Below are 114167 nucleotides of genomic sequence, written 5' to 3'. Positions count from 1 at the left end.
AGACGGCTTTCGATAACCGAACCTTCGGCAACACGATCCGGATTCGCTTTCAGATCAAGAATTTCGGCCTGCAGCAGGATGGCTTCCTCAAGCTTGTCCAGCCCGGTGCGCTTGAGCGCCGAAACTTCGACATCCTGTGTATCGCCGCCCATGCTTTCCACCACGATTTCGTGGTTCAGCAGTTCCTGACGCACGCGGTCGGGGTTCGCACCCGGCTTGTCGCACTTGTTGATCGCCACGATGATCGGGGCATCAGCCGCCTTGGCATGCTTGATGGCTTCGATCGTCTGCGGCATCACACCGTCATCCGCCGCAACCACCAGCACCACCACGTCGGTTACCGATGCACCACGGGCACGCATGGCCGTAAAGGCTTCATGACCCGGGGTGTCAATGAAGGTAATCTTCGCACCCGATGCCAGGGTTACCTGATACGCACCGATATGCTGCGTAATGCCACCGGCTTCACCATTGGCGACATCGGTGGTGCGCAGCGCGTCAAGTAGCGAGGTCTTGCCGTGATCGACATGACCCATGACGGTCACGACCGGCGGACGCGGCCTGAGGTCCTCGGCCTTGTCCTCGATCCCCTCGATCCCGATTTCAACATCGCTGTCGGACACACGGCGCACGCGGTGACCGAATTCCTGTACGACCAGTTCAGCGGTATCCGCATCGAGCGACTGCGTAACCGTCGCCATGACGCCCATTTTCATCAGTGCCTTGATGACTTCGCCCTGACGGGCAGCCATACGGTTGGCAAGTTCCTGCACCGTGATGGTTTCAGGCAGGACCACGTCACGCACCACACGGACCTGGTCGGAACGCAGGCGTTCCAGTTCGGCCTGGCGGCGTTCACGCTCGCGCTGACGGCGAACGGATGCGAGCGAACGGGTCTTGTCGTCATCCCCTTCGATCGCGGCCTGCACGTCAATGCGACCAGCGCGACGGCTGTCATTGTTCTTCTTCGCACCGCCCGAGGGGCGGCGACCGGGCGCGGCGTTGCCGGGTCGACGGCTGGGACGACGTTCTTCCTCGCCCCCTTCCGCACGGCCACTGCGCAGGCGCAGGGTCTCACCTGCACCAGCGGCAGTACGTCCGGCACCACCTGCAGCATTGCCGCCACCTGCCGGACGCGCGGGACGCAGCGGCTGTGCCGGCATGATCGCACGTTCGGCCAGCGGACGCAGACGCTGCATCGGCGGCGCAAGCGTGACCTCACCGGGAATTGGCACGGAAGAGACAACCGGCCCTTCCGGTTCGGCGGATTCCGCCGGTTCGGACGCGCCCTGTGCCGCGGCACTGCGGGCTTCCTGTTTGCGAGCCTCGACCTCAGCCGCTGCATCTGCCTTTGCGCGTGCCTCTTCTTCGGCACGGCGGGCATTTTCCTCTTCCTGGCGACGGGCTTCTTCCGCAGCAGAGAGGATCGTGATCTTCTCCTGCTCGCGCGCGTCCTTTTCGCGCTGGATGGCGGCGCGGCGCTGTTCGTCCAGCACGCGCTGGCGGGTTGCCAGCTCGGCTGCCGTCAGCGCGCGACCTCCCCGTCCCCCGGCGCGACCGCCAGCCGGCCCCGATCCGTTACCTGCGGCCCCGGCCCCGCGCTTCTTGCGCACCTCGACCTGAACCACTTTTGACCGACCATGGCTGAAGCTCTGTCGCACGGAACCGGCATCCACCGTCCGTCCGACTTCCCTACGGCCCGCCGGCCGCAGGGACAAGCGTCCCTTACCCTGATCCTGATCGTTGCCTTCGCTCATGTACCCGCCTGTTCACACCGTCCGGCGGAACACTCCGCCGAATTCGGGCTGGCCCTGCCGGACAAACCCGCAAAACGTTCACTCTCGATACGGAAACGGCGCGCCAGTTCACCATGCAGCATCGCCGCATGAACAACATGGTCGCGGCCAAATGCCGCACCCAGACCCGATGCCGTAGGAACAACCGTAACCGGAAGGTCCCGTGCACCAGACAAAACTCTCTTCCTCTCGTCGGGGCTGCCATCGGCGGCCTGGATAACCAGACCGGCCCGACCGCCCACAACCCACTCACGCACCTTGGCGAAACCACAGACAATCTGTCCGGCCCGCCGCGCCAGTCCTGCAACATCCATCATGCGCCGCAGCAACCCGTCTTCAATAAGATGGGTCAGGTCAGGATGAATAACAACCCTTCCCCTTGCCGCACGTGCGAATGCGCCACGTGTGCGTGCTGTTTCTAACACATCCGCACGCGCGCTCAACCAAATTCCCCGTCCGGGCAGACGTGCGGAAAGATCAGGGATCACGACTCCGTCGGGGGAAATGACAAACCTGATCATTTCCTCCTTCGGCAGCCGGACACGGGTGACGGCACAGCGGCGCAGCGGACCGCGCTCTTCATGTCCCATATCGCCCGCGTCTTCCGCGGTCAGATGTCCCTGTTCAGACGTCGGACGTCTCCTGTTCGTCGGCCCTGTCTTCACCAGCCCTGTCGTCTTCATCAAACCAGTGCGCACGCGCTGCCATGATGATTTCGTTGGCTGCATCCTCATCAATCGCATCGCTGCCGAGGATTTCAACCAGTTCATCACCGGCAAGGTCAGCCAGATCATCAAGCGTCTTCACGCCCTTCTCACCCAGCGTCACCAGCATCTGGTTGGTGAACACACCAAGCGCCGCGATGTCATCGGTGACACCAAGCGCCCGGCGCTTGTTATCCAGTTCTTCTTCCTGACCCGCAAGGTAGCCTTCGGCGCGACGGACCAGTTCACTGGCCACGTCCTCGTCAAAACCTTCGATGTTGGCCAGCTCCTCGGAGTCGGCAAACGCCAGCTCCTCGATGGAATGGAACCCTTCGGTCACCAGCAGGCCGGCAATGACGTCATCAACATCCAGCGCCTCGACAAACAGGTTGCTGCGGCGACGGAATTCTTCCTGACGACGTTCCGATTCCTCGGCTTCAGTCAGGATGTCGATGTCCCAGCGCGTCAACTGGCTGGCAAGGCGGACATTCTGCCCACGCCGTCCGATGGCAAGGCTGAGCTGGTCATCAGGGACGACAACCTCGACCCGGCCAGCTTCCTCATCCATCACCACCTTGCTGACTTCAGCCGGGGCAAGGGCGTTGACGACGAAGGTCGCGGCCTGCGGGCTCCACGGTATGATATCGATCTTTTCGCCCTGCAGTTCCTTCACGACTTCCTGAACGCGGCGACCTCGCACACCGACGCAGGCACCAACCGGATCGATCGATGCATCGCGGGAGATAACGGCCATCTTCGCACGCGAACCGGGGTCACGGGCCACAGCCTTGATCTCGATGATGCCATCATAGATCTCGGGCACTTCCTGCGCGAACAGCTTGGCAAGGAATGCCGGATGCGTACGGGACAGGAAGATCTGCGGGCCACGCGGCTCATCACGCACATCATAGATGTAGGCGCGCACGCGGTCGGAATTGCGGAAGCTTTCACGCGGGATCAGTTCATCACGGCGCAGCAGGGCTTCGGCATCCCCGATCTCGACCAGCAGGTTGCCGTATTCCGTACGCTTGACGGTGCCGTTGACGATCTCGCCCACGCGGTCCTTGAAGTCGTTGAACTGGCGGCGGCGTTCATATTCGCGCACGCGCTGGACAATGACCTGCTTTGCCGTCTGCGCCGCGATGCGACCGAAGTCGATGGGCGGCAGCGGATCGATCAGGTATTCACCCAGCTGGATCTCGGGCTTGAACTTGCGCGCGATGTAGAGCGGGATCTGGGTTTCCTCGTTCTCCACCGTCTCGACCGCTTCGGTCCAGCGCGACAGCCGGACATCGCCCGTCTTGCGGTCGATGGTGGCGCGGATATCCTTTTCATGACCGTATTTTGCGCGGCCGGCCTTCTGGATGGCCTGTTCCATCGCTTCCAGCACTTCTTCACGGTCGATCGACTTTTCCCGCGCTACGGCATCGGCAACCAGCAGCAGTTCGGGACGGGCAACGGACGTATCCATCAGTGTCTCCACAACATCGTTCAGTTGGCCTTGCGCGCCGGCTTGCGGTCGGGCTTGCCAGGGGCCTTCTGCGTTCCGGCCGGAGCATTTTCATCCCCCGGCCCGTTTTCGTCGCTGGCGGCATCCGGCTTCATCATCCGGGCGCTCGCCTCGATCAGTTCGTCGGTCAGGACCAGCCGCGCCTTGCGCATTTCAGCGAAAGGCAGCGCGACCTCGGCCCCATCATCCAGCCGCATCAGGCCATGGCCGTCGCGCGCGCCCAGCACGATGCCGGCAAAGCGCTTGCGGCCATCAATGGGCATGTTCATCTCGGCCCGGGCAAGGTGCCCCGCGAACCGTTCCCAGTCCTTGGCGCGCGTCAGGGGACGATCGATCCCGGCAGACGAAACCTCCAGCGTCCAGGCACCCGGCAGCGGGTCCTCGACATCCAGTATCGCGCCCACCGCATGGCTGATCTGTTCGCAGTCTTCAATGGCGATGAGCGTGCCATCCGCACGGTCCGCCATGATCTGCACCGTGGGGGATTCGCGTCCCAGCACCGCCACGCGCACAAGGTCAAAGCCCATGTCGGCCAGTGCGGGCGCGATCATTTCGGCAATACGGGCATCAAGGCCCGTCAGGAATGGCAGATCAGCGTCCAATGCAAAAAAGGCAGCCCTGCGGCCACCCCCCAAAGAAAAAACCAGAGATGAAGGAATTGCCCGTACCATAGGTCACGCCCACCGTAACCGCAAGAACTATATGTCCGGGCAGACGTTACATTTCCTGCATCTTAACGTCTTGCCATATCATACCCCTGACCCACATTATGCACGCATGACGCCCTTGAACTCACCGCCGGAACCCGCACGGGAACGCAGTGAACGCTCATCCAGCCGCAGGCTGGTTGTGGTGGGGCTGATCGCGGCCGTTGTCGCGGGCGGCGGTCTGGGCACGGGTGGCTTCATGGCGGCGCGTGAAGGCGGCAGTGGCAGCCAGACACCCCCCGTTGCCGCCGAAGCGGGCGGCGGCGGCACCAGCGACGGCACGCACCTCATGCTGAACGCCCCGGTACAGAACCGGCCCGACATGATGGGCCAGATGCCCATGATCGCACCCGATCGCGCGGCAGAAATGCTGCGCCAGACATCCTATTCCATACAGCAGCAGGCCGAGATCATGGCTGCGCTGAAGCGCCGCGACATCATACTGGCCGACATGCCCATGTATGACATGACAGGCGGCAACGCGGTGGTGAACGTGCAGTCACTGGGACTGGTGCAGACAGTACACCTTGGCCCGCAGCCCAAAAGCGTCATCCTGCCCATCCGCGTGGCGGGCAATGTGTCCATTACCGCGGCAGGAGACCCGGGACCGGTCGGCATCCATGCGGGCGCGGTATTCGTGCCCGGCCCCACGGCGCTGCCCGTGCTGACGCGTGACACCGAAATCGTGATCGGGGTAGTCGTACAATGAAACCGCTCTATCCGGCGCTAATGGAGCGGCTGGTACCCCTCATCATGGTCATTTTCCTGGTGCTGGGCAGCTTTCAGGCGGCGATGGCGTTGCATCTTTCGCTCGCCAGCCTGCGGCATTTCATGGAATGGTGTGCCCCGGCCTATCCGGTCGTGGCAGCGGCCAGCGCCTTGCTGGCGCTGACCGGGCTGTGGTTCGAGAACCGGGCCGAAAAACTGGCCCGCAAGGGGATCCGACGCAGACGGGGATGGATAATGGACGTACTCGCCAGGCTGACCAATCGCAGCGCGCTGGAGGAAATGCTGGCGCGCGAACAGAAAGAAACCGTGATCGACGCGGAGGAACTGGCCGCAAGCCTGCGCGCCCGCGTGATCGGCCAGGATCAGGTGTGCGAGGACGTGGCGACCCAGTTGCGCCGCCGCCTGGCGCTGCAGGTCCGTGGCAAGCCGGTGGGTATCTTCCTGCTGGCAGGTCCCCCGGGCACGGGCAAGACCTATCTGTCCAAGCAGCTGGCGCGCCAGCTTGACCGTCCTCTGCTGAATTTCGACATGACGCAGATGAGTTCCCCCCATGCCGCGACCCAGTTGTTCGGCTCCCCCAAGGGGTATGTAGGGTCGGATACATACGGCAAGCTGACCGGCGGGCTGAAGGAAAAGCCTGACGCGGTGGTGCTGCTGGATGAAATTGAGAAAGCGCATCCCGACGTTTTCAAGAAATTCCTGACCGCGTGGAACGATGGCCATGTGACCGAAGCTTCCACCGGGCAGCAGATTTCCACCGTACGCTGCATTTTCATGCTGACGTCCAATATTGCCACCGAAGCCCTGACCGAAATTGCAGACCGGCTTGCGGATGAACCCGACAAGATGCGCGCCGAATCGGTTGAAGCCCTGCGTCAGGCCGGTTTTGCGCCGGAAGTGCTGAACCGTCTGGACCGCATTTTCATCTTCCGTCCTCTGGAAGGACTCGACATCGCGCGTGTCTCGGCGCTTGAGATCGAGGCCATGATCGACAGCTACGGCCTGAAGGTCGAAACCGGCGGCATCGACCCCGCCCTGCTGTTTGAAGTCATGCGCCGTCAGGACCGCATGGGTCCCGCCGCCAGCGCACGTGATCTGGCGCGGTCCATTGAGGACATGATCAGCGACTCGCTCATCACCGCCCGCCAGCAGGGGGCGAAACTGGTGCGCATCGTCTCCAGCGAAGATGGCGTCGTGGCTGAAATCGCGGATGCCAACCGCGATGCCCAGCGCGCGCCGATCAGTTCCTGACCCATGCGGATGGTATCACGTTTCCGGCCCCGGCGACCGGCCGTCGCGGCCTGTGGCATGGACTGCTGAATGTCTGCTTTTTCGCGCTTATGGCACCGGGCACCGATATGGCGGTTCTGCCTTTACATGATCGTGCCGTTCACGGTGCTGACACTGATCTTCCCGCCAGCCTACCTGACGCGCCTGCTTCCCCGGCTGGCGGCGCTGTCCTCCAGCATTCATAACCGGCTGGGCATGCATGATGCCCCGGCCAGGGGTGAAGGCAGCGGGGACGGCAATGGGGAGGACGGCGTCATCACCATGATGCCGATCACCGACCGGCTGACCAAGGCGATTCCGTTTGCAGGTCGCATCCTGCCATTGCCCGAGGGCACATGGCACCCGGTCATGAACATCATCAACGGCCCGCATGGGGAAGTGCTGGAAAATGTCCTGATCCGTGTGGAAGGTCATGTCGTCACCGGCATGATCGGGGCGGAAGGCAGCACCCAGCCCGTGCCGGAAACGGCCATTACGTCCATCGATTCCAGCTGCCATGACGACCGGAATTACATGTCGCGCGTCCTGACCGCACACCCGCCGTCAATGGAATGCTGGTTTACCACGGCGGTCTATCCTGCTTCGATCAACCGTACGGCCATCATCGCCAACCGGCTGAAGGAAGAAGGATTCATCCTGCCACCCGTACTGCTGAAAGCCGGGTGGAGCTACAGCACGCCTGCGGGTGACCACAACGTCAATGTCGAGACGGTGACCATCTTCCTCAATCCCGTGAACACCGACAGCACCAAGATGCTGCGCACACCTGATTACTGGGCCAAGGACACACTGGGCCAGCAGCCCGCCGCCAGCGATTTCGTCAAGCGGACGAATACATGGATGGCCGGCTGGGCACAGGTCCTGCATGACGGGTTCAACAGCGACATGCTGGCATCAAGCGATGAACAGCGCGCCCGTCTGGCGCACGATCCCGCAGCACCCCAGCCAGGACGGGGCAGCCCGCTGGACTAAGTTACAAGAAACAAAAGTTTTTGGATGCCGCAAAAAAACTCACCAAAAACTTTCTTTTTCAGGACAGGCTTCCGGAGCAGTTCTACCTGCATGAAGGGCGCAAAAACCTAGCCCTGCCGTAAGACGTCTGAAATTTCAATCAGGAAATCCAGCACCGTGCGGGTACGCAGCGGCAGGGTGCGCGGTCCCGTATGGACGGCATAGAAAGGCAGTTCCGGTATCGTCCATTCCGGCAGCAGGTGCTTCAGCCGCCCGGCCGCAATGTCTTCTTCCACCTGGAATGTCGGCAGCATGCCAATCCCCAGCCCCGCACGCACTGCCTGCAGCACGGCTTCGCTACTGTTGGCACGGAAGGGACCACTGGCCGCAACCGTGGTTTCAGCTTCCCCCTTGCGGGCAAACTGCCAGTCGTGGCGGGTGCCACCGTAGCTATAGGCAATGCAGGGATGATTGAGCAGGTCACGCGGATGTTCGGGCGTGCCACGACGGGCAAGGTAGTCAGTTGACGCCACCACGCAGCGATGGACCGAGCCAAGCCTGCGGGCAATCAGCGACCCTTCGGCAATGGAACCGATGCGAATGGCAAGGTCCAGGCCTTCTTCCACCAGATCACCGAATCCATCACGCATGACCAGTTCAACCGACAGGTCGGGATGTTCCTCCAGCAGGCTGCTCAGCCGACTGGTCAGGTACAGGCCGAACGCCGTGGTTACCCCCAGCCGCACCAGCCCCGAAACCGAAGCCCGCCTGCGGCCAAGCGCCGTTTCCGCCGTTTCCAGTATTTCCAGCACTTCATAGGCATGCGGCAGCAGGCTGCGCCCGTCTTCCGTCATCATCAGGCTGCGGGTGGTACGGGCGAACAGGGTCGCGCCATAATGGGCTTCAAGCAACGCAATATGACGGGAAATGGTGGGCTGGCTGGCCCCCGTTTCCCTTGATACCGCCGAGAATGAACCCGTGGCGGCCACACGGACGAAGCTATGCAAGGCAGAAAGCAGATCCATGAAGCCCAGCGTCCTCAGCTATGTTATTACATAGTCATAGCTTTAAACGGCATCTTATTTATGCACAACACAGAGAAAAGACACCACCGATATGTGTAAAATGCAACGGTAACACCGCAAACCTATGCTGAATATGCATATATGATCTGTTCATAAAAAAACGGCGGCCCGCATCATACGGACCGCCGTCTTGTCATTCCATCCCGGCCAAAGCCGGGACAGATCGTGTGATTACGCGGCCTTGGTCATGCCACGCAGCACGGTCTGGAGAATGCCGCCATTGCGGAAATACTCCACCTCATCCAGCGTATCGACACGGCACAGCAGGGGCACATCCTGCCTGGAGCCATCAGCGCGGGTGATGGTCATCGTCATCGTCATACGCGGCGTGATCTTGTCCAGACCACGGATTTCAAAGGTCTCGTCACCCTTCAGGCCCAGCGTCTTGCGCGTCGTGCCTTCCTCGAACAGCAGCGGCAGCACGCCCATGCCCACCAGGTTGGAACGGTGGATACGCTCGAAGCTTTCAGCAACGACCGCACGCACGCCCAGCAGCAGGGTACCCTTGGCCGCCCAGTCGCGCGAGGAGCCCATGCCATATTCCTTGCCGCCGATCACGACCAGAGGCACGCCCTCCTTCTTGTATTCCATCGCCACATCGTAGATGGAGCCTTCCTTGCCGTCCGGGAAGTGCCTGGACACGCCCCCTTCGGTGCCGGGCAGCATCTCGTTCTTGATGCGGATGTTGGCGAACGTGCCACGCACCATCACGCGGTCATTGCCACGACGCGAACCGTAGGAGTTGAAGTCCTTTTTCGCGACGCCATGCTCCTCAAGGTATTTGCCGGCCGGCGAGCTTTCCTTGATCGCGCCGGCAGGCGAGATGTGGTCGGTCGTGATATTGTCACCCAGCAGGGCCAGCAGACGCGCGCCGATGATGTCGCCACGCGGCTTGGGCTCGGGCGTGATGTCCTGGAAGTACGGCGGATCCTGCACGTAGGTGGAAGAGGCATCCCACTTGTACGTCTCGGAACCGGTGGCGACTTTCAGCGCCTGCCATTCCTTCGTGCCCTGACTGACGTGCTTGTAGCGGTTGATGAACTCCTCACGCGTAATCGCGGACCCCATCAGGGCGGCGATTTCGTGGTTGGTCGGCCAGATGTCCTTCAGGTACACCGGCTTGCCATCCTTGGAGGTGCCCAGCGGCGTGGTGGTGATGTCCTCACGCATGGTGCCCAGCAGGGAATACGCCACGACCAGCGGCGGGCTGGCGAGGTAGTTGGCGCGCACGTTCGGCGAAATGCGGCCTTCGAAGTTACGGTTGCCCGACAGCACGGACACCGCAACCAGCTTGTTGCCTTCGATCGCATCGACGATGTGATCTTCCAGCGGGCCGGAGTTACCGATACAGGTCGTGCAGCCATAGCCCACGGTGTTGAAGCCCATCGCGTCCAGTTCAGCCTGCAGGCCCGCGCGGTTGAGGTAGTCGGTGACAACCTGCGATCCCGGTGCGAGCGAGGTCTTGACCCACGGCTTGGGCTTCAGGCCCAGCGCACGTGCCTTTTTCGCCACCAGACCTGCCGCGATCAGCACGGCGGGGTTGGAGGTATTGGTGCACGAGGTGATGGCCGCGATCACCACGTCGCCGTGGCCGATCTCGTAATTGGTGCCGGCCACCTTGGCCTTCTTGTTCTTGTCGGCTTCGGGCACGCCCAGGCTGCCGGTCAGTTCTTTCTCGAACGCCTTGTCCGCACCCTTCAGCACCACGCGGTCCTGCGGGCGCTTGGGGCCGGCGATGGACGGCACGATGGTCTCAAGGTTGAGTTCCAGCGTATCGGTGAACACGGGGTGCGCCGATTCGGCATGACGGAACATGCCCTGTGCCTTCAGGTATTCCGCCGTCAGCTTGATGCGGTGTTCTTCACGGCCGGTCTGGCGCAGGTAATCCAGCGTCAGGTCGTCAACAGGGAAGAAGCCACAGGTCGCGCCATATTCCGGTGCCATATTGGCAATGGTCGCACGGTCGGCAACCGGCAGGTGGTCAAGGGCGGGACCAAAGAATTCGACAAACTTGCCGACAACGCCCTTCTTGCGCAGCATCTGGGTGACTGTCAGCACCAGGTCAGTGGCGGTGGCACCCTCGGGCAGCTTCCCGACCAGCTTGAAGCCGATCACGTCGGGGATGAGCATGGCGATCGGCTGGCCCAGCATCGCGGCTTCCGCCTCGATCCCGCCAACGCCCCAGCCCAGCACGCCCATGCCGTTGACCATGGTGGTGTGACTGTCGGTACCGAACAGGGTATCGGGATAGGCATAGTCCTTGCCATCCACATTCGCCGTCCACACCGCCTGCGCGATGTATTCCAGGTTCACCTGGTGGCAGATCCCGGTGCCCGGCGGCACGACGGAGAAGTTCTCAAACGCTTCCTGACCCCAGCGCAGGAAGGCATAGCGTTCGCCATTGCGCTCGAACTCGATGGTCACGTTGTCCTGCAGCGCTTCGGGCGAGCCCGCCACGTCCACCATGACCGAGTGATCGATCACCAGGTTGACGGGAACCAGCGGGTTCACCTTCTGCGGGTCGCCCTTCAGCTTCAGGATACCATCGCGCATCGCGGCCAGATCGACCACGGCGGGAACGCCGGTGAAATCCTGCATCAGGATACGCGCGGGCTTGAAGGGAACTTCCTTCGTGCTGCGCCCTTCCTTCAGCCATTCCGCAATGGCCCTGGCATCCTCAACCGAATAGGAATGCCCGTCCTCGAACCGCAGCACGTTTTCCAGCAGCACTTTCAGGCTGACCGGCAGGCGGCTGACGGAGCCGATTGTCTTTTCAGCTTCCGGGATTGAGAAATAATGATAGGTCTTGCCGTCCACATTCAGTGTGCGGCCCGTTTTCATTGAGTCGTGCCCAACCGTCTTCATTGGCTTTGTTTCCTCCGAGGCATCAGCAACGGATCGTCCCGTATGACCGTTTTCCCGCGCCCCATTTCCATGGGGCGCGATTTGCGGCCTTGTCGGGGACAACCTGCTTGATCTCCCAACGGGGGTAGAACATACCCGGACGCGGTTGCGACACAAGCTGGACCCGGTAACAAGAAAGCGGGAGCGGGCGTTTTTTTTCACCCGCCCGCCCCATCACCCACCGATCGGAGGATTTCCGTCATTCCTGCCTTTACTCCCCCCGGCCGCCCCCTGCTGGAAGTGGAAAATATATCGGTTTTCCGCGGTGAACGGCTGGTTCTGGACCGTGTCGGCTTTACGCTGGATGCGGGCGATGCCCTGCTCCTGACCGGGCCGAACGGTGCTGGCAAGTCCACTTTACTGCGCGTGCTTGCGGGTTTGCGCAAACCGGAAGGCGGCCATGTTCTGTGGTCCGGGGTCGATGCGCTGGCCGATCGCAGCCAGCATGCCGGACGGGTGGCCTATCTGGGCCATCAGGATGCGCTGAAGCTGGGACTGACACTGCGTGAAAACCTGACGCTGGCGGCGCGCGCCAGTGGCGGGAATCCTGATTTGTGTATGAAATCGCTTAATATTTCCGGGCTGGCCGACCTGCCCGCGCGTATGCTGTCAGCGGGGCAGAAACGGCGTGCGGCGCTGGCGCGTGTCCTGCTGGCGCAGGCCCCGCTATGGCTGCTGGATGAACCCAGCCTGGGACTGGACATCAACACGATGGGCCTGCTGGGCACGCTGTTTGCGGCCCACCGGCAGGCTGGCGGAATTGTGATTGCAACCACCCATGTTCCCCTGCCCCTTCCCAATGCCCGCACGCTGGCGCTGCCGGGCCTGAACGAATCCGACATCCCGCAACCGATGGAGGATTTCCCCGAGGACGACCTGCTGTGAAATTCCAGATTCCCTCCCTCATCATGGCCATTCTGGAGCGTGATCTGCGGCTTGCCCTGCGCCATGGGGCGGATACGCTGGGCGCCGTGCTGTTCTTCATCCTTGCGGGCGCGCTGTTTCCGCTGGCCCTTGGCCCCTCGCCCGAACTGCTGCGGCGTATGGCGCCAGGCATTGTCTGGGTGTGTGCGCTTCTCGCTGCCCTCCTGCCGCTGGACCGTCTATTCGGTGCGGAGCTGGAGGACGGATCACTGGACCAGCTCCTGATGACCGGACTGCCCGCCTCCCTTATCGCGCTGGCAAAAATGATGGCCCACTGGCTGACGACCGGCCTGCCGCTGCTACTGGCTGCGGGGCCGCTGGCCATCATGCTGGGCATGCCCACGGGCAGCATGGTCGTGCTGCTGACCGGGCTGTTCCTTGGCACGCTGATCCTGTCACTGATCGGGGGTATGGCGGCGTCGGTGGTGCTGGGCGCGCGACGGGGCGGCGTGCTACTGCCGCTGCTGGTGCTGCCACTGACCACGCCCGCGCTGATTTTTGGCGCGGCAGCGCTGGATGCGGCCCAGACCGGCCTGTCATGGGGACCGGACCTTGAACTGCTGGGCGCCTTTCTGGCCGCGGCGATTCCCCTGTGCCCGCTGGCAGCGGGAGCCGGACTGCGGGCCGCTGTAGAATAAAAGGGAATTTTTTTGGTGAAGCTGTTTTCAGAAAGGCAGCGCCCGAAAACTTTTATTCTTATTTATCAATCTTTCGGACCCGGCAGCCTATCTGGTTGCAACGGGTGCCGAGGGAGCGCCAACGTCAAACGGTAGCGTCCCCTGCACCGGGTCGCCCGTCCGTGCCCGCATGCGCCAGTGCAGGACATAGTGACCCGGTGTCAGCGTCACGCTGGTGGCAATGGACTGCTGTTCATCATCAATAGGGGATGCAGGCAGCAGTTGCGGCACCCCACTGGGACCAAGCAGCAGCAGGCGGGCACGGAATGGGTCGATCACAGTGTCGAACGACAGCTTTACGGCTACGTTGCCCACAGCAACATGCTGTCCCGGCATGGGTTCCGAATGTACCAGCACCGGGGCGGCGCAGGCCTGCGCCATAACCATGCCGGACAGGACGGCTGACAGGCCAGTCATGCGCAGCATTGAAAAAAAGGACACGGGAACGACACCTCCGGCATGGTTGAACCTTGCGTGTGTATTCCCCCGATATGCGAAGGGCGGCAAGACCTTCGTCCCGCCGCCCTGCATTTTGGCTGACCCCACAGGGCCATGGCGTATCAGATATAATGTTCCTGAATCGGCTTCAGGCCATTGAACCCGGTCGAACAGTAGGTCGAGACATACGCCCCCGTGGACAGCAGTTCGATCCGGTCCCCCGACGCCAGCCCCAGCGGCAGGGCGTAGGGGGTCTTTTCATACATGATGTCCGCGCCATCGCAGGTCGGACCCGCAATGGCGACGGGGCCGGTGGCCGTTCCGTCATGCGGGGTACGGATACCGTAGCGGATGGCTTCGCCTTCGGTCTCCGCCAGGCCACCGAAGCGCCCGATGTCCAGATAGACCCAGCGCACGCCATCATCGATGCCACGGCGGCTGACCAGTACCACTTCGGACGACACCACGCCCGCGTCACCAACAATGAAACGACCCGGCTCGACAATCATTTCCGGCAGGTCATTGCCGAAATGTTCGGTCATGGCGTGGCTGATCGCCAGCGCGAAGCTGTCGATTCCCGGCACGTCGTCACGGTACCGGATGGGGAACCCGCCACCCAGATTGACCATGCGCAGGTCAAGCCCGGCCGCTTTCAGGTCGGTAAACAGCATGCCCACGCGCGCGATGGCGGCTTCATACGCGCCGGTCGCCGTCTGCTGGCTGCCCACATGGAAGGACAGTCCATACGGGTCCAGCCCCAGGTCACGGGCACGCAGCATGAGGGCACGCGCATTGTCCAGCGTCGTGCCGAACTTGCGCGACAGCGGCCAGTCGGCGCCTTCGTTTTCCACGATAAGGCGGCAGTAGACGCGCGAACCCGGCGCATGGCGGCCCAGCTTTTCCAGTTCTTCCGCGCAGTCGAAGGCAAACATGTCCACACCCGCGGCAAAGGCGCGGGCGATGTTGGACGCCTTCTTGACGGTGTTGCCAAAGGAGACATCAGCCGGACGCGCACCCGCATCGAGGCACATGGAGATTTCTTCCCACGACGCGGCGTCGAACGCCGAACCCAGACCCACCAGGCGGGTCAGGATTTCACGGGCGGGATTGGCCTTGACGGCATAATAGATCCGGGCCAGCGGCAGCGCATCGCGCAGCGCGCGATAGCGTTCTTCCACCCGGTCAACGTCAACGACAAGGCAAGGCGTAGCAGGCGACTGCTCAGCCAGATAACGAGCGATTTTGGGAGTCATCGCACCCAAATCCCTTCTGTACTGCCGTCCGGATGGATACAATTCTGGGATTGCACAAACGGACAGATGTTGCGAAACGGTCTAACGGACCAGCGACCAATTAAGGACCCCCACCCTGTGGCGGCCCGATTGCCAGAACGCTTGACGTCGTTGCGTAACCTCAGAGGGCCAGTGGCACGTGCGTTGTTGCGTAAGCAGCGCATATGAGGACAATACGCCCGTGACGCAATAGAAAAATCATCCCTTCCGACAGTTTTTCATCTAAGGTCACCTGATCGTGGCGCAATATACACATGGTCGGCATTGCCCCGGCCCGTCCACGTGACAGCAGACAGGACACGAAGTTCCCCTTGATTGGTACCTCATCCACTGAAATCGATATGACGGATATCCCGCCACCAGCATCCCACCTGCCGCAGTTTTCCATGCAGCAGGTCAAGAAGGTGGCACAACAGGTCGCCCGCAACATCGTATCCGACCAGATCACGCTGGCTGCGGCGGGATGTGCATTCTATGCCACCCTGTCCCTGTTCCCCGCCATGAGTACGCTCATCTCCCTCTACGGGCTGCTGTTCGATCCCCAGACAGTGGAACCGCAGCTGGTGGTGCTGCGCAACCTGCTGCCGCCTTCCGCCTATGACATGATCGGGGACCGTATCCACCTGCTGGTGGCCGAATCGCATTCGTCGCTTACGTTAAACCTGATCATATCGACCACCATCGCCACATGGTCGGCGTCCGCTGCCACGCGTTCGCTTATCATGGCGATGAACGTTGCCTACAATACACCGGAAACACGCAGTTTCGTGCGCTTCCAGGCCATGGGCATGGGACTTACGTTCTGTTCGATCTGCGGGGGAATCCTTACGCTTGCGCTGATGGTGGGGCTGCCGTTCCTGCTTGATTACCTGCCGCAGCGACTGGCGCTTGCCCCGCCGCCCGGTTCGGTCGAACTGCTGGTGCGCATGGGGGGACCGCTGCTGATGCTGCTGTTCGTGCTGTCGCTGTGTTCGCTGCTGTACCGCTTTGGTCCCAACCGGCCCCATACATACTGGCGCTGCATCCTGCCCGGATCGGTGGGGGCGACACTGCTCTGGCTGCTCTCATCGGCGGGATTTTCGTATTATGTCAGCCATATCGCGGGCTACAGCGCCACGTACGGGCCGCTGGGCGCGTTCATCGCCATCATGATGTGGTTCTATGTATCGGCCTATGTCGTGCTGCTGGGGGCCGAACTGAACGCCGGGCTTGAAATCGAGATGAAACTGCGCTGCGCACCTGAAAAGACCATGGAAGGCTGGACCAAGCACCAGAGCCTGTAAGCCGGACAGGTCAGCGCGGCGCGCTTGCGACTTCTTCCTCATCATCCGGCATGGGACGCAGATCGACCTGCGTCATACCCATGCCCAGCATGCCAAGCTGGCGCGCGGCTTCAAGCGACAGGTCAATGATACGGGCACCATGATAGGGACCCCGGTCATTCACCCTGACCACGACCGAACGCCCCGTCCGGCGCGAATGCACCAGAACCCGGGTGCCAAACGGCAGTTGCCGGTGGGCGGCCGTCAGCGCGCCGGGATCAAACATTTCACCCGATGCGGTGGCATGACCCAGCTGCCTGCCGGAGCCGTACCAGCTGGCCAGCCCATGCTGGCGCCAGTGCGTGGGAACCTGCGCCATGACAGGCAGCCGCCGCGCGGCACCACGACCACCATGCCGCCCCACGGGCGCACCGTGCCGCACCGCAGCACACGCCACCTGCATGCCACCGGATGCCGCCAGCATGAGACACGCCACAATCATCGGCAACGTAAACCGTGCCCCATCGTGACCTGTGCCCATGCCACCACGTGGGTGATCGGGATCTCCTGTCATGACCCCACCATATCATGTGATGCGCCGATATCATATCAATAGCGTCATGATACACTGCGCCCGTCATGGACCGCGCCGAACGGCGTTTGCACGACATGCGTGACATGATCGGGCTTGGAACCGGGCGGCGGGCGTGCTAGGCGCGTGCATCATGGAGCGCCCTCTCATTGCCGTGCTGAACGGCCCCAACCTGAACATGCTCGGGCTAAGGCAGCCCGAGGTCTATGGTCACGCCACGCTTGATGACGTGGAACAGGTCTGTGTCCAGGCCGCCGAACGCCTGGATGTGGCCATCGACTTCCGCCAGACAAATGGGGAGGGGGAACTTGTTTCATGGATACAGGAATGCCGGGGCCGCGCACGCGGCATCATCATCAACCCGGCGGCCTATTCCCACACCTCGGTCGCAATCCTTGACGCGCTTCTTGCCGTTGATCTGCCTGTGATCGAGGTACACATTTCCAACATTCACCGCCGTGAAGCCTTCCGTCATCACTCCTACGTCTCCCGTGCCGCCATTGGCGTCATATGCGGGTTGGGCGTACGGGGGTATGCCCTTGCGCTTCAGGCCATGACAGACATGATTCTGGACGAGGACGATCAATGAGCCGACTGCTCGTGGATGCGGATGCCATTCGGGCATTGGCTGAAATTCTGACCGATACCGGCCTGACCGAAATCGAGATCGCGGAAAAGGACAACCGCATCCGTGTTGTCCGCGCGGCGGCGCCGGTCGCCCATGCCGTGCCGGCCCCGGCACCCGTGGCAGCACCCATTCCCGTAACGCCGGTGGCCCCTGCCGCCCCCGTGACCACCGACCCGTCCAAGCACCCCGGTGCCGTGACCAGCCCGATGGTGGGTGTCGCCTATCTGGCGCCCGACCCGTCTTCTCCGCCGTTCGTGACCGAAGGCCAGCAGGTCAGCGCGGGCCAGACACTGCTGCTGATCGAGGCAATGAAGACCTTCAACCAGATCAAGGCCCCGCGCGCGGGTACCGTAAGCAGGATTCTGGTGCAGTCGGGCGACCCGGTCGAATTTGGCGAAGCGTTGGTCATCATAGAGTAATGTTTTCCAAGATCCTCATTGCCAATCGTGGCGAGATCGCCCTGCGCATCCTGCGGGCCTGTCGCGAACTGGGTATCCGGACCGTCGCCGTGCATTCCACGGCCGACACCGATGCCATGTATGTCCGCCTGGCGGATGAAGCCGTGTGCATCGGACCGCCAGCCAGCCGCGACTCGTATCTGAATGTCGCGGCCATCCTGTCGGCCGCCACCATTACCGGGGCGGACGCCATCCACCCCGGTTACGGCTTCCTGTCGGAAAACGCTGATTTCGCGGAAACGGTGGAAGCCCACGGCATCACCTTCATCGGGCCGACGGCGGAACATATCCGCATGATGGGTGACAAGATCACTGCCAAGACCACCATGATGGCGCTGGGCGTGCCACTGGTCCCCGGATCAGATGGTGCGCTGGAAAACCTTGAGCAGGCGCGCGAAGTGGCGGCAAGGGTCGGTTATCCCGTGCTGATCAAGGCTGCCGCTGGTGGCGGCGGGCGTGGCATGAAGGTCGCCCCCACAGAAGCCGACCTTGAGGAAGCCTGGAGCGTCGCCCGCACCGAAGCCCGTGCCGCCTTTGGCAATGACGAGGTGTATCTGGAAAAATACCTCGACAAGCCGCGCCATATCGAACTGCAGATCATGGCCGACACGCATGGCAACGTGGTGCATTACGGCGAACGTGACTGCTCGCTGCAGCGCCGTCACCAGAAGCTGCTGGAAGAGGCGGGGTCACCCGCACTTACGGCAAAGCAGCGTGATGAAATCGGTGCGATTGCCACATCCGCGCTGACGAAACTGGGCTACCGCAATGCCGGCACGCTGGAATTCCTGTACCAGGACGGACAGTTCTGCTTCATCGAGATGAACACCCGCCTGCAGGTGGAACATCCGGTGACGGAAATGGTGTGCGACGTGGATCTGGTGCGTGAGCAGATCCGCATCGCGGCGGGAGAGCCGATCGGCTACAGCCAGTCGGACATCAAATTCTCCGGCCATGCGATCGAATGCCGCATTAATGCGGAAGATCCCCAGACCTTCATGCCTACGCCGGGCACGATCACCGTCTATCACCCCCCGGGTGGCCTGGGCGTGCGAATCGATAGCGCGCTTTATGCGGGCTATCGCGTACCGCCCTATTACGACAGCATGATCGCCAAGCTGATCGTACGTGCGCCAACGCGGCTTGAAGCCATCGAGCGCATGCGCCGCGCGCTGGATGAATTCGTGATCGAAGGGGTCAAGACGGTCATCCCGCTGCACCGCAAGATTCTGGAAGATCCCCAGTTCCGCAAGGGTGACTATACCATTCACTGGCTGGAAAACTTTGTAGCCCGCCAGCAGGAAAAGAACTGACCGGGTACACCCCGAAAGCCGTGGCATATTCCACGAAAAAAGGGCGGCACCATTATGGTGTCGCCCTTTTTTTAACATTCTGCAAAATATCAAAGACGTTTCTGGTGAAGTCTTTTCAAAAAGCTTCAGGGAGCGCCGTCTGTTTGAAAAAAAGCGGCATCCAGAAACTTTTATTTTTCATGCCTTTGCCCGGATGACTGGCGCACAATCTGGCACGACAGGCCAGCGGCGCAGAATGATGCATCGGGCAGACCCGCGCAGGTTCAGGCCATGACCGGATCAAGATAGGGGCTGGAAGCGTCAAAGAACTTCTGGTTGTGATCCAGTTCATAGGAAATCACGTACAGGCAGGTCAACGCACTGTCGATTTCCAGCCGCACACCCAGATTATCCGCCTGTCCCGCTATCTGCTGCAGATGGGCGATGGCGAATTTGGCGGATCGTGCCGTACGGCCGTAATGCCCCCCGTACCGTCCGCTGAACTGCGCCATGCGCCCCATCATGTCGCCCACAACGCGCTGGGCTTCGGGCGGCAGCATGTGGCGTTCCAGAATCGCACGCAGGCGGATGACGTTCAGCCCGATCGTCATGGCGGACAGGATACCCTGCAGGTACGCATCGATAATCGTATCCGGCGTATTTTCGGCATTGGTCAGCAGGCGCACAAAGCGGTCCACGTTGTGTTCGACCACATACAGGGTGGTCGGCAGGTTGCGCGCGCGCGCGACATAACGCAGCCCACGCAGGATGCCGGTACGCATCTGCCAGCGCATGTCGTTCGTATCAAACGGCAGGACCAGCCTGAACGACCACATGGCGTACCACAGCCCCAGCACCAGCGGCATGGCGGTATTGAAGAACGCGACTTCATCCAGTCGCGACTGGTTGCCCGGTCCCAGCAGGATGGGCAGGAACAGGTTGTACGAAACCGCCCCCAGCACCAGTGCGGGATAGGCAAAGGCCAGTCCCCCCGCCAGCATGGGCAGGAACAGACACACGGCCATGATTTCATACGTGGTGGGTTCAGCCAGACGCCACAGCACCAGCACCCCCGCCACGACCGAGGCGATGATCGCGCCACCAAGGAAGGCCCGTGTGGCCAGTGCCGGTTTTTCCAGCGTGGAGAACAGGCTGCACACGATGGACACGAACATCATGAACGTCAGTCCCGCCGACCATGACGTGGTGATCCAGATCAGGCCGGAACCGAAAATGGTGACCGACGCCCGCAGGCTGTTGGTAAAGGCCTGCTGCCAGTCACGGAAGGTCTTGAGCCGGTAATGGAAATGGTCATGCAGCAGGGGATTACGGCTGGCGTCAAACTGGATCAGCGCCTGTTCCAGTTCATCAAGGATTTCCCCCAATGCGTAGTTGAGCATGCGCTGCTGCGACAGCATCCGCACCAGTTGCGGGTCCACGGGGGCGCTGCCGGGACTGCCCATTTCCTCATCAAGGGAATCGGCCACACTCTGCCGACACGATGCCTGCAACGCTGCCAGACGGGCAAGGACGGGATGGATGTCATCACTGGATTCAAGCTGTGACGCCATGTCCTTGAGGAAGGCCTCCACCTCGCTTGATGTCGCGGTGAAAGCGGCATCAGGCCGCCCGCATGGCCCCTGCATCAGTGCGGCAAGATCCAGCCCGCGCGACAGCAGCATGGCCACCCGCGCCAGCGCGGCACGCGCGTGATCGCCCTCATGCCCACGATGGGATCCCATCTCCACTTCCGCGAATTCGATCTGGTCGCTCAGGGTCGTAATATTGGAAAAGACGCCACGCGCCTTTTTAAGAACCTGCGTATCCCCCGACAGCAGGGAAGCAAGGGTCTGGGCCGCCCCGTTGATCGCGGTCAGGAAATTGGCGGCCAGACGGTCCTGCGCACGTTCCTCCAGCTTGAACTGAAACAGGGAGGAGATGGTGCTTTCCAGCACGATGCCCAGCACGATATAGGTCGCGCGCGCCATGGCCGTCATGAAAATATGTTCGGGATCGGCAATCCCGTCGAGCGAAATGATGGCATAGGTAAAGCCACTCGCCCGCATGCCGTGGATACGGTAATTGGTCATGGTCGCCGGACCGGGCAGCAATGTCCCGATAAAGCAGAACGTGCCGATCCCGATCGCCAGCATGAGGATGAACATGAGCGGCGCCTGTGGAAACGCCGCCACCAGCAGCACGGCACAGATCGTGCCAACCACCATGCCAAACAGATGCCATCGCGCCTTGGCGACACTCTTGCCACGCGTGCCCTGCGCCACCATCCATACCGTCAGCGCCGCCCATTGCGGGCTGCCCAGTTCCCACCACAGGGCAATGCCCAGCGCGATGAGGGAGGTAATGGTGGTCCGCAGCGCGTACCCGAAGGTAAAGATGCCAGGGGCATAAAGCCAGCGCAGGTGATCCTGCCGCACGGCCATGCCCGGCGGCCACAGTCGCCTGAAAAAATCACGGACCTGATTGCTGAAACGGATCAGGGAAAGCTCAAGACCTTTCATCCCGGCGTCAAGCCCCCCTGTTCAGATACAATCCGTCTACACTGTACATCATCATACCGGCCACACGCACAGGCCGACAGCCCGATGACTGCATGCGAGACAGTGCCTGCCGCATACCGCGCGCCCGGCGTTGCCGGTTATTCGTCGTAGGAGACGAGGGTCTTGACCGGCACATCCAGCCGGCCGCGTCCGCCAAGACCCGTCAGTTCGATCATGGTGGCGGCCCCCACCACATCGGCGCCCACCTTGCGCAGCAGGGAAACGGACGCCACCAGCGTGCCCCCCGTGGCCAGCAGGTCATCCATCACGACCACGCGCTGTCCCGGCTGGATCGCATCCGCCTGGATATGCAGCGAATCGGACCCGTATTCCAGGTCATAGCTGTGGGACACGGTCTTGCCCGGCAGCTTGCCCGGCTTGCGCAGCATGACCAGCCCGCAGCCAAGACGGCTGGCCAGCGGGGCCGCCGTCAGGAACCCGCGCGATTCGATGGCCGCCAGCATGTCCGGCGCCCACGGCGCCACAGCCGCCGCCAGACGTCCCATGGCGATCTGCCACGCATCTGCGTTCCGCATCAGGGTCGAGATATCGTAGAACAGGATACCGGGCTTGGGAAAATCCGGGATGTGGCGGATGTATTGTTTCAGGTCGATCTTGGCGGTCGTCATGATCGGTGTGCAGTCCCCGTTGCGTGGTCATACAGATCCGGGACATGCCTGCCCCGTTCACGAAAGTGTCGCCCCTGCGGACGGCCCCCCGCTGTAGCCGCCACACGGCGGGGCGACAACCCCAACCGGGTCCCGGACACATGCTTTGGCGCGCACTGACGGGCGGATGTGGCGGGGGAAGACTTTATTCCTTCCCTACCTCCGTGCTGACGGGCGCACGTGCGGGCCGCAGCAGCACCATGACCAGCATGATCGCAGCCCCCATCAGCATGACACCCGCCATGGGAATGGGGGAATTGGTCGGCAGCATGCCCACGAATGCACCCGCCACGGCACCCAGCACGTATTGCAGCGTGCCCACGAATGCCGATGCACTGCCCGCGAAACGCGGATGGTCGGCCAGCGCGCCCACCGTGGCGTTGGGGCCGATGATGCCCGTGGTGCCCAGTGACACCATCATGGTCAGGATCAGGCACCCCATCATCCACGCTGGCGCATGACCGCCATGCTGCATGGCGAAGGCAATGATGGTGGCCATGGTGGTCATGGCGATGGTTCCCATCACCGCGACCATGACCGCGACCCCGAGGATACGGGCCGCGTCAATCCGCCCCACCAGCATGCCATTCAGCTGCGACGCCCCGATCATGCACACTGCAAACACACCGAACAGCATGCCGAAATGCGCCGCCGACAGCCCGAACAGGCCACGGAACACCGACGGGGCGGCAGACAGATAGGTAAACGACATGAAGCACGAAAAACCGGCGATCATGGCATGGGTGATGAACCCGCGGTCACGCGCCAGCATCATGTAGCGGCTGAACAGGGTGACGGGCGAAAACTCGCTGCGGTTCTGGGGTTTCAGCGTTTCCGGAAGGACGCGCCAGATCAGCAGGATACAGATCAGGCCGTACACCGCCGACGCCCAGAAAATCGACCGCCATGACGCAATCGACAGTACCATGCCCCCCAGCGTGGGCGCCAGGATGGGCACGACCCCCATTACCAGCACCAGCCGCGACATAAGGCGGGCGGATTCATTGCCATGCGACATGTCACGCACGCATGCGCTGGGGATGATCAGGCTGGCCGATGCCCCAAGCGATGCGACCAGGCGGAAGAACGAGAACGTGGGAATATCCCGCGCCATCGCGCACCCGACCGATGCCAGCGTATAGACCAGAGTGCCAACCAGCATGGGCCTGCGCCGCCCGAAACGGTCCGACAACGGCCCCATGGTGATCTGCCCGATCGCCAGTCCCACGAACCATATGGCCAGCGTCATCTGCGCCGACCCCGCGCGTCCGTGCAGCGTCGTTTCCAGCTCGGGAAAAGCCGGGAGATAGATGTCGGTGGAAACCGGGCCGACCGCGGTCAGGAACCCGAGCAGGATCGCAATCCACCCCATGGGGCGGGCAGTCGTTTCCGGCACGGGCTTTTCCGCTGAATGGCCCGCCGTTGCGGATGAGCCCATGAGGCACTCCATATTGAAAGATTGTGGGACTAGTAGACCAGCCGGGTCCACTTTTTCACCATCTAATTACGCCATACTGCAATTCGCTATCGCGATACCCGTGCCATGTCGGGACGGCCCATGCGCACACGTTGCATAAGCCATAATCCCACCAGCGCGGACAGGGCGAACAGCATGACCGCCACCCCGATGCGCCATGCTCCCCCCAGCCGGATACCAGATCCCACCAGCACGAACACGATGGTCTGTGGCAGGCTGCCCAGTACCGTGGCCAGCATGAACGGCACGACCCGCACCCCCAGCATGCCCGCCGCAAGGTTGAGAAGGAGTGCCGACCCCACCGGCATGAGCCGCAGCGTCAGGACGGATGCAAACGGTTCATGCCGCACGAAACCATCCAGCCGCGCCATGGTTGCCGCAAGCCGCGCGGGCATGGGCGGCCGTCCCGTCCACCGTCCCCAGCCATAGCCACACAGGCAGCCCGTCAGGGTCGCAATCGTGGCAAGGACGCATCCCACCCCGATTCCATAGGCGGCGCCGGCGGCAAAACACACAGCCTGCCGTGGCAGGCCAGATGCACAGAACGCACTGGCGGTCAGAATGAATATCGCTACTCCTTTCCCGCCCACATGCACGACGGGGGCCGCCGTCAGCATCTCCCGCATTCCCGGCAGACGGCCCATGGCCACGGCCAGCCCGACAAAGACCCCCAGCAGCATGATGGGCCGGACCAGCACGCGCAACGTGGCCCGGGCGGGCGGTGCAGGCCGTGCGGCGTGCGGTAATGTCATGCGTGCGTCCCGTTTTCCGACAGCGATTTGCTTCTTCGCGCCTAGCATCGCCTTGCGGCGGACTGCAAGGGCGGTCTAAATCCGGTTATGTCCGCATATCCTTCCTCCGGCTCCCTGATGGGCCGTACGCCCCCGTCCGCGCAGGAGCTGCGCAACCGGCAGCGTATCTCCACGTGGCTGTTTGCAATCTGCTTCATGCTTGTCGGCATGATTGCACTTGGCGGTTATACCCGCCTGACCGGATCGGGCCTGTCCATCATGGACTGGCGGCCCATTACGGGCATGATCCCACCACTGAGCCACGCGGAATGGGAACGGCAGTTCGCGCTGTACAAGACCATTCCGCAGTACAAGATCCTGCACGACGGATTCGGGCTTGCGGGCTTCCAGCAGATATTCTGGGCGGAATGGACGCACCGCTTCTGGGGGCGGCTCATGGGGCTGGTGCTGCTGATACCACTGGTCTGGTTTTCCATCACCGGCGCGCTGAGCCGGGGCCTGGCGCTACGGCTGGTGCTGTTTTTCGTGCTGGGCGGGCTGCAGGGCGCGATCGGCTGGTTCATGGTGGCGTCGGGCTTCAACCCCGACAGCACGGCGGTCGCCCCCGTGCGGCTGGTGCTGCACCTGTGCTGCGCCTTCGCGCTGTACATCGCCATCCTGTGGACGGCGCTTTCCGTACGCACGCCACGCCCGGCCTTCATCCCCGCAACCCCTGAGATCGTACGCATCCACCGCCTGGTCTGGACCATCTGCCTTCTGGTGGGCATCACTGTCATCGCGGGAGGCTTTACCGCGGGCACGCATGCGGGATTTGCCTACAACACCTTCCCGCTCATGGATGGTCACCTGATCCCGTCGGGCTACGGACGGCTGCACCCGTTCTGGCTGAACTGGTTCCAGAACATTCCCGCTGTCCAGTTCGACCACCGCCTGCTGGCCACCACGACGGCGCTGCTCATTGGCATCACCATCGTGCTGGGGCTGCGCACGCCGCAACTGGGCAGGGAAGTCCACGGCGCGCTGGCGGTGCTGGGCTGGCTGGTGCTGTTACAGTACGCGCTGGGCGTGACCACGCTGCTGCTGGTGGTGCCGGTATGGGCGGGAACGATCCACCAGACCTGTGCGGCCATCGTGCTGACAGCAGCCATCATCACCCTGCATCGCCTGCGCGGGGTGGGCCGCCCCTAACCCTGATACGCGGACAGATGGCGGCATGCACGGTATGCCGCCATCACATCGGTCATGGCGTTACAATGTAGGCTGCCCCCTGCAGCCGCACATGGGTATAGCGTGCGCGAATAATGCGCCACAGGTTGGAAAACTCCCACACCTCTTCCTGTGTATCAAAGCGTGAATTGCTTACGAACGCCGCGATGTCATGGTGATCCACGGCCCGCGTCAGCGCCTGTGCATCATGCGTGACCGCGACATGCTGGGAATAGTTGAAGAAATCCATCACTACCGGCTTGTGCGCCCAGTAACACAGGGCCAGCGTTTCACACGCCACATCGCCATCAATCGCACGCACGGCGGCAATCGTTTCGTTTGATGCACCCTGATGCTCCACGATGGCGGTCACATTGCTACGGTAAAGGTAGGGCAGGTAGACCGGCAGGCTGACCACCACCGGCAGCAGGTTCAGCCCCACCATGCCCACAAGCATTGTGCGTGCAGGCGTACGGCCAGCCGTCCCCCCGGCCGTCGCCAGGTACGACATCGCAAGCCCCGCGCACATGGCGGCTGCGATCAGTGCCTCGAAACAGGCATTATGCGACACTCCCGCCCCTGTGCGCTGCACGATGGCCGATGCAATCGCCAGCAGCAGATACAGCCCCAGCAACAGGCCGGACCGATGGCGCAGACGCAGCCATGGCACGAACGCGCATGACACCATCATACCACCCAGCCCCACCACGTTACCCAGCCCCTTGAGCATGCCGTGCACATAGAAAATGCGTTTGTGGGCAAAGACCCCCTGAATGAACTCCGGACCGAAACAGCTGTAATACAGCCCCCCCAGCAGGCACAGGGACACAAGGCATCCCGCCATCCATGAAACGGCATGGCGCCAGTCGGTCAGCAGCAGCCACACAAGGACCGCCGCTGGCAGGGCAAGGATATTATGCTTGAAGGTCAGGCCGGCCACCATAACGAAGCCGGCGCAGAAAGGCCGCCATGCGCCGGTCCATCCCGATTGGCGGCCATTGCCCAGCAACAGCATGAACCCAACCATGATGACAGCCTGCCCCAGCCATTGCGGGTCATCCATGGCGACATAATCGCTATAGAAAACAGTGGAATAGAGCATGACCAGCAGGCCCGCGAGCCATGCCCCGCCCTGTGTTCCCCCACAGGAGAGGACAACACGCCCCGTAGCCCAGGCACAGAAAAGCAGCGCCAGGAGCGAAATGACGCGCCCCGCCACGATCATGTCCCCCAGCAACCAGCCAAACAGACCGACAACATAGAACGAACTGGGGGGGTAATTATTGAACACCATCTGTTCCGATGGCGGGTATAGCGGCGCATGATCCAGCCCTATGGCGCGCCGTGCCAGATAGGCATTCCACCCTTCGTTACTGGATAGCGAGATATGGGCAGTAATAAACGCCACATGTGGGGCGAGAAGGGCGAATACGAAAAATATTCCGATATAAATCCATGTTGATTTTTTATTTTCTAAATTTTTTATATCAAAATTCATATTTCCCATATGGATTTTATTTTTCATGGCAATGTTAGTATATTTTCATATGAAAAAATGAAGGGAATATGGCGCATCTGGATATTTCCATACGCCTGCGATGACAATAACCTGATCCCGATGCCCTGATTAACCCGCACGTACACGTTTCCCCATCCTGACCCGAACCGGCCCGGGTGGATACTGTTAGAATGCGCAGTCATAATTTTATATATCCCGCCCGCTATTTTTTTATGGCGTCATGCCCCGTCCCGATGCACAGGTGCAAAGCGGACGGAAGATGACCATATGGGGCATACGCTATCCGGGACCATGTAGGGACAATCCGGCCACATGGCATGCCATGTCTTTTCCGGACGGATGATTTTCTGCGATACATCGCACTCAGATATGCAGGAATGGAACATGCTCAAGCTGAAACATGTCGTAACGGGTGCGCTGCTGACACTGATCGCATGCGGACCATCCGCCCATGCCGAACCACATGGCGGTGGGGGCGGTTTCCATGGCGGCGGCCGTGACGGCGGTGGTGGCTGGCGCGGTGGTGGCGGTCGTCGTGGCGATGGTGGCTGGCATGGTGGTGGCTGGGGCCGTGGCGGCGGATGGCGTGGCGGTGGTTGGGGATGGGGCGGCTGGAGCGGTGGCTACTATCCCTATTATCCCGTCTATGGTGGCTGGGGTTATCCGTGGGGCGGATGGGGCTGGGGTGGCGGCTGGGGATGGGGTTGGGGCGGTTACGCCATGGGCCCTGCCATGGGAGCGGCCGCAGCCAGCGCCAGCTACCGGGCGGCACCCGAAATCTATAACGGTACGGGCAATAATGCGCCGGAAGACGATTCCGTCTATGACAGGGACCTGTCCACGCTCCTGACCGACCAGACCGCCCCGCCACAGCAGGGACAACCGGCCACGGGCCAGTCCGCGCCGCCCCCCGCCAGACCCGTTACCTGCCCGCGTGGTCAGGTCTATAACACCCTGACCGAAAGCTGCGACCGGCCATAAGGTCCGGCATGACGCGGCCTGCAGCCTGAAAAAAGTGTTCGAAACGTCAGTTCGTGACAGCGCCATAAAATTAAAAGAAGTTTTTAGTAAAGCTTTTTTCAACAAACTTTTAGGGAACGCCGCCTTAACAATAAGGCGGCGTCCAAAAAATTTTATTTTTTTATCAACAGGTTATTTTCAAGCAGTCTTTAACCTGCCGTAACAGCTACGGTATCCGTGCCCGCGTGCGGCAGCCAGCCACCCAGTTCCTGCCGCACAAGGGTTTCCAGCAGGTCAATCGCGTCGGGAGAATCGTTCAGGCAGGGAATCAACGCCAGTTCCTTACCGCCAGCCCTGACGAAAGCATCGCCCGCTTCATTCCCGATTTCATCCAGCGTTTCGATACAGTCGGAAATAAAGCCCGGCGTAATGACGGCAATACGTTCGATCCCGCGCGCGGGCAGCGATTCGATAAACGGCGCGGTGTAGGGTTCCAGCCATTTTGCCGGGCCAAAACGTGACTGGAAGGTCAGCGGCATCATCTGTTCATCGTAACCCATGGCGTGCCGCAGCGCCACGATGGTACGCTGGCAGTCGGCGGCATAGGTATCGCCCTTTTCCACATAGATCTTTGGCAATCCATGGAAGGACGCCACAATCATCTGTGGCCTGAAATCCAGCGTGGCGAGACGTGCCGAGATGGACCGCGCAAGGGCCGCGATATAGGCGGGATGATCCGGGAACGGCGGCAGCGTGCGGATGGCAGGCTGGTTGCGCATACGCATGAGCGCGCGGAACGTCTGGTCATTGGCGGTCGCGGTCGTCGTGGCGCTGTATTGTGGATAAAGCGGCGCCAGCAGAATCCTGTCGCACCCCTGCCCCACCAGGTCATGCAGCGCCTGTTTTATGGACGGCTGACCATACCGCATGCCCCATGCCACCGGCACATCATCTGCCGCCAGCCGCGCGCCCAGCTGCTCCGCCTGCGCACGGGTATAGGTCCGTAGCGGGCTTTCATCACGGTCGTGATGCCATATCCGGTGATAGGCCTCCCCTGACTTGCGGGGGCGGAAGGTCAGTACCGGCCCGTACAGGATGGGTTTCCAGATCAGGGGACTGGCTTCGATAATGCGCCGGTCTGACAGGAATTCGGCCAGATACCGACGCACCGCGCCATAGCCGGTACCATCGGGGGTGCCAAGATTGCTCAGCAGAACCCCGATGCGCGACGGGGCATTTTCATGCCGCGCCGCACGATTTACGGTAATGAATGTCATGGAACGGCTGCTACATGAAGCCGTGCGGGGATGCAAAGAAACGGGCGGACATCAACCCATTGACCTGCGACGCATCAGCTATCAGCGACGGACCCGCACACGGACCGGCTGCAGCGCGCGTGCCGGTGCACGCAGGCAATACGCCACGCCAGCAAGCCCCAGCAGGGCGACAACAGGGGAAAGCATCTGGACAAAAGTGAACATCACGGTCCCTTTCCTGATCGGACAGTTACCAGTCAACCGCGCGTTTCATACCTACGTCAATCAAAAATATTGCTGTCCCGTACCAGTTCCACGCATTTACGCATGAGTGAGGGTAGCGCCACATCCCCACCATCCACATAATGAATGACCCCATCCGCCCCTACCAGACTGTTGGGAAAAGCGGGCACGCGCGCCGCATAGACATCCACCAGCAATGTGAAATGGGTAAAGACGTGCTTCACCTGCCCGACCGGTTGCCAGCAGGCGCGTAGCCGGGGTGCGGTGGGCGCATGGTCCAGCGCCTCCGCCTGCGGCCACACCGCATCGCGCCAGTGCGGGCCGGGCAGGCCCATCATGCCACCCAGCAGCCCCTTTTCGGGCCGCCGGACCAGCAGGATACCCCCTGCCGCATCCACCATGCCGAAATGCACGCCATGGCGCACCGGCCGCGCCACCTTTGGCGCGCGGCGGGGCAGGCTGGCCGCGATTCCCTGCCGGTTTCCCGTGCAGGATTCCCGCCACGGACACAAAACGCAGGCGGGCGTACGCGGCGTGCAGATCCCGGCCCCCAGGTCAAACAGGGCCTGCGCGAAATCGGATGGCCGGGCGACGGCCTGCCGGTCCGTATTCAGTGTCATCGCCTGCCGGGCAATGGCCTTGCGCGATCCGGGCAATGGGTCAGTCATGGCGAACAGCCGCGCCGTCACGCGTTCCACATTGCCATCCACGGGCACGACCGGGCGGCCAAAGGCGATGGCGGCGATGGCAGCGGCGGTATAGGCCCCGATTCCCGGCAGTTCCAGCAACCCCGCCACCGTATCGGGAAAGTGACCACCGTTTTCCGCCACCACGCGTGCGCAGGCATGCAGGTTGCGCGCGCGGGCGTAATAGCCAAGACCTGCCCACAACGCCATGACCCGATCCTGCGGGGCGCGGGCCAGTGCCGTTACATCGGGGAAGGCGTCCAGAAAACGCTCGAAATAGGGTATGACCGCCGTAACCGTGGTCTGCTGCAGCATGATCTCGCTCAGCCACACGCGATAGGGATCTGCACTCTGGCCCGGCAGGGCGCGCCATGGCAGAGTGCGGCGGTGCCGGTCATACCAGCGTAACAGAGCGGCAGCAGAAGGTAACACGGACCCGTTTATGACGAACCCGCCGACCCGCAGCAAGCGAAACAATGATGCAGCCCCCTCCGAACCACCCCGACGGGCCATGCGTACACGCAGCATGGCGGCCCTGCTGCCGCATATCAGCCGTCCCGTGTTTCGCAAGCAGTCTCCCGCCGCCGTGCAGGTCATGACGGACTGGCCCGATATTGTCGGCCCCCATCTGGCAGGCATGACCGTGCCGCGCCGCCTGAGTGCCGGGACCCTGACCGTTGCCTGCCGGGGGCCGGTGGCGATGGAACTGCAGCACCTTGCCCCCACCGTCATCGCACGCATCAACACCACCTGTGGGCAGGGCGTGGTCAAGCGACTGAAGATGGTGCAGGATCTGACCGCCGCCCCACGTGCCTCTACTGCCGCGCCCCGCCGCCCGCCACCGCCACCCGTGCAGATTGACGACATGCCCGACGGGCCGCTGAAGGACGCGCTGTCCCGGCTGGGTGGCTGGCTGAATGCCGGTCGTGACCGGTAGGGAGGTCTGGAAAAATCTGCCTTCGAAGCGCTCCTGAAAATTATAAGAAAATGTTTGGTGAAGCTTTTTTCAAAAAGCTTCAAAGAACGTCATCTTGAAAAAAAGAGAGCACCAAAAAAACTTTTATTTTTATTTATCAATAATTTATTTTCATACGGGTACCAATCATGGTCCGTCACATAACGATATGGACACAGGACTGGATATCCGGTGGACATATGCCAATATCAGCGGATACGAGATCAGGAAAAGGAACCACCCGAGATGCGTAAGTTGGCCCTGTTGCTGGCCGTGTCCATGGGACTGGTCGGTGTTCTGCCCGCCCCTGCCGCCTATGCGTGGCGTGGCGGCGGTTGGGGTGGTGGCTGGCATCGTGGCTGGGGCTGGGGCGGATTCGGCCTTGGCATTGCCACGGGCACGGCGCTGGGTGTCGCGATGTCGCCTTACCGCTACCGGCCGTATGGCTATGGTTATCCCTACCCGGCCTATGCCTATCCGCCACCGCCCTATCCGGTTTATGCGTACCCGCCTCCGCCACCTCCCCCGCCACCGTATTACGGGTATTACCGTTAGGCGCGGGCAGCCTGCACAAAACGGCGGATCAGCTCGGACGACTTGACGCCGGGGGAGGATTCCACGCCGGATGAGACATCAACGGCACGCGCCCCGCTCTGCCGTATGGCGCGCTGGATGTTATCGGGGTTCAGCCCACCCGCCAGCAGCCACGGCACCGGGGCCTGCCATCCATCCGTTAGCGTCCAGTCAAAGGCATGAGCATTGCCGCCGGGACGGTCCGACCCGGCGGGCGCGCGGGATTCAATCACCAGCCCATCCACGGCGCAGGTTTCAGGCAGATCCTGCGTGCTGGCAATCCCGACAGCCCCCCATACCGGCAGGCCAAACCGCCTGCGGATAACATCCGTGCGGTCCGCATCATCATAAATCTGCAACCCGTCCAGCGGCACATTGTCCAGCACGCGGCGAATGTCATCATCAGTCGGGCGGACAAACAGGCCAATCCGCTCGGGTCCACCAGTCGCCATGTCGCGTGCCAGCACGCCCGCGGCCTGTGCCGTAATATTCCGCGGCGAACGGCTGAAAAATACGAACCCGACCCAGTCTGCCCCGGCCTGCGTTGCGGCATCCAGTCCCACATGGTCACGAATGCCACAGATCTTGACCCTGACCGGCATGGCGCGCGTTCCCCTGCCCGGTTTCAGGACGACAGTTCGGCGGCAATCGCCGCCGCCGCCGCTGCCGGATCAGGCGCGCGGGTGATGGGGCGACCTACCACGATCCAGTCAGCTCCCGCCGCGCGGGCCTGTGCCGGGGTCATGACACGCTTCTGGTCCCCCAGTGCGCTACCAGCAGGACGGATTCCCGGCACAACCAGTACCGGCCCATCGCCCAGCGCCTGACGCAGGGGGATGATTTCGTGCGAGGAGCATACCAGTCCATCCGCCCCCGACTCCATGGCCAGCCTGCCCAGACGGACAACCTGTTCTTCCACGCTGCCGGGCACGCCCACTTCATGCAGGCCCTGCGTATCCATGCTGGTCAGCACTGTCACGGCCAGCAGCAGCGGGCGGCTACCGGGCGGAAAGGTTTCATCCACAGCCTTGCGCGCGGCTGCAATCATGGCGCGACCGCCGCTGGCATGGATGGTCAGCATGGCGGGCCGCAGAACGGCAAGGCTACCGATGGCGGACGCCACGGTATTGGGAATGTCATGCAGCTTCAGGTCGAGGAACAGCGGACTGCCGCCCGCAGCCGCCCGCACGGCATCCAGCCCGCGGGCATAGGTGAACTCCAGTCCCAGCTTGACCGCGCCAGCGTGGCCTGCCGCCTGCTCGCGCCAGCACGCGGCCTGTGCCGTATCCTTGGTATCGAGGGCAACAATCAGGCGGGTGGACCGTCCAGGCATTGGCGGTGCTCCATGGTCAGGCATGCAGGTAATGATGGGGTTCGGAAACGAAGGGATCAGGCGCCCGGTGGCTTTTCCGCCGTGATTGCGGGCGGCGTCACCACGGCGGGTTCCGTCGCGACGGGACTTGCCGCAGCCGTTGCCTGTTCCGCTTCATACGCCTTCACCATCGGGGAATTGGCCGGGGCGGATGTCAGGCCGGGGGCACGGGGGGTACCGGTATCATTTTCCGGCAGGCGGGCGCGCAGGGCGCGCACTTCCTGTTCGGCGCGACGGGCGCGGCGCATCTGGCGCAGGACCACAATCCACACGCTGGCAGACCCCGTGGCGTACAGCAGGGCAGCGACCAGCAACGCCAGCACGCCGGGCGATGACGTCCATTTCCATTGCAGCCATGACAGTTCCACCGGCGCCTGATTACAGGCCGCGAAAATGATCAGCGCCACGATCACGGGCAGGGTAATGAAAAGACGTATCATGATCCTTGTTCCCTACCGCCAAGAACAGGGGGCTGCAAGAAAATCAATTCATCCGGCGTGAAGCTTGATTGCACGCAACAGGCATGGTTGCCTGCGGGTAACAGGCCATGACACGCAACAGGCCACCGGGACAGGGGCAAAACAATGGGCAAGGTTGTTGTTTTCCGGACCACGGCACGACGTGATGAATCCTGGGCGGTGGTTGCCCGCACCGGGGGCAACACGCGAATCGCCAGCATCTATCCCACACGCGCCAGTGCCGAAGCGGACTGTGAATGGCGCAGCCAGCAGGTGGCCGCCTACCGCAATTTCCTGGAACGCAATGAAATCGCGGCGCCACATTACAGCATCCGCCCCTATCGCCGCGCGGACCTGCCACGTGCATGGCGTCCCCTGCCCGCACTGGGCTTCCTGCATGGCGGGTGCTGACCATCCATCAGTCGTGGAAACCAGGGCAGTTTCGCGCATCTGCTTAAGAAACTGCTTGAGAAAGTCAGTTCATGACAGCACCGAAAAATTAAAAGAAGTTTTTCCCAAAAAGCTTCAGGGAACGCCTCCTTTTTAAAACAGGACAGCATCCCAAAATTTTGTTATTTTTTATCAACAGGTTATTTTAAAAACGGTTTTTTACCGCTTGATGCAGTCCTGCATGGCGTTCCCCGATCAGGACGGATACCATGAATGGTCAGAGGGGAAGCTATCGGGCATGCTACCTGCTGGATTCCACCATTCTGCCATGGAACACGTTTTGCCGGGGCGACGGAACGCGCTCATATCCGTTGCCATGTAAAACGCAGCGCTTGTCGTAATCCACGATAATGGAATTCCCGATCCGGTAGGTAATAAACGGGCCATGTTCCCGACTGCCGTTGATGGCACAATGCTGCAGGTCGGCCTGCTGCGCTTTCCACATCGACTTTCCCCTGTCGGGCATATCGCCCGTTGAAAGGACATTGGCGGGCAGGCCATGAGTCAGCATGATGTCGTGCATCATCCATGGCGCAGGCAGAGGCGGAACGTAAGACACAAGAACGATATCCGTAAGAATCTCGTATTTGCGCAGGATATACAGGGCCAGAGGCGCGACTGGTTCATCCCCACGCGTACCCCACCAGAAAGATGCGCCTTCCGGCCGGCCTGCCTCACGTGCCAGCTGAACCGCATCATCGACCATGGATTGCGCCATCTGGTCGCGAAAACGCGACTGCGCCGAAAGGGCATTCGCATAGGCTGCCGACAGGGTGATTTCAGACCACAGCCCATAGCCTGCAAGAATGCATGCAAGACAGGTTGCACGCCACCTGAAGGAAGGCGCCACACCAAGCAGGAAGGTAATGAAACACGCGGCCGCTGAACCAAACCCGATCATGACCCGATGGGAATGGATGGGACAGCCAAGCAGGAGCAGTATGCCCGGAATGCAGAAAGGCAGGGCCACAAGGCAGAATGCCATAAGGCCACCGGCTGCGGGTGTCAGGCTGCCCGTGCACAGCATACGCACGGCACGGAATACAAGTGTAATACAGCCCGATACGATGATGACCGAAAAAATGATACTCTGCGGGCCTTTGATCAGGGCCGGAGCAATCGTCTGGAAAAAGCCTGGAATATTTCCAAAAATCTGGCTGATGGAATGAACGGTTTGTTTATGTGCATCCGCATAATCGTCCCCGCCGGGCAGTATTAATGTTTCCAGTTTATATATCAACAGGGCCAGGGAGAGAGTAATGGCGTTTGCGATAAGCATATTTGCAACCTGTCCGGCTTTTTTCTTTTCAAGCAAAGACAGGATGGCGGTCAGGCAGCACAGGCACAAATATACATTCAAGGCAGGCTGATATAAATTCAGGCACGAAAAAAGCGCCAGCAACTGCCACGGCATCAGGGATTTCCGGCTATGTTCCGGCAGGAAAAACGGAAGTGCGAATGGCATGATGGCGCAGGCAACGGCACATTCCATAATCATGCCATCAAATCTGTAAGAGATATTTTCAAGAAAAAATGGATTACATACGATAAAAGACAGGCATATTATAGAAGATATCCTGTTATATCCCCACCTTATGCTAAACGCTGCAAGTGCCGCTGCAATAAATGGCAGGCCAATGATCTGTGGCAGGGGCGCGTAATCTATCGTTGCGAATCTTCCCATAAACAGCAGCAGCAACTGCCCCAATACCCGACCGTCACGTTCCCAATGTATGTTGCTGAGTGCATGCAGCGTATCATCCGCATAATAGACGTTGGCATGAATTATGGGATAGGTGAATAAAATAAACACCAGGAAAAACAGCATCGCACGCGTGTAGAATTCCTGCCTGCACAGAAAAAATGAAGATATGGCAGTGTTTCGTGGGGTTTCTTTGGAAATAAACATGACACGGTCTCAATATTCACGGAAGAAGGGGCAGGCGGATTTATAGAAATAAATTTATGCCATTAATCAACAGATATTCATGAAAATATACAAATTTATACTTTTAGTTTCCATCAGGAACAATTAAAACCTTATCTTGATTACGTAACTTGGATAGATTATTTATTTTTGCCTTCAAGTCACAATTTTTAAATTATACTTTATGTATTTTCAATATACTGCCCTACAATACAGACCATGGCGATTGGCCAGTCCTTTGCCGTCTTCGCGTTTCCCGTTCCATTGATCGCCGGAAGCAGGAGACTGTTTGAAAAACCTGCCTGTGAGGATGAAGCTTTTTTGAAAAGCTTCAGGGATCGCCACTTTATCTGAAAAAAGGCAGCACTTAAAAAGTTTTATTTATCAATATATTATTCCCAAACAAGCACGACTGTTCATGCCTCTGCCCGGCCTCCGTCCCGTGCTGCCATGACCCGCGCACATTGTCAGGCAGCCCTGATACGGAGATATGTTGCTTTTGCCCCCATAACAGGCAAAATCGCACCCCGTCCCATTCGGGCTGCCTGACGCGTGCTGCAAAAATGGAAAGTTCATGACTGATTTACCCGCATCCCTCGCACCTGTGCTGGAACAGGCGGACCGCACGCTTGATGACGCCCTTGCGCGGCTGTTCGCGTTCCTGCGTATTCCCAGCATATCCACCCAGCCTGAACACGCGGCGGATTGCAGGCAGGCGGCGCAGTGGCTGCACGGTGAACTCGACCGTCTCGGCTTTGACGTGACACTGCACGAAACCCCCGGCCACCCCATTCTGGTGGCACATGACCGCACACCACCCGCAGGCCCGCATGTGCTGTTCTATGGCCATTACGACGTGCAGCCCGTTGATCCGCTGGAACTGTGGGCCAGCGACCCGTTCGAACCCGCGCTGGTGACAGGACAGGACGGGCGCAGGCAGATCACCGCACGCGGCGCGTCGGATGACAAGGGTCAGGTCATGACCTTTATCGAGGCCCTGCGCGCCATCCGCGCCACGGCAGGGCAGATGCCGGTGCGTATCTCGCTCCTGATCGAAGGCGAGGAAGAATGCGGCGGCCCCAGCCTGCTGCCTTTCATGGAAGCACACCGGGAAGAACTGCGTGCCGATGTCGGGCTGATCTGCGATACCGCCATGCTGCCCGGCGTGCCCGCCATCACCACCACGCTGCGCGGCATGGTAGGAGAGGAAATCCACCTGCGCTGTGCAAGCCGCGACCTGCATTCGGGCATTTACGGCAATGCCGCGCGCAACCCGGCGGAAGTGCTGTGCCAGGTCCTGTCTTCCATCCGCGATGACGCTACAGGCCGCGTTACCCTGCCCGGTTTCTATATGGGCGTGCAGGACCCGCCGGAAGCACTGCGCGCGCGCTGGCGTGAAATCGCCCCGGATGACGCAGCCTTCCTTGGCGATGTCGGGCTGTCGCAGCCTGCCGGGGAAAAGGGGTACACCGCCATCGAGCAGACATGGTGCCGCCCCAGTTTCGAGATCAACGGCATTTCCAGCGGCTACACCGGCGAAGGGTTCAAGACCGTGCTGCCGGGTGACGCCATGGCAAAGGTGTCGTTCCGGCTGGTGGCAGGACAGGACCCGGTGCGTATCCGCCAGACCTTCTGCGCCCATGTGCGTGACCGGTTACCGCCGGACTGCACTGTCACCTTCACGCCCTGTGGCGGATCGGTCGCCAGTGTCGTGCCCGATGACACCTTTGGCCTGCAGCCCACGCTGGGGGCGCTGGGAGCGGAATGGGGCACACCTGCCGTCACCATCGGCTGTGGCGGGTCGATCCCGGTGGCCGCCGACATGCAGCGTATCCTGGGCATGTCCGCCCTGCTGGTGGGCTTCGCGCTGGATGACGACCGTGTGCATTCACCCAACGAAAAATATGACCTGACGTCCTTCCATAAGGGCATCCGGTCATGGATCCGCATCCTGCACGCCATGGGCACGACTGATGCCTGATGTCAGCCTGCCCCTTGCCCTGACCATGGGGGACCCGGCGGGAATCGGGCCGGAAATCACAGCAGGTGCATGGCGGGCCATGCGGCAGGACGCGACACCGTTCGCGGTGCTGGGTGATGCGGGGCTGATCGGACGGCATGATGTGCCGGTTCGCGAAATCACCACCATTGCGCAGGCGGGTGATGTCTTCGCCCATGCCGTGCCGGTACTGCCGGTCGGGCTGCAGGCGCCTGTCCATGCAGGCCGGCCGGACAGTACCAATGCCCCCGCCATCACCACCTCCATCGCGCGCGCGGTGGAACTGGCCCGCAATGGACAGGCCGCAGGCGTGGTGACCAACCCGATCAGCAAGATCGTGCTGAAAAAAGCAGGTTTCCCCTATCCCGGCCATACCGAATACCTTGCGGCCCTGTGCAAAGTGTCGGGGCGCGAGGTGATGATGCTGGCCTGCCCGGAACTGCGGGTCGTGCCCATTACCATCCATGTCAGCCTGCGCCGCGCACTGGATGAACTGGATACCAGTGTCATCATCGCCGCCACCCGCACCACCCATGCGGCCCTACAGCGTGACTTCGGCATTGCGGCACCGCGCATTGCCATTGCCGGGCTGAACCCCCATGCGGGCGAGGACGGCAGCATGGGCACGGAAGAACAGACCATCATTGCCCCCGCCATCGCCACCCTGCGCGCCGATGGCATGGATATCAGCGGGCCATGGCCGCCCGACACCATGTTCACCCCTGCCGCGCGGGCACGCTATGACGTGGCGATGTGCATGTACCATGACCAGGCGCTGATCCCGCTCAAGACCATCGACATGACGCAGGGGGTCAACACCACGCTGGGGCTACCCATCATCCGCACATCGCCCGATCACGGCACAGCCTTCGACATTGCGGGACGGGGCGTGGCCGATCCGTCCAGCCTTGTCGCAGCACTGCGCATGGCCATGCAGATGGCCGAACACAGGAACAGGTCATGATTACATCCCTTCCCGCGCCCATCCGGCTGGGTGTCAATATCGATCATATCGCCACCGTACGGAACGCACGGGGTGGTGCACATCCCGACCCGGTGAAGGGGGCGCTGCTGGCGCAGGCGTCAGGCGCCGACGGCATTACCGCCCACCTGCGCGAGGACCGTCGTCATATCCGCGATGCCGACCTTGAACGTCTGCGCGCGGACCTGTCGGTCCCGCTGAACATGGAAATGGCCGCGACGGAGGAAATGACCGCTATCGCCATCCGCCTGCGCCCGCATGCGTGCTGCCTGGTGCCCGAACGGCGGCAGGAAGTCACGACCGAAGGCGGGCTGGATGTGCGTGGGCAGACCGAAAGCCTTGCCCCCCGCATTGCCCGCATGCGGGATGCGGGGATTCGTGTCTCGCTGTTCATTGACCCGGATGCCGCACAGATCGAGGCCGCGGCGAAGCTGGGGGCAGCCGTGGTGGAACTGCATACGGGTGCGTATGCCGACGCCATGGATGCGACAGCGCGCGCGGTGGAACTGGGCCGCCTGACGGCAGGCGCGGAACACGCCGCGCGATGCGGGCTGGAAGTCCATGCGGGCCATGGGCTGACCTATGACAACGTGCCTCCGATTGCCGCGCTGCCACAGGTCATGGAACTGAATATCGGGCATTTCCTGATCGGGCAGGCAATTTTTGATGGGCTGCCTGCCGTAATCCGCCACATGAAGGATGTGATCGCCGCCGCACGAAAGTAAAAGACGTTTTTGGTGAAGCTTTTGAAAAAGCTTCAGGAAACGCCGCCTTTCGTGAAAAAGGCGGCACCCAAAAGCCTTTATTTATTAACCTCCTGTGCCGCCCACGGTCAGGCCGGTCATTTTCAGGGTCGGCTGGCCCACGCCCACCGGCACGCCCTGCCCGGACTTGCCACAGGTGCCGATACCGGGGTCAAGGGCGGGTTCGCCCCCAATCATGGTCACCTTGGTCATGGCGTCCGCACCATTGCCGATCAGGGTAGCACCGCGCACGGGGGTGGTGATCTTCCCGTCCTCGATCATGTAGGCTTCGGATGCGGCAAACACGAATTTGCCCGATGTGATGTCGACCTGCCCACCACCGAAATTGACCGCATACAGCCCGCGCTTCGTGCTGCGGATCATGTCATCGGTCGTGGCGTCACCCCCCAGCATGATGGTGTTGGTCATGCGCGGCATGGGCGCATGGGCATAGGACTGCCGCCGCCCGTTACCCGTGGGGGCGACCCCCATAAGGCGGGCGTTGAGGCGGTCCTGCAGATAGCCGGTCAGGATGCCGTCCTCGATCATTACGGTGCGGCCGGTGGGCGTGCCTTCATCATCAATGGTCAGGCTGCCCCGGCGTTCGGGCAGGGTGCCATCATCCACCACCGTCACGCCGGGGGCCGCCACCCGCTTGCCCATAAGACCCGCGAAGGCGGACGTGCCCTTGCGATTGAAATCGCCTTCCAGTCCATGGCCCACCGCTTCATGCAGCAGGATACCGGGCCAGCCGGCCCCCAGCACCACTTCCATTTCCCCCGCAGGTGCGGGGCGGGCATCAAGATTGACCAGCGCCATGCGCAGGGCCTCGTCCACCGCACCCTGCCACACCTGCGGCGACAGCAGGCGGGTATAGGAATAGCGGCCACCCAGACCGTGGCCACCACTTTCACGCCGCCCGTCCTGTTCCACCACCACCGATACGTTCATGCGCACCAGCGGACGGATATCGGCCATGCGCTGCCCATCGGGGCGGACGATCTGGACCGCCTGCCATTCAGCGGAAATGGACGCCATGACCTGTACCACGCGCGGGTCGCGCGCGCGGGCATAGGCATCGAGTTCCGACAGCATGGCCGCGCGCGCGGCAAAGGCCCCTTCTTCCAGCGGGTTGATGTCGGGGTACAGACGGTGATTGGTCGAACGCGGGCCTATGGCCAGTGTGCCCGAACGGCCCGCCCTGATCTGGCTGACGGTTTCCCCGGCCCGGCGGATCGCACTTTCACTTATGTCATCGGAATGGGCGAAACCGGTTTCCGCCTCCAGCACGGCGCGCAGGCCGAATCCGGACGAGGTATCGAAGGTGGCGGACCGGATCACCCCTTCATCCAGCGAAATCCCCTCGCTTTCACGATATTCCAGAAAAAGCTCGCCATCATCCATTCCCTCCAGCGCGTGGCGCACCAGGCGTTCGGCATCGGGGCGGCCAAGGCGCGCGCCCGCCCGTTCGAAAAACAGGGCATCGGTTGCAGCCAGCGGGGAAAGACCCTGAAGGGATAAGGGCATGAAACGGTGACTCCGGTTGGCGGAACAGGAATGAAAAGACATGAACGCTCGGGCCGCGCGGGCCGGGAGGGCAGGCAGCATAACCGGTTTTGCCCACTGGGGAAAAGCTGGTCTCTCTTCATGACAGGTACCATGCGTGAAAATGAACTTCCCTCCATCTGGACGGTTTCCCTTTGTGGTAGGGACGCAAGGCAGGGCATTGTGCAAAGATCAGGTTTTCATTGTTTGGAGAAATGGCGTCTCGTGAAAGTTTCCCTCCTGTGCGGTTCTAGTCTGTCCCGGTCCGCGCCCCGCCAGGCCGGGCTGTTGCTGGCCAGTCTTCTTTACGCGGGGATACCCGCCCTGGCCCAGACAGCGCCGACCACATCACAGGTGGCCCCCACGCCGTCGTCTCCCGCTGCTGTCCCCTCCTCGCCCCCCACGGGCACGGATGGGACAACAGCCGCCCCGGCTTCCACTGCGACTGCCACCGGCATATCAGCACAGCCGCAGGGACAGGCGGACCAGACCTATTCCGTACCAACACCTGAACCCCTGTCGGGAAGCGGAAACATGCTGCCACCCGCCCACGCCACGACACCGGATGCCGCGACACGGTCCCCGTCCGCACAGGCAGGCACAGGTGACGCATCCCCGGCACCCGTCGCCCCCGGCGGAGACAGCAAGGCCCCGGTCGGCCCGACGGACGCGGCCCCCGCCACGCAGGCATCCCCCCCACCCGCCGCGCCCGATGGCGTGACAATGCCTGCTGGCGACAGCACGCCTGCCCCCGCGGCAACCCCTCCGGCCCCTGCGGGCATGCCAGCGGCGGGCAGTTCAGATCACGCCGACACCGCGCCATCCAGCCCGGGTACGAATCCGGTCCAGACCGTACACAAGGATGGTCCGGCTTCCAGCGGCAGCAGTCCCGTACCGCCAGCCGATGCCCTGCTGTCTGATGCGGCCGCACCGGCCGCGCTGGTGCAGGACCTGCGTCCTCCTTCGATCGTGCTGGACGGGCTGTTCCAGGCGATTGGCGAAGCCCATATCTATACTGACGCCAAGACAGCTGCTGACGCCGTGCCGGACGAATCCCCGGCGGACCTTATGGCGGAATACAACGTTGCCAAGCTGCGGCCTGATTTCTCGCTCAAGGATTTCGTGGCGCGGCATTTCACCCTGCCCGAACGCAAGACGGTTTCCTACCAGCGCAGTCCTGATGAAAACGTGCGCGACTACATCAATGGCATGTGGGAAGTCCTCAGCCGCCCGCCCGATATCCAGGTGGCGTATTCATCACAGCTTCCCCTGCCCTATACCTATGTCGTGCCCGGTGGGCGTTTCAGTGAACTGTATTACTGGGACAGCTATTTCACGATGATCGGGCTGTACGAAAACCAGAAGATCGACCTCATGCGCGACATGGTGCGCGACATGGCGTCAATGATCGACCGGTACGGCCATATCCCCAATGGCAGCCGCACCTATTACCTCAGCCGGTCGCAGGTGCCGTTCTTCTCGCTGATGGTGGACCTGCTGGCCATGCATGATGGTCAGGTGGCCTACACCACCTTCCTGCCCGAACTGCAGGCGGAATACGATTACTGGATGGACGGGCAGGATTCCGTCCCGCCCGGCGGTGCGTACCGCCATGTGGTGCGCCTGCCCGATGGCACGATCATGAACCGTCACTGGGATGACATGGATACCCCGCGTGATGAAAGCTATCCGCAGGATATCGCCACCGCCGCCCATTCCGACCGCCCGAAGGAAGAGGTCTATCGCGACCTGCGCGCCGGTTCTGAAACAGGATGGGATTTCTCGTCACGCTGGCTGGCAGACGGACATACCCTGTCCACCATCCACACCACCGACCTGCTGACGGTCGAACTGAACTGCATGATCCCGCATCTGGAACAGACGCTGGCCCATGCCTATGAGCTGAAGGGCAACAAGGACGCGGCTGCCCGCTACAACCGTCTGGCGCAGGAGCGCATCGACGCGGTGCAGCGTATCCTGTGGGATGAACGCCGCGCTGCCTTCATCGACTATGACTGGAAGAAGGGGGAATCGACCTCCATCCTGTCAGGGGCCACCGTCGTCCCCCTGTTCATGCAGATGGCAACACCCGAGCAGGCCAAGGCCGTATCCGAAACCGTGCGTAAAAATCTGCTCAAGATTGGTGGTCTGATCGCCACCGAACGCAGCGGCAGCGGGCAGCAGTGGGATTCCCCCAACGGATGGGCGCCACTGCAATGGATGGCGGTCAAGGGGCTGAACCAGTACGGATATGACGCGCTGGCCAGCGATATCGCCGCCCGCTGGATGGGCCGTGTGATCGGCACGTATGAAAAATCCGGCGTGCTGCTGGAAAAATATGACGTGGTCAATCCGTTCATCAGCCCCAAGGGCGGCAAGGGTGGCGGCGAATACCCTATGCAGATCGGGTTTGGCTGGACCAACGGCACGCTGCTGGGGCTTATGAACCGCTATCCGCAGAACACCCGTGTCGTGCTTGACCGCAACCCGGCAGCGGACCAGCCATCACCACAGCCCCTGCCCCCCATGAATGCCTATGGCGTGCAGAGCGACGATGATGCGCTGAGCCGTTACAGCCAGCCCACCGTAACCCTGACCCCACGCCCCGTGGCCCCGACCCCCGCCCTGCCGCAGATATCAACCGTGGGGGCCAGCGCGCCATCTTCAGCCACACAGATCCCGCCCACCACTGCACCTGCACCTGCACCTGCACCTGCACCTGCACCTGCACCTGCACCTGCACCTGCACCTGCACCTGCACCGCAGACTGTGGCAAATCCGCCAGCCATGGCAACCCCGCCTGCCACCCCGGCTTCATCGCCCGCAGCCCCCGGCACGGACCAGCATGCGGATACGCCCGCGCCTGCCAGCACGCCGGACAAAGCGGCGACCACGCCACAGGGCGCGGCACCAACGCCTGCACCAGAATCGGATGCGCCTGCTACGCCCGATACACCCACCGCGCAGCAGCCTGCTACAACCACGACACAGGCAACCCCCGCTGCCGAGGCACCAACGCAACAGGCCCACCCGGCCCCGACAGCCACGGCATCCCCAGCGGCCCATCCGGAAACGGGACAGGCAGCCCCCAAGCCGTCAGACCATGACAGCGCCTTGCCGCCATCATAAAAAAAGAGGGAAGGCTTCTGCCTTCCCTCTTTTTTTGCCTGCCGGGTGAAGAAGCAGATGTTGTGCCTTTTCCATCAGATGACAGGAACGGTGAGTGTATCTGATGAAAATTCCTGGGTGCCGCCTTTAAAAAAAAGCTTCACCAAAAAACTTCCTTATAAATTTGCAGGCCGCAGGTGAGCCGATCATGTCCGGTGCAACCGTCCCTGTCATGTCGGGATCAGGAAGAAGCCTTCACCCCGGTCAGCTTTTTTTTCAGCATATGATACGAAATCATCTGGGCAAACTGGATCAGCACCTTCCTGTCCATTTTGCTTTCGCCTTCATGCCGTGAACGGAAAACAAAAGGTAATTCAATCACCTTGGGTACCGCCTGCTGTGCCATCAGCAGATCCAGCAGGATCTTGAACCCGATACCTGACAGATGCGGCAGGGATCTGACAACCAGATCGCGCCTGACAGCAAAAAAGCCGCTCATCGGGTCGCGCACCCGCACGGACAGGAAGCACTGTGCAATGCGTATCCCGGCATTGGACAGGAACAGTCGCCACGAATTGGCCAGACCGCTATTGTCGCCACCTTCCACATGACGACTGCCGACCGCGATATCATAACCCTGCAGTTCGATGGCATTGACCATCTGTTCCAGCAGTCTTTCATCATGCTGCAGGTCCCCGTCCATCACCGCCACCACGGGGGCGGATGAAGACAGGATCCCCTCGATCACGGCAGATGACAGGCCACGCCGCCCTACACGCAGGATACCGCGCACACGGCTGTCCACCTGCGCCAGACGCCATACTTCGTCTATGGTGCCGTCGGGCGAACTGTCATCAACGAAGATCAGTTCCCAGCTATGGTGAGTTACAGCTTTTTCCACTGCGTGGAACAGGGGCTCGACATTTCCGCGCTCATTATAGCACGGGATGATGATGCTCAGTACCGGCCCCGGCCGGACCCTGCACCCGGTGTGCGTGTCCTGCTGCAATGAGGCGGAAGAAACGTGCATGATCAATCAAGGTCCCCGGGGTTCACATACCAGACGGACATACGACCAGAGATATAGCCAACCAGATCGTGATCCATTGGGAAGTTGGGGATAAAGGATTTCCCGCGCTGCCGCAACATGACGGAAAGGACACCGCAAAACGGAAACAAGCCGGTTATCCGAAAATAACCGGCTTGCAAAACTGGTCGGAGTGAGAGGATTCGAACCTCCGGCCCCTGCGTCCCGAACACAGTGCTCTACCAGGCTGAGCTACACTCCGTTGCAGGCGGCTATACAGGCCCGCTGCATTTAAGGCAAGGGGTATAGATGAAAGATTTACAGCGTGCTGACCCTGTCACGTGCATCCGCCTGCACCGACAGGGTCGCCAATGCTGTCATCAGCGTTGCGACATCGGGCACCACCTCGAACAGGTTCCGTGCCGAGGGGGAGGCAAACCCATCCGCGATACAGCCATCCACCAGGGCCAGCAGTGAATCGGCCCAGCCCGCAACGTTGACGATATAAATCGGCTTGTCATGCTGGCGCAGCTGCCGCCATGTCATGATCTCGATCGTCTCGTCAAAGGTGCCAAGCCCACCGGGCATCACCACGAAGGCGTCGGACTGGGCGAACATCCGTGCCTTGCGGTCATGCATGCTGTCAGTCACGGTCAGGTCCGTCACACCTTCATGCATGATCTCACGCGAATGCAGGAAGGCGGGGATGATTCCGGTCACCGCCCCGCCCGCTGCCAGGACCGCATCGGCCACGGTGCCCATCAGGCCGACATGGCCCCCGCCATAGACCAGCCTGACCCCGGCCTGCCCCAGCGCCGTACCCAGCGCCCGCGACTGCGCCGCGTATTCCGGCCGGGAGCCGAAACGCGATCCACAAAAAACGGCAACGGATGAAATCTGCATCTATCCAGCTCAGCTCCCACAGGACTCTATCGGCCCGCTACGCGATTCAGCGTGGCAGGAATTTCAACATCATGGTTACACCCACACCCGCCAGCGTAAACAGGGCGGATACAAGAAACAGCGCACCATATCCCATCGTCTGGATCACCAGCCCCAGCAGGGGGCCGGACAGGCCCACGGCAATATCCAGAAACACGGAAAAGGCCCCGAGTGCCGCCCCCCGGTTTTCCGGGCCCACACGCGCCACCGCCAGCACGCCCATGGCCGGAAACACGAGAGAGAACCCCGCCCCAGTCAGCGCGGCCCCCAACGCCGCCCCCCCGACCGAGGAACACTGCCACAGCACGCACAGTCCCAGCGTTTCCACCAGCAGCGAGACAAATGTAACAACCAGCCCGCCGCGACGGTCGATCTGCCGGGCAAACAGGAACCGCATCATCACGAACGAGAGGCCGAATCCGGTCAGCGCGGTTGCCGCCCCGCTCCAGTTGTTATGGGCGTAGAACAGCGCAAGGCAGGCCGAAATCGTCCCGAATCCAACAGACCCACAGGCCAGCACCATTCCATGGGGCAGCACACGCCTGAAGACGGCATGAAACGGCATGGGCGGCGCCTTGCTGGGCACGGGCGGCACAGGGGCGTACTGCCGCGCCAGCACGAAACCGAACAGGGTCAGCCCCGCTGACAGCAGCCCCACCACCGTCAATCCGCCATATGGCAGCGGCAGTCCCGACAGGATCTGCCCGATGGGCGCGCCGAGGGCGATGCCGCCATACGACGTCACGCCATTCCACGATATGACCTGCGCCGTGCGGGCCGCGCCGACACGTCCGATGTTCCACATGATGGCGCCGGTAGCCGTCCAGCTTTCCCCGATCCCCAGCAGGATGCGGCTTGCGATCAGGAGGACAACGGACAGGGCCGCGAAATGCAGCAACACCCCCGACAGCATGAGCGCCGCCCCCGACAGGGTACACACCGCAAGGCCAACCACCACCGTGGGCTTCGCCCCCCGCCGGTCAGCCTGCCGCCCGGCCCCGGCGCGGGAGGCGAAGGTGGCAAGGTACTGCACGGATACCGCCAGCCCGGCCAGGACAGTGTTATACCCCAATACCTGATGCACAAAGACCGGGATGACCGCCATCGGCAGGCCAATATCGATGTAACACAGGAGGTTGAACAGCACGACGGGCAATATCCGCCGTGTAGGAGACCCCGATGCAGCCTGCGGCCCGGTCATGATACGCATAAACTCCGTAATGAAAAACAAGCGCCCCGATCAAACGCGGATACCAGCAATACCGTCCGCTTCACAAAATCACTGTGGAGCAAAAGCACCATAGGGCTTATGGAAAAACCTGAAAAAACCAACCCATGGCCATTCGTTCCCGCACGACTGCCCTGTGCGGGATGCATGCACCCGTGACCTGGAAGGATTCAAGACATCATGACGCAGTCCCCCAAACCGGACGCTGGTGGCTATACAACCGTTTCCACCCGCACCGCCTATGAAAATCCATGGACCCGAGTACGCGAGGACATCATCATCCGCCCCGGCGGCAAACAGGGACTGTATGGCGTGGTGGAACGGGGGGATTTTGTCGTGGTCCTGCCGCTATGGGATGGCCCGGACGGTCCCCGCGTTACACTGATCCGCCAGTACCGCTATCCCATCGGCAAACGGATGTGGGAACTGCCCATGGGCATGTGGGAACACCGCCCCGACGCCACGCCTGAAGACGTGGCGCGTGGCGAGCTGCGGGAAGAAACCGGCCTGATCGCCGGAGAGATGCGCGATGCCGGCCTGATGTACCAGGGCGCGGGTTACACCACCCAGAAAGGCCGGGCCTACCTTGCCACCGGATTACAGCAGGGTCCGCACCAGCGTGAGGAGACGGAGGAGGACATTACAACCCACATCGTCACGCTGAAGGAAATGGAAGCAATGATCGTGGACGGACGGATCACCTGCATGGTCACGATCGCGGCATTCGGCCTGATCCGTACGCGCGGCTGGATCTGACCGGGCCGGGACGCCGCCTGTTTTCAAACAGTTTTTAACGGCGGAGCGGCGTCAGGTAACGTTCCAGATTGACGCGCAGCGGCATGAGATAGGTATTGCCACCTTCCTGCGCCACCGCATCCATCATCTGGCGCGCGAATGCGATGTTGGCGTCCAGTGTCGGCTCGAAATCATGGGGAAAGATGACGTGGTTCGTCGTTTCCCAGTACGAACGCGATCTGGGGCCAACCACGGGGGAAATACCCCAGAACACATTTTCCCCATGCAGCCAGTTCATGCACAGGTCCAGCATGCGCATGTCAAAAATGGGCTGGGTGAAGAACCCTGCCGCGCCCGCTTCCTTCTTGCGCACGATGGATTCCATTTCCTTGTACGGCGCACGGCGGTACGGATCGAACGCGGCATAGACCGTAAGATGCGGGGCCTCACGCCGGTAGCGGGCAATCACGCTCTCGCTGGTGTTGGGATAGGTGCGGTGCTTCAGGTCCGTCGGCGGGTCGCCCTTGACCACCAGCACCTCATGCAGTCCCGGGTCATCGGCACCCGGCAGAGGCGCATTGGGCGCAATGTCGATGGCGCGGATATGGGGGATAACACGGGGGAAAATCGGGCGGATCAGGGCAGCCGCCTCCCAGCTGCGCATGGGAAAACGCAGCAGGTCGGGAATGTTGATCATCTGCGCATCGGGAAACAGCCTGCTGACATCCCCCGCATCACGCAGCAGCGTTTCTTGGTCGCGCGGAATCAGTTCAACGGACGTCAGCGTCATGTATTTTCTCCAGAACGCGCCTTGCCCTCCACAAGCATGCGGGCCGCATCAAGGGTGTTGCGCAGCAGGCAGGCGATCGTCATGGGGCCAACCCCGCCAGGAACGGGCGTAATCAGGCCCGCGCGCCGGACCGCTTCATCAAACTTCACATCGCCCACCAGTCGTGTCTTGCCATTGGGCAACGTAACACGGGAAATGCCGACATCGATCACCGTGGCCCCCGGCTTGATCCAGTCGCCACGCACCAGTTCACGCACGCCCGTCGCCACCACCACGATATCCGCCTGCCGGGCAAGGGACGCGGTATCGCGCGTATCAATATGGGCCACGGTTACGGTGCAGCCTTCACGCAGCAGCAGTTCCGCCATGGGGCGGCCGACAAGGTTGGATGCCCCGATCACCAGCGCATCCTTGCCACGCATGTCGCCCACATAATGGCGCAGCAGTAGCAGGCAGCCCAGCGGCGTACAGGGTATGATACCCGGCAGCCCAAGCGCCAGCCGCCCGGCATTGACCACGCCCAGACCGTCCACGTCCTTTTCGGGAATGATCGCGTTGGTCACCGCAACCGGGTCCAGCCCATTGGGCAGCGGCAGCTGCACGAGGATGCCATGGATTTCGGGATCAACATTCAGCCGTTCGATCAGACCCAGCAGTTCCTTCTGCGATGTCGTGGCGGGCAGCATGTGCATGAACGACCGCATACCCGCGCGATGGGTCTGCAGCGCCTTGTTACGCACATAGACCTCGCTGGCGGGATCATTGCCCACCAGCACCACCGCAAGACCGGGGGTGATGTGGTGCCGGTCATAGAAGGCGCTGACATCGGTCGCGATATCCTGCGTCATGCGGGCCGCGAAGCCCTTGCCGTCAATCAGGCGCGCGGCAGGAGGTTCCTGCGTATCGGATACTGCTGGACCGGTCATCATCCCTCCGGAAACGAACATGGCGATGCCAGCAGATAAGGCAAGAAACCATGGCGCGACAATCATCACCTGCCGTTTTTTCTGGCCCATACGGTAAAAAAACGGCTTTTTCGCTTTTTGCACACGAAAAAGGCCGGGGCAGTACTGCCCCGGCCTGTGCCACGCTCCAATGATGGAGAATGATGTTACTGGTCGTCTTCGTCGGTGCTGGTCGTGTCGGAATCATCGCTGTTGGGGCTGACGGCCACAAAAACGCTCTGCCCGTTGCGCACGACCCGCAGCAGGACGGAATGATTGGCCTGCAGGGCCTGACGGATGGCGGAAACCGTGGCGCGCGGGTTTTCCACCGGTACCTCGCCCACGGACTGGATGACGTCACCCGCATGGATCCCGGCCTGTTCGGCAGCGGAACCGGCCTGCACGTCACTGACCACCACGCCGCGCACGTTTTCCTCCAGCCCGAGCTGCTGGCGCAGGTCGGGTGTCAGGGGCGCCAGCGTCACACCCAGCTTCGGCCCCTTGTCCGCGTCATGGGATGTATCGCCAACCGTGCCATCGGCCGTGCCTCCCTTGCCCAGGCTGGAAATCAGGACACTGGCGGTCTGCGGTTTGTTGTTGCGCAGATAGGCAATCGTCGCTTTGGTGCCGGGCACGATGCCTGCCACCTTGACCGCAAGCGTATGCGGCGTGTCGATGGCCTGGCCATTCAGGGCAGTAACGACATCCCCCGCCTTCAGCCCCGCCTTCTCCGCAGGACTACCCGAACTGACGCTGGCCACCAGCGCACCAGTCGCCGGCGCGCCGGAAGGCGACGGCTTCATGCCCAGCGCACTGGCCATGGACGGCGTGATCGCCTGCGCCGTAACGCCAAGGTAACCACGGGTGACATGACCGGTCTTTTCAAGCTGGTCGACGATGTTCTTCACGGTATCGGACGGAATGGCGAACCCGATCCCGATCGACCCGCCAGAAGGCGACAGGATGGCGGTGTTTACGCCCACGACCTTGCCATCCTGCGTGAACAGCGGGCCGCCGGAGTTGCCCCGGTTGATCGGGGCATCGACCTGAATGAAAGAATCATACGGACCATCACCGATGTCACGGCCACGGGCCGAGACGATACCCGCCGTCACCGTACCGCCAAGGCCATAGGGGTTGCCCACGGCAACAACCCATTCGCCCGGTTCGACCTTGTCCGAATCCCCCAGTTCGATGAAACGCAGCTTGCCCGACGGCGAGACCTTGAGCAGTGCGATATCCGTCTTGGAATCACGCCCAACGATCTTGGCGGGCAGCGCCGTGCCGTCATCAAGTGTTACGGTAACCTTGGTCGCACCCTTCACCACATGGTTGTTGGTGACGACATACCCGTCGGGTGAGATGACAAAGCCCGAACCACGGGCCTCAACCGTATGATGGGCCTGCTGCGGCATCATCTGGAAGGGGAAGGGAAACGGGAAACCGCCGGGCATGCCACCCTGCCCGCCATCCTCACCCGTATCCGCGTCCTTGATCCGCGCCGTGATGGATACGACGGCGGGTTTGACCTGTTTGACCAGGTTGACGAAATTCGGCAGCTGCTGGATCTGGGTGTCAGGGTGGATCACCCCGCTGTCTTCCGCCCGCGCAAGGGGTGCCGAGAGCAGGCATCCCCCCATTACGGTGCTGGCCACAAGTGCCGCCAGCATCCGGCTATGGCGCCGACGGGGGGAAAGGGTGTTCGACCGCAATACGTCTGACATGGCATCCCTGAACATGGTTGTCCTGCTGAAATCTCGAAACGACGGACGGGACCGACCGCCGGGGCTTACAGTCCCATTGACCGCATTGTGCCGCAAGACAGCCAACCCGTGTTATACCGTTGCATGACAAATAGGTTAGGCACGCAGGCGCTGGAAAAAATCCCGTAGCAGCCGCCCGGCCTCACGTTCGCGCACGCCGCCCACGGTTTCGGGGCGGTGCAGGCAGCGTGGCTGCGCGAACAGGCGCGGGCCGTGCTCGACACCACCGCCCTTCGGGTCATAGGCCCCGAATACGATCTTTCCCACCCGGAAATGCGTGGCCGCGGCCGCGCACATCGGACACGGTTCCAGCGTGACATACAGCGTGCAGTCCGCCAGACGCTGTCCGGCACGCTGCACGCCAGCTGTCCGCATCACCTGCATTTCCGCATGGGCGGACGGATCGCTCCATTCCTCCACCCGGTTGCCCGCGCGCGCCAGCAGCTGCCCGTCCGGCCCGGACAGGGCGGCCCCCACCGGGACCTCCCCGCGGTCTGCGGCGGCACAGGCTTCTTCCATCGCGATATCCATGAAATACGCCGACAGGGGGCGTGAACGTATCATGCGCATACGATAGCAATCCCCCTTGTCCGCAAGATCAGCCGCCCCTGTTGCACGGCATATCCACGATCACCCATTTTTTTGTGGATTGGCACAACTACAGCCTGACACTATCGTTTCACACATGTGACAGTCGGGGAAGGCCCCCCTCTGGCATCATGGCAGACCGCAACAGGCCGATCCCGTCCCGGATCATGCACCCATCCGGGGTGTGGGTGACCGTACTGGGAGTAAGGTGATGCATACGCTCACGCTTGTTCTTGCCACTGCCGCCATCGTGGCGGGGATGGCCGCCTCGGACGACCTGCGCCACAGAACAACGCAGGTCAGCGAAACCTGTGTCCTGACCTGCATGCTGCGGTCAGACCTGCGCTGACAACCCGCTTTCCCATGCCGGGAACCACTCCAGCATGGATTGCGGCCACGTACCACAATCTCAACAGCTCCTGAAATCAGGGGCGACCATAGCAGGCTGTGCCGTATCAGATCCGGGCCGGGCCAAGGTTTCGCCCTCCCGATCGGGTCGAACCGGTACGGGCATGGGCAGTTCGTTGACGGTGACGATACGCCATCCCTCCGGCAGGCGTTCAATCACGCTCAGCGCCAGGTTCTGGATGGAAAAATGCAGCGCCGTTTCCGCATGGATACGCAATGCATGGGCCAGTGCTGCGCGAATGGCACCCCCATGGCTGACCACTACCATGTCCTGCCCGGCATGTTCGGCCGCCAGACGGTCAAGACACGCACCCACACGGGCACAGACCTGCACCATGCTTTCGCCGTCCGGCGGCAGTTCGGTCGCGCTGACGGACCAGAACGGGTGCGCAGGCAGGCTCAGCCTGTCGGGCAGGGTATCATGTGTAATGCCGTGCCATTCGCCCATGGACTGTTCGGTCAGACCCGGCTCGACCTGCCAGTCATGCAGGCCGTAGCCCGCCTGCTGGATGGCGCGCGCCGTCTGCTGTGTGCGCGACAGGGGGGACGTAAACCATAATGCCGGGCGTGGCAGACGGCGCGCCAGGGCTTCATACATCCAGCGCTGGGCCACAAGGCTGTCCGGACACAGGGGCACATCCATCGCGCCATACAGCCGCATGCGGGCGTTCTGTTCCACCAATGCGTGACGGATCAGCCAGAAGCGGGTCACCCCTTTCTGCAGCTGGGGGGTATCAAGGAAATTGCCGTGGTTGGTCTGTATGCTCACGCTGGACATCCATTGAACGGGTAGGTCATGAAAACTCAGGCAGGCAGAATGGCCCGCGCCTGCCAGCCACGCGGCAGGTAGGTCTGTACCGGTGCCGCCGTGCTGAGCTGCGACCAGTGCCGCAGGATCAGGCTGATCTTGTCGAGAATCCGACCCACATTACGCACTTCGCGCCGCAGACGTTCTGTCGGGTCCATGCCTTCATGCGACGGTTCCCCCGCGACCAGCCGGGCGCCCGCGGAAATACGCAGCGCCCCCACGATCACACCGGGCAGGCCGGGATGCGCCAGCGGCACGGGCTGGCCCACATGACACAGCACGCTGGCAATGGCCGCATCTGGATCATCGGGCGGGATCAGGCCGGACAGGTCGGTGTTGAGCCAGGCATAAAGCCGCCGCGCATCCGGCAGGGCCAGCGGATGGAAAGTCTCCGTGTCACTGCCCGGCGTCCGCACGAAAAAGCAGATGATGGTCGGCAGGGTGTCCCATGCATTGTCCATGGGCGCACGATCGGGACGCACCGGGGGCAGGATTTCCAGCGCGGAGTCCGCCATGATACGGGCGGTGACAGCAGACAGGAAACCGTGCAGCCGGTCATGGATCACCGCGCGCGGAATGCGGCTGATCGCGGTCATTTCCGCCAGTGCTGCGCACCAGCGCAGGATCAGCCCGATATTATGCCCCGCAGGCAGCGCGGCCACCGCCCCGCCCTGCGGCCATGCATGGCGGTAGCTGTAATCCCCCAGCCCCACGGGTACGGGACGCGGGCCATCCAGCCTGCGCCGCACGGCCGCAGGCAGCAGCAGCGCCCCACAGAACGGCGGGCCGGTAAAGAATTTGGACCCTGTGACCATGACCATCCAGCCCCGGTCCAGATAATCCCGCACCCGCAGCGGGTCCAGCCGGGCCTGACACGCATCCACCACCACATCGGGACAATCTTCCGACCTGCCAACCGGCGCGCAGGCCTGTTCCAGTGCAGCCAGTCCCGGCGCCAGCAGTCCGGTCTTGGACAGATCCAGCCGGTGCAGCAGCACATGTCGATCCGCCGCGCGCATTTCATGGGTCAGGCGACAGGTCTCGGCATCGACATCCGCAGCCGGGCGCACATGACCCGCCGCATCACGCATCGGCACATTCACCACCAGCGTATCCGTGGGGAAACCCGCGATGGACGCGCCGCGTGTCACCGGATGGCCAAGGGCGGTGTCATTGGCGAAATGACACCCCATGGCGGCCAGCGGTACGCCGCTGCCGGTTTCCTCCGGCGCGAGCAGGATATTGCTGACCGCCCGCCCGCCGGGCGCAAGGCACGCAAGCGCCAGCGCATACAGTTCACAATCCGTGCCCGATGGGGCCAGCACGACCCCTTCCCCCGCTTCAAGGCCGAAATGCGCGCCAATGCGGGCCTGTATGTCCCCGTCCAGCGTCCGCGCGGCATCCTCGCCCCGCCCGTGCAATGCACCGGCCAGCAGGGACAGACGCGCAGTCTCCGCGCCCGCAAAACCCCGTTCGGACAGCGACGACGCGGTGGAGGACGCAAAGGTGATGGCCCATGGCCGGGGCCGGTGCGAACAGCCGTAATGGTTCAGCCCCGTTACCGGATCCACGGCCAGACGGGCATCGCCGCCCGTGGCCATCAGGCTTTCGGTCGGTCCCAGCATGGACCATAGGGCGCATAGTGCGTCATGCAGCGCACCAAAGGGGCACGATCCGTCCGGTAACGATACGGCAGGCTGCAACGGCGCAAGGACGGACCATATCTGACGCAGGGCCGTGGCGGAGGGTACCTGCGCCACCGCCATCTGTGGTACCCATGCCGCCGGTGCATCCATATCCGACCGACCGGTATCAAGATACCAGAACAGGGCCGCCGTACGCGCGGCACAGAAGGCCGCGCACAGGGCTTTATGCGGCGCAATTTCCAGCAGCGGGGCCAGTTCCAGCGCATGCCGCAGGAAAAAGGCCGTTTCCTCCTGCTGTCCCTGCGCAGGCAGTCCCAGCACAATGGCCCCGTCGTGCTGGACCCGAAACGGCAGGTCCAGCATGGGGTCCAGCGTGATCTGCCGCTCACCCGCAATCACCCGCAGGTCCGGTCGTTCCAGAACGCGCAGCAGTTCCTGCGTCAATGTGTGGGCGAACACCGTGTCACTTCCTTTTCCACGTTGTCAGGTGGCACGGTCCAGCCCGCCTGATCCATGATACGGCGCATATGCTCCGGTGGCATGGCCGTGGCATGCACGGGCACATCCAGTGGCAGAAGGATGCTCCGGCTCATGAGATGTAGCGCCCCCGCGTTGCGTGCGCCATAGCGCGTGTCGCCCCGTATGGGACACCCGATCGCAGCGCAATGCGCGCGGGCCTGATGGGTGCGCCCGGTTTCCAGAACCAGTTCCAGCCAGCTTACGGGCATCCCCGCATCATCACGCCCCGTCGCCCGCACGTGCCAGCGCGTCCGGGCGGGCTGGCCGCCGGTTTTCACTGGCTGCATCCGCCACTGTCCACCCTGTTCCACCCGCGCAAGCGGCATATCAATCACACCCTGCGCGGCATCGGGCGTGCCCTGCACAATGGCCCAGTAGGTCTTGCGCGCCCGCCCCGCCGCAAAACATGCCTGCACCGCAACCAGCGCCTGCTTGCGCAGGGCGATCACCAGGCAGCCCGACGTATCCTGATCCAGCCGGTGCGCAAGCCACGGCCCGTTGCGGTGTCGTGACAGGGCTGGAAACCAGTCCTCGACACTCGCCCCCCCGGCGCGACTCGGATGGACCGGCAGGCCCGGCGGCTTGTCCAGCACGACAAGCCGGTTATCGCGGTACAGGACCGTAAATGGCAGGGCGACAGGCGCCTGCCCCGCCCCGCGCTGCATGGCGAGGGGCTTCATTCGTCTTCCGTATTCCGGCGCATCAGGACTTCGCGGCGGCCAACATGGTTGGCCTCGCTGACCAGGCCTTCCTTTTCCATCTGCTCTATGATCTTGGCCGCACGGTTATAGCCGATCGACAGGTGGCGCTGGATAAAGGAGGTTGACGCCTTGCCTTCACGCGCCACGACCTCCACCGCCTGCGCGAACAGGCCATCTTCTTCTGCCCCACCTGCGGGGGCCGCGAAAGGTTTGCCGGAGCTGTCTTCTTCCTGTGGAGAAATGACATCATCATCATAGATCGGTTCACCCTGCGTGCGCAGGAAGGCGACGACGGCCTCGACCTCGCTATCATCCACGAACGGGCCATGTACGCGTGTGATCCGGCCACCTGCCTGCATGAACAGCATGTCTCCGCGTCCCAGAAGCTGTTCGGCCCCCTGCTCGCCCAGAATGGTGCGGCTGTCGAACTTGCTTATGACCTGAAAGGAAATACGGGTCGGAAAGTTCGCCTTGATGGTGCCGGTAATCACGTCCACCGACGGACGCTGGGTGGCAAGAATCAGGTGAATGCCTGCCGCGCGTGCCTTCTGCGCCAGACGCTGCAGAAGGGCTTCGATTTCCTTGCCCGCCACGATCATGAGGTCGGCCATCTCGTCCACCACGATGACGAGGTACGGTAGGGAATCGAGGGCAAGCTGCTGTTCTTCAAACGTGGGCTTGCCGGTTTCGGGATCATAGCCGGTCTGGACGCGCCGGGTCACGATTTCACCACGCGCGCGCGCTTCGGCCACGCGCTCGTTATAGCTTGCGATGTTACGCACCTGCAGGTGCGCCATGCCGCGATAACGACGGTCCATTTCCCGCACGGCCCATTTAAGTGCCGCAACAGCCTTGGCAGGTTCCGTCACCACAGGCGTCATGAGGTGGGGAATGCCTTCATAGATCGAGAGTTCAAGGATCTTGGGATCAATCAGGATCAGGCGGCACTGCTCGGGCGACAGGCGATAGAGCAGCGACAGGATCATGGAGTTAACGCCCACCGATTTGCCTGACCCGGTGGTCCCCGCGATCAGCAGGTGCGGCATGGCGGCGAGATCGCTGTAAACCGACTCGCCCGCAATATCCTTGCCCAGCGCAAGGTTGAGGCGCGCACGCGCATGCGCCCATTGCGGGTCCATGAGCAGTTCGGAAAAATAGACCGTCTCGCGTCTTGTATTGGGCACCTCGATCCCGATCACGTTGCGACCCGGAACGGTTGCGATACGCACGCTGAGCACCGACAGGGACCGCGCCACATCATCGGCCAGGCCAATCACACGGGCCGCGCGGATGCCCGGTGCGGGCTGGAGTTCATACAGGGTTACCACCGGGCCTGCGTGATAGGCGACGATTTCACCCTGCACCCCGTATTCCGACAGTACGGTGACAAGCTGGGTCGCATTGGCGTGCAGCAGTTCCTCGGTCGGCTTGGTGGCCTCGTTCGATGGCGGCGGCCTGAGCAGCGACAGCGGCGGAAACTGCCATTCCGGCTGAGGCGGGGGCGTATAGGTATCGTCCGTCTGCACTGCAGGCGTTATGGGGGCATAATCCGGTGTGCTCGCCACCGGTTCCTCCGCCACCCGCCCCGCGCCGGAGAAAAAGCGTGACAGCAGTGTCGGGCGCGCGGGTTCCTTCGCCGCCGTCGGCAGGTCATCATGCGGGGATGCAATGACGGGCTGGATATCCTGCGCGTCCGTATCCTCATGCCACGGCACCTGATCAGATACCGGCGAGGGGCCGCCCATCAGCAGGGGCTGGGTAATTTCCTCATCCATGCCCGGCGGGTGCATCCAGCTGGTCTGTAGCGAAACCTGTGCGGGTTTGCCGCCGTCCACCTTGCGACCACCCAGTGCCGGACGCGCAGTCTCCGGTTTTGTGGTGGGTGCGGGCATGTTCTTCTGCCCTGACGGTGTGGCCGCCTTTGGGTCGACCATGGGCATCATGGCCGTACCGGGTGTTGCACGCCCTGTGGCCGGTATAGGGTCCGTCCCCGTTTTCTGGCCCGTATCGACAGGCGGCGCATGGAAGGGAGATGGATCCCGTGCTGCGGCCCCTCCACCGGAATACGGCGTAACAGCCGGAGTCGTACGCTGCGGGCGGTCGGGATACGGGGCCGGATCCGGCATGGTCCGCGCCTGCGCCTTTTCCCCGGTTACCCGCCGTAGCCAGATGGCCAGAACCATGGGCTGACGCAGCAGGATCCTGATCCCGCGCCCAATCCCCCGCCATTCGGACAGGGACAGGGCAAGGGCCAGCAGCACCAGCAGCCCCCCCAGCACCAGCCCCAGCAGCCAGACAACAGGCGGCCCGCCCCGCCCCACGAAAACCGTGGCAGCCTGAATGGACATGTGCGCCACTGACAGGCCGACAGCCCCGCCCGGCCCGGCCTGCGTCGGCCATAGCGGGGTCTGGAGTGCCGGTAGCAGCAGCGGCACGGCAGCGATGTCCGCCGCGATGACCGGTAGCGCGCAGACCAGTGCGATGATACGCAGTAGGGCCGATGCCAGGCCATGGTGCCGGATCAGCCGCCATCCCCATGCCAGCAGGCAGAAAATGGCGAGGACATCCACGATCCCGAAATTCTGGAGCATGAAATCAGCCATGTACGCACCAGGCCGCCCCAGCAGATTGTCAGGCGGCTGCGCACTGGACGTATTGGCCGACGGATCGCGGGGATCATAACTCCACAAGGCAATGGCAAGACACAGCGCCAGACTCCACAACCCCAGGCCCCCCGCTTCGGTCAACCGGTCGCGCAGGCGCGACCGCACCGGGTCAGAAGACAGCGAGTCAGGGACAAAACGGCTGAAAATCGCCAAAAATCCATATCCTGATCATAGAGACCCCGGCATGGGCATACCAGCCGGGACCGAACGCACACGGGAAGCGACCATTTCACTTCATGGCCGCCATTTCCGTCAAACGGCACCACTATAACCCCGTCCACCCCATAGACAGAAGGCCGCTGGCAAAAATACGGCAATCAATTATGCCGCGTCTTCCGCCCCATGTCGCCATGCATACAGACATGCAGCCCCATGCCTGCGTTCAAGCAGAAGCCGGTCAGCAGCCACCGGGGCGGATTCCGCTGCCGCCGTTTCAACCACTACCAATGTTGCGGAATGCAGCCAGCCGCCGCGTTCCAGCACCGCCAGCGCGCGGACTGGCAGGTCCTGATTATAGGGCGGGTCCAGAAAAACCAGATCCACCGGCCCGGCTACCCCCCGTGGCGGCAGGCGCAGCATATCCATTGCACGGATCGTGGCGCGATCACCCATGCCACAGGTCGTAACATTTTCACGCAAGGACCGCAGGGCAGCACGATTCTGTTCGATAAACACAGCACTGGCGGCACCGCGTGACAGGGCTTCCAGCCCCAGCGCCCCCGTGCCCGCAAATCCGTCCAGAACGCGCGCACCACGCAGGCGGTCTGTTCCCGCCCACGGCGCATGGGCCAGCGTATCAAACAGCGCCTGCCGCACACGGTCCGCCGTGGGGCGCGTGGCCTGTCCCAACGGAGCATGCAGGGTGCGGCCGCGGCATTCACCCGCGATAATACGCATTACGCCCTGCGCTGTGACTTGGCGGGGGGCAGGCCGGGCACCTGTTCACGGATGACCTTGCCGGTCACTTCCTCCAGCTCGCCACGCTGCAGCGTGCCAAGCTGGAACGGACCGTAAGACGTGCGGATCAGACGACTGACATGCAGGTTCAGCCCGCGCATGACCTTACGGACCTCGCGGTTCTTGCCTTCACGCAGGGAAACGGTCAGCCACGCATTATCCCCCTTGGCGGAATCCAGCTGCGCTTCGATCGGGCCATAACGCACGCCTTCGAATTCGCTGCCATGGGCAAGGGCAGCCAGCATCCGTTCATCCACCACCCCGAACACACGCACGCGGTAACGACGTATCCAGCCATTGCTGGGCAGTTCCAGCCTGCGGGCCAGTTCGCCATCATTGGTAAGAAGCAGCAGCCCCTCACTGTTCAGGTCAAGCCGCCCCACACTTATGACGCGCGGCAGTCCCGGCGGCAGGGAATCGAATACGGTCGGGCGGTCTTCGGGATCTCGATGGGTTGTCACCAGACCATCTGGCTTGTGGTACCGCCACAGCCGCGTGCGGTCAGGCGCGCTGACCACGTTGTTGTCCACCTGAACGATATCACCAGCATCCACAAACGTTGCCGGATGGGTGACCACCGCACTGTTCAGCCTGACCCGGCCTTCGGCAATCATGCGTTCCGCATCACGTCTGCTGGCGACGCCGGACCGGGCCAGCCACTTGGCGATACGGTCGCCCCGTTCCAGGGTAGACGGTGGGGAATGGTCCTGTGTCATGTTCGTATCTGCCTCGCAGCGTCGATCAACCCTTCGAACAGGAGACGGTCTCCTGCCGATATGCCAAATTCCGGATGCCACTGCACCCCGATGCAAAATGGATGGCCGGGCAGTTCAATGGCCTCGACAATCCCATCAGGCGCTGTAGCACAGATCACCGCACGTCCTGCATCCCCTACTGCCTGATGATGGGATGAATTCACTGCCAGCCGATCCTGCCCCACCAGCCGCGCCAGATGCGTGCCGGCAACCACGTTCACCGCGTGTCCGGCCTCATCCCGCGGATTGGGCTGCTCATGCGCAAGGGCTGCGGGATAGGTATCGGGAATGTGCTGCACCAGCCATCCCCCCATCATGACAGCAAGAAGCTGCATGCCGCCACATATACCCAGAATGGGAATGCCCCGCGCCATCGCAGCGTGAATCAGGTCCGTTTCCGCCACGGTCCGCCGGGGCTTGGTCTGCACGCTGGCATGCTGGTCGGATGCACCGTACAGGTCAGGCGGCACGTCAAACGCGCCCCCCGTCACCACCAGACCATCCAGTCGTGCGACCATGGCCGCCGCCTGCGACGCGTCATGACCCAGGGCGACCGGCAGCCCACCGCACGCCGCAATCATGTCCATGTAATTCTGACGGATCGCATACCATGGAAAGCGGGAATACCCGGCCCTGTCTTCCGTTGCGGGCAGTTCGCTGTCCAGCGTGACCCCGATCAGGGGAAAATGGGATTTCATCCCGCCTGCCCATATGACTGTTTCAAAAGTCTGCTCACGAAATATCCTGCAGATCAGTAAGAAAGTTTTTGGTGACGCTTCGCCCTTTTCGACAAAAGGGACACCCGGAAACGTTCACTACTTTTTTTATCGACGGGTGTTCCTGAAACAATCCTTAAAGGCATATCCGGTCAAAAGGAATGACGACGCCCCGCCCCCATGTGCCATTGCCCGATATACCGCCGGGTCCGGAATACAAAAAATCCCCACCGGCAATGCCTTGATGGGGATTTCTGTAATCCTGTTAACCCTATGGTGGGCGCACAAGGGCTCGAACCTTGGACCCGCTGATTAAGAGTCAGCTGCTCTACCAACTGAGCTATGCGCCCACAGGGTTACCCGCTTGGGTGAGAGGGCTTCTAGCAGTCACCCTGTTGTCTGGCAAGGGGAATTTTTGACTTTTTTAAATTCCTACTGCTGCAGCAGGCGCAGCAGGCCATCGAACTGCTCCAGCGAGCGGTAATCAATCCGGATGCTGCCGCCCTTCCCGTCAAAGGCAATCTGTACCTTCAGCCCCAGTCTGGCGGCAAGGTCACGTTCCAGCGCGGTGATTTCAGGATTGCGGGCTGCTTTTTCCGCCTTGTCGCGCGCAGCGGCAGTCTTACGTTCCTGCTGCCTGGCCAGGGCTTCCGTCTGCCGGACATTCAGCCCCTGCGCCAGCACGACCTTCAGTGCTGCAACGGGATCGCTATGCGCCAGCAGGGCACGGGCATGTCCCGCCGAGAGGCTTTGATGACGTACCGCATCCCGCACGGGCGGTGGCAACTGCAACAGGCGCACCATATTGGCTACATGCGGACGGGACTTGCCAATGGCGCTGGCCAGTTCGTCCTGCGTCAGGTCATAGTCATCCAGCAGGCGCTGGAGGCCTTCGGCTTCCTCAATGGCGTTGAGGTCGGCACGCTGCAGGTTTTCCACCAATGCCGCCGCCATGGCGTCCCCGTCATCCAGCGGACGGATATGGACGGGCACATCATGCAGCCCCGCAATCTGTGCGGCACGCCAGCGACGTTCGCCCGCAATGATCTGGTAAACCCCCTTACGCCCGGGATGGGGACGTACAAGGATGGGCTGCAGGATGCCACGCACGCGAATGGAACTGGCCAGTTCATCCAGCGCGCCGGGTTCCATCTGCTGACGTGGCTGGAAGGGGCTGGGCTCCATGACATCAACCGGCAGACTGGAAATGGCTTCGGGCGTTTTGCGTGCTTCCACAGCCGGTGCGGCGGGTAGCATGTTGACCTGTTCACCCAGCAGGGCTGCCAACCCGCGACCGAGCCGGGGACGACCGGCATCCTTCCTGGTTTTCATAAGCTGGTCTTCCCTTTCTGCACGGCATGCAGCCCCAGACGCTCCGTGACTTCGATGGCAAGCGCCTGATAGGCCTGGCTGCCGGACGAACGCTGGTCATAATTCATGACCGGCTGTCCATGACTCTGCGCCTCAGAAATCCGGATATTGCGGGGAATGAGGGTTTCCATCACCCTGTCCCCGAAAAAACTGCGGGCATCATCGGCCACCAGTTCCGACAGGTTGTTACGCCGGTCATACATGGTCAGCACAATACCATCGAGCTTTAGCGCCGGGTTAAGTGACTGCCTTACACTGTTGACGGTCCGTACCAGCTGGCTGATCCCTTCCAGCGCGAAGAATTCACATTGCAGCGGCACAATCACGGATTGCGCCGCCACAAGGGCATTGAGGGTCAGCAGGCCGAGACTGGGCGGACAGTCAATCAGGATAACATCATATTCCGCCCCGACCTGCGCCAGCGCATCCTGCAGGCGGTATTCACGCCGGTCGGACATGACCAGTTCCAGTTCCGCCCCCGCCAGCTCCGTATCCGCCGCAATCAGCGACAGGCCGGGTACGGCGCTGGGCTGCACCACGGCGGCTGCGCGCGCACCGTCTTCCAGCATGGCGTAGGTGCCGCTTCGACGGGCATCATACCCCACACCAAGCCCGGTCGAGGCATTGCCCTGAGGGTCCATATCGACAAGCAGGGCCTTCAGCCCCGATGTCGCCAGAGCCGCCGCCAGATTGATGGCCGTGGTTGTCTTGCCCACACCCCCCTTCTGGTTGGCCAGCGCAATAATGCGGGGGGAAGATGCAAACCCGCTTCCCGTATCATTCATTGTTGTGGTCTCTGACACGCCTGATATCGCTCAATTCTAGAATCACACCATCCGCATTCGTGCGGCTTGGAATCCGGGTTGTCGCCATGCGCCAGTCTGCGCTGGCTGTCGTCAGTTCATCTTCCGCATTCCGTCCTTTCAGAAACAGGCAGAAGCCATCGGGCTGCAGGAAGCGTGCCCCCCACTCCAGCAGGCGCGACAGGGGCGCCAGTGCGCGCGCCGTCACGACCTGCGCGGGCGGCACATCGGCCACCTCCAGCCGCTGTGCGCAGACACGGACCTGCACACCTGCCATCCGTGCAGCTTCGCGCAAAAAGGCAGCCTTGCGCTGGTCCGATTCGATCAGTGTCACCTGCGCATCCGTGGCACAGGCGATAACCAGACCGGGGAACCCGCCACCAGACCCCATATCCACCAGACTTACGGGACCGGGGGGAATCAACCGCGCCAGCTGCAGGCTATCAGCAATATGACGCGACCATAAATGCGGCAGATCATGGGGCGAGACAAGATTGATCCGCTGGTTCCACCGCAACAGGATATCGGCATAGCGCTCCAGTCTGTCACGTGTTTCACGTGAAACATCGGGCACGTCCATCATACCGCAACCTGCCTTTGCCGTACATGCGCCAGCAGGGCAACCAGCGCCGAGGGCGTAATGCCGGGAATGCGCTGCGCCGCGCCAAACGTTACAGGCCGGACGCGCGCAAGCCGTTCCTGCATTTCCGTGCTCAGGCCACCGACCTGACCATAGTCCAGATCCGTTGGCAGGGCCATGCGCCCTTCACTGGCAAGCTGGCGGATTTCGCGATCCTGCCGGGAAATGTAGCCACTGTAGCGGGCTTCGGTCGCCAGATGCTGGGCAACACGGGACGGCAGGTCTGCAAACCATGGCGCGATCCGGACGAGTGTTTCGTGCGATACATCCGTGGCCAGCACATCCACAAGCGAGCGCGCACGCCCATCGGCCGAAACATTTACCCCCGCCCTGCGCAATGTTTCCGGGTTGTAGGTTTCACTATGTGCACGCTCTGTGGCGACCTCGATCGCCGCACGATCCGCACGGTATCGTTGTGCGCGCGCATTCCCTACGCAACCCCATTCCAGTCCACGCGAGGTCAGCCGCAGATCGGCATTATCAGCCCGTAAGGTCAGGCGATATTCGGCACGGGACGTAAACATGCGATAGGGTTCGGACACGCCCTGCGTGGTCAGGTCATCGATCATCACGCCGATATAGGCTTCTCCGCGGTCAAGCGTCACACCATCCTGCCCTGCTGCACAACGGGCGGCGTTCACCCCTGCCAGCAGTCCCTGCGCCCCAGCTTCCTCATATCCGGTCGTGCCGTTGATCTGACCGGCAAGAAACAGGCCTGGCATGGTTTTCAGTTCCAGCGTGGGAGCCAGTTCGCGCGGGTCCACATAATCATATTCCACCGCATAGCCGGGCCTGACGATCCGGCAGTGTTCCAGACCGGGGATACTGCGCAGCATTTCCACCTGCACGTTTTCGGGCAGGCTGGTGGAAATACCATTGGGGTAGACCAGTTCTCCATCGGGTGTACCGGGCAGGCCTTCGGGCTCAAGGAATATCTGATGGGATTCACGCCGCGCGAACCGCACGACCTTATCTTCGATCGACGGACAATAGCGTGGACCGCGCCCTGATATCGCCCCGCCATACATGGCGGAAAGCTGAAGGTTTTCGCGTATGATTGCATGTGTGCGCGGCGTGGTGGCCGTGATACGGCACGACACCATGGGGTTCGTAATGGCATCTGTCATGCGGCTGAACGGTTCTGGCACGGCATCGCCCCTGTCTTCGGCCAGAATATCCCAGTCGATACTGTCGCGCGCGATGCGGGCCGGTGTCCCGGTCTTGAGCCGTCCCATGCGCAGCCCCAGTGCCGCCAGACGTTCCCCCAGTGCATTCGCGGGTCGGTCCCCAACCCTTCCTGCCGGCTGACTGTCATGTCCGACATGGATCGTCCCGCGCAGGAAAGTGCCCGTTGCCAGAACCACCGCACCGCAGGTAAAGGTACGACCATCCTCACAGACAACGCCCTCGACCCGGCCCTGCCCGTCAACCAGCAGATCGCCCGCCGCCCCTTCAACAATATCCAGCCCTTCGGTCCGGGTCAGCAGGTCCTGAATGGCCTGACGATAGAGCGAACGGTCCGCCTGTGCGCGCGGACCATGCACGGCAGGCCCCTTGGAACGGTTCAGCAGCTTGAAATGAATTCCGGCCCGATCAGCCGCAATCCCCATCAGGCCGTCAAGCGCATCGATTTCACGCACAAGATGGCCTTTGCCAATCCCGCCAATAGCCGGATTACAGGACATGATGCCAATCGTATCCAGCCGATGTGTCAGCAGCATTGTTCGCGCACCCGTGCGCGCGGCGGCGGATGCGGCTTCACATCCCGCATGACCGCCACCCACGACAATCACATCATATACGCGACTCATTCCGGCACTTCCTCTATTTGCCAATGCAGAACTGGCCAAACACCGTATCAAGCAGGGCTTCCACATCCACAGCCCCCGTCAGGCGCCCAAGGGCGCGCATGGCCAGACGCATTTCCTCCCCGCGCATTTCCGGCCACGCCATTGTCTGTGCCCGACCAATATGGTGTACCGTTTCCTCTATCGCGGCACGATGCCGCGCACGGGTAAACGGTGCGCTGGCACGATCAGCAGTCAGGGCGCGCGCCCTGTCAGCCAGAATACCTTTTAGCACATCCATGCCCGAACCGGTGATTACACTGATCCCGATCACGCCATCAGGCGCGGGCGACAGGTCGGTCTTGTTGCATACCATTATACCATCCCCCTCCAGCCTGGATGGTGGAGAATTACCTGCAAATACATGTACCACGCAATCCGCCTGTTTCACGTGAAACAATGAACGGCGCACGCCTTCGGCTTCAATCTCGTCATCGGTTTCTCGCAGGCCGGCCGTATCGACCAGCGTGACCGGCACATCCCCCATGACAACCCGGATCTCAATCGCATCACGCGTTGTGCCCGCCCGGGTAGATACGATTGCGGCATCACGCCCCGACAGGGCATTCAGCAGGCTGGACTTGCCAACATTCGGCTCCCCCACAATGGCGAAGACCAGCCCACGCCGCAGGCGCTCGGCCCCATCCCCTGTGGCCAGATAATCCTGCATGGTCGCATGCAGTTCCTGCAGACCGTTCACCAGCCCCTGCTCGACTTCCGGTGGCAGTTCCTCGTCAGGAAAGTCGATCAGTGCTTCCTGATGTGCCAGCAGCACACGCAGCCTGTCAGCCCATTCCTGATACAGGCGGCTCTGCGCACCATCGACCTGCGCCAGCGCCTGCCGCCGCTGGGCCTCGGTCTCAGCATCGATCAGGTCGGCAATCCCTTCCGCCTGCATGAGATCAAGACGCCCATGGGTAAAGGCGCGACGACTGAACTCCCCCGGTTCCGCAGGCCGCGCGCCCAGTGCCACCAGTGTGTCGGCCATGGCATTGATGACCGCCGGTCCCGCATGCAGGTGCAGTTCCGCGCTGTCTTCCCCCGTGTAACTTTCCGGTCCCGGAAACCACAACACCAGCGCACGATCCAGCAGAATGGGCGCATCCCCATCGCGCCGCCACAACCCGCGCAGCGAAGCGCGACGGGGTGCTGGCAGACGACCGCACAGACTTTCCAGAATTTCAGCGGTCCCCGGGCCACTCAGCCGCATGACGGCAATGGCGGCACGGGACAGGCCGCTGGCCAGTGCAAAAATAACGGGGGGATGACGATCACTTTCCTGCACAAACATCTCCATGGTGGCCATCATCATTTTGTCGGTTCCGGGAACGGCGTTATCGTTCACCTCTTTGTCCTGATCAAGGTGACACATGCCACAACTTTCAATGCATTCGCCACTAGCCCCCCTGACTGTCTCTGCCGAGGATGGAAAGATCGTGGCGCTGGACTGGGGCTGGGGCCGCGATCAGGAGGAAACGCCACTGCTGCTGGAAGCCCGCACATGGCTGGATGCCTATTTTGATGGGGAAGCCACCCTGTGCCGCCTGCCCCTTGCGCCCTATGGCACACCCGAGCAGATACGCGCATGGCAGTTCATGCAGACCATTCCCGTGGGCCAGCAGGTTTCATGGCAGGATGCAGCGCGTCTGGCTGATGTTTCGACTGACACCATCATCAGCGCCTGTTCGGAAAATCCCATCCCTATCCTGATCCCCTGCCACCGCATAGATTTTACTGGTTGTGCCCAATACGATCCAGAAACCTATCCCGGTGACGAAGGTGCGCGCGACCGGCAGTTCCTGCGCGACCTGGAGACCCTCTCCGCAACACCGCTGCCATAACCCCCTACCCCAACAGGGATTACATGACATGAATACCGTCATCCGCATCCATGAATACGGGGGGCCTGATGTCCTCCGCACCGAAACGCTGCCCGTCCCTACCCCGGCGGCAGGCGAAGTGGTGCTGCGGCAGGAAGCGATCGGGGTCAATTTCATTGATACCTATTTCCGCACCGGGCTTTACAAATTCCCTGCCCTGCCCGCTGTACCGGGTATGGAGGGCGCAGGAACCGTAACTGCCATCGGTCCCGGCGTGGAAGGCATCCGGCCCGGCATGCGGGTGGCGTATGTCACGACCCCGGGCGGTTATGCCACGTTCCGCACCATTGCCGCCAACAGGCTTGTGGCACTGCCTGATGATATTTCCGCAACAACCGCCGCCGCCATCATGCTGCGTGGCCTGAGCGTGCACATGTTGCTGCGCGAGGTCCACCGCGTCCAGCCGGGCGAGGATATTCTGGTCTATGCCGCTGCCGGTGGTGTGGGGCTGCTTATGTGCCAGTGGGCGCGTCATCTGGGCGCACGCGCCATTGGCGTTGTCTCAACGGCGGAAAAAGCAGAACTGGCCCGGGCCAATGGGGCAGCGGATGTCATCATCGGCACGGACCGCCTGAAAGAACAGGTCAGCGACCTGACACATGGCCGGATGCTGCCGGTCGTGTATGACAGCATTGGTCGCGATACCTTTGAAACCAGCCTGTCCTGCCTTGCCCCGCGCGGCCTCATGGTCAGCTATGGCAACGCATCGGGGGCCGTGACGGGCGTGGATGTCGGTACGCTGGCCTCCCATGGCAGTCTGTACCTGACACGGCCGACCCTTACGACATATATCGCGCAACGACCCGCGCTGGAACATGCAGCCAATGAACTGCTCGCGCTGGTGCGACAGGGCATTATCAAACCACGTATCGGTCAGTCCTTCCCCCTGACCGAAGCGGCACAGGCCCAGATCGCCCTTGAATCACGCAAGACCACAGGCAGCACGATCCTGATTCCCTAAATCATGGTCGAAAAATAATAGAAGTTTTTGGATGCCACCTTTTTCAAAAAAAGCGCTTCCTTCCGAAGCTTTATGAAAAAGCTTCACCAAAAACCTCTTCCTTTCAAAACAAAAAACCCCGGCCTTGCAGCCGGGGTTTTTTCAATCCGTCACGAAACAACCCGTTCAGGTATTCATCGCATCAAAGAAATCATGGTTGGTCTTGCTGTATTTCAGCTTGTCGAGCAGGAAGTCCATCGCATCCATGGTACCCATCGGGGCCAGGATACGACGCAGGACCCACATCTTGGCCAGATCGGCACGATCGACGAGCAGCTCTTCCTTACGCGTGCCGCTCTTGGTGATGTCGATGGCAGGGAATGTACGCTTGTCAGCCAGCTTGCGGTCAAGGATCAGTTCGGAGTTACCGGTGCCCTTGAATTCTTCAAAGATGACTTCATCCATGCGGCTGCCGGTATCGATCAACGCAGTGGCGATGATGGTCAGCGAACCACCTTCCTCGATATTACGGGCTGCACCAAAGAAACGTTTGGGGCGCTGCAGCGCATTGGCGTCCACACCACCGGTCAGCACCTTGCCCGATGACGGCACGACGGTGTTGTAAGCACGGGCCAGACGCGTAATGGAATCCAGCAGGATTACAACGTCCCGCTTGTGCTCGACCAGGCGCTTGGCCTTTTCCAGCACCATTTCGGTAACCTGGACGTGACGGGTCGCGGGTTCGTCAAAGGTGGAGGACACCACCTCACCCCGCACCGAACGCGCCATGTCCGTCACTTCTTCCGGCCGCTCGTCAATCAGCAGCACGATCAGGAACACTTCGGGATGGTTTGCGGAAATGGAGGACGCGATGCTCTGCAGCATCACGGTCTTGCCTGTGCGGGGGGGGGCGACGATCAGCGCGCGCTGGCCCATGCCGATGGGTGAGACAAGGTCGATCACGCGGGAGGTGAAATCGCGGTTCGGGGTCTTGCCCTTCCCCTTGCCATTGGCGGGCGGCTCCGCTGCACCACCCACGGTCGAATTCTCGACCTCCATCTTCAGGCGGCGTTCGGGGTAAAGCGGCGTCAGATTATCGAAATTGATCCGCTGGCGCACGGCCTCGGGCGGTTCGAAATTGATCGCGTTGACCTTCAGCAGGGCAAAATACCGTTCCCCGTCGCGCGGGGCGCGGATCTGGCCTTCGACCGTATCACCGGTCCGCAGGCCAAAGCGACGGACCTGGCTTGGGGAGATGTAGATGTCATCCGGTCCCGGCAGGTAGTTGGCTTCCGGTGAGCGGAGGAAGCCAAATCCGTCAGACAGGATTTCAAGCGTGCCGTCCCCGTAGATGGCCTGATCGTTGTCAGCCAGCGTCTTGAGGATCGTGAACATCAACTCCTGCTTGCGAAGAGAAGATGCGTTTTCAATGTTCAGACTTTCAGCATAAGCCAGAAGGTCTGCTGGGGATTTGGCCTTGAGTTCGGCGAGTTGCATGCAGGATATGCCTATAAGTGGGCAGTTCACGAAAGGAAAAGAGAAGCCAGCAATCAGTTTGAGAAGGCGCGCCGATAAGGGGCCTCTGACCATATTCTGATGAAACGGTTTGATGCAGCTTAACTGAGAGGTGGGAATCCCAAGCCTGCCATGGAAGTGGCCTGCTCCGGACTGCGCAGACCATATGCCTTTAATCGCCTGCCGTCAAGCATACGCATGGCCTTATGCCATGGGCGGCCGGCATCATGGTGATGATTATACTGTCATTACGGCTGTAACGCGCCATCATGTCAAAATATTCGCCTGCACCCGACCGGCGCAAACCGCATTTTCACTGATGGATGCGCATGTTCACCGCATGGCGACATGATATGGCCACCATCATGAACGGCACGGACTGATGGGCAGAACGTTCAGAACCCGATGACCGCATCCCCACCAAAGGTGAACATGCCATTATTGCGTCCACCATTGAACGGCATGGTGCCATTCAGCGCACGGTCAAAGCGTATTTCGGGACGCAGCATGAAAACCCCGATGTGATGGCCAAGCTGGGGACGGTAGCTGACACCCAGCGTCATTTCACCATATGTCGTGCCATGGCTGGAAGCGGACGGCCCAGGCACGACCGCCCCCCCCGTTCCAGCCAGCGCCTGCATGTAGGCGTTGTTCCCACGGAAAGTCGCCACCATGGCGTTATTGTTGTCGCGGTATATTTCTCCACGGTAATTGAAGGTCAGGTCACGGTTGATGCGGTAACTGAGAAAGCTTACGAAGCTTTCCGCATCCACACCGGCGAACTGCCCGCGTGCGCCAATGCCACGCGTACCCTCGTCATGCAGGTAATTGAATTCCGCAGTCAGGCTCAGCCGGTCATTCACCTGGTAATAGGCGCTGATATCATTCCAGAACCGCTGGGTATGATCGGCTTCATAATGACCAATGGCACGCCACGAATTTTCCGGCCCCACACGGCTCAGTTCCACAATGCGCAGCTTGCCATGGGCCAGATGGTTCAGGTTGAAACCGAAATACCCGGCTGGCGCGCTGTTGTTGTCCGCATGCCCGAATGATGTCTGGTTGCCGGTATCAATGCCAAATGTCACATCCACCATGGGCGTCACATGCCAGTTGAACATCGCGCCCACATGCTCGAACGGCACGGAATATTCGGATGTATAGGCCAGCGTGTAAAAAGGCCGGGAGGTCGGGTCCAGCCCTTCCACCCCCATCGGGGCCTGCAGGATGCCCGCCTGCATGTCCAGCCCGCCACGCGTAAGCCATGGCAGGTGGACATCCATGTGCGCCTGCGCAGGGATCAGCTGGTAGCGTGCATTCCATTCCCGGTCACTGATGCCCAGAACCTGATAATACCGTGCATCCGAGCCGTACATGCCCTCCAGCGTAAAACCGACCTGATATGTATTCCGGGTCGGGTCGATCGCTTTTTGCAGCGTGAATTCAGCCTGGTTCAGCTGGACCTGATTGGCATGGTCGGCAAGAAAATCGCCATAGTTGTAACCGGGCTGGGGACGCGCGGGATTGGCCATGATCCCACCTTCGATCTGCGCGCTCAGGGTAATGTCGCCCAGCCACCGGGCAAGGCCCGTGTTGCTGTCATGCCGCAGGCCGGAAAAGACATGAACCTGCGCACGCGCCGTGGTGGACAGCCCACCCAGGATACCGGTGATGACCAGAAAACATCCCAGCGTACGGTTCGGTTTCATGATGGCCTTTCCCTTCCCCGCCACACCCGGGCAGGCACCGGTAATCCGCGCGCGCTCCGGCATTCATGAATTTTCTTTTATTTCGTTTCCCTTGCCATTGAAACCTAAATCATTGAAATGATTCGATAATATAATAATCATGAAGTCGATATGTCAGGTAAAAACGACTATTTCCCCAACCACCCACGCCGCCAGAACCAGATCAGTGGCAACGCCACCGTCGCGGCCATAAGCGCCAGGGAATACCAATAGCCGTATTTCCAGTTCAGTTCGGGTATATCATGGAAGTTCATGCCATAGATGCCCGCTACCAGCGTGGGAGCTACGCCAATAAAGCTGACCACGGTCAGTATCTTCATGCCATTGTTCTGTTCGATGCTGATGAATCCCAGCGTCGCATCCAGCAGGAACTGCACCTTGTTGGCTGTCTGGGATACGAAATCGTTCAGTGAACGGATATCGCGTTCCACCGTGGCCAGCCGCGACTGCAGCCGTTCGGACAGGTCATGACGCTTGTTTTCACCCAGAAAAATGGAAATCCGCTCCAGCCCCAGCAGGCTGTCGCGCACGGATGAACTCAGATCGCCCGACCGGCCAACCCGACGCAGCATGTTGCGCAGCAGCGCGCCTGCCTGCGCCTGGCTTGGCTCCTCCGACTGGAACACATCCTTGGACATGCCATCCAGCGCCTGTCCCAGATGTTCCAGAATATCGGCCAGCCGGTCCACGATGGCTTCCAGCAGCATGATCCCCGCTTCGTTGGAAACCAGCGGGGCCGCCTGTCCCGCTACCTCCCGCGCCACCACGTCAAACGCGCTGAACCCGGTATAACGGATGGTCAGGAGCCGACCGGGCATAAGCACGAAACCCACGGGGGATACGAAAAAGTCATCCGGTGTCTTGCGCACCAGTGGCGTGGAAAGATAGACGCCATTGCCTTCCATGAAGAGGCGCGATGAACTTTCGATCTCATCCAGCTGGGCACGGGTGGGCACGCGCAGGCCTGTCACTTCGGCAGCAAGGGCCTCCTCCTCCTCGGTGGGACTGAGCAGGTCCAGCCATGCCGCACCGGCCGCATCCTCCGCAGTCGTAACGGTCCGGGCCGGGGCGCCGGGACGATGGGCTAGAAACATGGGCGGTCTTTCTGTGGTTCGGGTCGTTGTTCATCCATCATGTGACAGCAAACATGTCAAATCATGACACGCCACACGATACGGCGGGGCTGGTATTTTACCGCCATCCGGTCCAGAACCGCCTGATAAGCGGCCCGGGACGGCTGCATGATGATACCATTGAGCCACGCACCTATTTCTTGCGGAGTAGCGAAGTTGAGCGCAACAGACACACAGGCAGGCGCCAACAGCCTGCGCAGCGGGCCGGACGGTCGCGGCCGTTTTGGAATTTTTGGCGGCCGTTTTGTCGCTGAAACCCTGATGCCGCTCCTGCTGGAGCTGGACGGCGCGTACAAGGCGGCGCAGGCGGACCCCGAATTCCGGCGTGAACTGGATTATTACCTCAAGGATTATGTCGGTCGTCCCAGTCCGCTGTGGTTTGCGCGCCGCATGACCGAACAGCTTGGCGGCGCAAAAATCTACATGAAGCGCGAGGAACTGAACCACACCGGTTCCCACAAGCTCAATAACGTCATGGGGCAGATCCTGCTGGCCCGCCGCATGGGCCGCACCCGCATCGTGGCTGAAACCGGCGCGGGCCAGCACGGTGTCGCCACCGCCACCGTGTGTGCGCTGTTCGGCATGAAATGCGCGATCTACATGGGTGCCACCGATGTCGAGCGCCAGAAGCCCAACGTGTTCCGCATGCGGCTGCTGGGGGCGGAAGTCGTGCCCGTTACGGCGGGCGCCGGCACGCTGAAGGATGCAATGAACGAAGCCATGCGCGACTGGGTGACCAATGTGCATGACACCTACTTCCTTGTCGGCACGGTGGCAGGCCCCCACCCCTATCCGCAGATGGTGCGTGATTTCCAGTCCATCATCGGCGTGGAAACCAGGGAACAGATCATGGCCGCCGAAGGTCGCCTGCCTGATGCGATCGTGGCGGCAATCGGCGGCGGGTCGAACGCCATGGGCATCTTCCACCCCTTCCTTGACGACCCCGAAGTCAAGCTGATCGGTGTCGAGGCCGCGGGCTGCGGTCTGGACAGCGGGCGCACCGCCGCCTCCATCGAACGGGGCAAACCCGGCGTGCTGCACGGCAACCGCACCTATCTCCTGCAGGATGCGGACGGGCAGATCACCGAAGCCCATTCCATCAGCGCGGGCCTTGATTACCCCGGCGTCGGTCCCGAACATTCATGGCTCAGTGACATCGGACGCGCCGAATATGTGGGAGCGACCGATCAGGAAGCGCTGGACGCCTTCCAGCTGTGCACCCGGACCGAGGGCATCATTCCCGCGCTGGAAAGTGCCCATGCCGTCGCCTACGCCGCCAAGATCGCGCCCGACATGGGCAAGGACCAGATCATTGTCATCAATATTTCCGGCCGGGGGGACAAGGATATCTTCACCGTAGCCGAACATCTGGGAGTGAAACTGTGAGCCGCATCGCCCGCCGCTTCGCCACCCTGCGCACGCAGGGCCGTGGCGCCCTGATCCCTTATGTCGAAGCCTGCGACCCCGATTATGATACGTCGCTTGCCATCCTGCGCGGCATGCCGGCTGCCGGTGCCGACCTGATAGAGGTGGGCGTGCCCTTTTCCGACCCGTCAGCCGATGGCCCGACCATCCAGAAGGCCGCATTGCGCGGGCTGAAGGGCGGTTCGACCATGAAGCGCGTGCTGGAAATGGTGAGCGCCTTCCGCGAAGGTGATGACGAGACCCCGATCATCCTGATGGGCTACACCAATCCCATCGAGGCCTATGGCCCCGAACGCTTCTGCGTGGATGCGCGCAAAGCGGGCGTGGACGGCCTGATCGTGGTGGACATGCCGCCGGAGGAAGCCGACCTGCTGGCAGGCCCCGCGGCTGCGGCCGGGCTGGACATCATCCGCCTTGTCGCCCCCACCACACCCGATGACCGCCTGCCGGTCGTGTTCAATGGCGCGTCGGGCTTTGTCTATTATGTCAGCATCACCGGGGTAACAGGCACGCGCACCGCCAGCACCGATGAACTGGCGCAGGCCCTGCCCCGCCTGCGCCATGCCACAGACCTGCCCATCGCCATCGGCTTTGGCATCCGCACGCCGGAACTGGCCGCAAACGCCGTACGCGCGGCTGATGCCGCCGTCGTGGCTTCCGCTCTGCTCAACACGCTTGCGGGCACGCTGGATGCAGATGGAAAAGCAACTGCCCGGACCGTGCCTGCCGTGCTGGACCAACTGCGCGGGCTGGCTGACGCAGTGCATGCTGTAAGCAAAACTGTCTCATAAATAATACATTGATAAAAAACAAAAGTTCTTGGATGCCGCTTTTTCAATAAGGCGGCGTCTTTTGAAGACGCTTCGGTAAAAAGCTTCACCAAAAACTTTTTTATGACCTGCAAGGCATTTCACGAATGATTTTCTGGAATGCCCGCTGCAATGACAATCTGGCCCAATCGTTCATCTGCCTGTATGGAACAGGCCTCCAGAAAGCTTAAGGGAGAGGCAACATGAGCTGGCTGACCGAATATGTCCGTCCCAAGATCCGCGGCCTGCTCAAGCGGGAAGTGCCGGACAACCTGTGGACCAACTGCGAATCATGCGAGCAGATGATCCTGACCAAGGACCTGCACAAGGCGATGAATGTGTGCCCGCATTGCGGCTACCACATGCGCGCCACCGTGCCCGAACGGCTGGAATGGACGTTCGATAACGGGGAATACACCCGTATCGAACTGCCCAGGGTGCCGGTTGACCCCCTCTCCTTCCGCGACCGCAAACGCTACACGGACCGGCTGAAGGATGAACGCGCCAAGTCCCAGCTTGATGAATCCATGGCCGTGGCCCATGGCCGGATCGGCGGGCACAACGCGGTCGTCGCCGTGATGGCGTTCGAATTCATCGCGGGCACGATGGGTGCGGCATTGGGTGAGGCCTTTCTGGCTGCCGCCCGCCTGGCCATCCTGCAGCAGTCGCCGCTGATCGTGTTTACCGCGTCGGGTGGCGCGCGCATGCAGGAAGGCATGATCAGCCTCATGCAGATGCCGCGCACCACGGTTGGGGTACAGATGCTCAAGGAAGCGGGGCTGCCCTATTTTGTCGTACTGACCAACCCGACCACGGGGGGGGTTTCCGCATCCTTCGCCATGCTGGGTGACGTGCAGATTGCCGAACCCAATGCCCTGATCGGCTTTGCCGGGCAGCGCGTGATCGAGGATACGGTGCGCGAAAAGCTGCCCGAAGGCTTCCAGCGCGCGGAATACCTGCTGGAACACGGCATGCTGGACATGGTGGTCAAACGTGGCGACCTGCCTGTGACCCTTGGCCAACTGATTGGTCAGCTCAACTATCGTCACATCACGGCACGGCCTGCGGCCTGACCCCAAAAAAGGGCGCACCCCATGAAAGCCCCCACGCTTGGACCGGAATTCGTTGGCCGGACAGGACAGGTACTTGAACGGCTGAACCGGCTGTATCCTGCCCTGATCGACCTGTCACTGGCCCGGCTGGAAACCCTGCTGGCGCGCCTTGGCCACCCCGAGCGCCACCTGCCGCCGGTTGTGCATGTGGCAGGCACGAACGGGAAGGGCAGCACATGCGCTCTCATGCGTGCCATTGCCGAAGCGGGTGGATGGCGGGTGCATGTGCTGACATCGCCGCATCTGGTGCATGTGACCGAACGCTTCCGTATCGCGGGCCGGATCGTGACAGAACGCGAACTGACCGGTGTTCTGGAAGAAATCGAACGGGTCAATGCGGGCGCGCCCATCACGGTGTTCGAAGTCCTGACGGCGGCGGGTTTCATGCTGTGCGCGCGCCATCCCGCCGATCTTGCAATTGTCGAGGTCGGGCTGGGCGGCCGCCATGACGCCACCAACGTGCTGGATCGCCCGACGGCGTGTGCGATCACGGCCATCTCGATGGATCACGAGGCATTCCTTGGCGATACGCTGGGGGCAATCGCGACCGAGAAGGCAGGCATCATCAAACCGGGTGTTCCTGTCACCACCGGCCACCAGCCAGCCGCCGTCATGGACGTGCTCATGCGCACGGCACACACGCATGGCAGCCCCCTGTGGCGACGGGACCATGAATGGTCCATCACCCCCGCACCGGATGGCGCCAGCCTGCGCTACAATGATCCTCATGGCGCGCTGGACCTGCCCCTGCCCGGCCTGCGTGGCGCGCACCAGATCGATAATGCGGGCCTTGCCATCGCCACCCTGCGCGCCAGTGGCCTGCCGCTGCCACAACGGGCATGGGCGGGCATAGCACAGGCACGCTGGCCCGCGCGGATGCAGCGCCTGTCCGGCCACCTGGCAGCATTGCTGCCTGCGGGCTGGGAATTATGGCTCGATGGCGGCCACAATCCCGGTGCGGGCGAGGTACTGGCACAGGTCATGGCGGAATGGGCGGACCGCCCCACCCATCTGGTCATTGGCATGAAGCAGACCAAGGACGCCACCGGCTTCCTGTCGCCCCTGCTGCCGCATGCGGCCTCCATTCAGGCCGTGGCGGAAAAGGACCAGCATCTGGCGCAGCCCGTGGCGGACATCATCGCGGCGGCTGGTGGCCGGGCTACGGCAGGTCCCACCCTGCATGCCGCCCTGACACATCTGGCGGCGACAGCGGGACCAGATGCTCCACCTGCCCGCGTCATCATATGTGGCAGCCTGTATCTGGCCGGTGTGGCCTTGCAGCTTGATGGCTGGCAGCCTGACTGATGGGCACGGCCGCCCATAAGATACCCAACAGAATATAAAGAAGTTTCTGGTGAAGCTTTTCCAAACAGCTTTGAGGAACGCCGCCTTCTTGAAAAAAAGCGGCGCCTGAAAACTTTTATTTTTTATCAACAGGTTATTTTGAACAGTCGCTGGTCGTCCGCGCCTTTTCTTATGGAAAGGGAGACGGCAAAATAAAAACGGGCGCAGCCATAAGGCTACGCCCATCCATTATATTACCGTGCCCCCGCACCATGCCTGCCGCAGGGCAGACGCAATCCGGTCTCCCGGTTACTCGCTGTCAGGCAGCGGCCTGCCCTGCCCGATTTCGCGCAGCGGCAGGCCCGCCATAAGGCGCTGTTCGATCTTTTCCAGCGACATGTCGCGTGTTTCCGGAATGAAGCGCCACGTCACCAGCACGAAAAACAGGTTGAACGCGGCAAACAGCCAGAAAGTCGGCCCGTTACCCATCCATTGCAGCAGCGACAGGAAGCTCGCCCCCACGATCATATTGGCGATCCAGTTGGTCAGCGTGGAGATGGAAATACCAAGGTCACGCCCCTGCAGCGGCTGCACCTCCGAACACAGAACCCAGATCAGGGGACCAGCAGACATGGCAAAGCCGGAAATGTAGATCAGCAGCATGAAGACCGAGATGATCTGTTCCGTCTGTCCCAGGCTGGGCCGGTTCAGCATGAAACCCAGGCAGCCCATGCCCACGGCCATGATGATGAAACCGGTATACAGGATGGGCTTGCGTCCCCAGCGGTCCACCAGGCCAATGGCGATGAAGGTAGCCAGCATGTTCACCAGCCCCACCATGGCGGTGCACCACAACTGCGCGGGGCCGACGTAACCAGCCAGCGCGAAGATCTTGGGGGCATAGTACATCACCACATTCACGCCCGCGAGCTGCTGCATGACCTGCAGCGTCATGCCCAGGAAGATGGAGCGGCGGAAATTGCGGTTGTTGCGCAGCAGGCTCCAGCCGCGCTGCTTCTGCTGAAGCTGGCGGCTGATGTTCTGGATTTCCTGCATGGCGGCACTACGGTCGTCCCGCAGATCCACCAGTACTTCCAGCGCTTCCTTACGCCGGCCACGCATCATAAGCCAGCGCGGGCTGTAGGGCAGAAACAGCACACCGATCAGAAACAGCACGCCCGGCACTGCGGCAACAGCGAACATGCCGCGCCAGTTACCGGAATAGCTGAACATGGTGTTGCTGAGGAACGCGATGAAAATCCCCGCCGTAATCATGAGCTGATACGTCGAGATCATGGCGCCACGCGCCTGTTCGCTGGCGATTTCGGACAGGTAAAGGGGGGCGGTGAACGCCGCCACCCCGATCGCAAGCCCCATGATGAGGCGCCCTGCGATCATGGACGGGATCGACCATGCCAGCGCACAGGCCAGTGACCCCGCCACGAACACCGCAGCCCCCACCAGCAGCGCATGCTTGCGCCCGATCTGGTGCGACATCCAGCCACCACACAGGGAGCCTACGGCTGCCCCCCCCATCATGGCGCTGACAATCCATTCCTGCTGCAGCGTGCTGGCATGGAATGCCTGGGCCACCAGATCCAGTGCACCGGATATGACCCCGATATCCAGCCCGGCCATAAGACCGGCAAGGGCCGCAAGGCAGCCGATGATGAGGGTACGCAGCCTTGCCGTGTCAAATCCGGTAGCCGCGGGCTGATTTTCCATTAAGGTCCGGTCCTTTGATCTTTTTCTTGTTGCCGGTGATCAGATTATTCCTGCCGGGTCAGGCCGGTCAGTAGAAAGAACGATACACCGTGTCTTCGCGTCCGGTCAGGATCATGTTCCAGCAATTCATCGATTACAAATCGTTTTACCCTAAAAACGACCGGCATATCTGCTGTATGCCCTGCCATATCGTCCGTTTCCATGACTTCCATCATGTTTGCAAGCCATAGTGTCACGCCGGGGCGTTCCGTCAGCACCAGTGGCGCGCGCGGTGAAAACACGATGGTGCCCCGGGCCTGTATCGTTTCCAGATCCGCCTGCGTCGTTACATGGTACAGATACCCGTCCGCCCCCTCGCCCGCATGCCACTGGCGCACATCCACCCGCCCCAGGCCGATCACTGCGATATCGAGATAGCTCAGAACGGGCCGGATACCGGGCATGGGGGCGACAAACAGGTCTGGCTGTTCGTCGGGCGGTATTGCAGGCCGGGCGTCCGTGCGTCGCGATGCCCGGCCTGGCTTCCGACTGCGCGCAAGGGCGGCAAAGGGCAGTTCGGCCATCCGGCCCTTTCGGCGTTGCACCATGTCCGTGCCCCATCCATGACGGGCCATTGCGGCCGGTTGCGGTCAAGTCCGGTCCTTTATGCGCATGCCGCGCACAGGCCCTCCGCCTCTATGGTGGTCTGGCGGACCGAAAAGCCACGCGCCCGCGTGACCTCCAGCAGCGCCTTGAGGATATGGGGATCATCCAGCTCGGTCACACGCCCGCATTTGCTGCAGATCAGGAACTGCGCGGCATGGACATGCCCGTGGCAGGCATGCCCGGATTCCAGCATGTGCCGACACCCGGCAAAGGCGGACAGACGTTCGATCTTGTGAATCAGCCCCTGTTCCATAAGGAAGTCCAGCGCCCGGTAAACCGTGGGCGGCGCCACCGGTTTGCCACGGCTTATGCGGATCTGTTCCAGCAGGTCATAGGCCCCCAGCGGCCGGTCCGCCGCCAGCACCAGCCCCAGCACCAGCCTGCGGATTTCCGTAAGCCTGACGGCGCGCGCCAGACATACGGCCGCCGCCTGATCAAGCAGGGGTTCCACCCCATCGGGCAGACCGGTTCCGGCCGTCTGTATCGTGCGGGCCACTTCTGGTGCTCCTGTGTCCGGTTACCGGCATGCTTTCCACGCCCGATGTCAGCCCGGGCAGGGTCAATCCGGCAGGTGATCCGCCCACATGGCCATAAACGCCACGAACAGGGCTAGGCCTGCATGTATCCAGATCAGCCCGCGCAGCGTCAAGACAGGAACCCTGTCCGTGCGCATGCCTGCCCTGCCGGGTGTATCCTCCATGCCCGCTGCCCCCTCTGCCTGTCGGTCCATCCGGCCCGTCATGCCGCAAAAGGCTGGATTTTTCCTTAACCTGGAACAGACGGCCTATTCATCCCCATCATGGGGCAACATGTGGTAGGTACGGTTGAAATAGACCAGTCCACCACGCGGGCTGCTGTTGCGCAGGCTTTCCACCGCGCCGAACATGACACTGTGGGTGCCGACTTCCACAATACGCTCGATCCGGCAGTCCAGCGACAGCACGGCTTCATCCAGCACGGGCGCACCGGTGGTCAGCGTGTCCCAGTGACCGGAACGGAAGCGTTCCGCCTGTTCCAGCGGGCTTGCGAACACGCCGGATATATCCTGCTGGTCGGCGGCAAGCACGTTGATGCACATGGCCGCATCCACGCGGAAACGGTCGCGCACCCGTGAATTGCGGTTAAGGCAGACCAGGATGGTCGGCGGCGTATCGGTAACCGAACAGACGGCGGATGCCGTAAAACCCGCCGGATCATCAAGTGTTCCGGTCGTGACAACGTTTACCGCCGCGCCAAGCCGCGCCATGGCGTTACGAAAGGTGAGGGCGTCAATCCCCATGGTGCTTATGCCTCAGTAGCTGTTGCATGCCTGTGGTCCGCACGCAGCCGTGACGCCGGACGATAGCGGGGGTAGCGCATTCTGTACCGGTTGAACACAGCAAACCGCATCAAGGAGACATCATGGATACCGGACTGATCCACATAAACCATACCGGTCGGCTGGGACGCATCACACTCGACCGGCCATCGGCACTCAACGCCCTGAACATGGACATGCTGGAAGGCATTGACGCCTGCCTGTGCGCATGGCGCGATGACCCGGCGATCGAGACCGTGCTGATCGACAGCGCAAGCCCGCGCGCCTTCTGCGCCGGGGGGGATATCCGCGCCATCCGCAAACGGCTGGAAACGGGGGGACTGGAAGACGGGGCCATGCCATTCCGTTACAGCTACCGCCTTGCTTCCGTGCTGGCGGGGTATCCCAAGCCGGTGGTCTCGTTCATGGATGGCATCGCCATGGGGGGCGGCATCGGGCTGGGCGGCCATGTCCGCCACAGGGTCGTGACCGAACGTGCCATCCTTGCCATGCCCGAAACCGCCATTGCGCTGACGCCGGATGCCGGAGGGTCCTATCTGCTGTCCCGCGCGCCGGGACTGAGTGGGCTGCGCCTTGCGCTGACGGGGGGACGGATGAACGCGACACAGGCCATCGACGCGGGCCTGGCCGACCGGATGGCCCATTCCAGCACGCTGGACGCCATAAGGCATGCCCTGACCCGACAGCCCGCAGGCAGGGTGATGGACAGCCTGCCACCATGTGCACCCATGGACGCAGGTCCGGATACGGCGACCATTGCCCCGGTTTATGATGCACCGGACATACCCGAACTGCTGCACAGGTTGCGCGCCCACCCGGCCGCGTGGGCGCGCGCGGACCTGACGGCACTGGAGGCTGCATGCCCGTTTTCACTGTGCATCACCCTGGCCGCCTGGCATGCCGCCCGCGACCTGCCGAACCTGGACCATGTGCTGGAGCAGGAATTCCAGTTGGTCTGTCACCTGCTGCAGCGTCCCGATTTTACCGAAGGCGTGCGTGCGCGCCTGATTGACAAGGATAATGCCCCGCACTGGATACCCGACCGCGTCGATGTCGTCCGTCCACATGAAATTGCAGCCTGCCTGCATGAGCATGCCTGTCAGCCCCTGGGTCTGGTAACCGCCAGTCTGGATAAGTAATAATTTATTATCACACGTAAAGTATATAGAAATGCCATTTTCCGACCGTTACATGCCCCTTACCCATCACAGCCGACTGGGGGATGAATTCTATGACGTGGTGCAGGCCGCCACCTTCCCCGCCCACGTCCTGCGCTACCGCAATGATGACGTGTCCCCCCGCATAGGACTGGACACGTTCACTGACACCGAATGGGTGCGCCATTTCGGGTATTTCGACCCCCTGCCCGGGTCGCTGTCACAGCCACTGGCCCTGCGCTATCACGGCCACCAGTTCCGGGCGTACAATCCCGACCTTGGCGATGGCCGGGGCTTCCTGTTCGCGCAGCTTGAAGACAGCGTGGACCAGCGCGTGCTGGATATCGGCACCAAGGGCAGTGGCACCACGCCATGGTCACGCGGCGGCGATGGCCGCCTGACGCTGAAGGGGGGCCTGCGCGAAATCCTGGCCAGTGAACGGCTGGATGCGGCAGGTGTGCGCACCTCACGCACGCTGAGCGTGGTGGAAACGGGCGAAAACCTGCACCGTGGGGATGAACCGTCCCCCACGCGGTCATGTGTCCTGTCCCGCCTGAGCCATTCCCACATCCGCATCGGCACGTTCCAGCGCCTTGTCGCCAATGAAGACCGCGCAAGCCTGAACCGGCTGATGGAATATGTGATCGAAACCTATTACCCCGACCTGACCGGCACCGCCGATCCCGCCGCGGCCCTGTATGACGCCGCCACGACCCGCATTGCCGAAATGACCGCGCAGTGGATGACCGCAGGCTTCGTGCATGGCGTGCTCAACACCGATAACATCAACATTACTGGCGAAAGTTTTGATTACGGGCCATGGCGGTTCGCGCCCACGTTCAATCCGACCTTCACCGCCGCCTATTTCGATCATTCCGGCCTGTATGCTTATGGCCGTCAGCCCGAGGCGATGATGTGGAACGTGGCCCGGCTGGGGGAGTGCCTGATTTCCCTTTCCACACTTGAGAAAATACAAAGTATTTTTGATGACTTCTGGGAACGATATGAACGCTTTCTTGATATTTCAGTGCTTAATCGACTTGGACTGAAGGAGATTTCAAGAAAATCATCTACTGATCTGCGCGAATGTCTTTTTTCTTTCATGGATGAAAGCCAGATTGGATTTGAATTTCCGTTTTTTGACTGGTATGGTGGCGAACAGAGCCAGAAACGTGCAACAACAGGACCGCGTGGAGACTTTTATACGCAGGACGGTTTCCGTCCCCTGCACGACCGGATCATGCAACATGAACCGGTACGGGGCATCGACCTGTCACAGCCGTATTTCCACAATGGAACCCCGTGCGTGATGTCTGTCGAAACGGTGGAAGCCGTCTGGCAGCCCATCGCGGCGACCGATGACTGGTCCCGCCTGCATGATGCAATGCGTCAGGTCGCCAGCATGAAAGCGGCCCTGCAGGCCCACCGCACCCGGGACGGTTGATGCCGTTCCGGGAACCCGGCCACGACGAACGAATTATAAGAAGAAGGAAGGAACAGGCATCCGCATGAATAACCAGACCCCACCAGCGCAACACCCCACGCCACAGGCAACGGAACCGTTGCCCGACATGTCCCAGATCGAGATTTCCCCCAACGCACGCAAGACCTTATGGCTCGCAGCCATCGTGGCCGCAATCTGTGGCGGCCTCTATGGTTACGATACCGGGATCGTCTCGGGCGCGCTGCTGCTGATTACGCGTGATTTCCACCTCAGCAGTTTCTATCAGGAGATGGTGGCCTCCGCCATTCTGGCGGGCGCCGTGATGGGTTCGCTGCTGACCGGGTGGATGTCCGAACATTATGGACGCCGCAAGTCCATCATGATCGTCACGGCCATTTTCGTTCTGGGGGCGCTGGCCTGCGCCTTTTCGCCAGATGTTTACATGCTGATCATTTCGCGTGTGTTCCTGGGGCTGGCGGTTGGCGGGTCCACGCAGGTGGTGCCCATGTACATCTCGGAACTGGCGCCAGCGCACAAGCGCGGGCACATGGTCACGATGTTCAACATCGCCATCGGCATCGGCATCTTTGCCGCCAACATCATCGGCTTTGCCGCGCGTGATGCATGGGGCTGGCGACCAATGGTGGCGATTGCCGCCATACCTGCTGCCGTCGTGTTCATTTCCATGTTCTTCCTGCCCAAAAGCCCGCGCTGGGCGGCGGAACATGAAAGCCTGGATTCCGCGCTGGAACAGTTGCAGCGCATCCGCACCTCCGAACGTGACATCCGGCGCGAAATGCGCCGTATCCACGCCAATGCGAACGAGGAAACCGACCCGCGCGACATTGGCTGGCGCGGCCTGCGCCAGCCTTGGGTGCGTCCGGCCCTTGTCGCCGCGCTTGGCGTGGCCTTCTTCACGCAGGCGGGTGGTCTGGAAATGATGATCTACTATGCGCCGACCTTCCTGTCGGATGCGGGATTTGGCAGTTCATCCGCGTTGATGGCCAGCATTGGCATTTCGATCATCTATCTGGTCATGACCGTGCTGGGATCGAACATTGTCGACCGCATCGGCCGCCGCAGGCTGGTGCTGGTCATGGGGCCGGGCAGTGTGGTCAGCCTGATCGGGCTTGGCATCATGTTCCTGCTGCACCCGCAGCCGGGCAGCATGGGTAGCTGGCTGATCATTGTTTTCATGCTGCTGTTCATGGTGTTCAACGCCGGTGGCATCCAGGTCGTGGGCTGGCTGCTGGGGGCGGAGATGTTCCCGCTTTCCATGCGCGGCAACGCCACCAGCCTGCATTCGGCCATGCTGTGGGGCAGTGACCTGCTGGTGACCAGCACGGCGCTGACACTGGTCACCAAGATCACGCTGGGGGGCACGATGTGGTTCTATGCAGGCGTCAACCTGCTGTCGGTCCTGTTCGTGTATTTCATGGTGCCTGAAACACGTGGCGCCTCGCTGGAAGATATCGAGGAAGCCCTGCGTGAAGGCCGCTTCCGCCCGACACGCGGCAACACCGCCATTGTCGAGGAAGAAGAATAACAGCCGACAACACGGCATACAGTCGGCACCAATAAAAAACGGGCGTTCCGATCAGGGAACGCCCGTTTTGCATTCAGGCAATAATACAAGTTTCTGGTGAAGCTTTTTACGGCTCAAACGACTTTTTCGGATTGCTGGGCAGTCAGGTCCACATGCAGGGCAGGGGAGGCAGGCAAGGCCAGCACCTGCTGGTAAAACGCCAGTTCCAGCTCCCATGCCCTGCGTATGGTCGTTTCCTGCCGGAAGCCGTGCCCTTCACCTTCAAATTCATACAGCGCGCAGGTTACCCCGCGTCCACGCAGCGCCGCGACCATGGACTCCGCCTGCGCAGGTGGCACGACCCGGTCATCAAGTCCCTGCAGGAACAGGACCGGCACCCTGATGTTCGCCACCTGGGTTATGGGGGAACGGGCCAGATAGGTCGTTTCATCCGCAGGATAGGGACCTACCAGCGTATCCAGATAACGCGATTCAAACTTGTGCGTATCCTGCGCCAGCGCGCGCAGGTCGGTCACGCCATACAGGCTGGTACCCGCCGCGAACAGACGGGAGCGCGCCAGCGCCAGCAGCACGGTCAGGCCGCCCGCGCTGCTGCCCCGTATGACAATGCGGGCGGGGTCAACCTGTCCGGTCGTGACAAGGTACTGGCAGGCGGCGATGCAGTCATCCACATCCACCACGCCCCACTGCCGTTCCAGCCGCTGCCGGTAGGCGCGGCCAAAACCGGTTGAACCACCATAATTGACATCGACCACGGCAAAGCCCCGGCTGGTCCACCACTGCACCTTGAATGAAAAGGCCGGATTGGCCCGCCCCGTGGGACCACCATGGGCAACGACGACCAGCGGCGGCTTTTCCCCCTCCGGCCCACGATAACGGGCGCTGGCGGGCGCATAGAAAAAGGCGTGTCCCGTGCCCTCACCACCGGGCAGGGGAAAGTGGATCGGGGCAGGGCGGGCGATATCATCCGCCGACAGTGGCAGTTCCGTCGCCCGACGCAGGGCCTGCGGCGGCTGTCCCGGCTGGCCACGCACCACGGCCGCCGCGTTATCTGGCGGCGCATCCAGCCATGCAAACCCGTCCCCTTCCACCGGAACGGGACAGCCGGAGGGATGGCCAAGGTCCAGCGGGGTCACCACACCATCATGGATGGAAACCATACGGGTATCACCGTCGTTGATGACCATGGCCAGAATGCTGCCATCCGCCAGCGGTACGTAACTGCGCAGGCCGAATACCCAGTGCGGCTGACCGATTTCAGCTTTCATGGGCGCCAGCGCCACGGGAGAGGAGGACGTCGTATCAAACCGGTAGAGATTCCACCACCCGCTGCGATCGGACAGCGCCAGCAGCCGTCCCGCCGCGTCCCAGCACGGTTCGATGACCGATTCCGCCTGCCCGTCATCGCCCGCGGCACTCCATGGCGCGGCAAGGCGCGGCGGATCGTCCCCTTCCTGCAGCAGGGTCGCGACACGCAGCCGGGTGGCGTCCCACGGCATGGCCGGATGGTCCCATTCGATCCATGCCATATACCGTCCATCGGGCGAAGGACGGGGAGATGACAGAAAATCCGGCCCCATGACCAGCGGCGTGCCGCCATTGAACGCCGGGTCTACCGTAATGGCGCAGTCCAGCACCACGATGGCGGCGGCGGGTTCCTCGTCTTCCGGGCGGTGGTCTTCACGCACACAGAACAGGAAACGACCATCGGGGCTGAATGTCAGGTCGGCATACCACAGCCCCGCCCCGGTCGAGAGACAGCGGGGTTTCCCCCCTTCGACCAGCCACAGGCTGCCGTCGCGGCGGTTGCTGAACGCAATGACACCCTGACATACCGCATAAGCACCACCGCCATATTCATGCACCCGCGTGCCGACATCAAACGGGGCAGGGGTCACATCAGCCACCTGCCCCGCACGGGCACGAACCAGCACGCGCCGCCCACCCTCGGCCGGGCGGCCCTCGATCCAGTAGATGTCACGCCCGTCCACCCGCACATCCGACAGGGAAACCGTCTTTCCCGCCACAAGTGCTGCACTGACGGGCGAGGGCCATGTACCATAAGGACGTGTTCCGGTATCCGTCGTGCCGCTGGTGCCGGACTGGGTCATGTTCTTGCTCCTGCCATTTGTGCGTGCCAATGGTATCGGAATTGCACACACCGCGTTTTATGTTCTGTTATCCGTAATCTACATACTCTTTTCATTTGTGACAGGTAGTCCGCTGCTTCAGCATCTCGAACATCTTTTCCAGCATTACGGCTATGGCGTGATTGGCGTTATTGTCATGCTGGAAAGCATGGGCATTCCCCTTCCGGCTGAAACCCTTGTCATTTCGGCTGCGATCTACTGCGCCACCACCCACCGGCTGGATATTGCATGGGTGGCGACGGCCGCCATCATTGGCGCGATTACGGGCGACAACCTTGGCTACCTGATCGGGCGCGGGCTTGGCTACCCGCTGCTGGAACGCCATGGGGCGAAGGTGGGGCTTACGACACGACGCCTCCAGACCGGGCGTTTCCTGTTCCGGCGATATGGGGGGATCATTGTATGCGCGGGACGCTTCATTGCCATCCTGCGCGTATTCGTGGCCCTGCTGGCCGGGGCCAGCCACATGCCGTGGTCCCGGTTCCTGATATATAATGCAGTCGGTGGCATAATCTGGGCTGGTGGATATGCCTATGCCGCCTATTACCTTGGCCACAGGATCATGCGCATTTCCGGTCCCGTGGGAATAGCAGTCGCAACCGGGGGGGGAATCATGATGGTATGCACCATCATTTTCCTGCGGCGGCATGAAGCGCGCCTGACGGCACAGGTGGAAGCCGAAGCCCTGAAGGAAATGCACCAATCCGGAGAACAGGCGGACACATGACAAGACACTGGACCATCCGACAGGCACCCCGCATGGACGGACGCCTTGCCCTTGTCACCGGAGCTACCGGTGGCCTTGGCTACCAGACGGCCCTGGGCCTGGCCTCACGCGGGGCGCGGGTCATGCTTGCGGGCCGCAATGCCGACAAGGGACTGGCCGCCCTGACCCGGCTGCAGCACGATGCGCCGGGGGCTGACGTCACGTTCCGGCTGCTGGATGTCGCAAGCCTTGCCTCGATCGCGACCTTCGCACGCGAACTGGCGGATGAAACCGACAGGCTGGACATTCTGGTCAACAATGCCGGTGTCATGGGCACGCCGCGACGCATGGAAACGCACGACGGGTTCGAACTGCAGTTCGGTACCAATTTCCTTGGTCCCTTCGCGCTGACGGCACGCCTGCGCCCGCTGCTGTGCGCGACCCCGCAGGGTGGGCGCGTAGTCACGGTGGCAAGCCTGGCCGCCCTGACGGGCCAGATCGTGTTTGATGACCTGCAGGGCCGTCGCCGCTATGCTCCCTTCCGTGCCTACCGGCAGAGCAAGCTGGCGGACCTGATCCTGGCGCTGGAACTGGACCGACAGGCCCGCACGCATGGCTGGCCGCTGCATTCCATTGCCGCCCATCCCGGCTGGGCCATGACCGACATCGCGGCCAGCCGTCTGAATACGAAACAGGGTCTGCAGGAACGACTGACCCGTTTTGGCGCGATCTGGGCCTTCCGCCTGATGGGGCAGTCCGCAGCCCATGGCGCGCTGCCCATAGAATTCGCCGCCATGGCACCAGAGGCCCGTGACGGCGGCTATTACGGGCCAGGTGGCCGGGGCGAACGGCGGGGCCATGTGGCTGAAGCCTTCATTCCGGCCGCCGCGCGTGACCTGACCATTGCACGACGGCTGTGGCAGGTGGCGGAACGACTGACCGGCACGTCGTTGTCGTAATCAGGAAATTTTAAAATAAAGAAAAGTTTCTGGTGAAGCTTTTTTAAAAGCTGCAAGAAACGCCGCCTTTTAAATAAAGGCGGCACCCAAAACTTTTCTATTGGCTGAGGTCTGGATAACTGCTCAGCGGCGGACAAACGTCCAGTACAACGGCTGGCGGCCAGCCTTCAGCGCCTTGGCTTCGTAACGGGTGGGCGGCCAGCCTTCGGGACGCACCATGGCGGGCGGTGCGGTATCAAACAGATCCTGCCCGCCCATCACTTCCTCAACCCATGTCTGATAGGTCGGGTCGTCACTGGCCACGCGCCAGATCGCGCCGGGACGCAGGATACGCGCCGCCATCCTGACCGTTTCGGGGTGAACGAAACGCCGCTTCGCATGACGGGACTTGGGCCACGGATCGGGAAACATCAGGAACAGACGGTCTATCGACGCATCGGGCAGGCCGCGCAGCAGGATACGCGCGTCCTCATCCCATATCCGCAGCATGTCAGGCACGGGGGCGGTTGCTTCCCCATCATCCGGCACCACGCGGGACAGCAGGGAACACAGCCCGTTTTCAAAGACCTCGCACGCGATATAGCCGACATCCGGATGGGCCACGTGCTGGGCCAGCGAATGTTCGCCGCCACCAAAGCCCACCTCCAGCCAGATCTGTCCGGGCGCATGCCCGAAAGCTGAAGCCGGGTCCGGTATCGCCGCCTCGGGGAAGCGCATGCGCGGCAGTGTCTGGTCCAGAAGCCGCTGCTGGCGCGGGCGTAGCGGATGGCCGCGCTGGCGTCCGTAAAGCCGGTCAGGAGATGCCTTTACATCCACGGAAGCCGTCATATACCCGAAAATCCTGCTCCTGCTGCCGTGGTGCACACCACACGGCATGATTAACCCCATGGGGGCGGGGAAAACACGGCGGGGGCCGCCACGACCGGCTTTTGCAAGCAGACATGGCAAGCCCCCTTAATACGGAAGTTTTTGGCGAATCTTTTTTCAAAAAGCTTCAAAGAACACCGCCTTTTTGAAAAAAGGCGGCACCCAAAAACTTTCCCTGTTTTTTAGCGGTTGAACGCGCCACGCAGGGCATCGACCAGATCGGTCTGTTCCCACGTGAAATCGTCCTTCGCCGCGTCCGGCGTACGGCCAAAGTGACCGTAGGCGGAGGTCTGGGTGTAAATCGGACGGTTCAGGCGCAGGTGCTTGCGGATACCGCGCGGGGACAGGTCCATGACTTCGCGCAGTACGCGGCCCAGCTTTGCCTCATCAATGTCCTTGCCCGTGCCATCAAGGTCGACATAGACCGACAGCGGGTGGGACACGCCGATGGCGTAGGAAATCTGCAGTGTGCAGCGATCGGCCAGACCGGCTGCCACGACGTTCTTCGCCAGGTAACGGCAGGCATAGGCCGCCGAACGGTCAACCTTCGTCGGATCCTTGCCCGAGAACGCGCCGCCGCCATGCGGCGCCGCACCGCCATAGGTGTCCACGATGATCTTGCGCCCCGTCAGGCCACAGTCACCATCGGGACCACCGATGACGAACACGCCGGTGGGGTTGACGTAGAATTCGTCTTCCGGCGGCATCCAGCCTTCCGGCAGGACATCACGCACGATGCTGCCCAGTTCCTCACGGATGGTGGCCTGGCTGGCCCCTTCAACGTGCTGGGTGGAAATCACGACGGAGGTGGCGCCAACCGGCTTGCCATCAACATAGCGCAGGGTGACCTGGCTCTTGGCGTCGGGCTGCAGGGCGGCTGCACGCGGGTCACCTGCCTTGCGCAGGTCACGCACGCGGTGGAGGATATCATGCGCGTAGAACAGCGGCGCGGGCATCAGGCTTTCGGTTTCACGCGTGGCGAAGCCGAACATGATGCCCTGGTCGCCAGCGCCCTCGTCCTTTTCACCCGCGCTGTCCACGCCCACGGCGATGTCGGCAGACTGTGCGTGCAGGTAGTATTCCACCTCGGCATTGCGCCAGGAGAAACCAGCCTGATCGTAACCGATGTCCTTCACCGCGTCGCGCGCACCCTGGATCAGCAGGTCGGGGGTAACAGAGGCCGGGCCACGGACTTCACCCGCCAGGATGATGCGGTTGGTGGTGACCATCGTTTCACACGCAACGCGCGATTCACCGTCTGCGGTCAGGAATGCATCGAGAACGGTATCACTGATCCGGTCGGCGACCTTGTCGGGATGCCCTTCGGATACCGATTCCGATGTAAACAGAAAATCGCCTTTATTACGCATGATGGTCCTGTCTGCCTCGTGTGGAGTAGGAGAAATAACGCCTGCGGAACCCGGCGTACGATCGGAAGCGTTTGACGGAAACCCAATCAGGCGTCAAGCCATTTCCCTGAATACCACCATCCCATGACATTAGTCCGACATGCTTATTTACGCCGGGCGTTCCAGCCCCAGTACATCTTCCATGTCATAAAGACCATTCTGACGGCTGCGTAACCAGCGTGCCGCCCGGACCGCGCCGGTGGCATAGACCCGGCGGTCAAAGGAGCGGTGGGTCAGGCTGATCTGTTCATGCCCGGACGTAAAAATGACCGAATGCTCGCCCACGATCTGCCCGCCACGCAGGGCGGCAAAACCGATCGCACCATCCGCACGTGGGCCGGTATGGCCGTCGCGGCCGCTTTCAATATGGTCTTCCAGCCGGATACCCCGGCCTTCGGCCACCGCGCGCCCCATGGCCAGCGCCGTGCCGGACGGGGCATCGACTTTCTGGCGATGATGCATTTCCAGTATCTCGGCGTCATATTCGCTACCGGGCAGGATGGCAGCCATCTGCCGGGCAAGACGCGTGACCAGTGTTACGCCAGGGGAGAAATTGGCCGCCTGCACCACCGCGATCTTTTTCGCGGCCACGTCAACTGCCTGCTGCTGGACCGGCGACAGGCCAGTCGTGCCCAGCACCCATGCGGTCCCGGTTCCAGCCAGTGCCGCAGCATGCGGGATAACCGTATCGGCATGGGTGAAATCGATCACGACGTCACAGTGGCGCGCGAGTTCGGCAATATCGGCATAAACCGGACAATCAATGCCGTCGACCTTCTGACCATCGCGTGTCGTACCCCCGGCCAGCACGGCGCCACCCGATGGCACCTCTTCCGCCAGAAGGCGACCTACGCGCCCGTTCAGGCCCGCGATCCCGATACGCAATGGCTGCGCGTCCATGCAGTCTTCTCCACCAGTGTCCAGATATAGAAATAGCGGCGCGACCGGGGGATCGCGCCGCCTGAGCCTACTCATGGTGCAAGTTGGGGGGGATCACCATGAATAGTGTCATGACCCTACACCTGAATAATCAGTCTTTTCAACCGCCCCCCTGTCATGACTGGGTGGGGACAGGAGCAGGCTTACAGCTTGCCTTCAAAAAAATCCTTCACCTTGCTGAAAAACCCGGTGCTTTCGGGGCTGCCCTTGGCATGACCGGCCGCATCACCTTCGAATTCCTCCAGCAGTTCACGCTGGCGCTTGGTCAGGTGGCGCGGCGTCTCCACCACGACCTGAATATACATATCTCCACGTGCAGAAGACCGCAGGACCGAGAACCCCTTGCCACGCAGGCGGAAGTGTTCGCCCGTCTGGGTTCCCGCCGGGATCTTCACCTTGGTGCGTGACCCGTCCACGACCGGTACCTCAATCTCGGTTCCCAGCGCCGCCTGCGCCATGCGCACGGGCACGCGGCAGTAGATGTTGGCACCATCGCGCTGGAATATCGCGTGCTGTTCGACCGACACATGGACATACAGGTCACCCGCAGGCACGCCCTTGCCGCCGGATTCCCCTTCGCCGGAAATACGGATGCGGGTACCGTCTTCCACACCGGCAGGGATTGCGACCTCGATCGTGCGGTTCTTTTCCACCGTGCCGGTGCCGTGGCATTCCTTGCACGGATTACGGATCAGGCGACCCGACCCATGGCAGGTGGGGCAGGGACGTTCAACAAAGAAAAAGCCCTGCTGCGCGCGCACCTTGCCTGCACCATGGCACGAAGGGCAGGTTTCGGGCTTCGCATCCTTGTCCGCCGACCCGGTGCCGTCACAGCTTTCGCAGGTAACGCGGGTGGGAACGGTGATCTTTTTCTTAACGCCGGCAAACGCCTCGGCAAAGGTGATGGTAACCTGCACCTGCAGGTCGGCACCCGAACGGCGGCCACCGCGCCTGCCGCCCATCATGTCACCGAACATCTGTTCGAAAATGTCACCCAGACCGCCGCCACCGAAATCAAAGCCGCCAGCTCCGGGACCACCGCTCTCGAACGCCGCATGGCCGAACCGGTCATAGGCCGCGCGCTTCTGGTCATCCTTCAGCACGTCGTAGGCTTCGTTGATTTCCTTGAACCTGTTTTCCGCGTCCCCATCCCCCGGGTTCCGGTCGGGATGGTATTTCATGGCCAGCTTGCGATACGCCCGCTTGATCTCGTCACCATTGGCATCGCGAGAAACTTCAAGGACTGCGTAATAATCTATCTTGGTGGCCATGTGGGTCCTCTAGCAAACGCGACCGCCCGGCATCCTCGCGGCACGATCATCGCGTTCCAGAATAGTGTTGCTGGACAGAATATGAAAAGCGCCCGTCTTCACAGAAGCACGGGCGCCACCCTGGTGGAAAGGTTGGGCGGACCCGAAGGTCCGCCCCGCCATTCCGGAGCCTGTATGACGCCTCGCGGCGATCAGGACTTCTTGGAGTCGTCCACGTCTTCGAAGTCGGCGTCGACAACCTTTTCGTCCTTCGGCGCACCACCCGGTGCGGCACCTGCTGCACCGGCCGCACCTTCGGCCTGGCCTGCCTTGTAGACGGCTTCACCAACCTTCATGGCAACCTGCGTCAGGCGATCGGTCGCCGTCTTCAGGGCTTCCGCATCGGTACCTTCCAGGGCCTTGCGCACTTCAGCAATCGCTGCTTCCGCTTCGGTCCTGTCAGCCGCCGGAACCTTGTCGCCAGCTTCGCTCAGCGACTTTTCGACCTGGTGGGTCAGACCTTCAGCCTGATTACGGGCCTCGACCTGTTCCTTCTTCACCTTGTCGGCAGCAGCATTGGCTTCGGCGTCCTTCACCATCTTTTCGATGTCGGACTCGGACAGACCACCAGAAGCCTGGATCTTGATCTGCTGTTCCTTGCCGGTCGCCTTGTCCTTGGCCGAGACGGACACGATGCCGTTGGCGTCAATGTCGAACGTCACCTCGATCTGCGGCACGCCACGCGGTGCGGGGGCGATGCCGGTCAGGTCGAATGTGCCCAGCAGCTTGTTGTCAGCCGCCATTTCACGCTCGCCCTGGTAGACCTTGATGGTCACGGCGCTCTGGTTGTCTTCCGCGGTCGAGAAGGTCTGGCTCTTCTTCGTCGGGATCGTCGTGTTGCGGTCGATCAGGCGGGTGAACACGCCACCCAGCGTCTCGATACCCAGCGACAGCGGCGTCACGTCAAGCAGCAGCACGTCCTTGACGTCACCCTGCAGCACCGCGCCCTGAACAGCCGCACCGATGGCGACCACTTCGTCGGGGTTCACGTTGCGGGCGGGTTCCTTGCCGAAGAACTCCTTAACGGCCTCGATCACCTTGGGCATGCGGGTCATGCCGCCGACGAGGATGACTTCGTCAATCTCACCAGCCGAAACCGACGCGTCCTTCATGGCGGCGCGGCAGGGTTCCAGCGTGCGCTGGATCAGGTCGTCCACCAGGCTTTCCAGCTTGGCGCGGCTCAGCTTCACCACAAGGTGCTTCGGGCCGGATGCATCAGCCGTGATGAACGGCAGGTTGATCTCGGTTTCCTTGGCCGAAGACAGCTCGATCTTCGCCTTTTCGGCGGCTTCCTTCAGGCGCTGCAGGGCCAGCTTGTCCTGACGCAGGTCGATGCCCTGCTCACGCTTGAACTCGTCAGCCAGGAAGCCGATGATACGGGCGTCGAAGTCCTCACCGCCGAGGAAGGTGTCACCGTTGGTGGACTTCACCTCGATCACGCCGTCGGAGATCTCGAGAATGGACACGTCGAACGTGCCACCGCCAAGGTCATAGACCGCAACCGTGCCGCCGTTCTTCTTCTGCAGGCCATAGGCCAGTGCGGCAGCGGTCGGCTCGTTGATGATACGCAGGACTTCCAGGCCTGCGATACGGCCGGCGTCCTTGGTGGCCTGACGCTGCGCGTCGTTGAAGTACGCGGGCACCGTAATGACGGCCTGCGTGACCTTCTCGCCCAGATAAGCCTCGGCCGTTTCCTTCATCTTGCCGAGGATGAAGGCGGAAATCTGCGCGGGGGCGTATTTCTTGCCCTGTGCCTCGACCCATGCGTCGCCGTTGTCACCCTTCACGATGGCGTAGGGAACCAGTTCCTTGTCCTTCGCCACGGTGGGGTCGTCATAACGGCGGCCGATCAGGCGCTTGACCGCATACAGGGTGTTGGACGGGTTGGTGACCGCCTGACGCTTCGCTGCCTGACCGACCAGCATTTCGCCGTTGTCGGTAAACGCCACCATGGACGGGGTGGTGCGTGCGCCTTCGCTGTTTTCGATAACCCGCGTCTCGTCGCCTTCGCGCACGGCAACGCAGGAATTGGTCGTACCAAGGTCGATACCGATAACCTTGCTCATTCAGATACTCTCCTTTTCAGCGGCCCGTCCTGACCCGAAGCATCGGGACGGACCCTTTCTTTCATATCGTCCGGTGATGGGGCGGACTGTCTGTTTCACATCCACACGCCGTCACCGCTGTTACTATCCGATGTAGGCAGCTCCCGCGCAGCTTTCAAGAGCCTGAAGACATGCGCGGAAACGATTTCACCCTGCCTGCGCCGGTCCCTTTGACACGACAACCATGGCCGGCTTGAGCAGCCGCCCGTGCAGCGTCCATGCGGGGGTCCATGCCTCCATCACGGTGCCATGGGGGTGTTCGTCGCTGTGCTGTTCCGCCATGGCCTGGTGAAGGTTGGCGTCAAAGGGCTTGCCCTTCGCGTCTTCCGCCTTGATGCCATTGCGTTCCAGAATGCCGACGAACGACCGTTCGGTGCTTTCGATCCCTTCACGCATACGGGTCAGGATGCTGTCCTCGCCCTCGGTCGGCTGGGGCAGGCTGGCGACCGCGCGCTTGAGGTTGTCGGCCGCTTCGACCACATCCTTGGCGAATTTCTGCACGGCGTACTGCCGGGCGTCTTCCACCTCGCGCTTGGCACGGTTGCGGACGTTCTGGGTCTCGGCTTCCGCACGGACCCATTTGTCACGCAGGGCCGCGACCTCGGCCTCCAGTTCGGCCACGCGCGGATCGACCGCGGCCTGCCCGGCTTCAGCTTCCGGCGTGTGGCCGGAATGTTCACCAGTCGCGGGATTGGGTGTGCCGTCGCCGGTTGCGGCATCGGCAAAGGGGGTGGGGTCTGTGTTCTCGCTCATGCTCTTACAAGTAGGTAACGACTGGCCAATGGACAAGGCATTGCGCTCCCGGCAGGCATGCCGTTTTTGCGCAACTTGTCCCGATCCAATGGAACAGCCGGAACGCCAGCGGCGTTCCAGTGAAGCAGGATGCCCGCATCCCCTCATGACATGCGGGTGAATATCACGCTATGCTACATGCCTGCGCCGGACAAGGGACCGGCGGGCATGCCCGCATCGGCAAAGGAGCGAAAAGAGAGCCCCCATGGAGCCAACGAAACAGACGATCGTGCTGGTTGACGATGACAGGAACATCCTGACCTCCGTGCAGATGACACTGGAGGCGGAGGGATTCATTGTCCGCACCTACACCGATGGCGAAAGCGCGCTGCACGGTCTGTCGTCACGGCCAGCGGATCTGGCGGTGCTGGATATCAAGATGCCGCGCATGGACGGGATGGAACTGCTCCAGCGCCTGCGTGCGCGTTCACAGCTCCCCGTGATCTTCCTGTCTTCCAAGGATGAGGAAGTGGACCAGCTCATGGGCCTGCGGCTGGGGGCGGATGACTACATCACCAAGCCTTTTTCCCAGCGCCTGCTGCTGGAACGCATCCGCGCGCTGCTGCGCCGCAACGAGGTCAGCCGCAGCGAGGCTGCGGGTGTCAGCCCCACCGGCACCATGGTGCGGGGCGGGCTGTCACTGGATGAAACACGGCACCAGTGCCTGTGGCACGGGCGGGACATCCAGCTTACGGTAACCGAATTCCTGCTGGTCAAGGCGCTTGCGGCGCGTCCGGGGCTGGTCAAGTCGCGTGACCAGCTGATCGATGCGGCGTATGGCGAGAACATCTATGTCGATGACCGCACGATCGACAGCCACATCAAGCGCGTGCGCAAGAAATTCCGCCAGGTTGATGAGGAATTCAACCAGATCGAGACCCTGTACGGGATCGGCTACCGTTACAAGGAAGAATGACCCAGCCGGATGCCGCGTCCCGTTCTTTCTCTCCCTTTTGCAGTACCCCCCCGACTGCGCCGCCTGATCCCGCGCCGGTGGAGTGGGGAAGGCAGGAACGCAGTCGCGGAATTCATGGAATACCGCACGCGTCTGGTCTCGCCGCTCATGCGGCGCATCCTGCTGGTCAACACGCTCCCGCTGGGGCTGCTGGCGCTGACGCTGCTTTACCTGACGCAGTTCCAGAACAGCCTGCTGGAAGCCGAGGTTTCGGCGCTGCGTGAACAGGCGCGTATCTATGCCGGTGCGCTGGGACAGAGTGCGGTCGTCATTTCCCGCCATGATGTCACACTTGAACCCACCCTTGCCCGTCCGCTGCTGCTGCGCCTGACGGAACCAAGCCCCAGCGCGCATGCCCGCCTGTTCGCCCCCGACGGGCAGGTCGTCGCCGACAGCCGCGTGGAACAGGCCGGCCACCATGGCAATGCGGGCAGCCTGCCCCCGCCCCCGGCAGAGGAGGAAGAGCATTCGCCCCTGTACCCGCCATCGGTCAACATGGGCGAGCGGCTGTACAACTGGCTTCTGGCACAACTGCCCACCCTGTCGGGTGAACGGATCATGACGCTGGACACGCCGGATTCCGATCCCTCCATCCAGCCCGTGACCCAGCCTGACGGCACGCGGGTCATGGAAATCCCGCCCTATATCCGCCGCAACGCAAACCACCAGCTTATGGTCACGGTGGCCGAACCCGTAATGCATGACGGGCGAACGACGGTGGGCATCATCCAGCTGACGCGCGAAGCGCGCGACGTGGACCGTTCGCTGTTTGCGGTGCGGTCATCCATCCTGTCGCTGTTCCTCATGGCGCTGGCGCTGACCATCCTGCTGTCATGGTACCTGTCGCTGACCATCGCGCGTCCACTGCTGCGGCTGGCGGCATCGGCCCATACCATGCGCGAATCTTCCAACCGTACGGACATGGTGCCCGAACGCCTGGTGGCGCGACGCGATGAAATCGGGGAGGTTGCCCGCGCGCTACAGGACAGCGCCAGCGCGCTGTGGGCGCGCATGGACGCCATCGAACGGTTTGCAGCCGATGTCAGTCATGAAATCAAGAACCCGCTGTCTTCCATCCGCTCAGCCATTGAAAGCCTGCTGCGTATTGATGACCCCGAACGCCAGCGGCGGCTGCTGTCGATCATAAATGACGACGTGCGGCGACTCGACCGCCTGATTACCGATATTTCCGATGCCAGCCGCGTGGATGCGGAACTGTCGCGTGCCCGGGCCGAACCGGTGGCCATCGTGCCGCTGCTGTCGGTACTGGCGGAAATACACCAGGCGACCCGCCAGCCGGGCCAGCCCTACATGGCCGTGGCCAGCAGTGGTGACAGCCCGGAGCGGCGACTGACCGTGCTTGCGGTGGAAGACAGGCTGGTGCAGGTGCTGCGTAACCTGATCGGCAATGCAATTTCCTTCTCGCCGCCCGATGGCAAGATCCTGCTCAGCGCGGTGCCGGCGGGCAGCATGGTCGAAATCGCGGTCAGTGATGATGGTCCCGGCATTCCACAGGCCAAGCTGGACAACATTTTCGACCGTTTTTATTCCGAACGCCCCAGCAGCGAGAATTTCGGGCAGCATTCAGGTCTCGGCCTGTCCATCAGCAAACAGATCATCGAAGCCCTGCGCGGCACCATAAGTGCTGAAAACCGCATTGATGCCGATGGGCATGTACAGGGCGCGCGCTTCGTGATCTGCCTGCCCCGGGTGGACGTGAAGGCTGAAGTCAGCCGACCTCATCCGTAGCACGCACATACCGGCGATACCGGAAGGGCGGCGGTTCAGCCGGCAGGGTTTCCAGAACCCTGACAACCCGTTCATGATCGGGCGCACGGCTGCATACCGGATCAGTAGCACGCGCATCGCCCGCCAGCGCCAGTGCCTGACAACGGCAGCCACCCCAGTCCTTTTCCCGCTGGTCACAGCTACGGCAGGGCTGGGGCATCCAGTCCGTACCACGGAACATGGTGAATAACGGGGAGTCACGCCAGATATGCGCCAGCGTGTCATGCCGCACATCGGGAAAGGCGACATTGGGGATCGTCTCGGCCGCATGGCACGGCAGCACCCGCCCGGACGGTGAGATATTGATGAACCGACGTCCCCATCCCCCCATGCACGGCTTGGGCCGGTCTGCGTAATAATCCGGTGTCACGTAATCTATGGTCAGGCGGCCTGCATATTTCTCACGCGCGGCCTCCACGGCCTGCGTGGTCTGTTCAAGCTGCTGTGCCGTGGGCATGAGGGCCTCACGATTGGCCAGCCCCCAGCCATAATACTGCGTATGCGCGATCTCGACCCGGCGCGCGCCCATTTCCACCGCCGCATCCAGCATCTGCGGCACGCGGGCGGCATTTTCGCGATAGATGACGAAGTTCAGCGTCAGCGGCATGCCATCTGCCGCCACCAGTCGGGCCGCCTCCAGCTTGCGCGCCTGCGCGCCCTTCATGCCGCCCACATGTTCGGCATTGGCGGTGTCAATATCCTGAAAAGACAGCTGGACATGATCCAGCCCGGCTTCCACCAGCATGGGAAAGGTCTTTTCGTTCAGCAATACGCCAGAGGTAATGAGGTTGGTGTACAGCCCCAGCCCCACCGCATGGCGGATCAGGTCGGGCAGGTCCGACCGGCTCATCGGTTCCCCACCGGAGAAATGAACCTGCAGCACCCCCATTTCGGCAGCCTGATCCAGCACGCTGATCCATTCCTGCGTGGACAGTTCGTTACGACGGGGTTCCAGCGCCAACGGGTTGGAGCAGTACGGACACTGCAACGGGCAACGATGCGTCAGTTCTGCCAGAAGGCTCATGGGGGAAAGGATGGTTTCTGTCATGCCACCAGCACCTGCCGGGTAATAAGGTCACTGACCATGACATGGACATCACGCCCGATCACATCAACCGGGGCTGCAAACCGGGTGGCCAGTTCTGCCACGATCTGGCCCAGTGTACGCGTGCCATCAACCAGTTTCAGCACTTCCGCCGCGACGGGATCAGGGATGAAGGCCCGTTCCGGCGCCTGTATGATCCACCGTTCGCGCACGCGGTCATGCTGCAGCCGGACCCCGCGCGCAAAGCGGATAACGCTGTCGTCTGTAAGCCCTGTGATCATGCCGCATCCGGGTGGAAGGCGCCGGGGGGAATACGACCGGGATTGACGTAGGCGTATTCCAGTTCATCCAGCATGGCCCACAATACACCGCACTTGAACTTTAGCGCGCCCAGCACCGCCTGCTGCTGTTCGGGCGTGCGGGCATGTTCCTTCACGTAACCCAGCGCGAAATCTGAATCCCGCGGGGCCTGCGTCAGGCGTGGCTGGAAATAGGCCAGCGTTTCAGGCGTGATGAAGTCGTAATGCCGCAGCATGCCAGCCACGCGCTCGCTTATGATGGTGGGCGAGAACAGTTCGGTCAGCGACGAGGCAATGGCTTCAAGAACGGAGCGATCGCGCACGAAAGCGACATAGGCATCGACGGCAAAGCGCGTGGCGGGCAGCAGCCCTTCCAGCGATTCAACATAGGCACGATCCAGCCCCAGCCCGTCGGTCAGCTTCAGCCACCGCGCAACGCCACCGGTGCCCGGTGCGTCGCCATCATGGTCCACCAGTCGCCTGCGCCATTCACGTCGCAGTTCCGCCGTGGGCAGGCGGGCAAGCAGGGTGGCGTCCTTGGCCGGGATGCTGGCCTGGTAATAATAGCGGTTCAGCGCCCATGCCTGCACCTGCGCACGGTTCAGCCGCCCGTCATGCAACGCACGATGGAAGGGATGCAGGTTATGGTAGCGTTCCGCCCCGATGGCGCGGAGCGCGGCTTCAAGTTCATCGGGGGAAAGCAGGGGTGCGCTCATGCCGTAATCCTCATCCCGTCATGGGAGACTTCCCACCCTGCGGCCTCGACTGCGGCGCGTTCGGGCGAATCCGCCAGAAGGACAGGGTTGGAATTGTTGATATGTATGAAAATCTTGCGTTTGATGCCCAGATCCTGCAGGGCGGCGATGGTGCCGTCCATGCCGTCGATGGACATGTGACCCATGCGACGGCCGGTCTTGTCACCCAGTCCGGCGCGGACCATTTCGTCATCCACCCACAACGTGCCATCAAAAAACACGGCATCCGCCCCACGCAGGCGCACGCGCAGGTTATCGGTCATGCGCGCGCAGCCGGGCACGAAACAGACCCGATGCTTCCCGTCGGATATTTCCAGGCCCACCGTTTCACCATTTTCACAGATCGCTGCCGGATCGGGCCCGGACTCGGCATAAAGCGGCACTTTTCCCGGCACCACGAACGGCACGATGGTCAGCCCGGCGGGCGTGCCATCGATCAGCTTCAGCGCCAGTGGCTGGTCGAGTCCCATGGGCGTGCGGGTCACGACCGCGCGGTTCAGGGCTTCAAAAATGGGATTGGCGTCCAGCATGGACAGCACTTCGGGGGTCGCCAGCAGGGTAAAGGGCTGGCGTTCACGCAGGGTAAGCAGCCCGGTGATGGTATCCACCTCACCACCCGTCAGGATGACACCGGCGATGGGCGTGGACCGCAGGCCCTCGCTGGGATGCAGGGCAGGGGTCTGGTTTATCTGGGTCCGCAGGTCGGGTGAGGCATTGACCACGAACCAGTCCTTTCCATCCCCACTTATGGCGATGGAAGCCTGTGTGCGGGGCAGGGCTGCCGGATCGCCGGCCCTGGCCCGCCTGCAACCGGGAGCGTTGGAATTCCATTGTGGAAATCCGCCACCCGCCGCCGCGCCGAGAACGATAATGTCGATCATGGACGCAGACTGTAAAAGAAAAACGCCGCCTGTGCGAGACAGGCGGCGCTATTCCTTACTTCTTTTCGCCGCAGACGTAGCTGTTGATCTCGGCGCCCAGGGGGACTTCAACAATCTTGGGGGTATTCCAGGCCATGGGACTCTCCATTGGTTATAGTGCCAGAAGGCCGCAGCCTCCGTGTTCAGGTATTTGAACCCTGTCCAATCGTGCTTTCAAGTGCCGTCTTCCGCCATATGAGGCCCAAAAATTCACGTTACCGTGTACGTGCGCCCTCCCCCTGCAATGCGTGCGTAGCGGGAATGTGCCAAAAACCTTGGTCCTGACTTTCATATGTCGCCATAAGGATAATTGGTACGATACGAATAAAGCGGGCACAGGAACGCCAAACCCCGTTGGGGCCACGCCAGCACGACCTCAGGACCTGATTGATGCCGCCCGAGACAGAGTCACCCCCCCCACCACCATCTTACGAACAGATACAGCAGCAGCGCGCCATTGAGGTCATGCGTCACAGCCGCATCGACACGCGCACCGCCTGCCTGCTGCTGCTCAGTGTGCTGGCGGTTTTCTATACCCTGTATTTCGCGTCCGCCATCATCCTGCCCATGATCCTGGCGCTGGTGGTGAACCTGCTGCTGTCCACGCCACTGCGCTTCCTGCATACAAAGCTGCATCTGCCCAAGCCACTGGCCGCACTCTGCCTGATCCTGTGTGTATTCGGCGTTGTCGGCGCGGTGGGCACCGCCATTTCCGTGCCCGCCACCGGCTGGCTGGAACGCGCGCCCGAGGCGATCAATACACTACAGGAACGCCTGGCCTTCCTGCGCGGGCCGTTCCAGCTCCTGAACAGCGCATCCGACCGCATCCATAATTTCATGACCATTGCGGGCGGACATGTGGATCACCCGGCATCCGTGACCGATACGCCCGACGGGCATGTCATCGTGGTCTCAACCCCCGGCGGGAGCGGACTGGACCGTTTCAGTTCCTCCATCCTGCTGGGTACGCAGGCGTTCATGGGCCAGTTTTTCACCATGATCCTGATGCTGTTCTTCCTGCTGGCGCAGGGGGACAGCCTGCTGCGCCGCTTTGTGGAAATCATGCCCACCTTCGCCGACAAGCGGCGCACGGTACAGATCGCCTACCAGATCGAACGGAACGTTTCGCAGTACCTGGCCACCATCACCATCATCAACAGTCTGGTCGGACTGGTGAACATGATGCAGTGCTGGCTGCTGGGCATGCCCAACCCGCTGCTGTGGGGGGTCATGGCGTTCCTGCTGAACTACATTCCCATTATCGGGCCGATGATGGGGATCATCATCTATTTCCTTGTGGGGCTGTTCGTTTATCCGTCCGCATGGCAGGCGCTGCTGCCGCCAGCCATTTCCCTGTGCATCCACCTGACGGAAGGCGAGACGATAACCCCCATGGTGCTGGCGCGGCGTTTCACGCTCAACCCGGTTCTGGTCATGGCGTCACTGATGTTCTGGGACTGGTTGTGGGGTATTTTCGGGGCGTTCCTGTCGGTGCCCCTGCTGGCGGTGTTCAAGATCATCTGCGACCATGTCGAGATCCTGACCCCGATCGGCCACATCGTGGGGGGGCCAGCACGCACCACCCAGCCCAAACCGCTCTTTAAGAATACATCCGACCTGCCCGACGACAGACATGCGGGACAGGATGATTAGGTATTGCCCGCCGCCAGCACATCCAGCTTCGGCACAGACAGGATGGTGATGGCATAGCCCTTGCCCACTTCGATCATGCCCTGGCTGCGCATCCAGCTTAGCGTGCGGCTGACGGTTTCGATGGTCAGGCCAAGGTAGTCGGCAATGTCGCCCCGCGTCATGGGCAGGTGCAACCTGCCGCCACTGCTTTCCTGACCGGGCAACTGGCTTGCATGCATCTGGTCCAGCAGGAAACTGGCCACGCGTTCACGCGCGGTCTTGCGCCCCAGCAGCAGCATCTGGTTCTGGGCCGCGACCAGTTCATTGGACGCTTCTTCCAGCAGGCGACGTTCCAGTTTGGGGAAGTCATCCAGCAGGTCGGCCATCTTGTCGCGTGAAAAACGGCATACCCGCACCGTATCCACCGCTTCCGCGCCAAAGGCGTAATTGTCCGACACCGCAAGGCCAAGGAAATGCCCCGGTGAGGCAAAGCCCGTAATCTGGCGCCGTCCATCGGGCAGCGCCTTGAACAGCTTGACCGTGCCGGAGGTGACATTGAAAAAATCGGTTGCCGGCGCGCCTTCCTCGATAAAGCCGCGGCCAGGGGGAATGATGGTTTCGACCGCCGCGTCCGACAGGCGGGAAATGTCATCCGGTCCGATCACGCTGCATACGCTGGTGGGGCGGACACTGCACGTCGTGCAGAAATCGGTCTGCGCACCACCTGCGCCGATGACGATACGCCGAGGCCTCGATTCAAACTGACACGAAGGCATATCCGACATAACTATTCCTAATCACTTTCAGGCGCCTGCGTTCCGGCGCCGAAGTAACCGGACATGCCTGGCTCCCTAGAAATACACTAATGCATTTGCCAAGAGCGTCGAGTATGGCGGATGGTTTGATGTAAATCAATGCGTTCCGCCGGGAAATATCAGGTAAAACACACGTAACCAAGCAAAAATCCCCAACCCGAGGAAAATCCGACGCGTGCAGGCCGTCCCCCCGCCTTTGGTCCGACGACTGGACCGTGCAGATGTGCCGCTCCTTTATCCCCTGATCCGGATATCCCTGCCGCATCTCTCCCTGCGGGACTGGATACGCATCGGACGCAGGATGGCGCGATCCGGCGCACGTGTGAATGAGGGCATCCTGGTCGCCCATTACGGTCCTGGCCGCCCGCCATGCGCCATGGCCACGTTCCGTCGCGGGTTCGACCTGTATTCGGGCGACACGCTGACGGCGGATTACATCCTGACCCTGTCCTATACCCAACAGCAGACGATCATTGATGCGCTGCTGCCCGCCATGGAAACGCTGGCGCGGGAAATGGGGTGTGATGCAATTCGTACGTTTTCCTATAGTAACCGGGTGATAAATCAGGACAGCCCGGTCCGGAAACTGTGTTCAACAAGCCACATTACCGAAAGAACAGTCAGGCTGGACCGTAATAAGGAAATAGTTCACCCACCCTGATTGATTCATATCAAAGCCGAATGTTAGGTGGGCGTGATTTCTGCACTTAACAAATCAAATTGAACATTCTTAAACGATCCCGTCTGCATGCCAGCCGGAATAAAAACTTAGGGTCTGCTCACGATGAAGAACATTCGTAAACTCGCCATGTCGGCTGCACTGGGCGCCACGGCACTGGCCCCCGTCGCGGTCCATGCGCAGACGACAGCGCCCTCCACCTACGTCAACGCACCGCTGGCGAAGCCCGTGCCCGTGGCACAGCCCAAGGGTCACTGCGGGATCTTCCAGACCTGCTCCACCACCAAGATCGGTCTGGGCAAGGGTGACTTCATGATCCGTCTGTCCGCCGTTGGCGTGCTGCCGGAAGATCGTGACAGCCGCGTCTGGGCCAACGGCGCGCCGCTGGCTGGCACCCGGATCAAGACCACCAACCAGGTCATGCCTGAACTGACGTTCGAATACTTCCTGACCGACAACATCTCGCTGGACCTGATCGCGACCAGCACCCGTCATGAAGTGGCGGCCGAAGGTGGCGCCGTGGGTGGAAAGCTTGATGTGGGCAGCGCATGGGTGCTGCCGCCGACGGTGACCGTCGCGTGGCATTTCCGTCCGCACAAGCGCCTGAACCCGTATGTGGGTGTTGGTGGCACGTTCATGTGGTTCCACAACATGAATGCCGCAAACAACGGCCTGACCAGCAAGCTGAACTCCGGCTTCACGGGTGGCCCGTCCATCAACGCCGGTGTGGATTACCAGCTGGTTGGCAACTGGTTCTTCAACTTCGACGTGAAGCAGATGTTCGTGCGCATGCACGCATGGGCTGAAAACTCCAGCGAAAGCGTGCATGTCACGGCCCACGACTCGCTGGACCCGACCGTCGTTTCCGCCGGTATCGCCTACCGGTTCTAATGGCATGAACGCGGCGGACAGTTCCCTGCTTTCCCGTTACGGGGGCAACCTGCCGCGTTACACCAGCTACCCCACTGCGGCGCAGTTCAGTGACGCGGTGGGACCGGAAGACAGCCGCGCATGGCTGTCCTCCCTTCCGGCGGACCAGCCGGTTTCCCTTTACCTGCATGTTCCCTTCTGTGACACGCTATGCCGGTTCTGCGGGTGCAACACCGCCGTGCTGCGCAATGCGGATGCGCGGGCCGCCTATGCCGCCCTGCTGCATGAGGAACTGCGCCGCATCATCGCCCTGATCGGCCCCGGCCGCAGGCTGACCCACCTGCAATGGGGTGGCGGCACGCCCACGACCCTGCCGGGCAGTGCCATGCGCCGTGTCATGCAGGCCATCCGCCGGGATTTCGACATTGCCCCGGACGCTGAAATCAGCATCGAGGTCGATCCCCGCCATCTTCCCCCCGACTATCCGGCCCTTCTGCATGAACTCGGGTTCAACCGCGCCAGCATGGGCGTGCAGGACCTTGACGCAGACGTGCAGGATGCCTGTGGCCGGATCCAGAGCTGGGAACAGACCAGCGACTGCCTGAACGCCCTGCGGGCGGCCGGGGTGGACTCCATCAACATCGACCTGATCTATGGCCTGCCACGGCAGGATACGGCAGGCGTGGCGCGGACGGCGCGCGCGGTGGCCAGCCTGCGCCCGGACCGGCTGGCGGTATTCGGTTACGCGCATGTGCCATGGAAACAGAAGCGCCAGACCCTGATGCCGGTGGGCGACCTGCCTGGCCCACAGGCGCGTATCGACCAGCGCGCGGCGATTGACGCCGTCCTGCGTGACGAAGGGTTCCTGCCGGTCGGGCTGGATCATTATGTCAGCCCGCGTGACAGCATGGCCCGCGCCCTGGCCACGGGCACCCTGCACCGCAATTTCCAGGGCTACACCACCGACAGCGCGCCGAACCTGATCGGGGTGGGGGCGTCGGCCATTTCCTCGCTTCCCGGCGGCATGACGCAGAATGCGGTATCATCCGCCGCCTATGCCCGGCTCATGGCCGCAGACGCAGATACATTGCCCGTCGTGCGTGGCGTGCGCCTGGGGCCGGACGATCACGTCCGCGCCGCGATCATAGAGCAGGTAATGTGCGACATGCAGGTCAACCTGGGCCAGGTCTGTGCGCAGCATCACCTGCCTGCCAGCCATTTTGCCCCCGAACTGTCCCGTCTTGCCCCCATGGTGGCGGACGGGCTGGTCCATGTTACGGGCGAACAGGTGCAGGTCACGGAAAAAGGACGCAGTTTCGTACGCCATGTCGCGGCTGTCTTTGACCGCTACCTTACGGCCGACAGCGCCACCCGCCACGCCAGCGCCCTGTAAACCACAGGCCGCAGCCCATATGGCAGCGTAGCCCAAGCAGCAGAACACCCCTTCATGGAAACGAATTGCGTCATCGCGGCCCTGACCGCCACTCCAGCCACGACATGGCCCTTTCCCCACTGGCAACTGTATGACGTGCTGCCGACCCCGATTGCCGCGGCACTCGTGGCATGGCTTCCCGATCCCCATTTCATGGGCGGCGACAGTGGCGGACAGCGGGCGGGACGCAACGGGCACCGACTGTTCATCACCCCGGCCCTGCAGGCCACGAACACAGGGCTGGCGCAACTGGCGGGCCTGTTTGACAATGCGCAGACCCGCGCCGCCTTTACCGACAGATGCGACGCACGCCTTGAAAACACGGCCCTGCGGCTTGAACTATGCCTTGATACGGACGGGTTCTGGCTGGAACCCCATACCGATATCGGGGCCAAGCGGCTGACGCTGCTGGTCTCGCTTTCCATGGGGGCGCAGGCGGCGGAATGGGGAACTGACCTCATGACACCACAGGGCGATCCCGTCGCGCGGGCTTCGGGCATATTCAATTCGGGGCTGCTGTTCATTCCGTCCGCACATTCATGGCACGGCTTCGTCCCGCGCCCGCTAACCGCCACACGCAGGACGCTGATCGTCAATTACGTTGGCCCAGAATGGCAGGCGACGGAGGAACTGGCCCGCAGGATACAGGCAGTGTAAACGCACCGCCATTGCATGCCCGTAAGGCACGGAATGCGCAACAAGCCTTTATTCGCGCCCCAAACGGTTCTAGGAAACACTGCTATATAGTGTAATCCCATGTCATCCCGGTCATGACGCAAGAGGACAACAGAGGTATGAGCGAGACCCCGCGCGAGACTATGGAATTCGATGTCGTTATTGTCGGCGGTGGCCCATCGGGCCTGGCGGCAGCAATCCGGCTGCGACAGGTCGCACCCGATGCAAGCGTCTGCCTGATTGAAAAAGGCAGCGAGATTGGCGCCCATATCCTGTCCGGCGCCGTGATCGAACCCCGCGCGCTGGAGGAACTCCTCCCGCACTGGCGCGAGGAAGGGGCACCGCTGAACACCCCCGTGACAGAGGAGCAGATGCTCTACCTGACACAGAAGGGCAGCCTTGAAATCCCGTTCCTTGACCGCGTGATGCCGCACATGAACAACCACGGCAACCATATCGTCAGTCTGGGCGATTTCTGCCGCTGGCTTGCGGGCCGGGCCGAGGAACTGGGGGTCGAGATCTATCCCGGTTTCGCAGGTGCGGAAGTGCTGGTGGATGACAGCGGCCGGGTGACCGGCGTTGCCACGGGTGACATGGGGATCGGCCGCGATGGCCAGCCGGGTGACAATTACGCGCCAGGCATGGAACTGCGCGCGAAATACACGCTGTTCGCCGAAGGCTGCCGCGGATCACTGACCAAGCAGGTCACGGCGATGTACAACCTGCGCAAGGGCGTGGACCCGCAGACCTATGGGCTGGGCATCAAGGAACTGTGGGAAATCCCCAAGGAAATGCATCGTCCCGGACTGGTGCAGCACAGCTTTGGCTGGCCGCTGGATGACCGGACCTATGGCGGGGCGTGGATGTACCATTTTGGTGACAACCTGGTATCCTACGGGTTTGTCACGGGGCTGGATTATCCCAACACGTGGCTGTCGCCGTTTGATGAAATGCAGCGCGTGAAGCTGCATCCGGCCTTCCGCCCGTATTTTGAGGGTGGGCGTCGCATCGCCTACGGCGCGCGCGCGCTGTCCGAAGGGGGGATCCAGTCGATCCCGCGCCTGACCTTCCCCGGTGGGGCGCTGATTGGCGATACGGCGGGCTTCCTTAACGTGCCCAAGATCAAGGGTACCCACACGGCCATGAAGTCGGGCATGCTGGCGGCGGAAGCCGTGGCTGAAGCGCTGGCGACGGACCGGGTGGAACCGGGGTCCTATACCCGCCGTATCCGCGATTCCTGGCTGTGGACGGAACTGCGTTCGGTGCGCAACATACGCCCCGCCTTCGCCAAATTCGGCATGAAGGGCGGCGCGCTGTATTCCGGCATAGACGCCATGCTGCTGCGCGGCCGCGCACCATGGACGCTGCATACACGCCACAGCGACAACGAAGTGCTGGAACCGGCCTCGATCTCGGAAAAGATCAGCTACCCCAAGCCCGATGGCAAGATCACGTTCGATCGCCTGTCCTCGGTGTTCCTGTCCAACACCAACCATGAAGAAGACCAGCCCGTTCACCTGAAGGTCCGCAACATGTCGCTGTGGAAGACGGTGAACTGGGATGTATTCCGCGCGCCTGAAAGCCGTTACTGCCCGGCGGCGGTGTATGAAGTGGCGGATGAGGCCACGGACCCGCACCTGCAGATCAACGCGCAGAACTGCGTCCACTGCAAGACATGCGACATCAAGGATCCGGCCCAGAACATCGACTGGGTCACGCCGGAGGGGGCAGGCGGTCCGAACTATCCCGGCGGGATGTAATCATGTGGCGGGTACGGTATGTAGTCCGTCACACCGATTGCCCTTATCCGAAGACAGACAGGCAAATATGCAATGAAGGTTCTTGTACCCGTTAAGCGCGTGATTGATTACAACATCAAGCCGCGAGTGAAAGCCGATGGTTCCGGTGTTGAAACTGCCGGCGTCAAGATGTCCATGAATCCGTTTGATGAAATCGCGGTCGAGGAAGCCGTACGCCTGAAGGAAAAAGGCGTGGTGAGCGAAATCATCGCGGTTTCGATCGGCGAGGCCAAGGCGCAGGACACCCTGCGCACGGCCATGGCCATGGGCGCTGACCGTTCCATCCTGGTGGAAACCGATGTGGTGACCGAGCCGCTATCAGTGGCCAAGGTGCTCAAGGCACTGGTAGAAAAGGAAAAGCCCGACCTGATCATCCTTGGCAAGCAGGCCATTGATGATGACATGAACGCCACGGGCCAGATGCTGGCCGGGCTGCTGGGGCGCCCGCAGGCCACCTTTGCCTCCAAGGTGGAAGTCGCCGATGGCGCCGTGACTGTCATGCGTGAAATCGATGGCGGGTCGCAGACCGTGAAGCTGGCGCTGCCGGCCATCATTACCGCCGACCTGCGCCTGAACGAACCGCGTTACGCTTCGCTGCCCAACATCATGAAGGCGCGCAAGAAGCCGATGGAAAAGATCACGCCTGCCGATCTGGGCGTGGACATGACGCCGCGGCTGAGCGTGGTCTCGGTTGCCGAACCGCCTGAACGCAAGGCGGGGATCAAGCTCGACTCGGCAGCGGAACTGGTGTCGCGTCTGCGTAACGAAGCAAAGGTGATCTGATCATGACCGTTCTCGTTTATCTTGATCATGAAGGCGGAGCGATCCGTCAGGCATCGCGTTCCGCCATTGCGGCCGCCAGCAAGCTGGGTGATGTCGATGTGCTGGTCACTGGTCCGGATGCGGCGGCCGCCGCAAAATCCGCTGCCGCCATTCCGGGCGTGAAGAAGGTGGTGCAGGTTACCGACACCACCGGCAACAGCGAACTGGCCGAGCCGGTAGCCAGCCTGCTGGCGGATCTGGCTGCGGGTTACACACACATCCTGGCCGCGTCGTCAGCCACGGCAAAGAACATCCTGCCACGCACGGCCGCGCTGCTGGATGTGCAGCCGATCCCCGATATTGTCGCCATAAACGACGCTGATACCTTTGTCCGGCCCATCTATGCGGGTAGCGCGCTGGCAACGGTAAAGTCGGCGGATGCGAAGAAAATCATCACGGTCCGCGCGTCCTCCTTCGAGCCGGTCGCAAGCGAAGGCGGCAATGCAACGATCGAGGAAGTGGCCCTGCCCGCAGGTCCGGGTGGATCGACCTTCATCGCCACCGAACTGTCGAAGTCCGAACGGCCGGAACTGGAATCCGCCCGTGTGGTCGTATCGGGCGGCAACGGCATGCTGAACGAAGAAAACTTCAAGCTGCTGGAACCGCTGGCTGACCGTCTGGGTGCAGCAATCGGCGCATCGCGCGCCGCAGTGGACAAGGGCTTCGTTTCCAACGAATACCAGGTGGGACAGACCGGCAAGATCGTGGCGCCGGAACTGTATATTGCCATGGGAATTTCAGGGCAGATCCAGCATCTGGCCGGAATGAAGGACAGCAAGGTCATCGTTGCGGTCAACAAGGACCCCGAAGCGCCAATCTTCCAGGTGGCGGATTACGGCATTGTGGGCGACCTGTTCACCATCCTGCCGCAGCTTGAAGCGGAACTGGACAAGGCGGGCTGAAGCCTGATCGCTTCATAAAGCACGCGTAAGGGGCGCGGAGGGAAACTTCCGCGCCCCTTTTTTTCATGCCGGGCTATTCCTCTTCCAGCACGGCATGGGCGCGGGCGACGACGGTATCGTATTCCTGCTGTGTCAGGTCACCACGATGCAGCATTTCACTGGCGCGGGCCAGCGCGTCACGGGCATGGGTTGCATCCGGTATCGGATAACGTCGCCCCGGCAGGGCAAAGGCTGAATCCGGCAAGGCATCGCGTTCGGCCGCAGTCAGTCTGGACATTGATATTCCTCCCTAAACGGAATGGCCTCCACAGGCGTGGAAACCAGCGACAGGGTAAAGAAAGCCGATCGGGACAAGATACGTAAAAGACGGATGGCACCCCATTATTTTATGCCATACGCAAAAAACAGGGTCCCCCCGTTATGGGGAGACCCTGTCAGTGGAATGCCAACACCGGGGGTGCTGCATCCGTTCCGGCATTTTTTGCCGGATGTTCTTTGTATTTATGGAAGCCTGATCGCTTCGTGTGATTCTGTATGCCACCCTTATTTTAAATGGTCAACATAAATATAAATAAAAATGAAATTTTACTTTTTTTGCACTGCACAATCACTTTGTTTATTTTGCACCGCACAATGTGCTGACAATATAGACACGACATCACGATACTTTTTCAGGCCACAGGAAAAAGGCAGGCACGACATGGGCCTTGTGCCAGATTTCATTGACCCGCATCATGCAGCCAGAAATCGCGGCAGCTCTGGCCTGACCGTATGAACGCCAGCAGACAGGACACCCGAATGGGGGGACACACCGTAACCCGACCAAAAGCCGCCTTCTGCACGGGGCATATTGTCCGCCACGTTGTTGTCATGGCAGGGACCGGGGCCATTGGGCTTATGGCTGTCTTCATTGTCGACCTGCTGAATCTTTTCTACATCTCGTGGCTGGGTGATCCCGCGCTGACCGCAGCCATCGGGTTTTCGGGCGTCATAAGCTACGTGCAGATTGCCGTGTCCATTGGCCTGTCCATCGGCATCGGGGCCATTACCGGGCGGCTGATCGGCGCGGGCAGGATGGAACAGGCACAACGGGTCGCATCCTCCTTCGGGATTTTCATGATCAGCGCATGTCTGGTAATCGGTATATTCACGGCATGGCTGGCGGCCCCCCTGCTTGCGCTGCTGGGGGCAAAGGGGGAAGCGGCCCGTCAGGCCACCCTTTTCCTGGAAATCGTCTCACCCGGGCTGCCGCTGATTGCGGCGGGCATGGGGTGTTCGGGCCTGCTGCGCGCCATAGGGGCTGCGCGTATTTCCATGAACGTGACCCTGAT

105 protein-coding genes and 2 tRNA genes (2 of these 107 running past the window's edge) are annotated in these 114167 nt (G+C 61.7%); 42 read left to right on the top strand and 65 right to left on the bottom strand.

The window, feature by feature from the left end; translation table 11 throughout:
* The 4 genes in view from infB to rimP are tightly spaced (at most 34 nt apart) and all read right to left on the bottom strand, a layout consistent with a single transcriptional unit that may run on beyond the window.
* Positions 1–1757: the 5' portion of a translation initiation factor IF-2 gene (gene infB / locus ACE2AA_RS12250; RefSeq protein ID WP_141261691.1), read on the bottom strand. It extends 949 nt beyond the left edge of the window; the window shows 1757 of its 2706 coding nt (coding positions 1–1757); it begins with the start codon at positions 1755–1757; the stop codon falls past the left edge of the window.
* Entirely contained in the window at positions 1754–2386 is a 633-nt protein-coding gene (locus ACE2AA_RS12245; protein ID WP_141261690.1) for an RNA-binding protein, read from the bottom strand. The genes infB and ACE2AA_RS12245 overlap by 4 nt, the downstream gene beginning before the upstream one ends.
* 34 nt (positions 2387–2420) lie before the next feature.
* Positions 2421–3971, bottom strand: a complete 1551-nt coding sequence (gene nusA / locus ACE2AA_RS12240) for a transcription termination factor NusA (RefSeq protein WP_141261689.1) — start codon at positions 3969–3971, stop codon at positions 2421–2423.
* A gap of 20 nt (positions 3972–3991) precedes the next feature.
* The gene (gene rimP / locus ACE2AA_RS12235; RefSeq protein WP_141261688.1) at positions 3992–4612 is read right to left on the bottom strand and encodes a ribosome maturation factor RimP; all 621 of its coding nucleotides are present in this window, start codon (positions 4610–4612) and stop codon (positions 3992–3994) included.
* 184 nt (positions 4613–4796) lie between these two features.
* Here rimP and ACE2AA_RS12230 point away from each other — a divergent pair, with 184 nt between their 5' ends.
* From ACE2AA_RS12230 to ACE2AA_RS12220, 3 genes are all read left to right on the top strand, one after another.
* The gene (locus tag ACE2AA_RS12230) at positions 4797–5426 is read left to right on the top strand and encodes a hypothetical protein (RefSeq protein ID WP_141261687.1); all 630 of its coding nucleotides are present in this window, start codon (positions 4797–4799) and stop codon (positions 5424–5426) included.
* The gene (locus ACE2AA_RS12225; protein WP_141261686.1) at positions 5423–6697 is read left to right on the top strand and encodes an AAA family ATPase; all 1275 of its coding nucleotides are present in this window, start codon (positions 5423–5425) and stop codon (positions 6695–6697) included. Before ACE2AA_RS12230 ends, ACE2AA_RS12225 begins: the two co-directional genes overlap by 4 nt.
* A 69-nt stretch (positions 6698–6766) precedes the next feature.
* Positions 6767–7708 (top strand): hypothetical protein, encoded by a 942-nt coding sequence (locus tag ACE2AA_RS12220; RefSeq protein ID WP_227002489.1) that lies wholly within the window; start codon positions 6767–6769, stop codon positions 7706–7708.
* 107 nt (positions 7709–7815) lie between these two features.
* Here the strand turns inward: ACE2AA_RS12220 and ACE2AA_RS12215 are convergent, their stop codons facing one another.
* Together ACE2AA_RS12215 and acnA are read right to left on the bottom strand one after the other, a co-directional pair.
* The gene (locus ACE2AA_RS12215; protein WP_141261685.1) at positions 7816–8712 is read right to left on the bottom strand and encodes a LysR family transcriptional regulator; all 897 of its coding nucleotides are present in this window, start codon (positions 8710–8712) and stop codon (positions 7816–7818) included.
* Positions 8713–8943: 231 nt separating this feature from the next.
* Complete coding sequence (acnA, locus tag ACE2AA_RS12210; RefSeq protein ID WP_141301763.1) at positions 8944–11637, bottom strand: aconitate hydratase AcnA; 2694 nt, start codon at positions 11635–11637, stop codon at positions 8944–8946.
* A 279-nt stretch (positions 11638–11916) separates the two neighbouring features.
* On the opposite strand from acnA, the gene ccmA reads away from it, so the two are divergent.
* A complete protein-coding gene (gene ccmA / locus ACE2AA_RS12205) occupies positions 11917–12561 on the top strand; it encodes a heme ABC exporter ATP-binding protein CcmA (protein WP_193557700.1) in 645 nt (214 codons plus the stop codon).
* 23 nt (positions 12562–12584) lie between these two features.
* Entirely contained in the window at positions 12585–13238 is a 654-nt protein-coding gene (gene ccmB, locus ACE2AA_RS12200; protein WP_193557701.1) for a heme exporter protein CcmB, read from the top strand.
* An 87-nt stretch (positions 13239–13325) separates the two neighbouring features.
* Here the strand turns inward: ccmB and ACE2AA_RS12195 are convergent, their stop codons facing one another.
* Positions 13326–13718, bottom strand: coding sequence for a copper resistance protein CopC (locus ACE2AA_RS12195; RefSeq protein WP_227001063.1), 393 nt, complete (start codon positions 13716–13718; stop codon positions 13326–13328).
* 119 nt (positions 13719–13837) lie between these two features.
* The gene (locus ACE2AA_RS12190; protein WP_395369955.1) at positions 13838–14968 is read right to left on the bottom strand and encodes a type III PLP-dependent enzyme; all 1131 of its coding nucleotides are present in this window, start codon (positions 14966–14968) and stop codon (positions 13838–13840) included.
* A 293-nt stretch (positions 14969–15261) separates the two neighbouring features.
* Between ACE2AA_RS12190 and ACE2AA_RS12185 the strand changes: the two genes are divergently transcribed.
* Positions 15262–16290 (top strand): YihY/virulence factor BrkB family protein, encoded by a 1029-nt coding sequence (locus ACE2AA_RS12185; RefSeq protein ID WP_193557699.1) that lies wholly within the window; start codon positions 15262–15264, stop codon positions 16288–16290.
* 10 nt (positions 16291–16300) lie between these two features.
* Here ACE2AA_RS12185 and ACE2AA_RS12180 read toward each other — a convergent pair whose 3' ends face one another.
* Positions 16301–16843: a septal ring lytic transglycosylase RlpA family protein gene (locus ACE2AA_RS12180; RefSeq protein ID WP_141261680.1), complete on the bottom strand. Its 543-nt coding sequence runs from the start codon at positions 16841–16843 to the stop codon at positions 16301–16303.
* A 151-nt stretch (positions 16844–16994) separates the two neighbouring features.
* Here ACE2AA_RS12180 and aroQ point away from each other — a divergent pair, with 151 nt between their 5' ends.
* The 3 genes from aroQ to accC are packed head-to-tail and all read left to right on the top strand — an operon-like array spanning position 16995 to position 19260.
* A complete protein-coding gene (gene aroQ / locus ACE2AA_RS12175; protein ID WP_010514708.1) occupies positions 16995–17450 on the top strand; it encodes a type II 3-dehydroquinate dehydratase in 456 nt (151 codons plus the stop codon).
* Complete coding sequence (gene accB / locus ACE2AA_RS12170; protein ID WP_141261679.1) at positions 17447–17908, top strand: acetyl-CoA carboxylase biotin carboxyl carrier protein; 462 nt, start codon at positions 17447–17449, stop codon at positions 17906–17908. Before aroQ ends, accB begins: the two co-directional genes overlap by 4 nt.
* Positions 17908–19260 (top strand): acetyl-CoA carboxylase biotin carboxylase subunit, encoded by a 1353-nt coding sequence (accC, locus tag ACE2AA_RS12165; protein WP_141301761.1) that lies wholly within the window; start codon positions 17908–17910, stop codon positions 19258–19260. Before accB ends, accC begins: the two co-directional genes overlap by 1 nt.
* Before the next feature lie 263 nt (positions 19261–19523).
* Here accC and ACE2AA_RS12160 read toward each other — a convergent pair whose 3' ends face one another.
* From ACE2AA_RS12160 to ACE2AA_RS12145, 4 genes are all read right to left on the bottom strand, one after another.
* Entirely contained in the window at positions 19524–21758 is a 2235-nt protein-coding gene (locus ACE2AA_RS12160) for an FUSC family protein (protein WP_141301759.1), read from the bottom strand.
* A 137-nt stretch (positions 21759–21895) separates the two neighbouring features.
* On the bottom strand, positions 21896–22426 hold the full coding sequence (locus ACE2AA_RS12155; protein WP_141261676.1) for an adenine phosphoribosyltransferase: 531 nt from the start codon (positions 22424–22426) through the stop codon (positions 21896–21898).
* A 184-nt stretch (positions 22427–22610) separates the two neighbouring features.
* Positions 22611–23903 (bottom strand): multidrug effflux MFS transporter, encoded by a 1293-nt coding sequence (locus ACE2AA_RS12150; RefSeq protein WP_141261675.1) that lies wholly within the window; start codon positions 23901–23903, stop codon positions 22611–22613.
* 86 nt (positions 23904–23989) lie between these two features.
* Entirely contained in the window at positions 23990–24694 is a 705-nt protein-coding gene (locus ACE2AA_RS12145; RefSeq protein ID WP_395369951.1) for a TVP38/TMEM64 family protein, read from the bottom strand.
* A 117-nt stretch (positions 24695–24811) separates the two neighbouring features.
* Here ACE2AA_RS12145 and ACE2AA_RS12140 point away from each other — a divergent pair, with 117 nt between their 5' ends.
* Entirely contained in the window at positions 24812–25882 is a 1071-nt protein-coding gene (locus tag ACE2AA_RS12140; protein ID WP_162851948.1) for a COX15/CtaA family protein, read from the top strand.
* A 52-nt stretch (positions 25883–25934) separates the two neighbouring features.
* Here ACE2AA_RS12140 and ACE2AA_RS12135 read toward each other — a convergent pair whose 3' ends face one another.
* Positions 25935–27407 carry a hypothetical protein gene (locus tag ACE2AA_RS12135; RefSeq protein WP_395369949.1) on the bottom strand — a complete coding sequence of 491 codons (1473 nt, stop codon included), beginning with the start codon at positions 27405–27407 and terminating at the stop codon, positions 25935–25937.
* 396 nt (positions 27408–27803) lie between these two features.
* Between ACE2AA_RS12135 and ACE2AA_RS12130 the strand changes: the two genes are divergently transcribed.
* Entirely contained in the window at positions 27804–28400 is a 597-nt protein-coding gene (locus ACE2AA_RS12130) for a hypothetical protein (protein WP_395369948.1), read from the top strand.
* A gap of 188 nt (positions 28401–28588) precedes the next feature.
* Here ACE2AA_RS12130 and hemH read toward each other — a convergent pair whose 3' ends face one another.
* The 3 genes from hemH to mutY form a co-directional block, all read right to left on the bottom strand.
* Positions 28589–29656 (bottom strand): ferrochelatase, encoded by a 1068-nt coding sequence (hemH, locus tag ACE2AA_RS12125; RefSeq protein ID WP_141261671.1) that lies wholly within the window; start codon positions 29654–29656, stop codon positions 28589–28591.
* Positions 29657–29737: 81 nt separating this feature from the next.
* Positions 29738–29863: a hypothetical protein gene (locus tag ACE2AA_RS12120; protein WP_264371852.1), complete on the bottom strand. Its 126-nt coding sequence runs from the start codon at positions 29861–29863 to the stop codon at positions 29738–29740.
* A 53-nt stretch (positions 29864–29916) separates the two neighbouring features.
* On the bottom strand, positions 29917–31077 hold the full coding sequence (gene mutY / locus ACE2AA_RS12115; RefSeq protein ID WP_141261802.1) for an A/G-specific adenine glycosylase: 1161 nt from the start codon (positions 31075–31077) through the stop codon (positions 29917–29919).
* On the opposite strand from mutY, the gene ACE2AA_RS12110 reads away from it, so the two are divergent.
* The gene (locus tag ACE2AA_RS12110; protein ID WP_141261670.1) at positions 31076–31501 is read left to right on the top strand and encodes a DUF721 domain-containing protein; all 426 of its coding nucleotides are present in this window, start codon (positions 31076–31078) and stop codon (positions 31499–31501) included. The genes mutY and ACE2AA_RS12110 overlap by 2 nt on opposite strands.
* A gap of 264 nt (positions 31502–31765) precedes the next feature.
* Positions 31766–32074 carry a hypothetical protein gene (locus tag ACE2AA_RS12105; protein ID WP_141261669.1) on the top strand — a complete coding sequence of 103 codons (309 nt, stop codon included), beginning with the start codon at positions 31766–31768 and terminating at the stop codon, positions 32072–32074.
* On the opposite strand, the gene ACE2AA_RS12100 is transcribed toward ACE2AA_RS12105, so the two are convergent.
* From ACE2AA_RS12100 to ACE2AA_RS12090, 3 genes are read right to left on the bottom strand one after another with little or no spacing between them, the layout of a single operon-like run.
* Complete coding sequence (locus ACE2AA_RS12100; protein ID WP_395369947.1) at positions 32071–32694, bottom strand: N-(5'-phosphoribosyl)anthranilate isomerase; 624 nt, start codon at positions 32692–32694, stop codon at positions 32071–32073. The genes ACE2AA_RS12105 and ACE2AA_RS12100 overlap by 4 nt on opposite strands.
* 23 nt (positions 32695–32717) lie before the next feature.
* Positions 32718–33425, bottom strand: coding sequence for an orotidine-5'-phosphate decarboxylase (gene pyrF / locus ACE2AA_RS12095; RefSeq protein WP_395369945.1), 708 nt, complete (start codon positions 33423–33425; stop codon positions 32718–32720).
* Positions 33426–33481: 56 nt separating this feature from the next.
* Positions 33482–33904, bottom strand: a complete 423-nt coding sequence (locus ACE2AA_RS12090; RefSeq protein WP_141261666.1) for a LapA family protein — start codon at positions 33902–33904, stop codon at positions 33482–33484.
* A gap of 144 nt (positions 33905–34048) precedes the next feature.
* Between ACE2AA_RS12090 and ACE2AA_RS12085 the strand changes: the two genes are divergently transcribed.
* Positions 34049–34333, top strand: coding sequence for a hypothetical protein (locus tag ACE2AA_RS12085; RefSeq protein ID WP_141261665.1), 285 nt, complete (start codon positions 34049–34051; stop codon positions 34331–34333).
* A 280-nt stretch (positions 34334–34613) separates the two neighbouring features.
* Here the strand turns inward: ACE2AA_RS12085 and ACE2AA_RS12080 are convergent, their stop codons facing one another.
* Positions 34614–36200: a glucosyltransferase domain-containing protein gene (locus ACE2AA_RS12080; RefSeq protein WP_395369943.1), complete on the bottom strand. Its 1587-nt coding sequence runs from the start codon at positions 36198–36200 to the stop codon at positions 34614–34616.
* A 673-nt stretch (positions 36201–36873) separates the two neighbouring features.
* On the opposite strand from ACE2AA_RS12080, the gene ACE2AA_RS12075 reads away from it, so the two are divergent.
* Genes ACE2AA_RS12075 through ACE2AA_RS12065 form a run of 3 tightly spaced genes read left to right on the top strand, consistent with a single transcriptional unit; the run spans position 36874 to position 40005 of the window.
* On the top strand, positions 36874–38280 hold the full coding sequence (locus ACE2AA_RS12075) for a M20/M25/M40 family metallo-hydrolase (RefSeq protein ID WP_141261574.1): 1407 nt from the start codon (positions 36874–36876) through the stop codon (positions 38278–38280).
* A complete protein-coding gene (pdxA, locus tag ACE2AA_RS12070; RefSeq protein ID WP_395369941.1) occupies positions 38273–39262 on the top strand; it encodes a 4-hydroxythreonine-4-phosphate dehydrogenase PdxA in 990 nt (329 codons plus the stop codon). Before ACE2AA_RS12075 ends, pdxA begins: the two co-directional genes overlap by 8 nt.
* Entirely contained in the window at positions 39259–40005 is a 747-nt protein-coding gene (locus tag ACE2AA_RS12065; protein ID WP_141301738.1) for a pyridoxine 5'-phosphate synthase, read from the top strand. Before pdxA ends, ACE2AA_RS12065 begins: the two co-directional genes overlap by 4 nt.
* 84 nt (positions 40006–40089) lie before the next feature.
* On the opposite strand, the gene tldD is transcribed toward ACE2AA_RS12065, so the two are convergent.
* On the bottom strand, positions 40090–41550 hold the full coding sequence (gene tldD, locus ACE2AA_RS12060) for a metalloprotease TldD (protein WP_141261571.1): 1461 nt from the start codon (positions 41548–41550) through the stop codon (positions 40090–40092).
* Between the two features lie 741 nt (positions 41551–42291).
* Between tldD and treF the strand changes: the two genes are divergently transcribed.
* Positions 42292–44697 carry an alpha,alpha-trehalase TreF gene (treF, locus tag ACE2AA_RS12055; RefSeq protein ID WP_395372205.1) on the top strand — a complete coding sequence of 802 codons (2406 nt, stop codon included), beginning with the start codon at positions 42292–42294 and terminating at the stop codon, positions 44695–44697.
* A gap of 220 nt (positions 44698–44917) precedes the next feature.
* Here treF and ACE2AA_RS12050 read toward each other — a convergent pair whose 3' ends face one another.
* The 4 genes from ACE2AA_RS12050 to ACE2AA_RS12035 form a co-directional block, all read right to left on the bottom strand.
* Positions 44918–45706, bottom strand: coding sequence for a polyprenol monophosphomannose synthase (locus ACE2AA_RS12050; RefSeq protein WP_141261570.1), 789 nt, complete (start codon positions 45704–45706; stop codon positions 44918–44920).
* Positions 45707–45888: 182 nt separating this feature from the next.
* Positions 45889–45965: transfer RNA gene (locus ACE2AA_RS12045), tRNA-Pro, on the bottom strand.
* A 56-nt stretch (positions 45966–46021) separates the two neighbouring features.
* Positions 46022–46606, bottom strand: coding sequence for a TIGR00730 family Rossman fold protein (locus tag ACE2AA_RS12040; protein ID WP_395369938.1), 585 nt, complete (start codon positions 46604–46606; stop codon positions 46022–46024).
* A 46-nt stretch (positions 46607–46652) separates the two neighbouring features.
* Complete coding sequence (locus ACE2AA_RS12035; protein ID WP_395369936.1) at positions 46653–47855, bottom strand: MFS transporter; 1203 nt, start codon at positions 47853–47855, stop codon at positions 46653–46655.
* A 198-nt stretch (positions 47856–48053) separates the two neighbouring features.
* Between ACE2AA_RS12035 and ACE2AA_RS12030 the strand changes: the two genes are divergently transcribed.
* Positions 48054–48629 carry an NUDIX hydrolase gene (locus ACE2AA_RS12030; RefSeq protein WP_141261567.1) on the top strand — a complete coding sequence of 192 codons (576 nt, stop codon included), beginning with the start codon at positions 48054–48056 and terminating at the stop codon, positions 48627–48629.
* A 34-nt stretch (positions 48630–48663) separates the two neighbouring features.
* Here the strand turns inward: ACE2AA_RS12030 and ACE2AA_RS12025 are convergent, their stop codons facing one another.
* The 4 genes from ACE2AA_RS12025 to ACE2AA_RS12010 all read right to left on the bottom strand — a co-directional run bounded on the left by ACE2AA_RS12025 (position 48664) and on the right by ACE2AA_RS12010 (position 52675).
* On the bottom strand, positions 48664–49398 hold the full coding sequence (locus ACE2AA_RS12025; protein WP_395369933.1) for a methylenetetrahydrofolate reductase: 735 nt from the start codon (positions 49396–49398) through the stop codon (positions 48664–48666).
* Complete coding sequence (gene folD, locus ACE2AA_RS12020; protein ID WP_395369932.1) at positions 49395–50324, bottom strand: bifunctional methylenetetrahydrofolate dehydrogenase/methenyltetrahydrofolate cyclohydrolase FolD; 930 nt, start codon at positions 50322–50324, stop codon at positions 49395–49397. The genes ACE2AA_RS12025 and folD overlap by 4 nt, the downstream gene beginning before the upstream one ends.
* A 185-nt stretch (positions 50325–50509) precedes the next feature.
* Entirely contained in the window at positions 50510–52081 is a 1572-nt protein-coding gene (locus ACE2AA_RS12015; RefSeq protein WP_141261565.1) for a trypsin-like peptidase domain-containing protein, read from the bottom strand.
* A 120-nt stretch (positions 52082–52201) separates the two neighbouring features.
* On the bottom strand, positions 52202–52675 hold the full coding sequence (locus ACE2AA_RS12010) for a nucleoside deaminase (protein ID WP_395369931.1): 474 nt from the start codon (positions 52673–52675) through the stop codon (positions 52202–52204).
* 229 nt (positions 52676–52904) lie between these two features.
* Between ACE2AA_RS12010 and ACE2AA_RS12005 the strand changes: the two genes are divergently transcribed.
* Positions 52905–53042: a hypothetical protein gene (locus ACE2AA_RS12005; RefSeq protein WP_395369930.1), complete on the top strand. Its 138-nt coding sequence runs from the start codon at positions 52905–52907 to the stop codon at positions 53040–53042.
* A gap of 60 nt (positions 53043–53102) precedes the next feature.
* Here the strand turns inward: ACE2AA_RS12005 and ACE2AA_RS12000 are convergent, their stop codons facing one another.
* From ACE2AA_RS12000 to mnmE, 13 genes are all read right to left on the bottom strand, one after another.
* The gene (locus tag ACE2AA_RS12000) at positions 53103–53879 is read right to left on the bottom strand and encodes a histidine phosphatase family protein (protein ID WP_395369928.1); all 777 of its coding nucleotides are present in this window, start codon (positions 53877–53879) and stop codon (positions 53103–53105) included.
* A gap of 26 nt (positions 53880–53905) precedes the next feature.
* Positions 53906–56014, bottom strand: coding sequence for a hypothetical protein (locus ACE2AA_RS11995; protein WP_395369926.1), 2109 nt, complete (start codon positions 56012–56014; stop codon positions 53906–53908).
* Entirely contained in the window at positions 55996–56754 is a 759-nt protein-coding gene (locus ACE2AA_RS11990; protein WP_395369925.1) for an RluA family pseudouridine synthase, read from the bottom strand. Before ACE2AA_RS11990 ends, ACE2AA_RS11995 begins: the two co-directional genes overlap by 19 nt.
* Positions 56751–59594, bottom strand: coding sequence for a DNA translocase FtsK 4TM domain-containing protein (locus ACE2AA_RS11985; RefSeq protein ID WP_395369923.1), 2844 nt, complete (start codon positions 59592–59594; stop codon positions 56751–56753). Before ACE2AA_RS11985 ends, ACE2AA_RS11990 begins: the two co-directional genes overlap by 4 nt.
* Before the next feature lie 168 nt (positions 59595–59762).
* A complete protein-coding gene (gene rsmD, locus ACE2AA_RS11980) occupies positions 59763–60338 on the bottom strand; it encodes a 16S rRNA (guanine(966)-N(2))-methyltransferase RsmD (RefSeq protein ID WP_395369922.1) in 576 nt (191 codons plus the stop codon).
* Complete coding sequence (locus ACE2AA_RS11975) at positions 60338–61114, bottom strand: pseudouridine synthase (RefSeq protein WP_395369921.1); 777 nt, start codon at positions 61112–61114, stop codon at positions 60338–60340. Before ACE2AA_RS11975 ends, rsmD begins: the two co-directional genes overlap by 1 nt.
* Positions 61111–61851, bottom strand: coding sequence for a gamma-glutamyl-gamma-aminobutyrate hydrolase family protein (locus ACE2AA_RS11970; RefSeq protein WP_395369919.1), 741 nt, complete (start codon positions 61849–61851; stop codon positions 61111–61113). The genes ACE2AA_RS11975 and ACE2AA_RS11970 overlap by 4 nt, the downstream gene beginning before the upstream one ends.
* 292 nt (positions 61852–62143) lie before the next feature.
* Positions 62144–62219, bottom strand: a tRNA-Lys gene (locus tag ACE2AA_RS11965).
* Positions 62220–62301: 82 nt separating this feature from the next.
* Positions 62302–63201 carry a ParB/RepB/Spo0J family partition protein gene (locus ACE2AA_RS11960; protein WP_141261556.1) on the bottom strand — a complete coding sequence of 300 codons (900 nt, stop codon included), beginning with the start codon at positions 63199–63201 and terminating at the stop codon, positions 62302–62304.
* Entirely contained in the window at positions 63198–64025 is an 828-nt protein-coding gene (locus ACE2AA_RS11955; RefSeq protein ID WP_141261555.1) for a ParA family protein, read from the bottom strand. The genes ACE2AA_RS11960 and ACE2AA_RS11955 overlap by 4 nt, the downstream gene beginning before the upstream one ends.
* Complete coding sequence (gene rsmG / locus ACE2AA_RS11950; protein WP_395369918.1) at positions 64018–64626, bottom strand: 16S rRNA (guanine(527)-N(7))-methyltransferase RsmG; 609 nt, start codon at positions 64624–64626, stop codon at positions 64018–64020. Before rsmG ends, ACE2AA_RS11955 begins: the two co-directional genes overlap by 8 nt.
* The gene (gene mnmG, locus ACE2AA_RS11945; protein WP_395369916.1) at positions 64623–66494 is read right to left on the bottom strand and encodes a tRNA uridine-5-carboxymethylaminomethyl(34) synthesis enzyme MnmG; all 1872 of its coding nucleotides are present in this window, start codon (positions 66492–66494) and stop codon (positions 64623–64625) included. Before mnmG ends, rsmG begins: the two co-directional genes overlap by 4 nt.
* A gap of 13 nt (positions 66495–66507) precedes the next feature.
* Complete coding sequence (gene mnmE / locus ACE2AA_RS11940; protein ID WP_395372204.1) at positions 66508–67842, bottom strand: tRNA uridine-5-carboxymethylaminomethyl(34) synthesis GTPase MnmE; 1335 nt, start codon at positions 67840–67842, stop codon at positions 66508–66510.
* Positions 67843–67915: 73 nt separating this feature from the next.
* On the opposite strand from mnmE, the gene ACE2AA_RS11935 reads away from it, so the two are divergent.
* Both ACE2AA_RS11935 and ACE2AA_RS11930 read left to right on the top strand, forming a co-directional pair.
* Complete coding sequence (locus ACE2AA_RS11935) at positions 67916–68371, top strand: methylated-DNA--[protein]-cysteine S-methyltransferase (protein WP_141261583.1); 456 nt, start codon at positions 67916–67918, stop codon at positions 68369–68371.
* 28 nt (positions 68372–68399) lie between these two features.
* Entirely contained in the window at positions 68400–69371 is a 972-nt protein-coding gene (locus ACE2AA_RS11930) for a quinone oxidoreductase family protein (RefSeq protein ID WP_395369914.1), read from the top strand.
* Positions 69372–69536: 165 nt separating this feature from the next.
* On the opposite strand, the gene rho is transcribed toward ACE2AA_RS11930, so the two are convergent.
* The 3 genes from rho to ACE2AA_RS11915 all read right to left on the bottom strand — a co-directional run bounded on the left by rho (position 69537) and on the right by ACE2AA_RS11915 (position 73707).
* Positions 69537–70847, bottom strand: a complete 1311-nt coding sequence (gene rho, locus ACE2AA_RS11925) for a transcription termination factor Rho (RefSeq protein WP_141261550.1) — start codon at positions 70845–70847, stop codon at positions 69537–69539.
* Positions 70848–71260: 413 nt separating this feature from the next.
* Positions 71261–72574: an outer membrane beta-barrel protein gene (locus tag ACE2AA_RS11920; RefSeq protein ID WP_141261549.1), complete on the bottom strand. Its 1314-nt coding sequence runs from the start codon at positions 72572–72574 to the stop codon at positions 71261–71263.
* A gap of 167 nt (positions 72575–72741) precedes the next feature.
* Positions 72742–73707 carry a magnesium transporter CorA family protein gene (locus ACE2AA_RS11915; RefSeq protein ID WP_141261548.1) on the bottom strand — a complete coding sequence of 322 codons (966 nt, stop codon included), beginning with the start codon at positions 73705–73707 and terminating at the stop codon, positions 72742–72744.
* Between the two features lie 195 nt (positions 73708–73902).
* On the opposite strand from ACE2AA_RS11915, the gene trpB reads away from it, so the two are divergent.
* From trpB to ACE2AA_RS11895, 4 genes are all read left to right on the top strand, one after another.
* Entirely contained in the window at positions 73903–75132 is a 1230-nt protein-coding gene (trpB, locus tag ACE2AA_RS11910; protein ID WP_141261547.1) for a tryptophan synthase subunit beta, read from the top strand.
* Positions 75129–75962 carry a tryptophan synthase subunit alpha gene (gene trpA, locus ACE2AA_RS11905; protein WP_141301708.1) on the top strand — a complete coding sequence of 278 codons (834 nt, stop codon included), beginning with the start codon at positions 75129–75131 and terminating at the stop codon, positions 75960–75962. Before trpB ends, trpA begins: the two co-directional genes overlap by 4 nt.
* 221 nt (positions 75963–76183) lie before the next feature.
* Positions 76184–77053, top strand: coding sequence for an acetyl-CoA carboxylase, carboxyltransferase subunit beta (gene accD / locus ACE2AA_RS11900; protein ID WP_141261545.1), 870 nt, complete (start codon positions 76184–76186; stop codon positions 77051–77053).
* 21 nt (positions 77054–77074) lie between these two features.
* The gene (locus ACE2AA_RS11895) at positions 77075–78397 is read left to right on the top strand and encodes a folylpolyglutamate synthase/dihydrofolate synthase family protein (protein WP_141301706.1); all 1323 of its coding nucleotides are present in this window, start codon (positions 77075–77077) and stop codon (positions 78395–78397) included.
* Between the two features lie 288 nt (positions 78398–78685).
* Here ACE2AA_RS11895 and ACE2AA_RS11890 read toward each other — a convergent pair whose 3' ends face one another.
* The 5 genes from ACE2AA_RS11890 to ACE2AA_RS11870 form a co-directional block, all read right to left on the bottom strand.
* On the bottom strand, positions 78686–80101 hold the full coding sequence (locus ACE2AA_RS11890) for a sugar porter family MFS transporter (RefSeq protein WP_141261543.1): 1416 nt from the start codon (positions 80099–80101) through the stop codon (positions 78686–78688).
* A gap of 44 nt (positions 80102–80145) precedes the next feature.
* Entirely contained in the window at positions 80146–80688 is a 543-nt protein-coding gene (locus ACE2AA_RS11885; RefSeq protein WP_227002470.1) for a hypothetical protein, read from the bottom strand.
* Positions 80689–80744: 56 nt separating this feature from the next.
* Positions 80745–81242 carry a transcriptional repressor gene (locus tag ACE2AA_RS11880; RefSeq protein WP_141301704.1) on the bottom strand — a complete coding sequence of 166 codons (498 nt, stop codon included), beginning with the start codon at positions 81240–81242 and terminating at the stop codon, positions 80745–80747.
* Positions 81243–81305: 63 nt separating this feature from the next.
* Positions 81306–81476, bottom strand: a complete 171-nt coding sequence (locus tag ACE2AA_RS11875; RefSeq protein WP_227001058.1) for a hypothetical protein — start codon at positions 81474–81476, stop codon at positions 81306–81308.
* 54 nt (positions 81477–81530) lie between these two features.
* Entirely contained in the window at positions 81531–82025 is a 495-nt protein-coding gene (locus ACE2AA_RS11870) for a flavin reductase (protein ID WP_141261540.1), read from the bottom strand.
* A gap of 122 nt (positions 82026–82147) precedes the next feature.
* On the opposite strand from ACE2AA_RS11870, the gene ACE2AA_RS11865 reads away from it, so the two are divergent.
* From ACE2AA_RS11865 to ACE2AA_RS11855, 3 genes are all read left to right on the top strand, one after another.
* The gene (locus tag ACE2AA_RS11865; protein ID WP_395369909.1) at positions 82148–83203 is read left to right on the top strand and encodes an enoyl-CoA hydratase/isomerase family protein; all 1056 of its coding nucleotides are present in this window, start codon (positions 82148–82150) and stop codon (positions 83201–83203) included.
* Positions 83204–83234: 31 nt separating this feature from the next.
* Complete coding sequence (locus tag ACE2AA_RS11860; RefSeq protein WP_395369908.1) at positions 83235–84665, top strand: protein adenylyltransferase SelO family protein; 1431 nt, start codon at positions 83235–83237, stop codon at positions 84663–84665.
* A 64-nt stretch (positions 84666–84729) separates the two neighbouring features.
* Positions 84730–86211, top strand: a complete 1482-nt coding sequence (locus ACE2AA_RS11855; protein ID WP_141301696.1) for a sugar porter family MFS transporter — start codon at positions 84730–84732, stop codon at positions 86209–86211.
* Between the two features lie 113 nt (positions 86212–86324).
* Here ACE2AA_RS11855 and ACE2AA_RS11850 read toward each other — a convergent pair whose 3' ends face one another.
* A complete protein-coding gene (locus tag ACE2AA_RS11850; protein WP_141301694.1) occupies positions 86325–88322 on the bottom strand; it encodes a prolyl oligopeptidase family serine peptidase in 1998 nt (665 codons plus the stop codon).
* Between ACE2AA_RS11850 and ACE2AA_RS11845 the strand changes: the two genes are divergently transcribed.
* Together ACE2AA_RS11845 and ACE2AA_RS11840 are read left to right on the top strand one after the other, a co-directional pair.
* Entirely contained in the window at positions 88321–89088 is a 768-nt protein-coding gene (locus ACE2AA_RS11845; RefSeq protein WP_141261535.1) for a DedA family protein, read from the top strand. The two genes, ACE2AA_RS11850 and ACE2AA_RS11845, sit on opposite strands and share 2 nt — an antisense overlap.
* On the top strand, positions 89085–90026 hold the full coding sequence (locus ACE2AA_RS11840; RefSeq protein ID WP_141301692.1) for an oxidoreductase: 942 nt from the start codon (positions 89085–89087) through the stop codon (positions 90024–90026). Before ACE2AA_RS11845 ends, ACE2AA_RS11840 begins: the two co-directional genes overlap by 4 nt.
* A 123-nt stretch (positions 90027–90149) precedes the next feature.
* Here the strand turns inward: ACE2AA_RS11840 and ACE2AA_RS11835 are convergent, their stop codons facing one another.
* The 6 genes from ACE2AA_RS11835 to ACE2AA_RS11810 all read right to left on the bottom strand — a co-directional run bounded on the left by ACE2AA_RS11835 (position 90150) and on the right by ACE2AA_RS11810 (position 97409).
* A complete protein-coding gene (locus ACE2AA_RS11835; RefSeq protein ID WP_141261533.1) occupies positions 90150–90854 on the bottom strand; it encodes a tRNA (guanosine(46)-N(7))-methyltransferase TrmB in 705 nt (234 codons plus the stop codon).
* Between the two features lie 221 nt (positions 90855–91075).
* Complete coding sequence (metK, locus tag ACE2AA_RS11830; protein ID WP_141261532.1) at positions 91076–92263, bottom strand: methionine adenosyltransferase; 1188 nt, start codon at positions 92261–92263, stop codon at positions 91076–91078.
* 147 nt (positions 92264–92410) lie between these two features.
* Positions 92411–93202, bottom strand: coding sequence for a 4-hydroxy-tetrahydrodipicolinate reductase (dapB, locus tag ACE2AA_RS11825; RefSeq protein WP_141261531.1), 792 nt, complete (start codon positions 93200–93202; stop codon positions 92411–92413).
* 182 nt (positions 93203–93384) lie between these two features.
* The gene (dnaJ, locus tag ACE2AA_RS11820; RefSeq protein ID WP_395369904.1) at positions 93385–94512 is read right to left on the bottom strand and encodes a molecular chaperone DnaJ; all 1128 of its coding nucleotides are present in this window, start codon (positions 94510–94512) and stop codon (positions 93385–93387) included.
* A 191-nt stretch (positions 94513–94703) separates the two neighbouring features.
* On the bottom strand, positions 94704–96617 hold the full coding sequence (dnaK, locus tag ACE2AA_RS11815; protein ID WP_395369902.1) for a molecular chaperone DnaK: 1914 nt from the start codon (positions 96615–96617) through the stop codon (positions 94704–94706).
* Between the two features lie 186 nt (positions 96618–96803).
* Entirely contained in the window at positions 96804–97409 is a 606-nt protein-coding gene (locus ACE2AA_RS11810; protein WP_141261528.1) for a nucleotide exchange factor GrpE, read from the bottom strand.
* A gap of 244 nt (positions 97410–97653) precedes the next feature.
* On the opposite strand from ACE2AA_RS11810, the gene ACE2AA_RS11805 reads away from it, so the two are divergent.
* Positions 97654–98364 (top strand): response regulator transcription factor, encoded by a 711-nt coding sequence (locus tag ACE2AA_RS11805; RefSeq protein WP_010508610.1) that lies wholly within the window; start codon positions 97654–97656, stop codon positions 98362–98364.
* A gap of 9 nt (positions 98365–98373) precedes the next feature.
* The gene (locus ACE2AA_RS11800) at positions 98374–100152 is read left to right on the top strand and encodes a stimulus-sensing domain-containing protein (RefSeq protein WP_141261527.1); all 1779 of its coding nucleotides are present in this window, start codon (positions 98374–98376) and stop codon (positions 100150–100152) included.
* Here the strand turns inward: ACE2AA_RS11800 and pqqE are convergent.
* Genes pqqE through pqqA form a run of 5 tightly spaced genes read right to left on the bottom strand, consistent with a single transcriptional unit; the run spans position 100133 to position 103307 of the window.
* A complete protein-coding gene (pqqE, locus tag ACE2AA_RS11795) occupies positions 100133–101239 on the bottom strand; it encodes a pyrroloquinoline quinone biosynthesis protein PqqE (RefSeq protein WP_395369900.1) in 1107 nt (368 codons plus the stop codon). The two genes, ACE2AA_RS11800 and pqqE, sit on opposite strands and share 20 nt — an antisense overlap.
* Positions 101236–101517 carry a pyrroloquinoline quinone biosynthesis peptide chaperone PqqD gene (pqqD, locus tag ACE2AA_RS11790; protein ID WP_141301688.1) on the bottom strand — a complete coding sequence of 94 codons (282 nt, stop codon included), beginning with the start codon at positions 101515–101517 and terminating at the stop codon, positions 101236–101238. Before pqqD ends, pqqE begins: the two co-directional genes overlap by 4 nt.
* Positions 101514–102251, bottom strand: a complete 738-nt coding sequence (gene pqqC, locus ACE2AA_RS11785; protein ID WP_141301686.1) for a pyrroloquinoline-quinone synthase PqqC — start codon at positions 102249–102251, stop codon at positions 101514–101516. The genes pqqD and pqqC overlap by 4 nt, the downstream gene beginning before the upstream one ends.
* Positions 102248–103171, bottom strand: coding sequence for a pyrroloquinoline quinone biosynthesis protein PqqB (gene pqqB, locus ACE2AA_RS11780; protein WP_395369898.1), 924 nt, complete (start codon positions 103169–103171; stop codon positions 102248–102250). Before pqqB ends, pqqC begins: the two co-directional genes overlap by 4 nt.
* Positions 103172–103226: 55 nt before the next feature.
* On the bottom strand, positions 103227–103307 hold the full coding sequence (gene pqqA / locus ACE2AA_RS11775; RefSeq protein ID WP_010508617.1) for a pyrroloquinoline quinone precursor peptide PqqA: 81 nt from the start codon (positions 103305–103307) through the stop codon (positions 103227–103229).
* A 368-nt stretch (positions 103308–103675) separates the two neighbouring features.
* On the opposite strand from pqqA, the gene ACE2AA_RS11770 reads away from it, so the two are divergent.
* Entirely contained in the window at positions 103676–104863 is a 1188-nt protein-coding gene (locus ACE2AA_RS11770; RefSeq protein ID WP_395372203.1) for an AI-2E family transporter, read from the top strand.
* On the opposite strand, the gene ACE2AA_RS11765 is transcribed toward ACE2AA_RS11770, so the two are convergent.
* On the bottom strand, positions 104860–105627 hold the full coding sequence (locus ACE2AA_RS11765; RefSeq protein WP_141261522.1) for a Crp/Fnr family transcriptional regulator: 768 nt from the start codon (positions 105625–105627) through the stop codon (positions 104860–104862). The genes ACE2AA_RS11770 and ACE2AA_RS11765 overlap by 4 nt on opposite strands.
* 226 nt (positions 105628–105853) lie before the next feature.
* On the opposite strand from ACE2AA_RS11765, the gene ACE2AA_RS11760 reads away from it, so the two are divergent.
* The 7 genes from ACE2AA_RS11760 (at position 105854) to ACE2AA_RS11730 (ending at position 112836) form a co-directional block, all read left to right on the top strand.
* Complete coding sequence (locus ACE2AA_RS11760; RefSeq protein ID WP_395372202.1) at positions 105854–106318, top strand: hypothetical protein; 465 nt, start codon at positions 105854–105856, stop codon at positions 106316–106318.
* A 123-nt stretch (positions 106319–106441) separates the two neighbouring features.
* Complete coding sequence (locus tag ACE2AA_RS11755; RefSeq protein ID WP_141261521.1) at positions 106442–107227, top strand: OmpW family protein; 786 nt, start codon at positions 106442–106444, stop codon at positions 107225–107227.
* Between the two features lie 4 nt (positions 107228–107231).
* A complete protein-coding gene (gene hemN / locus ACE2AA_RS11750) occupies positions 107232–108599 on the top strand; it encodes an oxygen-independent coproporphyrinogen III oxidase (RefSeq protein ID WP_395369896.1) in 1368 nt (455 codons plus the stop codon).
* Between the two features lie 54 nt (positions 108600–108653).
* On the top strand, positions 108654–109295 hold the full coding sequence (locus ACE2AA_RS11745; RefSeq protein WP_395369895.1) for a 2OG-Fe(II) oxygenase: 642 nt from the start codon (positions 108654–108656) through the stop codon (positions 109293–109295).
* Between the two features lie 137 nt (positions 109296–109432).
* A complete protein-coding gene (locus ACE2AA_RS11740; protein WP_141301676.1) occupies positions 109433–111073 on the top strand; it encodes an electron transfer flavoprotein-ubiquinone oxidoreductase in 1641 nt (546 codons plus the stop codon).
* A gap of 72 nt (positions 111074–111145) precedes the next feature.
* Positions 111146–111895, top strand: a complete 750-nt coding sequence (locus ACE2AA_RS11735; protein ID WP_141261517.1) for an electron transfer flavoprotein subunit beta/FixA family protein — start codon at positions 111146–111148, stop codon at positions 111893–111895.
* Between the two features lie 2 nt (positions 111896–111897).
* Entirely contained in the window at positions 111898–112836 is a 939-nt protein-coding gene (locus tag ACE2AA_RS11730) for an electron transfer flavoprotein subunit alpha/FixB family protein (protein WP_141261516.1), read from the top strand.
* A 73-nt stretch (positions 112837–112909) separates the two neighbouring features.
* Here the strand turns inward: ACE2AA_RS11730 and ACE2AA_RS11725 are convergent, their stop codons facing one another.
* Positions 112910–113113 carry a hypothetical protein gene (locus ACE2AA_RS11725; protein WP_141261515.1) on the bottom strand — a complete coding sequence of 68 codons (204 nt, stop codon included), beginning with the start codon at positions 113111–113113 and terminating at the stop codon, positions 112910–112912.
* Between the two features lie 521 nt (positions 113114–113634).
* Here ACE2AA_RS11725 and ACE2AA_RS11720 point away from each other — a divergent pair.
* Positions 113635–114167, top strand: partial view of an MATE family efflux transporter gene (locus tag ACE2AA_RS11720; RefSeq protein ID WP_141301674.1) — the start only. It continues 901 nt past the right edge of the window; the window shows 533 of its 1434 coding nt (coding positions 1–533); the start codon lies at positions 113635–113637; its stop codon lies beyond the right edge, outside the window.

The sequence above is a fragment of the Komagataeibacter diospyri genome, assembly GCF_043995075.1.
Lineage (GTDB): Bacteria > Pseudomonadota > Alphaproteobacteria > Acetobacterales > Acetobacteraceae > Komagataeibacter > Komagataeibacter diospyri.
Note: the sequence above shows the minus strand (reverse complement) of the source record. Positions and strands in the feature narration are given on the sequence as shown.

Excerpts from the sequence above, each read along its gene's own strand:
- ACE2AA_RS12245 (WP_141261690.1), bottom strand. The coding sequence starts at position 2,386 with ATGGGACATGAAGAGCGCGGTCCGCTGCGCCGCTGTGCCGTCACCCGT.
- nusA (WP_141261689.1), bottom strand. The coding sequence starts at position 3,971 with ATGGATACGTCCGTTGCCCGTCCCGAACTGCTGCTGGTTGCCGATGCC.
- ACE2AA_RS12225 (WP_141261686.1), top strand. The coding sequence starts at position 5,423 with ATGAAACCGCTCTATCCGGCGCTAATGGAGCGGCTGGTACCCCTCATC.
- ACE2AA_RS12220 (WP_227002489.1), top strand. The coding sequence starts at position 6,767 with ATGTCTGCTTTTTCGCGCTTATGGCACCGGGCACCGATATGGCGGTTC.
- ACE2AA_RS12215 (WP_141261685.1), bottom strand. The coding sequence starts at position 8,712 with ATGGATCTGCTTTCTGCCTTGCATAGCTTCGTCCGTGTGGCCGCCACG.
- acnA (WP_141301763.1), bottom strand. The coding sequence starts at position 11,637 with ATGAAGACGGTTGGGCACGACTCAATGAAAACGGGCCGCACACTGAAT.
- ccmB (WP_193557701.1), top strand. The coding sequence starts at position 12,585 with ATGGCCATTCTGGAGCGTGATCTGCGGCTTGCCCTGCGCCATGGGGCG.
- ACE2AA_RS12190 (WP_395369955.1), bottom strand. The coding sequence starts at position 14,968 with ATGACTCCCAAAATCGCTCGTTATCTGGCTGAGCAGTCGCCTGCTACG.
- ACE2AA_RS12185 (WP_193557699.1), top strand. The coding sequence starts at position 15,262 with ATGGTCGGCATTGCCCCGGCCCGTCCACGTGACAGCAGACAGGACACG.
- ACE2AA_RS12180 (WP_141261680.1), bottom strand. The coding sequence starts at position 16,843 with ATGACAGGAGATCCCGATCACCCACGTGGTGGCATGGGCACAGGTCAC.
- aroQ (WP_010514708.1), top strand. The coding sequence starts at position 16,995 with ATGGAGCGCCCTCTCATTGCCGTGCTGAACGGCCCCAACCTGAACATG.
- accB (WP_141261679.1), top strand. The coding sequence starts at position 17,447 with ATGAGCCGACTGCTCGTGGATGCGGATGCCATTCGGGCATTGGCTGAA.
- accC (WP_141301761.1), top strand. The coding sequence starts at position 17,908 with ATGTTTTCCAAGATCCTCATTGCCAATCGTGGCGAGATCGCCCTGCGC.
- ACE2AA_RS12160 (WP_141301759.1), bottom strand. The coding sequence starts at position 21,758 with ATGAAAGGTCTTGAGCTTTCCCTGATCCGTTTCAGCAATCAGGTCCGT.
- ACE2AA_RS12155 (WP_141261676.1), bottom strand. The coding sequence starts at position 22,426 with ATGACGACCGCCAAGATCGACCTGAAACAATACATCCGCCACATCCCG.
- ACE2AA_RS12150 (WP_141261675.1), bottom strand. The coding sequence starts at position 23,903 with ATGGGCTCATCCGCAACGGCGGGCCATTCAGCGGAAAAGCCCGTGCCG.
- ACE2AA_RS12145 (WP_395369951.1), bottom strand. The coding sequence starts at position 24,694 with ATGACATTACCGCACGCCGCACGGCCTGCACCGCCCGCCCGGGCCACG.
- ACE2AA_RS12140 (WP_162851948.1), top strand. The coding sequence starts at position 24,812 with ATGGGCCGTACGCCCCCGTCCGCGCAGGAGCTGCGCAACCGGCAGCGT.
- ACE2AA_RS12135 (WP_395369949.1), bottom strand. The coding sequence starts at position 27,407 with ATGGGAAATATGAATTTTGATATAAAAAATTTAGAAAATAAAAAATCA.
- ACE2AA_RS12130 (WP_395369948.1), top strand. The coding sequence starts at position 27,804 with ATGCTCAAGCTGAAACATGTCGTAACGGGTGCGCTGCTGACACTGATC.
- hemH (WP_141261671.1), bottom strand. The coding sequence starts at position 29,656 with ATGACATTCATTACCGTAAATCGTGCGGCGCGGCATGAAAATGCCCCG.
- ACE2AA_RS12110 (WP_141261670.1), top strand. The coding sequence starts at position 31,076 with ATGCGTACACGCAGCATGGCGGCCCTGCTGCCGCATATCAGCCGTCCC.
- mutY (WP_141261802.1), bottom strand. The coding sequence starts at position 31,077 with ATGGCCCGTCGGGGTGGTTCGGAGGGGGCTGCATCATTGTTTCGCTTG.
- ACE2AA_RS12105 (WP_141261669.1), top strand. The coding sequence starts at position 31,766 with ATGCGTAAGTTGGCCCTGTTGCTGGCCGTGTCCATGGGACTGGTCGGT.
- ACE2AA_RS12100 (WP_395369947.1), bottom strand. The coding sequence starts at position 32,694 with ATGCCGGTCAGGGTCAAGATCTGTGGCATTCGTGACCATGTGGGACTG.
- pyrF (WP_395369945.1), bottom strand. The coding sequence starts at position 33,425 with ATGCCTGGACGGTCCACCCGCCTGATTGTTGCCCTCGATACCAAGGAT.
- ACE2AA_RS12090 (WP_141261666.1), bottom strand. The coding sequence starts at position 33,904 with ATGATACGTCTTTTCATTACCCTGCCCGTGATCGTGGCGCTGATCATT.
- ACE2AA_RS12085 (WP_141261665.1), top strand. The coding sequence starts at position 34,049 with ATGGGCAAGGTTGTTGTTTTCCGGACCACGGCACGACGTGATGAATCC.
- ACE2AA_RS12080 (WP_395369943.1), bottom strand. The coding sequence starts at position 36,200 with ATGCTGTTTTTCCTGGTGTTTATTTTATTCACCTATCCCATAATTCAT.
- ACE2AA_RS12075 (WP_141261574.1), top strand. The coding sequence starts at position 36,874 with ATGACTGATTTACCCGCATCCCTCGCACCTGTGCTGGAACAGGCGGAC.
- pdxA (WP_395369941.1), top strand. The coding sequence starts at position 38,273 with ATGCCTGATGTCAGCCTGCCCCTTGCCCTGACCATGGGGGACCCGGCG.
- ACE2AA_RS12065 (WP_141301738.1), top strand. The coding sequence starts at position 39,259 with ATGATTACATCCCTTCCCGCGCCCATCCGGCTGGGTGTCAATATCGAT.
- tldD (WP_141261571.1), bottom strand. The coding sequence starts at position 41,550 with ATGCCCTTATCCCTTCAGGGTCTTTCCCCGCTGGCTGCAACCGATGCC.
- treF (WP_395372205.1), top strand. The coding sequence starts at position 42,292 with ATGCCTGCTGGCGACAGCACGCCTGCCCCCGCGGCAACCCCTCCGGCC.
- ACE2AA_RS12050 (WP_141261570.1), bottom strand. The coding sequence starts at position 45,706 with ATGCACGTTTCTTCCGCCTCATTGCAGCAGGACACGCACACCGGGTGC.
- ACE2AA_RS12040 (WP_395369938.1), bottom strand. The coding sequence starts at position 46,606 with ATGCAGATTTCATCCGTTGCCGTTTTTTGTGGATCGCGTTTCGGCTCC.
- ACE2AA_RS12035 (WP_395369936.1), bottom strand. The coding sequence starts at position 47,855 with ATGCGTATCATGACCGGGCCGCAGGCTGCATCGGGGTCTCCTACACGG.
- ACE2AA_RS12030 (WP_141261567.1), top strand. The coding sequence starts at position 48,054 with ATGACGCAGTCCCCCAAACCGGACGCTGGTGGCTATACAACCGTTTCC.
- ACE2AA_RS12025 (WP_395369933.1), bottom strand. The coding sequence starts at position 49,398 with ATGACGCTGACGTCCGTTGAACTGATTCCGCGCGACCAAGAAACGCTG.
- folD (WP_395369932.1), bottom strand. The coding sequence starts at position 50,324 with ATGACCGGTCCAGCAGTATCCGATACGCAGGAACCTCCTGCCGCGCGC.
- ACE2AA_RS12015 (WP_141261565.1), bottom strand. The coding sequence starts at position 52,081 with ATGTTCAGGGATGCCATGTCAGACGTATTGCGGTCGAACACCCTTTCC.
- ACE2AA_RS12010 (WP_395369931.1), bottom strand. The coding sequence starts at position 52,675 with ATGCGCATGATACGTTCACGCCCCCTGTCGGCGTATTTCATGGATATC.
- ACE2AA_RS12005 (WP_395369930.1), top strand. The coding sequence starts at position 52,905 with ATGCATACGCTCACGCTTGTTCTTGCCACTGCCGCCATCGTGGCGGGG.
- ACE2AA_RS12000 (WP_395369928.1), bottom strand. The coding sequence starts at position 53,879 with ATGTCCAGCGTGAGCATACAGACCAACCACGGCAATTTCCTTGATACC.
- ACE2AA_RS11990 (WP_395369925.1), bottom strand. The coding sequence starts at position 56,754 with ATGAAGCCCCTCGCCATGCAGCGCGGGGCGGGGCAGGCGCCTGTCGCC.
- rsmD (WP_395369922.1), bottom strand. The coding sequence starts at position 60,338 with ATGCGTATTATCGCGGGTGAATGCCGCGGCCGCACCCTGCATGCTCCG.
- ACE2AA_RS11975 (WP_395369921.1), bottom strand. The coding sequence starts at position 61,114 with ATGACACAGGACCATTCCCCACCGTCTACCCTGGAACGGGGCGACCGT.
- ACE2AA_RS11970 (WP_395369919.1), bottom strand. The coding sequence starts at position 61,851 with ATGAAATCCCATTTTCCCCTGATCGGGGTCACGCTGGACAGCGAACTG.
- ACE2AA_RS11960 (WP_141261556.1), bottom strand. The coding sequence starts at position 63,201 with ATGAAAACCAGGAAGGATGCCGGTCGTCCCCGGCTCGGTCGCGGGTTG.
- ACE2AA_RS11955 (WP_141261555.1), bottom strand. The coding sequence starts at position 64,025 with ATGAATGATACGGGAAGCGGGTTTGCATCTTCCCCCCGCATTATTGCG.
- rsmG (WP_395369918.1), bottom strand. The coding sequence starts at position 64,626 with ATGATGGACGTGCCCGATGTTTCACGTGAAACACGTGACAGACTGGAG.
- mnmG (WP_395369916.1), bottom strand. The coding sequence starts at position 66,494 with ATGAGTCGCGTATATGATGTGATTGTCGTGGGTGGCGGTCATGCGGGA.
- mnmE (WP_395372204.1), bottom strand. The coding sequence starts at position 67,842 with ATGATGATGGCCACCATGGAGATGTTTGTGCAGGAAAGTGATCGTCAT.
- ACE2AA_RS11935 (WP_141261583.1), top strand. The coding sequence starts at position 67,916 with ATGCATTCGCCACTAGCCCCCCTGACTGTCTCTGCCGAGGATGGAAAG.
- ACE2AA_RS11930 (WP_395369914.1), top strand. The coding sequence starts at position 68,400 with ATGAATACCGTCATCCGCATCCATGAATACGGGGGGCCTGATGTCCTC.
- rho (WP_141261550.1), bottom strand. The coding sequence starts at position 70,847 with ATGCAACTCGCCGAACTCAAGGCCAAATCCCCAGCAGACCTTCTGGCT.
- ACE2AA_RS11920 (WP_141261549.1), bottom strand. The coding sequence starts at position 72,574 with ATGAAACCGAACCGTACGCTGGGATGTTTTCTGGTCATCACCGGTATC.
- ACE2AA_RS11915 (WP_141261548.1), bottom strand. The coding sequence starts at position 73,707 with ATGTTTCTAGCCCATCGTCCCGGCGCCCCGGCCCGGACCGTTACGACT.
- accD (WP_141261545.1), top strand. The coding sequence starts at position 76,184 with ATGAGCTGGCTGACCGAATATGTCCGTCCCAAGATCCGCGGCCTGCTC.
- ACE2AA_RS11895 (WP_141301706.1), top strand. The coding sequence starts at position 77,075 with ATGAAAGCCCCCACGCTTGGACCGGAATTCGTTGGCCGGACAGGACAG.
- ACE2AA_RS11890 (WP_141261543.1), bottom strand. The coding sequence starts at position 80,101 with ATGGAAAATCAGCCCGCGGCTACCGGATTTGACACGGCAAGGCTGCGT.
- ACE2AA_RS11885 (WP_227002470.1), bottom strand. The coding sequence starts at position 80,688 with ATGGTGCAACGCCGAAAGGGCCGGATGGCCGAACTGCCCTTTGCCGCC.
- ACE2AA_RS11875 (WP_227001058.1), bottom strand. The coding sequence starts at position 81,476 with ATGGACCGACAGGCAGAGGGGGCAGCGGGCATGGAGGATACACCCGGC.
- ACE2AA_RS11870 (WP_141261540.1), bottom strand. The coding sequence starts at position 82,025 with ATGGGGATTGACGCCCTCACCTTTCGTAACGCCATGGCGCGGCTTGGC.
- ACE2AA_RS11865 (WP_395369909.1), top strand. The coding sequence starts at position 82,148 with ATGGATACCGGACTGATCCACATAAACCATACCGGTCGGCTGGGACGC.
- ACE2AA_RS11860 (WP_395369908.1), top strand. The coding sequence starts at position 83,235 with ATGCCATTTTCCGACCGTTACATGCCCCTTACCCATCACAGCCGACTG.
- ACE2AA_RS11855 (WP_141301696.1), top strand. The coding sequence starts at position 84,730 with ATGAATAACCAGACCCCACCAGCGCAACACCCCACGCCACAGGCAACG.
- ACE2AA_RS11845 (WP_141261535.1), top strand. The coding sequence starts at position 88,321 with ATGTTCTTGCTCCTGCCATTTGTGCGTGCCAATGGTATCGGAATTGCA.
- ACE2AA_RS11850 (WP_141301694.1), bottom strand. The coding sequence starts at position 88,322 with ATGACCCAGTCCGGCACCAGCGGCACGACGGATACCGGAACACGTCCT.
- ACE2AA_RS11840 (WP_141301692.1), top strand. The coding sequence starts at position 89,085 with ATGACAAGACACTGGACCATCCGACAGGCACCCCGCATGGACGGACGC.
- ACE2AA_RS11835 (WP_141261533.1), bottom strand. The coding sequence starts at position 90,854 with ATGACGGCTTCCGTGGATGTAAAGGCATCTCCTGACCGGCTTTACGGA.
- metK (WP_141261532.1), bottom strand. The coding sequence starts at position 92,263 with ATGCGTAATAAAGGCGATTTTCTGTTTACATCGGAATCGGTATCCGAA.
- dapB (WP_141261531.1), bottom strand. The coding sequence starts at position 93,202 with ATGGACGCGCAGCCATTGCGTATCGGGATCGCGGGCCTGAACGGGCGC.
- dnaJ (WP_395369904.1), bottom strand. The coding sequence starts at position 94,512 with ATGGCCACCAAGATAGATTATTACGCAGTCCTTGAAGTTTCTCGCGAT.
- dnaK (WP_395369902.1), bottom strand. The coding sequence starts at position 96,617 with ATGAGCAAGGTTATCGGTATCGACCTTGGTACGACCAATTCCTGCGTT.
- ACE2AA_RS11810 (WP_141261528.1), bottom strand. The coding sequence starts at position 97,409 with ATGAGCGAGAACACAGACCCCACCCCCTTTGCCGATGCCGCAACCGGC.
- ACE2AA_RS11805 (WP_010508610.1), top strand. The coding sequence starts at position 97,654 with ATGGAGCCAACGAAACAGACGATCGTGCTGGTTGACGATGACAGGAAC.
- ACE2AA_RS11800 (WP_141261527.1), top strand. The coding sequence starts at position 98,374 with ATGCCGCGTCCCGTTCTTTCTCTCCCTTTTGCAGTACCCCCCCGACTG.
- pqqE (WP_395369900.1), bottom strand. The coding sequence starts at position 101,239 with ATGACAGAAACCATCCTTTCCCCCATGAGCCTTCTGGCAGAACTGACG.
- pqqD (WP_141301688.1), bottom strand. The coding sequence starts at position 101,517 with ATGATCACAGGGCTTACAGACGACAGCGTTATCCGCTTTGCGCGCGGG.
- pqqC (WP_141301686.1), bottom strand. The coding sequence starts at position 102,251 with ATGAGCGCACCCCTGCTTTCCCCCGATGAACTTGAAGCCGCGCTCCGC.
- pqqB (WP_395369898.1), bottom strand. The coding sequence starts at position 103,171 with ATGATCGACATTATCGTTCTCGGCGCGGCGGCGGGTGGCGGATTTCCA.
- pqqA (WP_010508617.1), bottom strand. The coding sequence starts at position 103,307 with ATGGCCTGGAATACCCCCAAGATTGTTGAAGTCCCCCTGGGCGCCGAG.
- ACE2AA_RS11770 (WP_395372203.1), top strand. The coding sequence starts at position 103,676 with ATGCGTCACAGCCGCATCGACACGCGCACCGCCTGCCTGCTGCTGCTC.
- ACE2AA_RS11765 (WP_141261522.1), bottom strand. The coding sequence starts at position 105,627 with ATGTCGGATATGCCTTCGTGTCAGTTTGAATCGAGGCCTCGGCGTATC.
- ACE2AA_RS11755 (WP_141261521.1), top strand. The coding sequence starts at position 106,442 with ATGAAGAACATTCGTAAACTCGCCATGTCGGCTGCACTGGGCGCCACG.
- hemN (WP_395369896.1), top strand. The coding sequence starts at position 107,232 with ATGAACGCGGCGGACAGTTCCCTGCTTTCCCGTTACGGGGGCAACCTG.
- ACE2AA_RS11745 (WP_395369895.1), top strand. The coding sequence starts at position 108,654 with ATGGAAACGAATTGCGTCATCGCGGCCCTGACCGCCACTCCAGCCACG.
- ACE2AA_RS11740 (WP_141301676.1), top strand. The coding sequence starts at position 109,433 with ATGAGCGAGACCCCGCGCGAGACTATGGAATTCGATGTCGTTATTGTC.
- ACE2AA_RS11735 (WP_141261517.1), top strand. The coding sequence starts at position 111,146 with ATGAAGGTTCTTGTACCCGTTAAGCGCGTGATTGATTACAACATCAAG.
- ACE2AA_RS11730 (WP_141261516.1), top strand. The coding sequence starts at position 111,898 with ATGACCGTTCTCGTTTATCTTGATCATGAAGGCGGAGCGATCCGTCAG.
- ACE2AA_RS11725 (WP_141261515.1), bottom strand. The coding sequence starts at position 113,113 with ATGTCCAGACTGACTGCGGCCGAACGCGATGCCTTGCCGGATTCAGCC.